We start from the raw sequence: 115343 nt of genomic DNA on the forward strand, positions 1-115343 counted from the left end.
ACGCGGTAACGATCGAAAAACGCTCACCAAAAAGACCTACAACGCGCAGAAGAACGTCACCATGACCACGGTCTATCGCCTTGATGAGCGCGGCAATCCGCTGAAGTGCGACATTTTCGACGGGGCTGGAAACCAGCTCTACAAGACCAGCTTCGGCTACAGCAAGCGTCCGGGCGCCACCTTCGGAAAGCTCGTGCAGGAACTCCTCTTCGATACGCGCGTGAAGCGCTACTTTGATGAACGCAATCCCGACGGCACCCGCAGGGAGAAGCCCGTTCACATGTTCATCTACTCCTACAATGCCGATGGCTCCCCCAACCTCCCGGTCGGCATGACCTTGATCAAGGGCAAGACCGCCGACGAAGTCTTCGGCAAATCCCAGGCCCTTCCCGACCTCGAGAAATACGAGAAGGTCGAACCCGCCAACCCCAACGCCCGACCAGTCGGACGGTAAGCTCAAAAACCCCATGCGCCCGCAAACCACCATCGCCCTCGTGGTTGGCGCAGCGCTGGGGATCGGCTTCACATGGTTCTCACTCGTGCGGGAATCGACGACCATCGTCACAAACAGCACTTCGCCTCCAGCCAGGGAAAGACCTGCGGACACACGTTTGAAACCATCACTCTCGGGGGCGAGCAGCTCGCGAGAGAATCCTGACTCCGATCTCAGCTCCGGTCGCCACGACGATTTGGAAAACAGCATGAATGGGCTTGCTCGCGGGACACAAGATACCGTCGACCAAAGTGGACCGGGATCCGGCTCGTCCATCGATAGGGATTTCTCAACGCCGTCTGCTCAGGTCCTCAGAAGCACGGGCCACAAGGACCAAATTGTCAGCCCGACCGACGACGGATCCTATTCTTACTACAAGCGTATTCAGAACCTCGTCATTCAGACTGATTACTCAGCAAGCGACGTCCGCCTTCAGTCGATCACCTACCAGATCGGACCCTCAGGGCAGCTACTGAGCTACGAGGTCCTGGGAGGCGATCGCAACAAGCTCTATCGCGCAAGCCTCGGCTACAGCAAACGACCCGGCCCCACTTTCGGAAAGATCGTTCAGGAAAAGCTCTTTGATGTGAATGAGCTTCGCTATTTCGACGATCCCGACGAATCCGGTAGACCCGAGGAAAAGCCGGTCTACATGTTCGTTTACAGCTACAATGACGATGGCACCCCCAACGAACCGGTCGGCATCAACATGACCAAAGTTCAGGAAGACGACTCGCTTATCGACTTTGATGGCGTGCTCCACATGGCGGTCCCCTACGGTCGCCTGCCCGCCCACATCGTATCGGCGCTCAACAAGTCCTACCCGATCGATCCCCTGATCAAACCCTGAACCATGCATCCGCAAACCCTGCTCTCCCTCCTCGTCGGAGCCGCCGTCGCGGCTGGCGGCATCCTTCAAGGCCTCCAGTGGAAAAACGCCGCGGCTGCCGCAGCCGACAACGACCTCCAAGGGCAGATCATCGCGCTCGGAAATGAGGTCGACATGCTCAAGCGTGAGAACGAAAGCCTGCGTTCGCTCGCGCAAGGCGGTGGTGAAATCAAGGTGCCGAACGAACTGATCGGCTTTGTCGAAAATGCTTTTGGCTTCGAGTTCCGCAGCAGCCCGGTGGTTCACCAGATCGCCGGCGAGGAACTTCGCGACCGGGTCACCGCCTCGATTGAAAGCCGCTACCCGCCTAACAGCCTCGACCACCGACAGCAGGCATGGGCGCTGATGGGGCTTCTAACACCCGACGACCGCTTCGCTCCCCAGCTCTCCGCGATGCGCAGCCTCGGAGCCCGCTCGTGGTTCGATGACCAGACCGGCGAAGGCTGGGTCACCGATCGCTTCGACGAAGCCAGCGTGCCGGATCAATCCGCGCTCGTCCGCATACTCGGGCGGATTCTCATTCACCAGAACTACCCGCCGACCCCCGGCTACCCTGGCGACGAAGCCGCCAATGCCCGCGAAGCACTCCATCATGGCGCCGCCATGGCCGTGGAAAACCGTTTCCTCGCCCGCCAGGCCGTTGGCATTGGCTTCACCGGCGTGCAGGCCGACTCCGGTGCCCGAGATCTGCTGGAAAGTCTGCCGATCTTCGTCAAAGGCATCGCCACCTTCCCCTCGCTGCTCGGCACCCCGCGCGCCGAGCGCCTGATGGATCAGGAAGAGCTACTCTTCCACCTTCACAAATCGCCACACCGGACCTCGTGGTTTTTCCCCGACAGCGAAGACCTCGAAGTTGCGGCCATCGACCTGCCGGAAAGCCCGCACGAACTTGTCATTGATGAATCTGCCGGCATGCTCGGATTCCAGCTCTGGCTCCAGACCCTGGATCCTGAGCTCACTCCACTCGCCCGGGCCTGGCGGGGCGACCGCTACCAGCTGACCGCGCAAAACGACGTCGCGCTCGATCTCGTCTGGGACATCCGCATGGCAGACGAAGAAAAGGCCAAAGAGCTTCTCGAGCTCGGTCTAGCCATGGCAGGAGCTCTTGCTCAGACCGAATCCGACCCGAAGCCCGGGGAAAGCGTCAGCAGCCCGGAAGGCCGAAGAATCAGCGTTTCCCAGCCAAGTCCGGAGCTCGTTCGCTTCTCGAACCTCTCGCCCGAGTAGGGTCAGGGAAGAATTTCTCGACTGGACCCGCATCCTGTCGCATTGCTCCCGCGTGACCGCACGACGTGTGATATTTGACGGCCGAGTCCAGGGAGTCGGCTTCCGCTACACCTGCAAGGACCTCGCCAAGGGCTTTGAAGTGGTAGGGACCGTCAGAAACCTCCCGGAAGGCACCGTCGAACTCGAAGTCATGGGGGAAACCGAAGAAGTCGAAGACTTTATCAAGGAGATCGCCGAGGAAAGCGCCCTCGCCCACAATATCAAAGGCATGTTCGTCACCAACATCTCGCCTCTCGACGGCGTGAAAGGCTTCTCGATCGTGAGCTAGGGATTTTTCCCGACCTCCCCCGCCACCCATTTGAGATAGGCCTCCGCGCCTCGCCAAACCGGCAGCGCCAGCACCTCCGGCGTGTCATAGGGATGGAGTTCCAATATCGCGGCCTCGAGCGCCGGATAGGCCTCCGCCGTTGTCTTGATCACGCCGAGCACTTCGCCCTCCTCCACGACCTTGCCCTTCCAGCGGTAGATCGATGTCACAGCGGGGAGCAGATTGATGCAGGCGGCCACTTGCCTTTCCACCAAGGCTGCGCCAATCTGTCGCGCCTTCTCGAAATCCGGGAAAGTGCACAGCACCACCATCACCTCGTTTTCCATGGCGAAGTCCTACCTTCAAATTCATAAATGAGAACCATGAAATACACGGAAAATGAGTGACTTATGATTCGATGATCAATTTCCACCAGAATTCATGAAGACCGTGCATCAAATTCAAATTTCCGTGTATTTCGTGTATTCCGTGGTTCCCCATCATCTCCTCCCATGAAATCCGGTTTCCTCGAAAAACTCCTCTCCCGCCTGGATCGCATCGACCCCGCCGAGGCGCAGCAGCTCCTATCCCGCCTGATTCGGGAAAAAGGCTTTCTCGAGCAGGTCTTCGAGGCTCTCCACGAAGGGGTGATCGTGCTCGACGACAAAGGCCGCGTGACCTTCATCAACTCGGCCGCTCAGAAATTCTTCGGTCTCGGCGATGAGATCCTCGGGGAGCTCCTCATGCCGCGCATTCCTGGCCTCGACTGGGATAACATCGCAAAGCCGGGAAAAACCATCTCGCGCGACCTCGAGGTCTTCTACCCCGAGAACCGCTACCTCAACTTCTACCTCTCGCCCATCGCCTCCGCCCTCGGCAGCGAAGCCTTCGGCTGGGTCATGCTCGTCCGCGACCAAACCGCCACTCGCCGCGAAGCCGAAGACAGCCTCGAGAGCGAACGCCTCAACGCCCTCACCCTGCTTGCCGCCGGAGTCGCCCACGAAATCGGCAACCCGCTCAACTCGCTCGACATCCATCTGCAGTTGATGGCTCGAAAGCTCAAGAAGCTCCCCCCCGGAGACCGAGCTCCACTCGAGGAAAATCTCGATACGGCGCGCCGCGAGATCCAGCGGCTCGATACCATCCTGCGTCAGTTCCTCGAAGCGATCCGTCCGACCACGCCCCAGCGCGATCAATGCGATCTCCATCAGATCATCCGCGACACCCTCAATCTCCTCGAACCCGAACTCGCCTCCCGCGAGATCGCCGTGGAGCTCGAACTCGCGGAAGATTTCCCCTCGATGAATCTCGATGCCACCCAGTTCCAGCAAGTCATCTACAACCTCCTGCGCAATGCCTACCAGGCACTCCAGGGTGAAGGCGGACGGATCAGAATCACCACCGGAATCAACGACTATGAGTGCAGTATTTCAATCGCCGACAATGGCAGCGGCATCCCGCCCGAGCAAATGGGCTCACTCTTTGAACCTTACAAAACCACCAAACAGTCCGGCACCGGTCTCGGTCTGCTGATCGTCCGCCGCGTCGTTCGCGAGCACGGTGGGGAGATCGAAATCGAGAGCGAACCCGATGCCGGCACCACCATCCACATCCACATCCCCCGAGGCCCCAAACCCGTCCGCCTCCTCGAAACCAAGGACAAGGTGATTGATATCGACTGATCTTAGATGGGAGATGATGGATATTAGATATTAGATTGCCCGCCATCCGCCATCTGCCATCTGCCATCTGCCATCTGCCATCCGCCATCTGCCATCCGCCATCCGCCATCTCCCTAAATGACTCCCACTCTCCTCATCGTCGACGACGAAAAAGCCACGCGCGATGGACTGCGTGCGGCGCTCGAAGAAGAATTCGACGTCTTTCTCGCCTCCAATCACAAGGAAGCCTCGTCGCTTCTCCAATCCGAGAAAATCGACCTCCTCCTCACCGACCTGCGGCTCGGTGGTGACTCCGGCATGGACATCCTCGACGAAGTCCTTGCCATGGAGAACCCACCCGTCGCCATCATGATGACGGCCTACGGTTCAGTCGATACGGCGGTGGAAGCCATGCGCCGCGGCGCCTGGCACTTCGTCACCAAACCCCTCAATCTCGACGAAGTCGAGATGCTGCTCAAGCGTGCGATGCGCAGCCAGCAACTCGAAACCGAGAACCGCCAACTCCGCGAGCAAATCCCCGACCCCGCCGGCCTCGGCCGCCTCACCGGAAAGTCGGCTGGCATCAAACGCGTCATCGATACCGTCAAGCAAGTCGCCCCGACCCGCGCCACCGTACTCATCGAGGGCGAGAGCGGCACCGGCAAGGAGGTCGTCGCCCACGCCATTCACCAACTTTCCGGACGCCCGGCAGAAAAGCTCGTCATCGTCCACTGCGCCGCGCTTTCCCCCCAGCTCCTCGAATCCGAGCTTTTCGGCCACGAAAAAGGAGCCTTCACCGGAGCCTCCCAGCGTCGCATCGGACGCTTCGAGCAGGCCGATGGCGGCACGCTGTTCCTCGACGAAATTGGAGAAATCGACGCCACCACCCAGGTCAAACTCCTGCGCGCCCTCTCCGAGCGCACGATCGAGCGCGTCGGCTCAAACTCCCCGGTCAAAGTCGACGTCCGCGTGCTCGCCGCCACCAACAAGAACCTCGCAACCCTCGTGGAATCAGGGGATTTCCGCGAAGACCTCTATTTTCGACTCAACGTCGTTCGCGTCGACATGCCACCCCTGCGCAGCCGTGCGGAAGACATTGTGCTGCTTTCCGGAGGTTTCCTGAAGGAGTTCGCCGAAGAAAATGGCCGTCCGATCAAACCCCTCACCGACGAAGCCCTCGCGCTCCTCCGGAGCCATTCCTGGCCCGGCAACGTCCGCGAACTTCGCACCGCCATCGAACACGGCGTGGTGATGTCAAATGACTCCGTGATCGACGTCCGCCACCTGCCCGACAGCCTACGCGGTGGCTCGCCTGCTCCTCAGCCTGCTTCAAGCGGGAAAATCGCCCTTGCGGGTCCTCCGGAATTCAACTTGCATGCGCTCGAAACCCGCGCCATCCGGACCGCCCTAAGCGAAGCCGGAGGAAATCGAACCCATGCTGCCGAGCTCCTTGGCATTTCCCGCCGCACCCTGCAGCGGAAACTCAAGGACCTCGGCGAATGATTGAGATGCGGTGCCCCTCCATTTTTCTATGAGCAATTCTTCCACCCAATTTGACGGTTCAGTGATCGTTCGTCGCATCATTTATTTCGTCCTGCTGGTTTCCCTCACCCTGATTCATCTGCTGGTTCTTTTCCGCGGATTGGGAACGGAGCAAGCCATGGACCAGGCCCAGCTCGGCCGCCAGGTCGCCCGGGGCGAAGGACTGACCACCAAGTACATCCGTCCCCTTGAGCATCACCTCGCCGAAGTCAAAGCCGAGTCCGCCCTGCCCTTCACCGGCCTGCGTGACACCTACCACGCCCCCCTGAACCCCCTCGTTCTCGGGGCCGTGTTCAAGCTTGTCGGCGTGGATCAGGATGGCTCTTGGGAAATGGGAGCCACGGAACTCATTTACCCGCTCGACCGAGTGGTCGCCCTCGTTTCCACCTTGTTCTTTCTCATGTCCATCGGGGTCACCTACTTGCTGGTGAGCCGGGTCTTCGATGGGAAAATTGCCGGCGTCACCGCCGTGCTCATGCTTTTATGCAGTTTATTCTGGAGCTTCTCCCAGAGCGGTTTGCCGCAGATGCTCCTCCTGCTGCTCTTCACCTGCGGCCTCTACTTCACCTATCGAGCCGTTGAGTCACAGGAAGAGGACCGCAGCTCGATTTCCCAAGCTCTGATCGCTGCCGTCTTCTTCTCGCTGATGGTCCTGACCCACTGGATCACCGCGTGGATCTTCCTGGGCTTCCTGATTTTCGCCGCCTTCGCTTTCCGACCACGGGGCATCGTCGCCCTGTCCTCGCTTGCCATCCTCGCCATCTTCGTCGCCTGGCCCATCGTCCGCATGGCCGATGCGACAGGTGAACCGTTCGGCGTCGCCCGCTTCGTTTTCTATAACGGTCTCTCAAATGGCTCCGAGGCCGCCGTCATGAGAACTCAGGACCTGAGTCAGGCACCCCTCGGCATCGACGGGCTGATGATGAAGATTCTCGGCACCACCCTCGTGCAAGCGACCGATCTGATCCCCTTCCTCGGCGGGATCATCGCAGCCCCCATTTTCTTCATCTCGCTCCTTCACCCCTTCAAGCGGACTTCGATCGCCAACTTCCGCTGGCTGATTCTGTTAATGTGGTTCTTCGCCGCCATCGGCATGGCAATTTTCGGCATCGATAGCTCGAACCCGCTCCACCCCAACCAGGTCCACATTCTCTTTGCGCCCATCATGGCGGCCTACGGCCTCGCTTTCCTGTCGATTCTCTGGAGCCGGATCAACTCGGTCTCAACCCAGCCGATGCTCAAGAACGTCCACTACATCGCAATTGTTGCCTTCTCCGCAGCCCCCCTGCTTCTCACCCTCCCCAAGGAAGTCCGCATGTATCTCAATGTCTCCGACAAAGGCGGTTGGCCTCAGTGGCCGCCTTATTTCCCCAATCGGCTGACCTTGGGAATTGGCAATCTGGTCGACAAGGACGAACGCCACCCGGAAATCGTCGTCTCCGACCTTCCCTGGGCCGTCGCATGGTATTCCGATGCCCACTGCATCTGGCTCCCGAACACCAAGGACGAGTTCTTCTCGCTGAACGATAAAGCCAATGACGTCGGCACTCGCTTTTCCGGCATCCTGATCACCCCGAATGCTCTGGTCGGAAGCGGAAGTTACGAACGCGGCGACTTCGCAGCGCTTGCACTCGATGGCAAAATCGCCTCCGTCACCGGGCCTTCTCCCAATCGCCCTGGCCGTTCGCTTTACGACAAAATCCCCGCCCTCGGCGAAATTTATCGCCGCTTCCCGAACCGGACCCCGATTCTCGGCGAGCAGATGATCTACTACAGCGAGAAGCGAATTTCCGACCCTAACCAGAACAATTGATGCCCCGCAAGAAAGCCGACCATACCGAAGACACCGGACCGGATTTCGAAAAGGCCATCGCCGAACTCGAGGAGATCGTCGCTGCCATGGAGGAGGAGCAACTCCCCTTGGAAGATCTTGTCGCCAAATTCGAACAAGGTACAAAACTCCTCGCGAGATGCGAATCCGTACTCGCCACCGCCAAGAAACGCCTTCAAACCATCGCGGCGCGCCAATCAGCGCCAAACCCCGGCGAGAATTCGCCTACTGACTCCAGCTTGTCCCCTGACACGTCCGCTGAAAAGGACGACTTCGACGACGATGACGACATCCGCCTCTTCTGATCTTCCCGCCCTTGGCCCCATTCTCGCCGGCATTCGCTCGCCTGATGATGTCAAATCGCTCTCGGAATTCGACCTGCTCAAGCTGGCCGAAGAAATTCGTGAAGCCCTCATCACCAATCTTTCGCGCACCGGCGGGCACCTCGGCCCGAATCTCGGTGTCGTCGAATTGACCATTGCGCTGCACAAGATCTTTTCAACCCCGAAGGATCACTTCGTCATGGACGTCGCCCACCAGGGATACGTCCACAAAATGCTCACCGGGCGCGCCGATCGGATTGATACGATCCGCACCTTCAAGGGCCTTAATGGTTTCCTCCTGCGTAGCGAGTCCGAGCACGATTGCTACGGTGCGGGACACGCCGGCACCGCCCTCTCCGCCGCTCTCGGCATGGCCGCCGCCCGCGATCTTCTGAAGGATGACTCGCACGTCGTGGCCGTCGCCGGAGATGCCGCCTTCACCTGCGGCCCCACCCTCGAAGCCCTCAACAACATCGCCGAAACGACCAAGAAATTCATTGTCGTCCTCAACGACAACGAATGGTCGATCGACAAAAACGTCGGAGCCATCGCCCGCTACTTCAACGCGCTCCAGACCCATTCGACCTACGCCTCGGTCCGCAACACCGCCGCCGAGTTTGTCGAAAAAATCGCCGGCAAGGCCGCCCGCAACCTCGCCCACAAGGTCGAGGAAGGTGCCAAGAACCTGCTCTTCCCGAACGTCCTCTTCGAAAAATTCGGCATCCGCTACTTTGGACCCATCGATGGCCATGACCTGCCGCTGCTGATCAAGACCTTCGAATACCTCAAGACGCTCAACGAACCGGTCGTCCTCCACATCATCACCGAGAAAGGCCGCGGCTATCAGCCAGCCCTCGACAATCCCGGCAAATTCCACGGGCTCGGCACCTACAAGATCGAAGACGGCTCGACCGATACCTCGGACACGCCGACGGCTTCGGAAATCTTCGGTCGCACCGTGACCGACCTCGCCAAGGAAGACGAAAAAATCGTCGCCATCACGCCCGCCATGCCAGGCGGCAGCAAGCTCGACATCTTCAAGAAAGAGATCCCCGAACGCTACTTCGACGTCGGCATCGCCGAGGAACACGCCGCGCTTTTCGCCTGCGGTCTCGCCACCAAAGGCATCCGCCCCTTCCTCTCGATTTACTCGACCTTCATGCAGCGCGCCTACGACATGATCGTCCACGACATGGCGCTCCAGAATCTCCCTGTGCGATTGTGCATGGACCGCGGTGGTCTCTCCGGCGACGACGGCCCGACCCACCACGGCCTTTTCGACATCGGCTACCTCCGCCCCGTCCCCGGCATCATCCACATGGCGCCAAAGAACGAAGCCGAATTTGTCGCCATGCTCAAATGGATGGCCAAATACGACGACGGCCCGACCGCCATCCGCTACCCACGCGGACCGATCGATGGCTCCCCCGTCGACGGCCCCTGCGCTCCGATCGTTCTGGGCAAAGGCGAACTCATTTCCGAAGGCACGGACGTCGCCCTCATCGGACTCGGCACCATGTTTGAAATGGCCGTCGAAACCAAAAAGCGTCTCGAGGAAAAAGGCCTCTCCGTTTCTCTCGTCAACCCGCGCTTCATCAAGCCGCTCGACAACGAGCTCCTCGAAAAGGTCGCCCGCAATGCCAAGGTCGTCTGCACCTTCGAAGACCACGTCCTCATGAACGGCTTCGGCTGCGGTGTCATCGAGCACCTCAACGACGTCTCCATCGACGTCCCCGTCGAGCGCATCGGCTGGCCCGATGAATTCATCGAGCACGGCAAGATCGACGGCCTCCGCGAACTCCACGGACTCACCGCCGAAAACGCCGTCGAAAAAATCTCGAAGCATTTCTAAAGAAGTAAGGGCGTTCTCAGCCCTGCTGAAGCACCTCAAGGGATTTCTCCGCAAAAGAGTCCCTAGGTCCTTAACATGCTCTGGCTCGACAAACTCCTCCACCCCACCGTCCTCATCATCGAAGACGGCACCCTCCGGGCCGCCAAAGGAAAGCTCTCCAGTAAAACGCTGCGAGACCTCCAAAGCATTTCCTCCGACCACAAAATCGCAAGAGGAAGCCTCAGCATCGACGGCGCAGGGCGAGTTCACTTCTACAAGGAAGTTCCAGAGGACGCCCATCAGAGCATTCGGAACATCCTGATCAACCTTTGAGTCTTCTCACGCCGGAGAAGCCACCCCAACCATCGACCACTCCCGCTGCCTTCTCGTCAGCGGCAGAATCATCGTCACTTCTAGGAATGTGATAATCAGATCGGCCATGACGATGAAGTGATCAACCCACGTCACGGAATTCACGGATTCAGGATCGTCGAGCATCTCCTCAGTCACATGGATCAACCCAGAAAGCAGGAGGATGATGTAGAAAACAACGACCACAATCATTCCCATCGAAGCAAGCCACCAATAGAGGACCACCTTGGCTTCTCCCAAAGTGCTCCGACTCGCTTGCATCAGAGCCCGACATGGCACCCAGAAATTGAGAATCGGGATAAAGTAGCTCCCCACTCCGAAGCCCGGGCTGATCTTCGCATTTGATGGATCCACCCGTTTCGCATTCCACATCACCCGATACATCCAGCAGAGAAAGATCACAAAATACGCCAACATCCCGACCAAGCTGCCGTTCTCCACCAAATCCATCGAGGCCAGCACCCCAAGAGTCCCCTCGGCATCAAAGGTCAGGAACGCATGCACCAGCAAGTCGTACGCCGTCACAAACACCAGCAGCCCAATCGTCCACCTCGCCAGCACCGTCGGGTCATCCACTTTTACCCCCTCGGCACTCGCACCCGTCTCCAACAAACTTGCCTCCTTCGGAGCAGCATAGGGATTCATCGGCTCTTCACTCACCCCACGACTCAATCGATGGCACCCATAAGCGTCGAGCCTCGAAGCCGTCTTCACCGAGCCTGAGGGCTCCCCATCCTGACTCGCTCCCACCTTGCCTTTCCCCCACTCGGAACCTAGGAATTCGCAATGGCGACCTACGAGATCGATGGCTTGGAAAAGTGGAAACGTTCCGCCGCGATCTGGGGCGCCATTGGCCTGTTGGGAGCCATTACCATCAAGCTATCACTGGTCTTGATCGGCATGAGCATCCTCTTCGGAGCCATTGCTGCTGCCATTTCCATCGCCCTGACCGCCCGCAACAAGGCTCAGTTTTCCGTCTTCATCACTTACACCTTTCTCGCCCTCGTCCTTGGAATTGGCTGGTCTCAGAAGGAAAAACCCAAGGCTCTCTACTATCTCTCCCTCGGTTCACTCTTCATTTCAGCGGAAGCCGTCGCCTCCGGAATACTTGGCAAACGCCTGGTGGACAGACTCAACCACAAGCACTCCAACATCCTATCAGTCCTCGAATCGGTCTCGGAAAAGTCCTCCCGTCGCCCCCTTGAAGCCGCCTCCCCCAGATCCACGCCCGCAGACGTTCTCGACCACTTTCTAACAAGCCTCCCCGAACCTTTCGCCACCGAAGCTCGCGCCTTCGCCAAACCCGTCATCCTCGCCAATCCCTTCCGCTCCCTCGAAAGCCTCCCTCCAGAAACCTCCTGCCTTTCCGGAGCGGCACTCCTCCATCCCGCCCAAGCATGGCCGGAGCACCACGGAGCACCGCTCGACTTTCTCGCTCAGATCCATCTTCCGGAGCTTCCCGAAAGCGAGCACCCAGGCCCATCCACCGGCCTGCTGAGCTTCTTCTTCGCCAGCGAATCCGACGCATGGGGTCACGATGAATCCGACCTCGGAACCTGTGCCATCATTTATCATCCCGATACCCACGGACTCTCCCAAGTCCTCAAACCCCACACCGGCCCCCATCCTCCACTCCGCAAACCGCTGCGCTTCCATCGCGTCGATGCCTTCACTCCCAGCGAGGATTTTGAAGACCGGTTTCAGGATCTGATCGAAAGCACCGACGACGAAACCGGCGAGCGACTCGACGATCTCCACCACGCCCTTGCCGACAACGGCCCACCAGAAAGCCACCGGGTTTTTTCGCTTCCTCTCCTCATTCAGGGCGACATGGGCGATGAACTCCTCACCGCCTCCCGCGCTTACGGACTGCCCGAGCAGACGCACTGGACCCTCCTCCTCCAGCTCGACTCCGACCCGGATCTCGGTTGGTGCTGGGGCGACGCCGGCTACCTCTATTTCTGGGTTCCTACCGATGATCTCAAGGCCGGACGCTTCGACCGTCCATGGGCCGTTCTGCAGTGCACATAAACACTCATTTCCTAAAGAACTTCGCCTCTCCCCGCCAATACGGTTCAATCCCCCCGCATGCACGCCGCCCGCGTCCTCATCGACGGACCTTCAGAGCTCGTCTTCGACTATGCCATCCCCGATGGCCTGCCCGTCGTGCCCGGGTGCCGCGTCCGCGTGCCCCTGCGCAATCGCTCCTCCTCCGGCACGGTGCTCCAGGTTGTCGAAGCCCAGGACCTCGGTTTCGCCCTGCGTCCCCTCGACTCCCTAACCGACCCCGAGCCCCTCATCACCGAGAACCTGCTCAAAGCCGGTCGCTGGATCGCCAACTACTACGGATGCAGTATGGAAAGCGTCGTCCGTGCCTTGCTCCCCGAAGCCGTCCGGACCGAGGAGAATTCCGCAAAAACGCGCAAGACCGTCGTCCTCCAAGGCAGCCCCGACGAGGAAACGCTCGCCAAGCTCGAAAAGCGCGCGCCCAAGCAGCACACCATCCTTTCCCTCCTCGCCCACAGCCCGGCCAAGCAACTCCCCCTCGCCGAACTCGGCGCCAGCGCCGCGGCCTCCGTCAAATCCTTGGCCTCCAAGGGCCTCGTCAAACTCATCGATGAAGAAGTCCGCCGCGACCCCGAAGCTGACGGTCTCGACGAGATCCTCCCCGACTCTCCCCTCACCCTAACAGACGAGCAACAGATGGCGTTGGAAGCCATTTTGGATTCAATTTCCAATGATCAATTTCCAATTCCAAAACCCGAGGCTCCAAATATGGAGAAGGAGATTGCATCTCCTTCCGCCCAGCACCAGCCACGCAGCCCTGGCCTTGGCGAACTTGGCGACTTGGCGTCTCCCAAATCACAAGCCCAGTCCCCGCTGATCACTGATCACTCGGCACTCGGCACTGCCGCGAAGCCGTTCTTACTACTCGGCGTCACCGGCTCCGGCAAAACCGAAGTCTACCTCCAGGCCGCCGCCAAAACCCTCGAAGCCGGCAAAACCGTCCTCGTCCTCGTCCCCGAAATTTCCCTCACCCCGCAAACCGTCCGACGCTTCCGCGCCCGCTTTGCCCACGTTCAGGAACAGGTCGCCGTCCTCCACTCAAACCTCTCCCAAGGCGAGCGCTTCGACGAATGGCACCGCATTCGCAAAGGCAAGGCGCGCATCGTCATCGGCGCCCGCTCCGCCGTCTTCGCTCCGCTCCCCGACCTCGGCCTGATCATCGTCGATGAAGAACACGAGAACACCTACAAGCAGGACCAGATCCCGCGCTACCACGGGCGCGACGTCGCCGTGCTGCGCGCCCACCTCGAAGGCGCCACCATCGTCCTTGGCTCCGCCACTCCTTCCCTCGAATCCTTCCAGAACTGCCTCGATGGAAAATACCAGCTCCTCCGTCTAACAAAACGCGCCGACTCCCACAGCCTCCCGCTCATCCGCGTCGTCGACATGCGCAACGAAGGCCGTAAAACCAAAGCCAACGACACCTTCCTCTCCGAACGCCTGCGCATCTCCATCGAGCGCAAGATCGCCAACAACGAGCAGGTCATCCTCTTCCTCAACCGACGCGGCTTCGCCCGTTCCCTGCAGTGCCCGAGTTGCGGTTACGTCTGCGAGTGCCCGCACTGTTCGGTCGCGCTCACCTACCACCGCACCGACGACCGCCTCCTCTGCCACATCTGCGGCCACCAGGCGATCGTCCCGCGCAAATGCCCCGAGTGCCGCGATACCGGGATCTTCCTCCAGGGATTCGGCACCCAGAAGGTCGAAGACGTCCTCAAGAAAGTCTTCCCCACCGCCCGCATCGCCCGCATCGATGCCGATGCCATGCGCAAAAAGAACGCCCTGCGCGATCTTCTCAACGCCTTTCAGGCCAAGAAGATCGACATCCTCATCGGCACCCAGATGATCGCCAAGGGCCTCCACTTCCCCAACGTCACTCTGGTCGGCATCCTCAACGCCGACATCGGTCTTCACGTCCCCGACTTCCGTGCCGGCGAACGCGTCTTCCAGCTCCTCACTCAGGTCGCCGGCCGCGCCGGTCGCGGCGAACTCGAAGGCGAAGTCATCGTCCAGACCTTCACCCCCCACTCGCCGAGCATCCAGTTCGCCCGCCACCATGACTTCGACGGCTTCGCCGAACAGGAACTCGAAATGCGCCGCCAGTTCCACTTCCCGCCCTTCACCCGCTGCGCCGTTCTAACAAGTCGCTCGACCCACAAACGCCTCGCCGAGTTCACCCTCGAAACCCTCCACCGCCGCCTCAAGGAAGACCTCCCCAAAAGCATCCTGTTAGGCGACCCTCTCCCAAGCCCTCTTGTTAGAAGCCACGGCCAATTCCGCTTCCAGCTGATGCTCCGCGCCGCCAGCGCCCGCACCCTGGCCAAGCACGTCCAAGCCGCCCTCACAAAAACCACCCTCCCCGAAGAAGTCACCGTCGTCTTCGACATGGATGCCTGGAGCTTCACCTGAACTCACCGATTGAAGATCGTCAAAATAGGCAAAGACCGGATGGGATCGTCCGGACCTTCACGACCATGGTAGGGCCGTTCAAGGTGGGAATCGATGTCACCGGATGTCCGCGCTTCCCCGTGAATTCATGACTCAAGGATTTCCAGCAGATTGCGGACGGGAGCCCAGGTGCTTTCGTCGGGCTTCGGGGAACTGTTCTTGGAGACGTAAAAACCGCCGTTGATCAGCTCGGTCCCGTAGTAGAGCGCCCCATTGCTTGTTCGGAGATTGGCGAGCACCTCGTCGGACGGAACGCCCTTTGCGGTGAGGAAGGCGTAGAGGGGAACACACCACTGTTCACCGGCGAAATGCCAGTAGGACCAGGGAATGCCGACTTCGGGCTTCTCGTATTCGTCCGGACCGGGTGGCGAGGGAATGGCGTCGGGAACAAGGTCGATAAACCAATCTTTCGCGACTTTGCGGCCAGGACAGGACTTGCTGGTCTGGGGATCGTCGCGATGGAATAGGATGGAGCTCGCCGACTTGGGAATGCCGAGCCAGCGGAGCAGCACGCTGGTGGTGGCAGCTGCGGTCTTCCAGCAGCGGAGACCACGACCGGTTTTGGGATTCTCGGTATCATAGTCGCCAAGGACCTCTATTCCCAGTGAGCGCTTATTGTAGCTCGCCGCGTGGATGCCCTTCGAACGGAAGTCGCACATGCCGAAGATCTCGTCGTCGTCGATGAAAAGGTGAGGACCAGTGCGCCAGCCCCTGCCGCCCTGGGACTTCGGTCTGCTGTAGAAACTCTGGATGTTGCGGATGTGCTGGATGGTAAATCCCGAGGGCCGCTGGACAAGGGAGGGTGCGGCCGTGTGGTGGATGGTGAGGCTGTCGATCCAACCGGGGACAGCCCGAGTGGCAAGATACTCCTCGAGGGAAGTGGGGGTCCAGACTTTGCCGACGTTTTCGAATGCCATGATGATCGAGGGGGTTGGGGTTGATCCGGGTTGGGGCTAGGCTTTCTGAAGTTCGGAGCGCCTGTCTTCTCGCCCGGCCGCCGATGCGGCAAAATGGATGGGGGCGCTCGCTTTTGATGAACCGACGATTCGGGCAAGGGTTCCTTTAACCGTCGCCTTATCGTCGTCGAATCCGCCATGGCTCGTGGAACCCGAAGCCATGAGAACCTTGCTGTTTTGATTCGGGGCGACGATCCAGGTTGCGGTCTTGTTTGAGAACAGGCCCTTGATCTCAGGATCCTTATCGATGAATTTTGCCATGCCTAGGATCGGAGCACCGGGCCACCCCCATTTGAAGGGGCGGTACTCTTCCTCGAATGCATTGGAGACCAGGTAGAGCAGAGACTTGTGATAGATGTGTCCGCAGTGGTCGTCGCGTTCGGCCTGATCGCTCAGGGTATAAAGAGCGAACTCGCGGATATCACGCCCGGCTCCGGACAATAGCGGGAGATAATATTTCTTGAACAGGTCCACGGTGCAGGCCGGGGCCCAGAGCTGACAGGTGGCAATGTTGGTAAATTTCGCGAGATCCCTAACCACCGGGCCCATGAAGATCGAACCCGCGCTGTGGCCAGCAATGTGCACCTCGATGGATGGATCCTCCGCCATCAGAGCCTTGAGCGCTTGGACAACCATTCTCGCACCCCCACCCGCCTGGCTGGCTGCGAGCGCGTTCTCCTTCATTTCGTCCCACTGCGCCTTACCCCCGCCGAACCGGGCGATCGGCTCGAGGGTGTCGTCGAGACGATCGAGCATGAAGTCTTTCGCGGAGTCGAAGATGCCTTCGGATTTCCTCTGTCGGAGGGCCTCAGACAGGATGTTTTTAAGGGTCGACCAGAAGTCACTATGCCAGACGAATGCCAGCGGATAGACTTCCTCCTTCAGCATTGCCTCGCGGTATTCGGCCACGCGCTGAACGGCTCCTTTTTCCCCCACCAGTCCTCCATGGGCGTAAAGCAGGATCCGCTTCTTTTTCCAGTCTTGGGTGATTCGCGGAAAGTCCTCGCGTATGAAATTTCGAATCTCGCTCGCCGTATTGGCGAAGTCCCCGCCCGCGCTCGGTTCGCCATCGTTGCCGAGACTGACAATGTGGGGACGAAGATCGGTGATGGCCAGCGACTGTCCCATCTGGGAGGAGGGAAATGTGCCGGCGGAATAGGCGACGGAGCTATCGAGCCGAACCGGTGCCCCCAGACGCGCGACCCAGACATCGGTTCCATTTTCGAGCCAATCGAAATAGCTAATCCGCGCGAATCCATCCTTTCCCCAATCGTCGCCCCATGAATTCTGAATCCAGAAACCATCACGATCATAACCGACGATTGCAAAGGCATGCCCGCCTTTGACCTGAGGAGAGTATTTGATCAATCCGCCAGCGCTCACCTTATCCCAACCGCTGTGAACCATCGAGGTCGCATACAGTATTCCCACCTCCGTGATGGCCGAGTGCATCGCCACGATATCCTTATGATTGACGCGGAAATAGGCTCCTAACGGTCGCTCTTGCGCGTCCACCAAGCGACGTCGGGTCAATTGAGATCCCGAGCCACCGGATCGGTATGGCCAGACGTCCTCACCGCAGACGCCCGTTTTGTGCCACCCTTTCATCGCACCGCGCGCGCTCGATCCGGAGTAATCTTCACCCGGCCACTCATCATGCCTCTTCGCCATCTCGTAGAGCATGCGGGCGCTGACAGGTATGGGATCGGGGGAATCGAGGCGCGTCTTCAAAAGATAGTTCGCTACCGCCGCCAGACCAAACCCCGTGCAGGCGCCTTCCTGCCCCTGATCCAAGATCTCCGGCCCATGGATCTGATAGAATTCCAAAGGCCGCTCCCGAGGCACCTCAACGAGAGTCGGCACATACATCAGGTCCCGAAAGTCGAGCGTGTCCGGTCTCGCCGTGAGCAGCCGTCCGCTCATTTCCGGAGGAGTTCCGTCCGGTTTGGACCTGCTGCCTTTTGCTCGGGATTTCGACGTCGTCATAAAAATTGGGAAAATAGGAACAGCACTGAACTTTAGGATGGGGACGAAAACATTTTGAGTGGATTGCTGTCAAAGCCTTTCCTCGTAAGAATACGTAAATAATTTAAAAAAATCACGAGAAGTCATTCGCCCGAACGAGAGCCGCGAAGGCCGCCCTCTCGGTTGCACGGATCGTGAACTCCATTTTTTAAGGGGGAAGGAGCGTAGCGTAGCGATCCTTGAAGCCTCCAATCTCCCCAACCGCCTCTTCCCTCAGGCTCCCTACCGACTCTGTCCCCAGCGTCGCTGTTAGAGCCGATGCGCATGATGGCCTCACTCTCGAGCTCGGTCATTGAGGTTCGATCGAATCTCGCCTATGCAGTTCCGGGCAGCTCGATCTGCTAGATCGCCCCATGCTCCGCTCGCAGCTAGAATCTGCAACTCATCGCCGATGAAATCCCTTCCCACCATCTTCGCCATTTTTCGGGACGACCGAATGGACCGCATCAACCTTCGAGCGCTCACTCGACTGCTTCTGATCCTGCTGACGCTGGTCATCATCTACAGCGTTCTCTTTCACATCCTGATGCTCCGTGAAGGGCAGGATCACACCTGGCTCACGGGTCTCTATTGGACGCTCACCGTCATGTCGACGCTCGGCTTTGGTGACATCACCTTCCACTCCGACATAGGTCGATTGTTCTCGGTGGTGGTCCTCGTCACCGGGGTCGTCTTCCTGCTCGTGCTCCTGCCTTTCACCTTCATCGAGTTCTTTTACGCCCCCTATATCAAGGCTCAGGAAAGAGCCAAGGCTCCGACACAGGTGGCCGAGGATGTGGAGGGACATGTGATCATGACCAACCACGGCCCCGTCGCCCGCTCGCTCATCCGCTTGCTCGACGACTATGGGTACCCCCATTTTGTTTTGAGCTCCAATCTGGAAGAGGCGCTCGAGCTGCAACGTCAGGGCGTGCCGGTCGTTCTTGGTGACTGGACTGATCCTGATAGTTTCAGAAAACTCAACGTCGAGATGGCCCGGATGGTGGTCACCACCCTCGACGACGTTGCCAACACCAACATCACCTTCACCGCCCGAGAACTCTCAGACCGCGTCACCATCGTAGCTTCCGCCTCGACCCGAGGCGTGCGCGATGCCCTCGAGCTCGCCGGCGTCACCCACATCATCCAGCTCGAGGAACTGATGGGCGAAACCCTTGCCCGCCGTGTCATTGGCAACGACGCCAAAGCCCATGTCATCGGAGAACTCGGTGACCTTCTCATTGCCGAGACCGGAATTGCCCGCACATCACTGCCAGGAAAAACCGTCGCCGGGTGCGGCATCTTTGAGCGGACAGGAATGGTGGTCGTCGGCAGGTGGGAACGCGGAAATTACCACCCCACCGACCTTTCTACGCCGCTCACTGAGGAGTCGATTCTCCTACTGGCTGGCACTGAAATCCAGGTCGAAGTCTATAATGAGGTCTTCGGTGTCACGACCGAAGAAAGCTGCAAAGTCATCATCATCGGTGGAGGCCGAGTCGGACGAGCCCTTTCCCGGTCGCTGACGGAAGCGGGCATCGCCTGGACGATCATCGAGAAGATTCCTGCCAGGGTACAGGACATCGAGCACAAGATCATTGGCAATGCCTCCGAATTCGAAGTCCTGGTTGAAGCCGGGATGCGGGATGCCGCTTCGGTCATCATCACCACCCATGACGATCCACTGAATACCTTTCTCACGATCTTCTATCGCCGCTTGCGCAACGATCTCCAGATCATTTCGCGATGCACGCAACCTCAGTATGCTTCAAGGCTTCATCGGGCAGGTGCTGACCTTGTTCTTTCCTATGCCTCGATGGGGGCCAACACGATTTTCACCCACCTGCGTGGTAGCGGGACGGTCCCTCTAGGCGATGGAGTGAATGTCTTCACCACCCAGGTTCCCAGTTCGCTGGCAGGGGTTACCATCGCCAAATCCGAGGTCCGCTCGCGGACCGGATGTTCAATCATCGCTTTGGAAACCGGAAAAATCCGCCAGTTCAATCCAGGACCTGAACAGCAACTCCCGGAAGGGGGAAATTTGGTGTTGGTCGGTTCCCTCGAGGCCGAACGAGAGTTCCTTTCCGCCTTTGAGCCCGAGACGAAATCATAGCCACCAAATCTCCCTGACCTCATCTCCGCCAAATATGCCGCCGTGACGCGGCAAAACGAGATTGTCACGCCGCGCCCCTCAACGCCTCGATCTTCGAGCTCCTCCAGACCCGGAGCCGCCAATCCTTGCATTCACCGAAGGCGTGCTGGGCCGGGTCATAGGTCGGGTGCTCGGCGTCGCAGGACGCGTGGTCGGGGTGCTGGGGTGGGGTGATGGACGGGTTGAAGGTAACTGATTCGGCTTGGAAGGTGGCTTTCCTTGAGGCGGACGCTCGCCCGGGTTGCCTGGGTGGCCCGGATTTCCAGGTGGGCGGGATGGAGGACGTTGGTATGGGGGGCGTCCATGAGGCGGCCTTACCACCACGTAACCATAATTCGGCCAATAGCGGTAATAGTGACCGTTGTGGTGCCAGTAGCTGATCCCGGCGACGACCATCATCGTGTATCCGACAGGAACCGTCTCGCTCACATAGCCCTCCGGCTCATTTCCGTAGTAGTTGATGCACGAACTGGACATCAAAGCAAACAAGCCGACCAAGGCCGGCAGTGTGAGAATTTTCATACGCCAAACCTGGAATAGCCGGTGCTCCCTCGCAATCTCCGATTCCGGTTTCCCCCCCTGATGGTGTTCCAGCCTACCGGTCCGGCGCACAGGGATCCGACTTTCAATTGGGCGTCCATCGACGGTGACAGCGGCATATGCAGGCATCAACCTATTCTGACGCCCATGCCCCCTACCTCCAAGATAAAGGCCAAATTCCTGCTATTTCCGCTTCAAGCCCCCCTGTTAGGTCACTCGACCTCTAGCAATTCGTCCTCTGGAAGTACTGCCTTCAACACACACATCAGTCGGCCTTCAGGGACCTTGTAGCGTATAGAGAGTTAATTTCTCGAAATTCATCAATATGATCAATCGCCTACCCCAATCGATACTTTTTAAAAAAATACCGAATTCATCGAAGGCCACCTGAAAATACAACCTGCCGTTCACAGATGATCGGCCGATGATTCGATAGATCTTATCTCATCAGGTCGGCCGGTGATTCCTACCAACATCAATGCTAATTGTTTTTCTTGACCCCTCACCTTCATTACATCAGTTCCATACAAGACGATCATGCTGGGGTCCGAAAACGGTCATGGAGATTAATCTGACCTCGATCCAAGGTCATTTCCCGTGCCGAGTTCACTCTACTATCACATCGTCCAAACTTGTAGAAAAGCCGTTTTCTACAATGCAAAAAAACAATCCGACACATTCCATTAATGAAAACCACTCCACCCCGACGATCTTCCCTACCAGACAGCAGTGACGACGACCCAATTGAGCGACCCCTCGGAATCCATTCACCAAACAATCCCCTCACCCCGAAGACTCGAAGCTTTTTCGTAGTCGTTGTCATTGCCATACTTGCCTCATTTCCGGTTCTTCATCCCCTGGTGGCACGTGAGCACGACTGGACCGGCTCATGGGATACTCACTGGAAGAGTGGAGGTGCCCGCATCGACATGGTTCAGGATGGCACGATGGTCAAAGGTGAGTATCCAACACTCCAGGGACATTTTACAGGTGAGGTTAGTGACAACATCCTCACCGCTCACTGGGTCGAGGGGAATGCCAAAGGAAAACTGACCTTTGCCATTTCCGCAAACGGGCAGTCATTCACCGGCCGTTTCGACAATGGAGAATGGTGGAGTGGTCGTCGGACGGGCGATCAGCGCACCCCGCATCCTTACGATGTCTTTCTAACGCCGGACCTCAGCTGGCCGCGCGAGACCATCAGTTCTTTCCTGACCGCCTTCGGCTTCGTGGAATTTGGAGAAAACGATTTCATTACCGCCGGGATGAACTGCTGCCTCCTGGACGAAGGGCAAAGGGAAATCCCTATCACCCAACAGATTGACGCCGTGGCCACCTTCTACCACATTCTCGATCAAACCACGATGCGGATATGGGATCTTCCCGGCGAAAATGGCGCGACCTTGCAGGGAGACCCTGATGAATTCCGGGTCTCATTCTCCCAGCTCGGCACCCGCGAAACGGTCGACGTCAAGTTAGTCAAGCAGGACGATGAGTGGAAAATCGTCATCCCTCCTACTGCTGAACTGAAGAAGAAACTTGCCTCGCTGCTGGAGGCCCGCGGCATTGCAACCCTCAGTCACAAGGGACATCAAGAGCTATCCAGCCCTCGAGCCACGATGAGAAACTTCTTCATCAATTCCCAGAAAAGTACACCGGCGGCCCAGCGTGCCCTGAGGGATGCCATGGACCTCTCCGATATCGACCCTGTGATACGCGATCAGGAAGCCTTTCATCTGGCGGAGTATCTGAAAGCCATATTCAGCCGCACCAGCTTCTTCGTGTGGCAGGAGATCCCCGACGATCCAGATCAGACGTCCCCTTATGTGCATTTCAAACACCCCAGAGGAGACATCTCAATTGTCCCCGTAAAAACAGAAGACAACCAGACCAAGTGGAAATTCAGCTCGGACACCATTCATCACCTGTCGAGCATCTATGAAGACATCATCAGCCTTCCTCCCGTCATGGGGACGATCGATTCCTCCACCAAACCCCTATTCATTCGCATTCGGGAACGGCTACAGAAAGCATCTCCCGGCTTGATCAAGCGTGACCTTTATCTTGAAAACTGGAAATGGCCCGGCCTTTTTCTGGTGATTACCCTGGGTTATCTGTTTGCGCGACTCGCGACCAAGGTGTCTGCACGGATATTACGATGGAGAACGGAGAAATCACCTACCCCCATGAGCTCTGAAAGTCAGAAATTTTTCATCATCCCCTTGTTCATGATCTTCCTTTCCTTGAGCTGGAAGACGGGGATTCTTGCCCTCGGTCTTCCGGTTAGGCTCTTCTTTGGCCTGGAGATCTTTCTCAAGTTCATTCTCATCGTTGGATCCTCGTGGGCTATTTATAACTTCATCGATATCCTCGGTGGATTTTTCCTCGAGCTGGCACAGAACACCAAGACGACCCTTGATGACATTCTTGTCTCCCTGCTCTCGAGCCTGTTCAAGATCATCGTCGTGGTGGGTGCCTTCATCATGCTCGCCGAAACCTTCCACCTTCCCTACCGCACGGTGATCGCAGGACTCGGTATCGGTGGTTTGGCACTCGCCATCGCCGCTCGCGATACGCTTGCCAACTTCATCGGTTCAGCCGTGCTCCTTGCCGACCGGCCCTTCCGTCGGGGCGACCTTGTCAGCGTGGGAGGAACCAGTGGCACCATTTCCCACGTCGGTCTCCGCTCCACCGATATCCGCACTGACAGTGATTCCTTGTTGGTGATTCCCAACTCGGTGTTGGTGAACGAGAAGATCACAAACCTTTCGGCACGTCGCAACCGGCGCTTTGAAACAGTCGTCGAAGTCGTCCGCGAAACCTCACTCGATCAACTCGATCAGTTCCGCGCTGGAATACTCGAGTTGATGGCTTCGCAGCCCAACGGCGACAAGCTTGATCGCTACGCAGGCATCTGTGAGTTCACGGATTCATCAATACAGATCAAGATCTCCTGCTTCATCGATGCCCCGAATCTGCAGAAGGAGTACGAGATCCGCCACGACCTGTTTCTCGGGATGTTGCGGCTTGCCAAGGACCTCGAGGTCGAACTCGCCAGCCCGATTCGCAAGCTGATGAGCACCACCGAACCGTCGGTTCCCTCCATGCCTCCTGCCGCACCGAGCCCACCACATCCCCACCAGCCCCTGCCAGTGGCATCACTTGTTTGAGAAGATCGCCCAGCGGATCACGGCTACCGACTCCTTGAAGTCGTCGAAGCACTGGGCCCATCGATCGACCGTCCGGTCCACCGAAATTTTCATCTCGTTGGATCGGGCGACCCAAGTTCCAGCGCGCCATTAAGCGCCCCTTGGGTCAGCACCGACCACCTCTCACATCTGTGTCGGACTTCCAGAAGCTCTGGCACAGATGTGGCTTTTCATGGGGTGGTATTGTCGGAAGAGCCTCGTGAGATGCGCGGGGTAGCTATCGTTTCGCGAATTCCGTTGACCCGGACCACAGTGCCCTTATAGCCGTAGCCAATCTCAGCTCGACGCTGAACAAACTCTGAATTCACTGTGAGAATCGCCGTCCTTTCCCGCAACGCCAAGCTCTACTCCACCCGCCGCCTTGTCGAAGCAGGTCGGGAATTGGGCCATGAAGTCGAAGTCGTCGATTACCTCAAATGCCACATGAACATCGCCTCGATGCGTCCCAGCATCTTCAAGGGTGATGTCGAGTTGAGCGGTTTCGATGCGGTCATTCCGCGCATCGGTGCCTCCCACACCTTTTTCGGCACCGCCGTTGTCCGTCAGTTCGAAATGATGGGCACCTACTCGGTCAACGAGTCCGTCGCCATCTCCCGTTCACGCGACAAACTCCGCTCGCTCCAGCTACTCGCCCGTAAGGGCATCGGCCTCCCGGTCACGGCCTTCGCTCACGACACCAAGGCCACCGGCCACCTCATCAAACTTTGCGGCGGCGCCCCCATCGTCATCAAGCTCCTTGAGGGGACTCAAGGCGTCGGCGTCGTTCTCGCGGAAACCAAGAGCGCTGCCGAATCCGTCATTGAAGCTTTCCGCGGCCTCAATGCCAACATCCTCGCCCAGGAGTTCATCAAGGAAGCGGGCGGTGCGGATATTCGCTGCTTCATCGTCGGAGACAAAGTGGTCGCCGCCATGAAGCGCCAGGGCAAGGAAGGCGAGTTCCGCTCGAATCTCCACCGCGGTGGTTCCGCCGAACTCATCAAGCTGACCCCCGAAGAACGCTCCACCGCCACCCGCGCCGCCCGCGTCATGGGATTGAATGTCGCCGGTGTCGACCTGCTTCGCTCGAATCACGGACCGGTCATCATGGAGGTAAACTCCTCACCCGGCCTTGAAGGCATCGAAACCGCCACCGGCAAGAACATCGCCGGCACGATCATCAACTTCATCGCCAACCACGCCAAATCCTCCAGCACCAGGACCCGCGGAAAAGGCTAACCCGATCTCCATGCCCCGGTCGCCAAAAATTCCTCCATTCCAAATCGGAACGCACCAGGTCGAGGCCGGCCAGCGGGCTCAAATTTCCCTGCCCGTGGGCAGCTTCCTCACCCACGAGGAACTCGTCCTCAAAGCGGTCGTCGTTCACGGAAAGTTGCCGGGGCCCACCCTTCTCCTCACGGCCTGCATCCACGGCGACGAATACAACGGTTCGGAAGTCATCCGACGGATCCTCCGCACCCCTGCCCTCAAGAAGCTCAAAGGCACCCTGATTGCCGTCCCGATCGTCAATCGGCCCGGCTTCGTCACCCGCTCCCGCTACATGCCGGATCGCCGTGACCTCAACCGGCTCTTCCCGGGATCCCCCAATGGCCCGCTCGGCTCACGCCTTGCACGTGTCCTCAGCGACTCCCTGCTCCCCCTCTGCGACGTCGTCATCGACCTCCACACCGGAGCCGTGAACCGCCCGAACCTTCCGCAGATCCGCATCACCGTCGATGACGATAAAGCGCTCGAGCTTGCCAAATCTTTCGCTCCACCCGTGATCCTTGTCGCGCCCAAGCGTGAATCTTCGTTTCGTGGCACCTGCCGTGATCTCAACAAGCCGGTGCTGCTCTTCGAAAGCGGAGAAGCTCTGCGGCTCGACACCCCTTCCATTCGTTTCGGTGTCCAGGGTGTTCTCTCGGTGATGCGCCAGATGGGGATGCTTTCCCTGAAGAAGCCGAGTTCTCCCAGGGCCGCCCCGATCATTTCTAACAAGAGCTACTGGGAGCGGGCCCCGCGAGGCGGCATCTTCACCCCTCTCGCGCCACTCGGCCGCGTCGTCACCGCCGGCTCCGTCATCGGCTTCATCGCGGATCCCTACGGCTCCGCCGAAACGGAGGTCACCTGTACCCGCTCCGGCATCGTCATCGGTCGCACCAATGACGCCACGGCCGACGAAGGTGACGGACTTTTCCACATCGCCATGACCGACAAGCTCGATTCGGCCGAAGACCGCCTCGCCATGACCAGCGAAGCCCTCCCATCGCTCAACGCCGACACCGACGACCACCCCGTCCCCTACGACTCGATCCAGGATACCGTGATTTAGGGTGTTTATTCACCCAGCTTGATCCCCGAAATCAGCGACCTCACCTCGCCGAGGCTCGGGATGAACGACGAGTCCTTTTGTCCATCCAAGCTCAAGTCCATTTGCATGGCGGCGTCATCAATGGAGTCCACACTCGGGAATTCGGAAGAGTCTAGAGGCAGCATGGGATGAGCTACCCGGATATCAGCTGAAACATAAAATCGACCATCCTTGCTCAGTCCTTGGAAGAGGTAACCAAGCTCGGAATTGTTCGGATAATTCCCGCGCCCCTGGGTAAACTGCACAAGGTAGAAGATTCCACTTCCCCAGTCGTAATCGCCATAGGACACCTTCGCCTGAACCAAGTGGCCCGCATTCCTCGGCGGGTAATCTGGCAAGGTCTCCTGTCGACGCCTGAGCTCAAGCGAGCCAGGACGCGCCGACATGATCCTGCGAAGTCTGCTCAGGTACCCATTGATGGTCTGTTCCGGTACGACATTCGAAAGGTCAAAAATCCGGATCACGTTATCGACACCATCGATCCGCCGCTCGGCCCCTGAGAGGTCGGCATACGACAGCGAGCTTTCAAAAAGAACCTGACGGTAGGGAGGGGAATCCTGGGGTGCTTCCGGCGAAGACCCCGAATCCATTTGGCCGGACTTCAAGTGATCCGAATCTTTTCTGAAGTGGGGCCCTGTAATCGGAACTTCGATCGATTGAAGGGAAGGATTTTCCATCGTTCCGCATCCCGACATCAGAACGGTCACGCTGACAATGCAGACTCGAAGTTTCATCAGGGGTGTGCCGTTCATCCAATGCCGCAGCGAACCAATAGATAAGTTTCACCCCTCAAGGATGAGCCGCATCCGGATACACGCGGACCAGATCCTTCAGGTCTCCCGCAAGCTGTTCCCGCGACGGATCGATCAGAAAGCATCCTTTCATTCCCTCGCGGCCTAACAGCATCGGGCATCTCATTTCAGAGCGACTCGCCAGGGAAATCCTCATCGCCCACCGAAAGCCGCCAGCAATCACCGCCTCGCTTTCAATGAAGATCCGTCGAGTCGCTTCACCCGAGGAACTCCGCACGATCTTCTTTTTGAAAACGGCGGCCTCGCAGTGATGCGCGCGTCCCCAGTGATCGCGCGTCACAAAGCTTACCCGCTTCCCGTCTTCCGAAAGCTCGATGTTCTCGGCGTGCAAGCTCGAGCTGCGCGCACCCGTGTCCGTCTTCACGTGCAAGGGGCCCACGCCTAACAGCGGCAGCCCCACCCACTCATGCCGGCCCAACACAATGCGCCGGGCATTGCGTTTCTTCGAGGGCAAGCCCAGCTCATCCGCCACCTCGGCCGTTGTTGCCTCCTCGATCCTCGCTTTCGCGGTATGCGTTTGCTCACTCATTCTTCCAAAAGACTTATGGCCATCTCACGTGCCGACTTTCCGCCGCCACCGAGCATCCGCACCAGTTCATCAATCCGCTCGTCTCCCGTCACGGGATAAAGTCGCGATCTTGTCCGACCACCTGCCACATCCTTCTCCACCACATAGTGGCGCGCCGCCGTGGCCGCCACCTGCGGAAAGTGGGTAATCGCCACCACCTGATGCCGCGCTCCCAGCGCCGCCATCTTTTTCCCGACCGCCCGTGCGATCTCGCCACCGACATTCGCGTCGATCTCATCAAAGACCATCAACGGCGTCGCATCCTGATCCGCCAGCGCACTCTTCACCGCCAGCATCACCCGCGAAATCTCACCGCTCGATCCGATCAACCTCAGCGGCTGCATCGGCTCACCCGGATTCGGCCCGAACAGGAACTCCACCGCCTCAAAGCCATGAATCGACGGCTCCCGTTTCACCTCCAGCCTGATCTCGAACGACGACTGCTTGAAACCGAGATCCTTGAGTTGCCCGGCAATCTCCTTGGCCAACTTCGGCCCGGCCTTCTTGCGTTTCAAACCAAGCTTGCGACCCATCTCATCGACCACCACCCGCAGCTTCGCCACCTCCGCAGAGAGCTGGTCGAGCCGCTCGCCGCGATTCTCCACCGCATCGAGGCGGTCCGCACAGCGATCGCGATGCGCCAGCACCGCTTCCAGGCTCACGCCATACTTGCGCTTCAGCGATTCGAAAAGATTCACCCGCTCCTCCAACTCCGCCGCCTCCTTCGGATCCAAATCCAGATCCTCCGCGTAGTCCTGCAGGGTCGTCTCCAGCTCCTGAAGCTCCAGCACCGCGCCTTCCAGACCGAGCGTCTTCTCACACACCGTCGGATCGAGCTTTTCCAGCTCCCGGACATAGCGCTGGACCTCCGACAAAAGACTCACGATTCCCCCTTCGTCGCCACCTAACACATTCGCCGCGGCACTCGCCAGTTCGACCAGACGAGTCGCATTGCTCGCCCGGCGATAGCGGTCCGCAATCTCATCCTCCTCGTCCGGCTTCAGATTCGCCGCATCGATCTCATCGACCTGATGTCGCAGCAAATCCAACTCCTGACTCCCCGCACTTTCCGCCTCCTGGAGCTCTTCCAGCTCGATCTGCTTGGCGCGCCACGCCCGCCATGCCTCCCGGAATTGTTCCATGTCCACGCCCGCATAGGCATCGAGCATCGCCATCTGGCGCTCCGTCGAAAGCAGCGACTGATGGTCGTGCGGGCCATGCAGATCCACCAGGTGCTCACCGATCCGTTTCAGCAAAGCCAGCGTCACCGGTGAATCATTCACGAACTGCCGGTTCCCGCTCTGACCAATCGCCCGTCTGACAATCAGCAAACCGCCATCGCAAGGTTCCAACCCGCCCTCTTCCAAAACCGCATCGACCTCCTCCGAATCCGAAAGCTCGAACACCGCCTCCACCGTACACGAATCCTCGCCCGTCCGGATCAGCGACTTGTCCGCCCGCTCGCCAAGCACCAGCTTCAGCGCCCCCACAATCACCGATTTCCCGGCTCCCGTCTCGCCCGTCACCCCGACCAATCCTGGTCCGAGTTCCCAAACCAGTTCATCAACCAGCGCCAGATTCCGTATTTTCAGTAAAGTAAGCATGTGAGCGAACGGGCGGAGTATGTCGGACCGAGGGGCGCTTTGAAAAGCGCCATGAGTGGGCAAGACGACTTTCAGCTTGTTGAGCCCACTCCTCGAACCGATACCTTGAGGTCGAATCCTCATCCCATCATGAAACCCAAGCGCTTTTGGATACTCGGCATCATCTTGGCAGCCATCGCCGGATATGCCCTCCATCACCGATCCATCCTTAAGCTGGAACGTGAAATTTGCGATCTCCGCACGACCATTGCGGAATCCACCAAGAACCATTTCGTTCGATCCATCGGCGAACAGATCGAAGCCGCCGACCCTGATTCCCAGCCCGAGGTCAGCAAAACAGGGAGCTACTCATGCAGTTCGTCTCGCTACTCGGCCCTCACCGCCGATGTCATCTACTTCGACTCGGATGCCATCATCCCCGTCTCAATCCTGGAAACCATCGCTGAAGAGAGCCCCCGCAATCCTGAATTTCTCGCGTGGAAGTCAGAAGGAGCCGAACTCGGACTCCAGAGAGACTTCAGGATTAATCTCAAGAAAGAGAACGAACGGGAAAAGCTCACCTTTCTCTTCTATGAAAGCAACTGGCCCGAGGGCACGATGGATCCAATCCATCAGGAATTCCGGAAAAGAAACTGGAACTAGGAACCGCGAGCGGACCCATCAGCGGACCTATCTCAGTTCCGCCAGTTCGCCCACTTCAGTCCCTTCACCCGCGAGAACTCCCGGCTATTGTTCGTCACCAGCGTCCAGCCATTCGCCAGCGCTACCCCCGCCAGCAGGGTGTCGTAAGGCCCGATCTTCTTCCCAAGCTTCTCGAGATTCGCCCGCACCCGCGCCGCCATCGCCGCATCCACATCGCCGAAGTCCACCACCTGGAACAAACCGACCAAACTCTCCAGCCTCTCCCCCTTCAACTTGGCATACTTCACCGCCCCCTTTTCCAAGCCCACCCGCAACTCAAACAGGCTGATCGCCGAAATGAAGATCGCCAAACGATCCTCCTTCCGAGCATTCGCCAGCACATCTTCCTCGCCCCGCATGAAGAAAATGCAGGTATCCGTATCGAGCAGGAACATCACCAATCGCGAGCCTCTGCGGCCTCTCCCTGATCCGGCCTCTCCCATCCATCGAGCTTCGGCTCCCGAGGGAACATCTTCTCCAAATCATCCGGCCAATTGTTCGTCGTCGGCATCAGATGAATCCCTGCCTCGTCCTTGGTAATAATTACCCGCCCAATCGGCAACGTGAACCCCTTCGGCAACCTCACCGCCAACGAGTTCCCGCTTCTAAATACCGTCGTGGTCTCCATGCGAACAATGTATACACTCTGATGATATACACAAGCCGGTTCCAGAAAACTTTGCGGACTAGCCCCGGCCTCGTAGCCTTCCTGACAGTCGTAACCTCGACGCAGGTCGTGGCGAAGTGGGCTTGGCGTTTCCCATAATTCCCTCATCCTCCCGCCCAGATGCCTGCAGACTTCGAAATCACCTTCCTCGGCACCGGCACCTCCGTCGGCGTTCCGGTCATCGGTTGCGATTGCTCCGTCTGCACTTCCTCCGACCCGCGCAACACCCGCAGCCGCTCGTCGATCCACGTCCGCGCAGGCGACACCCACCTGCTCGTCGATTCTGGACCCGACCTCCGCGAGCAGGCGCTGCGCGAAAAACTCACCCGCATCGACGCTGTCCTCTACACCCACGGCCACGTCGACCACGTCGCCGGATTCGATGAACTCCGCGCCTTCTGCTGGCGCCGCGAGACGCCGCTGCCGATGCACGGAAATGCCGAAACCCTCCGCATCCTCCGCACCATGTTCGGCTGGGCATTTTCAGAAAAAAACACCTACCGTGGCTACGTCAAACCCGCCGCCATCGAGTTCGATGGAACTATCCATTACGGTGATCTGAAAGTCACCCCGCTCCCCGTCACCCACGGTTCCGTCGACACCCACGGTTTCCTCTTCGAGCACCCCGGAAGCCCACCCACGGCCTACTTTCCCGACGTCAAATCGATCCCGAAATCGACCCTCGACCGCATCCACCAGGTCGACGTCCTGATCATCGACTCGCTACGCCCTGCGGCCCACCCGACCCACATGTCGGTCACCGAAGCCCTCGCCGCCATCGACCGCATCGATCCCGGCAAAGCCTGGCTCACCCACCTCGGCCACGAAAACGACCACCGCACCCTCGAAGCCACCCTCCCGCCGACCATCCGCGTCGCCTACGACGGTCTTCGATTGTAGGGATTTCACGCTTCCCGCATCCGGTCCCGCGCTCTTCACTTAGCGCATGCTCCGAGCCCTGCTATTTCTCCTGATCGCCCCTTTGGCCTTTGCCGCTCCGCGCGATCCCATCGTCCAGTCGGTCGCCGTCCTCTACAACACCGTGATCCCCGGATCCGAAGGACTTGCGAAGACCTACGCCATCGCACGCGGCATCCCCGAAGAAAACCTCGTCGGCCTCAAGCTTCCCGATAAGGAAGAAGTCACCCGCAGCGAGTACGACACCCTGATCCGCAAACCTCTCGCCGCCGAGTTCGACCGCCGTCAGTGGTGGCAACGCAGCACCAATGATCAGGGCATGCTGCAGATGAACCGCACCCGCATTCAAATCATCGTCTGCATGCGCGGCATCCCGAGCCGGGTCCTCGAGACATCCCCTCCCCCTCCGGCCGGCGCCCCGCCTGTTCCGGAAACTCAGAAGTGGATGGAAAACGCCAGCGCCTGCGTCGACTCCGAGCTCAGCCTCCTCGGAATCGAAGGCTACCCCACCAAAGGACAAATGAATAACCCCTACTTCAAGAAGGATACCGCCTTCTCCGAAGCAGGACTTCCCATCTTTCTCGTCGGCCGCATCGATGGTCCCAGCTTCCCGACCTGTGTCCGCATGATCAAGGACGCCGTCGCCGCGGAGAAAACCGGCCTCTGGGGCATGGCCGTCATCGACATCGCAAACAAAGGCCGAAACAACGCCGGGTTGAAAATGGGCGACACCTGGCTTGAAGCCACCGCCACTTCCTTCATCGAGCAGGGCATTCCCACACTTGTCGACCGCTTCGACCCCACCCTTCCCACCAACTACCCACTCAACGACACCGCCCTCTACTTCGGTTGGTATGACTGGAACGTCAGCGGCCCGTTTAAGAATCCCGCCTTCAAATTCAAACGCGGAGCCGTCGCCGTCCACCTCCACTCCTTCAGCGCCGCCCAACTTCGCAACGTCTCCAAGAACTGGTGTGCTCCGCTGTTAGACCGAGGCGCCGCCGCCACTCTGGGCAACGTCTACGAACCCCTCCTCCACCTCACTCATGACTTCGACACCTTCACCCGCCGCCTGCTCGCGGGATACACCCTCGTCGAAGCCGCCTACATGTCCGCCCCGGCCCTTTCCTGGCACAATGTCGTCCTCGGAGATCCACTCTATCGACCCTTTCTCCATCTCGATGGCAGTGGCGAAAAGGAAGATGCCGATGCTGAATACCGTGCCCTGAGGATCGCCCAGATGCGCTGGCCACGAGATCCTGCCGAACGTGAAAAACAACTCCGCCTCGCCGCCCAGCGCATGAAGAGCGGCGTCATGCTCGAAGCCCTCGGTCTCAGCTATGCGGAAAACATCCAGTCCGCCCAAGCCGCCGTTCATTTCCAGGAAGCCAAGACTCTCTATAACAGCAACGTCGACAAATTTCGCATGGATATGCTCATCGCCGCCCTCGATCGGAAAGGCAGCCGCAAAGCCGCGGCGGTCAAAACCCTGAGGGACGCCCAACTCCGCTACGCCCACCTCCCCGAAATCACCGCCGCCGCCGAATGGCTCAATATCATCGACCCACCCGCACCACCACCAGCGACCCCGAAAAAATAGCGTCAAGCGTGGCTGGAGCGTCTCGCTCCTCGCTCCAGTCCGTGGCCCCGGGCGTCCCGCTCGGATCTTCCCCCTTCCCTCAAAAACTTGGCGCTGTTGGTGTCTTGGCGTTTCAATTCCCATAAACCCCGCACCCTCCCCAAAAATGCCATGACTTACCTCGAACTCGTCTCCCAAGTCAGCGGCCAAACCCACCTCGCCGAAACCCCACCGATCCCCCTCCCCGATGAACTCGAACTGCAGGCCCTCTGGTTCGCCGGAGCCTTCGGCCGCGAGTTCACCGACCACCACAACCGACCTGTTAGAATCATCCAGTTCGGCGAATGGAACCGCAGCGCCGGACCCGACTTCCTCCGCGCCGCCATCGAAATCGATGGCGAAAAGCACGACGGAGCCCTCGAGCTCGATCTCGAACCCTCCGACTGGGAAGCCCACGGCCACGGCAGCGACCCCGCTTTCAACGAAGTGGTCCTCCACGTCACCTTTCGCCCTCCCACGACCACCACCTTCACCCGTACCTCCGAGCATCGCGAAGTTCCCCACGTCCGCATGCCCGCCCACCTCATCCACGAAGCCCTCCAGCTTCCTGTTAGAGAAATCGCCATCGCCCGTCCCGGCCGCTGCGTCCAGCCCCTCGCCAACCTAACAGAACCCGCCATCCGCTCTTTGCTCCAGCAATCCTCCGAGCACCGTGCCGCCCTCAAGGCCGCCCGTTTCCTCAAGACCGCCGACGCCCATGGCCGCGATGCCGCGCTCTACCACGCCGCCGCCGAAACCCTCGGCTACCGCGCCAACGCCCTTGCCATGCGACTTCTCGCCCAGCGCATGCCACTCTCCGCACTGAAGGAGAACCCCGACGAAATCGAAGCCTTACTCTTCGGAGCCGCCGGCTTCCTCTCCCCCGAGCTCCACGAAAAAGCCCCGCCCGATACCCGCGAGCATCTCCGTCAGCTCTGGGACACCTGGTGGAAACACCGCGCCATCTGGGAATCCTCCCACCCCATCCCCTGGAAGTTCCACGGTCAGCGTCCCGCCAATCATCCGCACCGCCGCGTCGCCGCCCTCGCCGCGCTTGTTGGAAACTGGCCCACCTTCCGCAAACGCGCCCTTGGTCGACCTTTCTCACCCAAAGCCACCACCGCCTTCCTCGTCGGCCTAACAGACGACTTCTGGACCCACCGTCACACCCTCTCCTCCGCCAAAAGCGCCCGACCCATAGCCCTCTTCGGAAAATCCCAGGCCACCGAACTGCTCGCCAACCACCTCATCCCGCTCGCCATCCACGAAGACCCGCGTTTCGACTTCGAGTCCTACCTGAAGCTCCCTGCCGGCGCCAAAAACGAAAAAGTCCGTCGCTGCGCCATCCGACTCTTCGGCAGCGAAGAAGCCGCCAAACCGTGGCTCAAAAAAGCCGCCCACCATCAGGCCCTCCTCCAAATCTACCACGACTTCTGTCTCGAAGACCTCACCGACTGCCACGACTGTCCCTTCCCCGAACAACTCTCCCAATGGCAATCGGAAAAATCTAAACCTTAAACTTCAAACCTCAAAAACAGCCCCGCGCCCCCTTTGCCTTTTGCCTTTTGCCTTTTGCCTTTTGCCTTTCTGACCACTGCCCCCTGAATCCTGCCCCCCAATGCCTTAAGCAACCCAACAGCCCCGACTCCCCTCCCTTTGAAGTTTAGAATTTAAAACTTAAAGTTTAATGCTCGAACATCTCCTCGCCCTCAACCAGCTCCCTAAGCTCGGCCCCGTCCGCATTCGTAGGCTCATCGAGTCCTTCGGCTCCGCCGAAAATGCCCTCGCCGCCCGCAAGGACCAGCTCATGCGGGTTGATGGCATCGGCCCCGAAATCGCCGGCATCCTCACCGACTGGGAATCCCACGCCGATCCCGCCGCCGAGCTACGCGAACTCAAGGAGCGCAACCTTTCCGTCATTCTTCCCGACGACACCAGTTTCCCACCCCAGCTCCGCGAATCCTACGACTGCCCGCTCCTCCTCTACGTCTGGGGCGAGATCCAGGAACGGGATCGACATGCCATCGGCATCGTCGGGACGCGCCGCTGCTCGATCTACGGGAAGAATAGTAGCAAGAAACTGTCGTTCCAGCTCGCCCACGCCGGTTTCACCGTGATCTCCGGTCTCGCCCGCGGCATCGACACCACTGCCCACGAAGCCGCCATCGCCGCCGGCGGACGCACCATCGCCGTCATCGGCTCCGGACTCGCCAAGATCTTCCCCGCCGAGAACCTCCCGCTCGCTGAAATGATTGCCGATGGCAAAGGCGCCGTCGTCTCCGAATTCCCCCTCCACACCGCCCCGGACAAAAAAACTTTCCCACAAAGAAACCGCATCGTCGCCGCCTGGAGCAAAGCTCTCATCGTCAGTGAATCCCCCCTTTGGTCCGGCTCCTTGATCACCGCCAATCTCGCCACCGAATACGGGCGCCCCGTCTACGCCGTCCCCGGCCCCATCGACAGACCCAGTTCCGCCGGCTGCAACCGCCTCATTCGCGATGGCGCCACCCTCCTCACCGACGCCTCCGAACTCCTCGACGACCTCGGTTCCCTCAATTTCAGCAAGGTCCCCCGCCCGACGACAAAACCTGACACCCCCGAGGAAAAACCCGACCTCCCCACGCTCACCGAAGACGAGCAAACCATCCTCACCGCCCTCGGCAGCGACGAATCTCCCATCGACCGCCTCATTGACCTCACCAACCTCCCCCCCGCCACCGTCAGCGCCACCCTTTTGAAGCTGGAAATGAAACGCCTCGTCCGTCCCCTCCCCGGCTTCCGCTACATCAAACGATAGACCGTGGACTGCGGCAGCCTGCTGCCGCTGTTCCCGTTTCCAGCCTGCTGGAAACATACCCACCTCGTCCAGCAGGCTGGATTCCACCACAGCGGCAGCAGGCTACCGCACTCCACAAACCCCATGCGCCCTCTCCTCTTCCTCATCCCGGCCATCAGCCTCGCCGCCGAGTTCCCCACCCCCACCAACTCGGAAACCGAAGCCGGCTCCCCCATGCCCGCCGAAGAAGTCGCCGCGAAAACCCTCATGCCTGACGGCTTCAACATCACCGTCTTCGCCTCCGAGCCCCAGGTCCAAAACCCCATCGACTGCTCATGGGATTCCCAAGGCCGCATGTGGGTCGCCGAAAACTTCACCTACGAACGCCTCGGCACCAACCACCGCGACGACTTCCGCGACCGGGTCATCCTGCTCAAGGACAGCACCGGCGACGGCAAAGCCGACCAACGCCAGGTCTTCACCGACACCCTCAGCAATCTAACATCCCTCGAATGGACCCCGCAGGGCCTCTGGGTCATGTGCCCCCCGAAGCTGCTTTTCATCCCCGATGAAAACCGCGACGCCATCCCCGACTCCGAGCCTCAGGTCATCCTCGACGGCTTCACCGTCCCGAAAGGCAACCACCACAACTTCGCCAACGGCCTGCGCATCGGACCCGACGGCTGGCTCTACGGCCGCTGTGGCGGCTCCGCCCCCGGCGAAGTCGGCAAACCCGGCACCCCCGAGGCCGAGCGCCTCCCCCTCCGAGGCGGTGTCTGGCGCTACCACCGCAGCCGCGGCACCTTCGAAGTGATCGCCTCCGGCACCACCAATCCCTGGGGCCACGACTGGGACGAAAACGGCAACCTCTTCATCATCAACACCGTCAACGACCACCTCTTCCACGTCGTCCCCGGCATGCACCTCGCCCGCCTGCTGACCGCCCCTGCCAACCCGCGCATCTACGAAGCCATCCCCGGCCACGCCGACCACTGGCACTTCGACACCAGCGGCAAATGGAACGAATCCCGCGACGGCGTCGCCAACGACTTCGGCGGCGGCCACGCCCACGTCGGCATGATGATCTACCAAGGCACCAACTGGCCCGCCGAGTATCGCGGCAAACTCTTCACCCTCAACCTCCACGGCCGCCGCATCAACCAGGAGATCCTCAAACCCAAAGGCTCCGGCTTCGTCGCCACTCACGGCGAAGACCTCTTCATCACCCCCGATCCCTTCTTCCGCGGCGTCGAACTCACCCAAGGCCCCCACGGCGAAGTCTACGTCCTCGACTGGTCCGACACCGGCGAATGCCACGAAAACACCGGTGTCCATCGGACCAGTGGAAGGATTTACATGATCACCTACGCGGAGTATCGTAGTTTGGAAATCGATCTCTCCAAAGTGAAATCGGGACCCCTTCTACGCGAACATCAGGACACCAAAAACTCGTGGGTCTCGCGAATGAACCTTCTTGAACTGGAGCACAGGATTAAAATCGAAGAACTCCCCGACAGGGAACATTCCATCACAAATTCCGCTCGACCCTTGGATGAGCTACGGTTGCTTCAGGACCAAAGCCTTTGGACCTTCGCTGATCCACCATTTGAGGGATCAGAGAGAGGACGAAATGGCATCGTCGCATTCACCGACAATTGGCCCCTCGACAGCATCACCTCCCAACGCATCGACACCCCCGAAGCCGTCACCGTAGCCAAGGAGCATCTTCTCTCCCTGATCAGAACCGCGGACTACTCCCCCCAAGTCCGCCTCACCCTCGCCTCCACCCTTCAGCGTCTCCCCATCGACCTCCGCAAGGACCTCGCCATCGCGCTGGTTTCCCACGCCGAGGACGCCGACGACCACAACCTCCCCTTGCTCGTCTGGTATGGCCTGATCCCCGTCGCCGACGCCCACCCCGAGCATCTCGTCGAGATCTTCGCCGCCTGCGAATGGCCCAAGCTCCGCCAGTTCATCGCCCGCCGCCTAACAGAAGACCTCGACACCAAGCCCGACTCACTCAATGCGCTGCTTCGGTCGTCAATTGGAGCGCGGACTTCAGTCCGCCCCGGTGCCCCCGTCGACATCATCCTCGGCATGCAACAAGCCCTAGCCGGCTGGCAATCCGCCACGCCCCCACCCGCCTGGCTCGCCTTCTCCCAAAAAATCGAATCCAAAAGCATCCCCCTCGCCAACGCCCTCCGCGACCTCAACACCCTCTTCAACACCGGCCGCCCCCTCGACGAAATCGAAGCCATCGCCCGCGACCCGAAAGCTCCCCTCGACGCCCGCCAATCCGCCGTCCGCGCCCTCATCCGCGCCAAACCCGACAACCTCAAAAAGCTCCTCCTCTCCCTCCTCGACGTCCGACAACTGAATGTGACCGCCGCCACCGGCCTCGCCCACTTCGACGATCCAAAAGTCGCCCAAGCCCTGCTCGCCAAGCTCCGTAAATTTCACTCCACCGAACAGGACCAGATCCTCGGCATCCTCTGTTCCCGCCCCGCCTTCGCCCGCGTCCTGCTGGAGCGCATCGAATCCAACAAACTCCCCGCCAAACGCCTCAGCGCCTTCCACGCCCGCCAGATCGACAGTCTCGGCGACGAAGCCCTCTCCACCCAACTCCGCAAACTCTGGGGCACCAGCGGCCTCAGCGACGACGCCAAGAAACAACTCATCGAATCCACCCGCCAAAAGCTCAGTGAAGAAACCCTCGCCCTAGCCGACCTAACAACCGGAGCCCAGCTCTACCAAACCCACTGCGCCGTCTGCCACAAACTCCACGGCCAAGGCGGCGAAATCGGCCCCGACCTCACCGGCGGTGGGCGCAGCAACCTCGACTACCTCCTCCACAACATCATCGACCCCTCCGCCGAGCTCGCCCCCGACTACCGGATGGAGATCTTCACCCTAACAGACGGCCGCGTCCTCACCGGCGTCGTCAAAGAGCAGTCCCCGAAAACGCTCACCATCCAGACCATGACCACCCGCGAGCCCATCGAGCGCTCCCGGATCAAATCCCGCCAGCTCATCGAAACTTCCCTCATGCCCGAAGGCCTCCTCAACGGCCTCAGCGACGAGCAAACAAGAGACCTTTTCGGCTACCTCATGCACCCCACCAAGCCCAACTAATGCACAAGCCCGTGGACTGCTGCAGCCTGCTGCCGCTGTTCCCGTTTCCAGCCTGCTGGAAACGAACCCGAAGCACCAAAAGAGATCGCCACTCATTCGCCCACCCCGTCCAGCAGGCTGGACCCCACCACAGCGGCAGCAGGCTGCCGCACTCCACAACAAGGACATGCCCGAACGAACCCACAGCGCTCGCAGTTCCATTTTCATGCTCTTCCTTGGCCTTCCCGGACTCGTCCTTTGGCTGGGCGGCCTGTGGTTTTGCTATACTGCCGTGCTGATCCAGGTTCTCGATCTATCAGACTTCGACTACACCGCTGCGCAGAAGAAACGCCTCTACATTGCCTACGTCACCGCCCTCTTCGCTCCCTTCATCGGCTACACCATGATCGTCATGGCCTCGCTCCTCTGCGGTTTCGATCACTACCGTCTTCCGCCCAAGCAAGCCGTCGCCCTCGCCTGCTTCGATGCCGGCCAGCAGTTTCTCTTCCTTCTCGCCCTGTGCCAACTGATCATGATGGGGCCGTGGGGGGTCTATGACTTCATGAGCCCTGGAATTCTGATCAGTTCAGGACTTCTTATCCTTGCCTACCTGCTTCTCCGCCGCTTCGCCAAAAGGAAGCATCACGAGTGGCTCAATCCCCCTTAGATGCGCCGCAAGCTTTGGACTGCGGTGGCAGCCTGCCCGCCGTAGCTTTAGCGAAGGAGGGAGTGAGAAACAAACGCCGACAACGCTTTGCGAGCCACCGAGAGAACCCCATCCTTTATCGGAGCCCCCTGACCCCAACCAACCCAAACCACCATCGAAAGCGGAGTCGCCGTTTCACTCTGCCACCGCACTCCAAAGCACCCACTTCCTCCCACGCTTTCCATACACCAAGCGATCCCACTCCTCGAAGCGTCCGGCATCTTCTGCAAAGCGAAACCTAACAAGCTCGATCTTCCCGGCCTCCATCCCGATCAGATGAAAGCCTGGCGGCTCGCCCTTTGTCCGCCACGAACACGCCGTCGACACGTGCGACAACACCATGTCATCCTCACCGAGCGGCAGCGGGATCGCCGCCACATGCGACTGATGGTAGTGGCCCGCCAGAAGCAAATCGACCTTCGCGGTTTCCAAAGCTGCCAGCAACATTCCATCCCGCTTCAACAACCTGCGGTCCCCTTTGCTCGGCGCCAGCAAGGGATGATGAATCATCACCGCGCGCAGCGGCGTTTCCCCCGTAAAGCGCATCGGCAGTCCGAGGCACTGCGCCACGCTCACCGCCCCACGCGACCAATCAAAGGACGGAGCCCCGAAGCGCCTCGCCGTGTTGAGCCCCACCACCTCGACATCCCCGATAATTTCCGAAGGCTCCAGATCCTCACTGATCGCCTCGCGATACCGCACCCAAGGCGTGAAGAATCGATCCCACAGATCATTCGCACCGGGAATGTCGTGATTTCCAGGAATCGACAGCGTCGCCACCGGCAGTCGCTCGATGAACTCACGCGCCGCCTGCCACTCGCGCCGGCGTGCGCGCATCGTAAAGTCCCCACCGATCAGCACACGGTCCGGTTGCAGACGCTCCGTCACTTCGATCAAAGCTTCCACCGCCGCAGGAATCTCCGCCCCAAAGTGGATGTCAGACAGCTGCATCAAGCGCGTCATGACTCCCCTCCTTGTGGTTTGAGCACTGCCAAAGCCGCCGGCTTCACACGGATATCCAGAGGCAGCGGCAGATTGAGGATTTCGCCATCGATCATCACGCACAGCTCCCGTCGGCGCCGCGCCCCAAGCGTCACCCCCATGGTCGACACCCTTTCGATATCCTTCTCCACTTTCAGCTGCCCCAACAGATAAGCCAGCACGCCACGCGATAATGAAAACAAGGATCGATGATGAGAAAGATAGAGTGTCATGCGGCCCTCATTCAGCCCGGTGCGTTTCGGGATCACCGAAAAGATATCATCATACTCGCCGGGCACAAAGGCCGCGAAGCGGGTCTTCCTTCGCAAACTCGTGCCCTCTTCCATCTCGATCGTCAGTTCCAGCGGCGGCGTGCGATTCCATACTTGAAAGGTCTGCTGCGCGAGCCGCATGGACTTCTTCCACCATGCCGTGCCATGATATTCCTCCTCCCTCTTGGCGAGCGCCGGATAGAAGCCGATCAGCGAAGTGCAGAGACAGGCCTGATCCGCCACTTCAAGCATGTCGATTTTCCTAACAACGGCGCTCGCCAACACCCGCGCCGCTTCCATCGGATCCAGCGGCAGTTCCAAATCCCGCGCGGCTAGATTGAAGGTGCCGAAGGGAAGAATCCCGAGCGGCATTTCGGTGCCCGCCAGCTTTCTCGCCGCATTCGATACCGTCCCGTCCCCACCACCGATGATCACCGCATCCGGTTTCGACTTGATCGCCTCATCCAGCGCCTCATCGAGATCCGGCGGTGCAGCCGGACGCACCTTCGCAATTGCCCCACCTTCGGCAAAGGCCGCCACCAATTCGTCCGGCAAACCCTCATGCCACTGCTCCCTCAGGGTTCCCGACTCGCGATTCAGGATCACTGCAAAAATTCGTTGTTTGGAGGGAGAGTCGGTCATCGGCGATGACAGCACCCATCCGCCAGAATCCGCCAAACGCAAGCGCCGCAGGCTTTGGACTGCGGCAGCCTGCTGCCGCTGTTCCCGTTTCCAGCCTGCTGGAAACGAACCCGAACGACCAAAAGTGATCGCCAGTCATTCACCCACCTCGTCCAGCAGGCTGGCCCCCACCACAGCGGCCGCAGGCTGCCGCACTCCACACCCATCATCCCCCCTCCCACCTCCTTGCCAAGCCCTCCCATCTCCGCCATAACCCAAGCTAAGCTAATCAGCTCATGTCCTCCTCCACCCGCACCCTCATCCTCGCCAGCCTGCTGGTCCTCGGTGCGATCACCCTCGCCCTGACCCGGGAACCAAAGGACAGCAAACCCGAGCGCGAAGAATCCCCGATTCCCACCCTCGCCCGCACCAAGCTCCCCCCTCGCCAAGCCACCGTCGCGCAACTGCTTTCTTCACGAAGCGACGGCCAGGACCGCAACTCCTGGGCCAAGTCGCTCAGCAACAAAGACCTCAGGCGACTCACCTTGGAAATGATCGACGTCTATCAAAACGAAGACGATCACAGCAAAACGACACCGTGGCTGACGGCACTGGCGATGGAGTGGGGCAGAAGGGACATTGATGAGTTTTTCGAAATAGCGGACGCTTCGATTTTTACTGACCCGCTACATGGCCAAACAAGTTCGGGCATTGGCCTACTTCAATCCCTTCGATCGGCTGCACTGGTTGGCCTCTCGGAAGACGATCCAAATACCGCTTGGAACCGTTTGAATGAGGGCAATTCTTCCGAACTCGCACGAACCAATGCCGACTTCATACTGCCTGCCATCACAGCAGCAGAAACGCTGCCCCTCGCCACCGAAGCCATCTTCCGCTCATGGGCGAAATTAGATGCCGCCTCAGCTTGGAAGGAACTCTCATCATCAGACGACCTGAGCACCACCAATCTCGCCTCCGCCATTCGCGGACTCCTCGCAGAAACCAACAGCGCAGAACTTCGCAATGAAATCGAAGACTGGGTCAAAACGAACCACCCTGTGGTGACCATCCCTGGAATCCCTCTAACACCGGGTGCCGACGTCATCAACATCATCACTGACTCACCTCGCAAAGGAGACTCCGCAATCACTCGCAACAGCATCAATGCCATCCTCAACAACCCCAACCGGCGCCATTACGATGCTCTGGCCATGCAGGGAGCCATCGCCCTCGGCATCGCAGAGCAAGATCCGTCACAGATCGGAAGACTCACGGAGTCACTAACGGCGGATTCCCAGGCATCCGTTCCCATGCATACCTACCTCACCGAATGGGTTGACCGTCATCCCAACGAAGCCATCAACTTCCAATCGGAAAATCTCTTATCGGATCGTGACCGCATCAGCATCGCCTCCGGTCTCATCAACCACGATCCGCGCGCCACACTCGACACCTTCACCGGGATCAAAGATCCACAAATCCGGCTCAATGCTTTCAATGCATGGGTCGGCTCCACCCCCTGGCTCGGACGCTCCGAAGCATGGCCACTCATCGACGGCATGAAGACCTATGTTCCGGTGTCCTCAGCCCTGCAAACGCTCGAACAAAACATTTCTCGTCTCAATCTACCCCCACAATCCGAGCAAAAAGCCATCGAATCTTTAAAGAAACTCGCAACAAGTTCCAATGTATTCACATCTGGAGGCTTCGAGTTCCCATCCGAAGGCGAGTAGATCAAAACCTCCTCCCGTCCCACTCCCCATGCGCCGCAGGCTTTGGACTGCGGTGGCAGAGTGAGTCTCCGAACGTCGACACCGCTTTGCGAGCCACCGAGAGACTTCCCTAATCCACTCCAGCCCGACTATTGCGCAAGCCCGTGGACAGCTGCAGCCTGCTGCCGCTGTTCCCGTTTCCAGCCAGCTGGAAACGAACCCGAAGCACTAAAAGAGCTCGCCAGTCATTCGCCCACCTCGTCCAGCAGGCTGGCCCCCACCACAGCGGCAGCAGGCTGCCGCACTCCAAACCCATCATCCCAACTCTTCAAATTTCGCGTAATTTCGCGAGCTTTCGTTGTCCCTCAATCCCTCTGACAGCCAACTCAACAGTCGAAAGCGGTGTCGACGTTCGTTCCTCACTCTGCCCCCGCACTCCAAAGCCCGGCTTGCCCTTCCACCCATCCGCCGCCATCCTTTCTCCACTCACATGAAGCCCCAGCACACCATCGCATTCGTCGTCGTCGCCGTTCTTGCCACGGTCGTGATCGAGGAAACCCGGATCTCGAAAATGCGTGCGGAGATCATCCGCCTCCAGGCCATCCCGCGTGACACGCCTTCCGACATCGAAGCTCTGGTCAGCGAATCCCCTGAGATCATCGAGTTGGAACCAAAGACTCAGGAGCCCACCCCAGAACCCGAGCCGACTCTCGAAGCTGATGCCGAAAGTCCCGCCCTCCCGTCAACTGGCCGAATCATCCCCTCCGACTTCCCCGAGCCCGACAAGGAAACCGTCGCCAAGCTCGCTCTCAGTTCCTACTCCGACTTCGCCCTCGAAACGGGTCTCAGCAACCGCGAACTCGCCTATCTCACCGATCTGCTAGAACATCGCAAGAACACGCTGCAGGACACCGCTTCCAAGTGGCTGACTTCCCCGCCCTCCGAGCGTTCCGCCCTTGAGGACACCATGACTCTGGTTGTCGCCAAAAGTGACGAGGAAATCGCCACATTTCTTGGCAACCCCACCGACGCCAAAGCCTTCGCCCGCTACCACGCCATGCAACCCGAACGCGATCAAGTCGCCGCCATGGCAGCGCTGCTCGACGAAGCCGGCGCCACCCTCGACATGGAAAAGGAAAAGCAACTCGTCGAAACCCTCCATCAAGCCCGCGTCGGTACTGGGTCCATCGATTGGAACTCACCCGCCGGCCTGAGAGCCATCGGCGAAGGTGGCGCGAACGAACGCTTCGAGAAAGAATGGCAGGCTCAGAGCGAGGCCCTCGCCGGGCTCCTCCCCAAGTTCCTCTCCGAAAGCGAAGCCGCCGCCGTCCTCCAAAGCCGTGAAGGCATGAAGAACGACATCGCCGCCTCCATTGAGAGCGCCGTCGAGGCCATCAATCGCGGCAGCGAATGAACGGCCCCGAGCTCCAGCCCGGGCAAGCCGCCACCCTGCGCGACCACCTGCGCCTCCAGCGCAACGCCGTCGGACTGGCCCTGATGTTGGGAGCAATCGCCATCTTCATCACCTTTCATTTCCTCAAGATCCGTAGCGACTACGGCTGGGAATTGTGGGTCGCATTTTTCAATTTTCTCAGCAGCTCGGACTCCCTCAAAGACAGCGACGACTTGTTAGGATTCAGCGGCTTCATCGCCCTCACCATCGGAACCTTAGTCAGCCCCGTCCTGATCAAGTGGATGATTCACAATCCCTGGCTCAAATGGTGCCTCGCCACCTTCGCCGCCATGGCCGCCGGCATCATGTGGTATTTCGCCATAAGAGACGAAGTCTTCTTCATCGCGATCCTCGCCCTCGTCCCCACCTTCACCCTCGCTGGCCTGATCTGCATCGAGACCGTCCCCCACTCCCCCGTCCGTCTGGATTCCTGATTCCGGGCTCTGGAATCTCCCACCCCGACTTCCGCCTTGTCCCCCGGGCTTTCCTCCCCTAACTCCAAGCGCACATGGATCCGTCCCACGCACTGCACGCCTACGAGAAACTCCCACTTTTCGGCACCGGCGTCGTGCTCGGGCTGTGGCTCATTGGTCTCCACGTCCTGATGCTGGTGAAAGCAGAAGCCGTGCAGGGTTTCCTGAAAAAGTTCCCGCGCAACAATCAGCTCGGCCAGATCCTCCTCGGCATTGGGCTCATCTGGTTCTGGTTGCTCGTCCAGCCGACCGGAAAAGGTGCGCTCAACTCGCTCGCCATGGAACTCGGTGATTTCGACAAACTCAAGCCGCTGCTGCGCATCGGCGTCCCGGTTTCGATCGTCCTCGTCGCCATTTCCGTGAAGGAATTCCTCGCCGTCCGGGCGCTCGGTCTGCTCGGCCTGATGGTCGCCGCTCCCTTGCTCGGCGCCGCCTACCTCGAGGACCCCACCTCCCGCCTGCTCATCCCGATCTTCACCTACGGGCTGATCATCAAGTCGCTCTACTGGGTCGGCATGCCCTACATTTTCCGCGACACCGTCAACTGGGCCATCGCCGAGCAAGGACGCTGGCGGATGCTCTGCTTCGGCGGCCTTGCCTACGGCATCGCCGTGCTCGCTTGCGCGCTCCTTTTCTGGAAAGGTCTCTGACATCGCGACTGGAGCGTCGCGCTCGAATCGGGGGGATCTGAGCGTTTCGCGCAGACCCAACTTTCCCGTCCCGGATTCAAAAAAATCTGCGCCATCTACTGAATCTGCGTAAACTGCAGGTCAACGGCGGTCTATTGAATCACGGACCGAATGCCCAACGACTCCGAAGCTCGTGAAATCCATTGGAACCCTACTCGCCCTCTCCAGCCTCACCTTCGGGCAATCCGGATCCCTCCCGGAAACGATCGTCCTCGCCGAACGTCGCGAGCCAGGCGAGCAGAACCTGAGCACCTGGGACAGCGAGGAAATCACCGGGTTCTCCCCACGCTCGATCGACGAACTGCTCGCTCTCGACCCCTCGTTTTCACTCTACCGTCGCCAACCCGCCAGCCTCTCGAATCCGACATCCGCCGGCATCAGCCTGCGAAACACCGGCGCCACCGCCGCTTCGCGCACCCTCGTCCTGCGCGACGGCATCCCGCAGAACGACCCCTTCGGTGGCTGGATCAACTGGACCCGCTACGAGCCCAGCGCCCTCGAAAGCGCCTCACTCGTCCCCGCCGCCCAGTCAGCCGTGTGGGGAAACCTCAGCCCGGCCGGCAGCATCCGCCTCACCAGTCGTGAAATCACCGAAAACCGCCACCTCCTGCGCCTTACCGGCGGCAGCCAGGGCACCCTCGGGGCTTCGACCAGCCACGAAATGATCTCCGATGACGGTGCCCTTGGCGTCGGACTCAACCTCTTCGCCTTCCACAGCGACGGCTACTACGCCATCCCCGATTGGCAACGCGGACCGATCGACCGGAAACTCGATCTCGACCATGCCGGTGCCGACCTGCGCTTCGTCTGGCAAGCCGCCGAAAACCTCACCGTCGAGCCCAGTTTCTCTTTCTACGACGAGCGCCGTGGCAACGGCACACCCGTCACCGGAAACACCACGGAAGCCCTCGATTTTTCGCTACGCCTCACCGCCGAGCATCGCGATGCCTCCACCCAGCTCCTGACCTACTACCAACGCCGTAGGTTCGCCTCGGTTTTCAGCTCGGTTGATGCCTCACGCAGCAGTGAAACGGTCGCTCTCAACCAGTTCCACGTCCCCGGCGAAGGGCTGGGCGGCGCCCTTGTGCATCGACGGGAAATCTCCGAGGCCTTCAGCTTCAGCGGCGGCGCCGACTTCCGCCTGCTCTCTGGCGAGACCAATGAAGATGCTGGAGTCTTTCGACGACGGCGCGCCGGTGGAGACCAGAACTTTGCAGGGCTCTTCACCACTCTCGGCTGGGAAATCACGCCCGTCACCCGGCTCGATTCCAGCCTCCGTCTCGACCGCTGGTCGTTGACCGACGGCTCCCGTATCGAAAAATCCCTGACCAGCGGAGCCCTCCTGCGACAGGATATTTTTCCCGATCGCGATGGCTGGGAGCCCTCCACCTCGCTTGCCCTCGAGCACCAGCTCCGGGACGACCTAAGCGCCCGCCTTTCCGCCGGCACCAGCTTCCGGGCGCCGAACATCAACGAGCTTTACCGCCCCTACCGCGTTCGCAACGACATCACCGAAGCCAACGCCGCGCTCGACCCCGAACGCTTCTACAGCCTCGAAGCCGGCCTTGAATGGAAGCCTGACGACTGCCTCACCCTCGGCCTCGATTTCTTCCAGCACTGGATCCACGACGCCATCGCCAACGTCCCGATCACCGATCCCGCGCAAATCGCCGCCATCTTCGGAACGCTCCCTCCCGGCGGCACCGGCAGCCAGCGTCAGAACGTCGATGAAGCCCGCGTCCTTGGCCTTCAGGGCAGCGCCGAATGGCAACCCGACAATTTCTGGACCTTCCGCTTCGATGGTCTCTGGAGCGAAACCGAATTCACGTCATCGCCCACTCAACCCCTTCTAACAGGTCAACCCTTTCCCCAAGCCCCCGACCTCCGTCTGATCGGCAGCGCCCGCCTTCAGGCCACGGACAACGTCAGCTTCTTCACCGGCCTCGAATACGCCAGCCACCTCTACGACGACGCTCTTTCCAGCCGCCCGGTTCCCAGTTACTGGACCTGTCGTATCGGCGGCAGCTGGCAAGCCACTGAATCGATCGCCTTCCACGCCCGTATCGAGAACCTCTTCGACACCGAAATCCCCACCGGTCTCAGTAGCGACGGCATTCAATCCATCGGCCAGCCCCGCGCCTTCTGGCTAACCACCGAGTGGCAATTCTAACCCTGCGACCCTCTCACCAAGGGTTTGTAGTTCCGCATTCATGCGGTCCGAGCCACCCTGAGAGCAGCCAGACCTGAACTCTACTAGCAACACGGTGAGTCGTGACCCCGAAATATAAAACGTGGATTTCCAAACTGCTTGGACCTACCCTCTGCACGGCATGAACTACCGTCTCCTCCACGCCAACATCGTAGAGACCAGTGCCGACGCTTTGATCTATTCCACAAACGTCCAGCTGATGCTAGGCGGAGGAGTCGGAGCCTGTCTTCTTGAAAAGTTTGGCAGCGACTTCCAGAGACAGCTTCAAGGCCAACTCGACAAAAGCGGTCGCCAGCTAGCCAAAGTCGGAGAGATCTTTCACACCGACATCACCGATGGCCCATGGAAGCTCATCATCCACACGGTCGCTGCTGATCCGTTTTACCACACTGATCCTGAAGTCGTTCGATCGCTACTCGCTCGGTCATTTGCGACGTGCAGAGAAAAAGATGAGATCCGCTCGATCATCATGAGCCCGCTTGGAGCAGGGTACGGGGATCTTGAACTGGATGTCTTCCTTCGCATTGCCTCGGAAGAAGCCCTCAAGTTGGAGGGTTCTCAAATCGAGAGTTTAACCATCTGCTGCGATTGGGACTCGGCCGTCGATGATCTCGCCAAAACCGCAGAAACCATGGATCCCCCCTGGTCAATCGAGACATCACGCCGCTGACTCATTGACCCACTTCTGGAGCTTCCCTAATGAGTCGATATGCGACTCCTTGGAATCCTGCTATTTTCGGCAACCATCACGACAGCCCTCGGTAAACCTGAAGGGCTATTCTGGTTTCTCCGCACGAACCACACCACCGCCGAAGCCCTTAGAAAATCCATTTCGGAGAACACGCTTCCAAGCGATCAATTCGAACAAAAAATCGATTCCCTCATCGCCCAGAACACCGTCACAGAGTTGGCGAAATTCGATGGCGCTCTGGAAGACCAGAAAAAGGTCTCGCACGAGAAATCAACGGGGGAAATCGAGATCAAGGAAATCGAAGAAGTCATTCCAATGGGCATCCGCCTCGACGTCGCTGCAAACATTTCAATCAAAGGCCCACTGATCGACCTCGCTTACCAAGCCTCCATTCAGGAAAAGGACAAGCGGCTCCAGTGGAACAAATATGAAGCGACAAGCGCCGCCACGTTTATCGGAAACCGCTGGCACTGCATCCACTACTGGAGGAGAGCCGATGAAGTCACGCTCCTCCTCACCCGTCTAAGCTCCATTCCTGAAGCCGAAGGCATCACCAGCTCGAATGTTTCCACGCTTCATCTGAACTACGAGCTCCTATCCGTTAGCCCTGCGGATCTCGCCAAGTTCGGGAAATCGACCCCCGCCACGAGAAGCAAGGCAATCATCTGGCTGCGCGGACAAGCCGAGGTGCTCGACGAGACGAGAATCACCTGTCGCTCAGGCGAAAAAGGCACCCACATGCATAGTCTCGACGTTCTCACCGAAGACAACGATCTGTGGGACACCTGGAACCTCGGATCGACCGTTTCGATTGAAACCAATATCGCTGCCTCCGGCCTAACAGCCAACCTCGTTCTTGAGGCAAGCTGGCAGGACCCGAAAAAGTCGCAACCTGAACCCGACTATCGTTTTGAAGTAAGAAAGGAGTTGAAAACCGGAGTTACCGAATTGATTCACCCCAGTTCAAAACCCGCCAAGACCGACTCCGAGATCATCATTCTCATCACCCCGGAGATCATCAAGGCCGAGTCCAAATGATGTGAGTAGCCCAGGGCCTTTCCCACGCTCCAGACTACAATTATCCACCATGATTGATTCGCCCGATTGCGATTCCCTCAATCCCCTGCTAGGACTTCCTTAAGCACATGAAACGTCTCCTTCCCTTTCTCATCGCCCCCGTCATTTCCCAAGCCGCAGACGAGGTCCCGGACTACAAGACGATGAAGGTCACTGAGGTTTATGCCAACCTCTGCGCCGGCTGCCACGGGAAGGACATGACCGGCGGGCAAGGCCCCTCACTCATCGATGGCGAGTGGAAGCATGGCGATACGGACAACGCGATTTTCCAAACCATCCTCAAGGGCAATCTCGATTTTGGAATGACGCCGTGGGAAGGCATCCTCACCGACAAGCAAATCCGCTCACTCGTCATCCTCATCCGGGAAAAGGAAAAGGAAGCCATCGCCAACGGCATCAACTTTCCCGAACCGGAAGTCGGCAAAGTCGTCGAAACCGAACTTGAGAAATACCAAATCGAAATGGTCGTCAATGAAGGGCTGGAAATCCCTTGGGCCATCTCTTTCCTCCCTGACGGTCGCAAGCTCATCACCGAAAAAGAAGGCCGCCTGCGGATCGTCGGCAGCGACGGCAAGCTCGACCCGAAAGCCATCGAAGGCACCCCTGAAGTCCTCGTTCACGGGCAGGGCGGCTTGATGGATGTTGCCGTGCATCCCGACTACGAAGAGAATGGCTGGATCTACCTCGCCTATGCCGACGGTTGGCGCGACAAGCCCGAGAAAAAGGGCAAGGAAGGCAAAGCGAACGCCATCACCGCCATCGCCCGCGGCCGTATCAAGGGTCACCAATGGGTCGACCACGAGGAGATTTGGAAAGCCGACAAGAAGTTCTACACCAGCGCCGGCGTCCACTTCGGCACGCGCATCGTCTTCGATAATGGCTACGTCTATTTCATCGTCGGCGAACGCGGCGGAAACATGGAAGCCCAGGATCTCAAGAACCCCAAAGGGAAGATCTACCGCCTCTTCGATGATGGCAGCGAGCCAAAGGACAATCCCTTCTACGGCAAACCCGGCGTCGCCAAAGGCACCTGGACCTACGGTCATCGCAACCCCCAGGGCATGGACATCGATCCCCGAGACGGCAGCCTTTACATCACCGAGCACGGCCCACGTGGTGGCGACGAACTCAACTGGATCCGCCCCGGCCTCAACTACGGTTGGCCCGTCATCACCTATGGCATGAACTACAACGGCACCCCTCTTTCCGACATCACCGAGAAGGAGGGCATGGAGCAACCGGTCACCCACTGGACCCCGAGCATCGCCACCTGCGGCCTCGCATTCTACAAAGGGGACCAATTCCCCGCCTGGCAGAACGATCTTTTCGTCGGCGCCCTCAAACAACAAGAGCTCCGCCGCCTCCGTCTCAAAGACCGCGAAGTCACCAGTCAGGAGGTCATCCTCAAAAACATCGGCCGCGTCCGGGATGTCAAAACCGGCCCCGATGGCTTCCTCTACGTCGTCCTCAACGACCCCGACAAAGTCATCCGCCTCGCCCCCGCGAAGTAACCGCAAGGAGCAGCGACTTCAGTCGCTAGTGGAGCCCCAGCCGCCCCCCTGAGGCCAGTAACCCTCGGCAATTCTCAATTCACTCCTCCTCGAGGAGTGCAAATCCCTTCTCCTCGCCCCCTCCATACCCTCTAAGAACCCCAAACTAATAATAATTAGAATAGTTCTTGCTCTCAATTAGAACCATTCTAATTTCTCGCCGACCCAAGCGGACAAAAAACCATGATCTCCAAGCAATCAAGCCTTCATCCATCTCCTGAGGGAGAAATGCCGGCGGAAATTGGTGGCCTGCGTATGACCAAGCAGCGTTGGGAGACCTATCGCCTGCTGATGAATCAGCGCGACCACCCGACCGCCAACGACGTCTTCATCCGCATCAAGGACCGCCTGCCCAACATCTCGCTGGCCACCGTCTACAACTGTCTCGAAGCCCTCGTCCAGCATGGCATCGTCCGTCAGGTCAACTTCGACCGTGAGCCTTCCCGCTTCTGCCCGAACCTCGCCGAGCACGGCCACTTTCACGATCAGCGTTCCGGCTCGATTCGCGACATCGCTTTCAAACCCGGTGTCAATCTCGCCGACGTCCTCGACCTCCCCGAAGGCACCCTCATCACCGACATCGAGCTCACCCTCCGCGGCGAGCTCCCCAATTAATTACTCCATTTCAAATTTCAAATCTCTTTAATTACCATGTCCCTAGTAGTCACAGACCTCCACGCGCAACTCGAAGACGGCACCCAGATCCTCAAAGGCGTCAACCTTGAGATCCCAACCGGTGAAGTCCACGCCATCATGGGCCCGAACGGCTCCGGCAAGTCCACCCTTTCCAAAGTCATCGCTGGGCATGAAAGCTACGAAGTCACCACAGGCAGCGTCACCATCGATGGTGCAGATGTCCTCGAGATGGACATCGATGAGCGTTCCCGCGCCGGAGTTTTCCTCGCCTTCCAGTACCCTCACGAAGTTCCCGGCGTCTCCAACGCCAACTTCATCCGCGCTGCCCTCCAGGCCCGTCTTCCAAAGGGCGAAGAACTCGACGCCGTGGCTTACTACAAGGACCTATACTCCAAAATGGATCTCCTGGAAATGGATCGCAAGTTCACCGCCCGCGCCGTCAATGAAGGCTTCTCCGGTGGTGAAAAGAAGCGCAACGAGATCCTCCAGATGATGATGCTCGACCCCCGCTACTGCATCCTCGACGAAACCGATTCCGGCCTCGATATCGATGCCCTGAAGATCGTCGCGAAAGGTGTGAATGCGATGCGCTCGCCGCAGCGCGGCATCCTCATGATCACCCACTACCAGCGCCTGCTCGACTACATCAAGCCCGACCACGTGCACGTCATGGCCGAAGGCAAGATCGTCCGCTCCGGCGGTCCCGAGCTCGCCCTCGAACTCGAAAAGGACGGCTACGAATTCCTCAAGGAAGCCGCCACCGCCTAAAAACATAATCCCATATGCCTTTCACTGATCACTGCTAACTGATCACTCGGCACTTTCCATCATGTCCTACGACACCTCCACTCTCGACACCGAAACGCGCGACGCCATTGACGTCGATCGCACGACCGGTGACTTCAAATTCCCCGAGCGCCACAAGTTCGACGCCGGCCGCGGCCTCACGTCTGCGACCATTGACTACATCGCCGACGTCAAGAAAGACCCCGACTGGGTGCGTGAGTTCCGCCACAAGGGCCTCAAGACCTTCCTCGAAAAGCCCATGCCCACCAACTGGGCCACCGAGGACCTCAACAACATCGATTTCGACATCATCCGCTACTATCTCTCCGACGGAGAGAAGCCCAAGCGTTCTTGGGACGAGGTCCCGGCTGAAGTGCTCGAAACCTTTGAGCGCCTCGGCATCCCCGAACAGGAGCGAGCCTTCCTCGCCGGTGTCGAAGCCCAGTATGACTCCGAGGCTTCCTACTCGAACATGAAGGAAGAGCTGAGCAAGCTCGGCGTGATCTTCGTGACCTCCGCCGATGGCCTCAAGGAGCACGAAGAAATCTTCCGCCCATGGTTCGGAAAAGTCATCCCCACCGGCGACAACAAGTTCTCGGCGCTCAACAGCGCTGTGTTCTCCGGCGGTTCGTTCATCTACATTCCGAAGGGCGTGAAGCTGAAGCAACCGCTGCAAGCCTACTTCCGCATCAACTCGGAGAACTTCGGTCAGTTCGAACGCACCCTGATCATCGCCGACGAAGGCGCCGAGGTGATGTACATGGAAGGCTGCACCGCTCCGAAATTCGAAACCGCCACGCTGCACAGCGCCGTCGTCGAACTCGTCGCCCTCAAGGGCGCCAAGATCCAGTACGTCACCGTGCAGAACTGGAGCTCGAACGTTTTCAACCTCGTCACCAAGCGCGGCCTCGCCATGGAAGACGCCGAAGTCCGCTGGATCGATTGTAACATCGGCTCACGTCTCACGATGAAATACCCGGGAGTCATCATGAAGGGTGAACGCGCTCGCGGCGAAGTTATCTCGATCGCGCTTGCCAACTCCGGCCAGCATCAGGACACCGGCGCGAAGATGATTCACGCCGCCGACAACACCACCTCAAACGTCGTCTCCAAGTCGATCTCGGTTGGCGAAGGACGCTCGACCTACCGTGGTCAGGTCCACATTCCCAAGCACCTCAAGGGCTGCAAGAACAACACCGAGTGCGACGCCCTGCTGATCAATTCCAACAGCCGCACCGACACCTACCCAGCGATCACTGTTAAAGGCAACCAGCACGCCACTCAGCACGAAGCCAGCGTCAGCCAGGTTTCGGAAGACATGCTCTTCTACATGCAGCAGCGCGGTCTCAACGAAGGTCAGGCGATGTCGCTCGCTGTTAACGGTTTCATCAACGACCTCGTCCGCGAGTTCCCGATGGAGTACTCCGTCGAACTCAAGCGCCTGATCGACCTTGAGATGGAAGGCTCCGTGGGATAAATTACATATCAATGAAAGCAAGTTTCACCTACTGGAAAGACGGCGATCATTTCATCGGATTCCTCGATGAATATCCCGATTATGAAACCCAGGGAGAAAGCCTTGATGACCTGAAAGAGCATCTTCTCGATCTCTATCAGGACCTCTCGACGGATACCGTTCCCGGTGTCCGCCATCGTGGCGAGCTTCAGGTTTCATGAAACGAGCCGACCTTCTGAAGAAACTTGCTGACCTTGGCTGTGAACTCATCCGCCACGGAGGAAAACACGACTGGTATCAAAACAAAAAGACCGGTGCCTGCCAACCGATCCCCCGCCACCGCGAAATCAAAGAATACCTCGCACGCTCCATCATTAAGAAACTTTCATGACCTCCGAAACTGCCCAGGTTCCCGCTTTTCCTGAAAAGTATGCCGCCCTTTGCTTAGAGGGTGAGCATTCGGAGCGCATGACTCCAGACGAACGATTGATGTTCCTCGAATCAATGCGCCAAGCCTTCTACGGATACGATCCCACCACCCATCCGGGCATCAGGCGTATTTTCACTCTCGTCGATTCGACAAGCGAGGAAATCATCTCTCAAGTTGACCTAGGCGACTACCGCAGACGCAATTAGCCCAATTTTCTAATCTCCCACTTTCTTCTTCCCCAATGTCCACTGTGCTCGAACAAGCTCTCTCCATCCTCGACAAGGCTCCGGAAACTCCGGCCGATCTTCCTACCTGGTTTGCCGAACGTCAGCGTTCCGCCTGGCAACGTTTCCTCGAAACCCCCGCGCCAAAACGCAATGACGAAACCTGGCGTTTCTCCAGCATCAAGCAGCTCGATTTTTCCGGCTACCATACCGAGATTGAAGTCCCTGAAGAAACCGGCACCCTGATCGAACGCTCCCAAGGCCTCGAGGAATCCGCCGCCAAGTTCATCTTCGTCAATGACACCCTGATCGAGATCGAGTCGAAGCTTCCCGAAAGCGTCATCTGCATGCCGCTCGCCGAAGCCCTGATTCTCCACGGCGATCTGGTGAAGCAGCATTTCATGCAGCAGGACACCCGCCTCGGCTCCGCCAAATGGGCCGCACTGCATGAAGCTCGTCTCTCGAACGGCCTCTTCGTCCACGTCCCCGACAACGTCGAAGTGGAAGGTACGATCGAAGCCTTCCACTGGCTCTCCGGTGAAAAGAGCACGATCTTCCCACACACCCTGGTGGTCACCGGCGCGAATGCGAAAGTCCGCGTCATCGACACCTTCCTCTCGGAAAACGAAAGCGACGCCGGCCTCTGCATCGCCTTCAACGACCTCTGCGCCGGCCCCGGATCGAAGCTCGACTACCTTGCCATCCAGGCCTTCAACGAGAGCACCAAGGTCATCCAGATCAACGAAACCGGTGTCGCCCGCGATGCCACCGCCAAAGGCTTCGTCCTCAACACCGGTGCCAGCTGGGCACGCAACGAATCGCTCTCCCGCCTCGAAGGTGAAGGCTCGCACTCCGACATGCTCAGCGTCAGCGTTCCCGCCCGCACGCAGGAATACGACCAGCGTACTTTCCAGCATCACGTCTCACCCGGAGCCTACAGCGACCTGCTCTACAAGAACTCGCTCTACGATAAGTCTCGTACCATCTTCTCCGGCCTGATCTTCGTCGATGAAAAGGCCCACCGCACCGATGCCTATCAGACTTGTCGCAACCTCTTCATGAGCCCCGATGCCGAAGCCAACTCGATGCCCGGCCTCGAAATCAATGCCGACGACGTCAAGTGCTCGCACGGCAGCACCAGCTCGCAGATCAGCGAAGAAGAAATCTTCTACCTCCGCGCCCGCGGCATCGACCCCGTCCGCGCCCGCCAGCTCATCGCTCGCGGCTTCTCCGTGGAAGTCATCGAACGCCTTGGCAACGACAAAGTCGAAGAGCTCGTCCTCAAGCACCTCGACGACAAGTTCGCCCACATCGCCACCGGCGGGGCGTAATATCGAGAAGGAGTTTGACCTGTCCATCGTAGCCTCTGGCGAAGTAGGCAACTCGTCCCGCCAGTGATCCCGGCCCGCGGAGAGGGGGGCTTCTTCCCTCGTTCCGGAGGGCAAGCCACCTAAAGCCGCAAAGCCGCCGCAAGAATCGGCTTCGCCCAAACTGGCACCTTCTTGGGCTCCGCCATTTCCACAGCGGCTCCATTCCGCATGGAGAGTAGAAAGAGCGGCTGCGGCGTCTGGCCTTTCGCCGGATCGGCTTCGATCGAGTTATCGAACACGCGCAGCTCGGCAAGATACGGAATCAGTCGGATCAAATTGAGCAAGGACCTCTCCCAACGCTCCCGGATCTTCGACTCCGGGATGTCATGCCCACCCCGAGCCACTCTTTGCCTCACCCGCTCGATGTGTTTCTCAGGGCTGTCGAGACCGACATAAAAAACCCGCACCGGCGTGCCGCCAATCGCCGCCTTCAACAAAAGATCCGCAATCGAGTTTCCTCCAAGAGTCGTTTCAAAGTTGAACGCAAGGTTCTCTGCAATCGCCACTTCAAGTCGCTCCTTCCCCATGCGCCACGCCCAGGCATTCGCCTGCTCTTGGCTCAGCTCAGGCCGTGCATCTCGATAATGTCGGGCCGCCTCATCGGGGTTAAAATACTCACCTCCATTGGCTCTCAATGTCGCACCCGCGATGCTGCTCTTGCCCGCGCCGTTGACGCCGGCCAGCACCACAATCGCCGCACGCGACTCAGGCATCTTCGTTCTTTTCGTTGTCGGCGACAGCGGCGGCACCCAGCTCGCAAGGCTTCGCCGAAAACAGAGTATCCACGGCATCGGTCGCCTCCGGAGTTTGCATCGCCCCGAACTTCCGGTCGAACTCCGCTTCAAGCGAACCCAGCACCGTCTCCCGCAAGCGCAGCAGTTCGATATACTCGTCGACTCCCACGATCACCGCACTCGGCTGGCGGTGATTGGCCACCGCAATCGATCCACGGGGGCCGAGATTCCGGAAAACGTCAGCCATTCCCCGTTTGAGATCCGTGGCCGCAATGCCTGGAAGCGCCTTCAAACTCGCGTCTACCCGAGTCCCCGCCAAACCAAGACGCTTCACAGCAGACGAAAAATCAACGACTTCCGAACTCATCCCCCAATTAAGACCATAATGGCTATTTTGGCAATTATAGATAATTTTTCCCGAATAATCCCAAAAAAAGGGCGACCTCTCGGCCGCCCTTCTTCAAATCAAAATCGGATGCTCCGTGGCTTACTTGCCGCCGAGGTAGTCCGAGACGCCGTCGTGATCGGCGACCATTCCCTTGTCGCCCTTCTGCCAGTCCATCGGGCAGACTTCACCGTGCTGCTCGAAGTGCTGAAGAGCGTCGACCACGCGCAGACACTCACGGATCGAGCGACCGAGCGGCATGTCGTTGACGACCTGGTGACGGACGATGCCATCGCGATCGATCAGGAACAGGCCACGGTAGGCGACCATTTCGCCTTCCACCGCGAAGTTGCCGTTTTCATCGACGGTCTCCTCACCGGCGAGCACGTCGTAGGCGAGGGAGATCGTCTTGTTGATGTCTGCGACGAGCGGATAGGAAACACCTTGGATGCCGCCCTTTTCACGGGGGGTGTTGAGCCACGCCCAGTGCGAGAATTCCGAATCCGTCGAGCAACCGACCACGGCCACATCGCGCTTTTCAAACTCGGCGAGTTCTTCCTGGAAACGGTGAAGTTCTGTGGGGCAGACGAAAGTGAAATCCTTCGGGTAGAAGAAAAACACGACGTGCTTTTTCCCGAGGTACTGGTCGAGCGAGAAGCCCTCGATGACGGTTTCGCGCTGGACCGCTTTGGCGGTGAAGGATGGTGCTTTCTTTCCAATGAGTAGGGACATGGCTTGTTGGTGGGGTTACGCCGTCTGCTACCCTGACCCCGGGCTTTTGGTCAACGCCTACTCGCCCGATTTCACGCCTCTTCGCCAGAATCCCATCCCTCCGGCCTGTCCCTCAGGATGTCACCCATCCTCAACCAATCTTCGGCAGCTCGAATCCTTCGCGGTAGCTGCGGCTCAAGTAGGCGTTGGCTTTCTCGCCGATATCTCCCGTGAAGCGCTCACTAGCCGAGTCCAGATCCATCACCGGACTGAGGGCAATCCCCGGGTCATCCAGTGAGATGCCGTGGAGAACGAGACGTTCATTGGCCTGATCCACCAGCTCCGCCCACTCGGCCTTCGATTGATTGACGTCCATCGCCGCATCGCGCGAGTACTTGCCACCTACCTTGTAGCCGACGTTGGCCAACTCGCACCAGGAACTCGAGTAGTGGCCCTGCACGACATCGGCATTGAGGATCGAGCGCTTCCGCTCTCTCACGGCATCGATGAAATTCTCCATGTGGCCCTTGCCACCATTGCCACTGAACTTGCGGATGCGCTTGTTGTCCTTGTCGTAAGCCGCGCCACCGCCCCGGCCACCGCTGTAGCGACCACCCTCGCAATGCACGGTGTAACCGCTGCGCGTTCCCATGTAAGCCGGCGACGCCTTGGACCCCGGCTTGATCGAGAGGTTCGAAAGATCAAAAAGCACCGGAATGCTGCCACTGTCATAGTAGGCAAAGTGGACGTTCGGAGTTTCCCCCGCATCGTCCCAAAGCATGCGCCCGCCACCGACCAGCAAGCGCTTCGGCAGACCGACCTTGTCGGCAAGCCCGACATTGCGGACATCGTCGAGGATATGCACACCCCAGTTGCCCATCTCGCCATTGCCGGTGTTCCAGTCCCAGTGCCAGTCGTAGTGGAGCCTGCTGCGGTGCAATTCACGCTTCTCAGCCGGGCCGCACCAGAGATTGTAATCGATGCCTTCAGGAATCTTGAGGGCACCATTTGACTTCGCGACAGGCTCGCGCAGGCCATAGCGGTTGGCGCGGATGTACTGGATCTCACCCAGCCCCTTTTCCTCGTGGAGGAAACGCCGGATCTCGTCCTGCACCGTATCCGACCGCTGCTGGGTTCCGACCTGCACGATCCGATTGTAATGTTCCGCAGCCTCGATCAATCGGCGCTGCTCGGCCAGATTGTGACCCAGTGGCTTCTCGACGTAGACATCCTTACCTGCTTCGCAGGCCCAGATGGCGGCCAGACAGTGCCAGTGATTGCAGGTTCCGATGATCACCACATCCACCTCCTTGTCATCGAGCGCCTTGCGCATGTCCTGCCCGGTCTTGGCGCCCGGCGCGATCTTCAGACCCTCCTTTGCCCGTGATTCATCGGCGTCGATCAACCAGGTGATCTTAAGACCCGGAACCGCCGCAGCCTGCGTGGCGAGCAGTTTGCCACGATCCCCCAAGCCGATAACTGCTGCGTGAATTTCTTCACTCGGAGCCGCCATTCCCCGGCCTACCAGGGCAAGTGTGGAGCCAGCGGCGAATAAGGACTGTTGGAGGAAGCGACGGCGTGGAAGTGCGTTCATAAAATCTGAAGTAAGTAACGTTTCATCGGATGATTTCTTTCTTCCTCAACTCATCCAAGGAGAAAAACCGTCTCAGCCGCCCCCCACCCCTCAAGCCCTTGAAAACCTTTTCTACTCCTCCCACTGCCTCCACCATTGATTCCCCGTGCCCCCGATCTAGTCTGGCTGTCCCATGGCGGCGCCCTCTCTCAGTGAAAAACTTCACGCACACGTCTCGCGCGACTTTTTCCGACCCCTGACCCGCCCATCGGCCGCCATCTACGTCGATTGCGCCGAGCGTCTCGCCGAGGAAGCCGGTGAAGCCGGGCGCCTCCCTCACAGCGAAGCCGTTGCCATCGTCCGCGAAGTCCTCGCCGCCCACCCCGACGTTGTCCTCGACGACGATGAAGGAGCGGCCCTGCGCGACATCCGTCAGCGCGCCGGCCAGATCTTCAACCGTCTCTGCGACGCCAAATGGATCGAAGACCAGCAGCTCGGCCTGCACGACCGCCACGCCCTGGTCTCGCCCGGCCTGCGCCCGATGCTGCGTTTACTCCGCGACCTCGCCGAAGATGAAATCGCCGAGCTGAAAACCTTCGCCGACACGGTGCGCGGCGTCTGCGAAACGCTCGAACGCGATGGCGTCCTCGACACCCGGCTTCACGAACCGGACGAACTCCGAGCCACCATCACCGACCTCAACTCACGCCTCGAAAGCGCCCTCATCCAGCTCCATGGAGTGGAGAAAATCATCTCCATTTTCGATCGAAAGCAGCGCGCCAGCGAGACTCCCGCCGAGACCCTCCGTCTGCTCTACTCCGAGTTCGGAGCCGGCCAGCACATGGTCTGCTACGATGCCCTTCGTAGAAACGGCCTGCTGCCCCGACTTTCCGCCCTGCGGGGAAAAGTTGCCGATCTTCGCGACAACGAGCAACTCAAGGACCGCCTCGCCCAGGCCATCGCCGCGCACTACGGCTGGTCCGAAAGCGAAGCCTTCGAGCGCGCCGTCCGCGCCCTGCGCGATCTGGAAAACCGGCTTTCCGCCATCCGGCTCGTCGCTGACGCCATCGACGCCCGCATGGCCGGCTTCAACCAGCTTTCCCAACAACGCTACCGCTACCAGACCGAGCTTCGCGGGCGTCGACCGGAGATCGTCAAAGCTTACTGCGACGCCATCAACGACTCCCTCGCCGACACGCGCCTTTCACAGTACAAGGATGAAGCCCCCGACTTCCCGGTGCTCGCACCCGAACTGCGTTTCTACTATGGATCTAGTTCTTTGGCACGGACCCGCCGGGCGAAAGCGGCCGCCGACCTTTCCTTTGGCGGCATCCGCGATCGGGAAGGCGACGAACAGGATGCACTCGCCGCCCTTCGCGAACGTCAGCGTCTCGCACTAACACCCCAACGTGCCGCGCGCTTGATCGCTCGACTGATTCCCGTCAAAAAAGGCGTCGCCTCTTCCGAGTCCTTCACGGCGGCAAACGTCGACGAAATGCTCGACCTGCTTGCCATCGCCGCCTACCACCATTCGCCCGCGCCAGGCGGTAAAACCGTCCGTTGGTCGATCGACGGCCCCGGCCTCACCCACCGTCTCGACCCACAATCCGTCCCGCAGGACAGTCAGGCCGGATGGAAAATGGACCGCTTCGAGATCACCCGCCAATCATAACCCGAGCTGATCAACCCTTCCCACACGATGAAAACGGAAGTCAAAGCCAAGGCACCTAGCAAAAAACTTGGCGAACTCGCGTCCACTGCGATCTGCGGAAACGACATCACTTCCTCATGCCTCTACGTCTCCGCTCTTGCCATCATCTATGGCGGTCGTTGGGGTCCCGTGGCCCTGCTGCTCGTCGCCGCCGTGCTCTATCTTTTCCGCTCAATCTATAGCGAAGTCGTCGGTGCACTGCCGCTAAATGGAGGTGCCTACAATGCGCTTTTAAATACGACAACCAAGTTCCGGGCATCGATCGCCGCGTGCCTCACCATCCTTTCCTACATGGCCACGGCGGTGATTTCCGCCAGTGAGGCTTCGCACTACGCCCATCAGGTGATTCCTCATCTTCCCGTCTTTGGGGCAACTGTCGGACTGCTCGCATTCTTCATGATCCTCACCATCATGGGCATCAGCGAGTCGGCAAAACTCGCCATCGGCATCTTTCTTTTCCACATCGTCTCACTCGTCGTCCTTCTCGGTGCAGGAATCTTCTACCTTTCAACTCATGGCCTCGGGCAACTGATGGAAAACCTCGCCACACCCGTCCCCGGCGGCATGGGGAAAGCCCTCCTGTTCGGCTTTTGCGCGGCCATGCTCGGCATCTCCGGATTCGAAAGCTCGGCCAACTTCGTCGAGGAACAAAAATCCGGTGTGTTTCCGAAAACGCTGCGTAACATGTGGATTGCCGTCTCGTTTTTCAATCCGTTGATGGCGTTGCTCGCCCTTGCCTTGATTCCCTCCAGCCAAGTCGCGGCCCACGAATCCGCGCTGCTCGCCCACATGGGCAGGGAGTCCGCCGGCACATGGCTCGGCACCCTCATTTCCATCGATGCAGCCATTGTGCTGAGCGGTGCCGTGCTCACCAGTTTCATCGGCGTCAATGGCCTCGTCTCCCGAATGACGCTTGATCGCTGTCTGCCCCAGTTCCTTCTCAAGACCAACCGCCGCGGCACAACTCATCGGATCCTCATCGCCTTTTTTCTCCTAACCGTCTCCGTCCTGTTCATCACTCATGGAGATCTCAAGGCGCTCGCCGGTGTCTACACGCTCTCATTCCTCGCCGTCATGCTGCTCTTCTGCATCGGCAACATCCTTCTGAAAATCAAGCGCTCGAGCCTGCCGCGACCGGTGCGTGCTTCATGGCCTACCGTCATCCTGGCCATGATCGCCGTCAGCATTGGTCTCATCGGAAACGCCGTGATGAATCCCCCCTATCTCCGCGTCTTTGCGGAATACTTCATTCCCGCGGCGCTCATCGTGGTGGTGATGCTGACCCGCACCCAACTGCTCAAGGCCCTGCTTTTCACGACACGCTCCATCATCGGCGCGCTGGTCGTTCCCATGAACCACCTGACACACCGAACCCGCGAACTCATCGACAACATCAACGCCCAGCAGGTCGTCTTTTTCAGTCGTGGCGACAACATTGCCAACCTCAACCGAGTAATGCTCTACGTCCGCCAGAACGAGCACTCCAACGGTATCAAGATCGTCCATATCATCAAACCCGGAGCACCGAAGCCCGATAAACTTGCGGGTGAACTCAAGGTCCTCAATGAGGCTTATCCGGAAATCGACATCGAGTTCGTCGTCATCGAGGGAAGCTTCAACCCGGCTCTCATCAAGGAGCTTTCCAAGACCTGGAAGATTCCCACGAACTTCATGTTCATCGGCTGTCCCGACGAGGGCCTCGCCCACACACTCGAAGAACTGGGCGGCGTCCGCGTGATCGTCTGACCTGAAACCACTCCACTTCACTCATGTCCGAAGAGCCAACTCCTTCTCCTGCCCAATCATCCGATCCGCTATGGCCCGGTTTCTGGCCAGACGTCCCGAGCGAAGACCGCGCCCCGCTTCGCGAGATTCTCGCCGAGCTTCTCGGACGCGGCGTCGTCCTTGGCGACACCGGTGCCGGCCGCGACCTGTTCCGGCTCGCCCGCGATCACTACCAGCGCCACCTTTCCGACTACCTCGCCCCACTCGGGCTTGAGCTGATCATCGATGACGAAGTCCTCATCCTCCAGGCCCGACCACGTCCCGAAGCCTGCCTCCTGCTCGGCCAATTCACCAAAGACGAAACCCTCATCCTGCTCGTCCTGTGGCGCGCATGGGACGACCAACGCAGCAGTCAGGCCGCCGACAAAGTCATTCTAACCGTCGACGAGCTCTGGAACCAGTTCCGCACCACCTTCGATAAAATCGAGCCCCCTCAAGCCACCCATCTCGACGCCATCCTTGCCAAGCTCAAGCGCCACCGCCTGATCCGCAGCCACCGTCCCGATGGTGCGACCCAACCCGGCGAGACCCTCATCGAGATTCTCCCCAGCCTCGCCCGCACCATTCCCTTCGATTCGATCGAGGAATGGACGGCCCGCAAGGACCTCTACGAAGCCGCATCCCGCGACGAGACGGCAGAAGCTCCTACCGTGAACGAATAACTTTCCTCACCACCCTTGAACACCCGCGTCCACCTCAGCCGGATCATCGCCTACAACTGGTATGGCTACCGCCGCATCATCGAGCTCTCCGGGCTCTCACTCATCACCGGGGCCAATGGCTCGGGAAAAAGCGCGCTCCTCGACCTGCTTCAGTTCGTTCTGTTAGGCGAGCAACATAGCCGCTTCAACAAGGCCGCCGCTGGAGCCGGCAGCGGTCGCACGCTGCGTGGCTACTGCCTTTGCGATACCAACACCGTCGGCAAGGACGGCCAGGAACGCTACCTTCGCCCCTCGGGTGTCACCCTCGCCGGCCTCGAATTCACGTGGCCCGGCAAAGACGGCGAAGAACCACGCCGCGAAACCTGGGGTGCGCGCATCGAATACGAAGGCCCGACCGCCAAGCCGCGCACCGTCTGGTTCACCGTGCCCACCCGCTTGGAAGGAGAGGACTTCCTCGGCCAGGACCTCGTATCCGATTCCCTTCAATTCCTCACTGAGGATGAATTCCGGGTCCACGTGAAGCGTGAACTCGAGGGTGAAATCTTCGACCGCCAGACGACCTACCTCGAGGAAATGGGCTCGCGATCCCACCTTGGATTCGATCGCAAGCAGATGAACAAAACCCTGCCGAACTCGATGGCCTTCCAACCGGTCGAGTCCTTCGAGAAGTTCACTCGTGAATACTTGTTAGAACAGGCGCTTCCCGACGTCGCCACCGTCCGCAGCAGCGTCGATGCGCATCGTCGCGCCCAGGATCGCCTTGAGAAAATGCGCGACCAGCACGAACGCCTTTCCCGGATTGGCGAGCGCCATCAATCCTGGCTGGAAGCCCGCCGTGAGTCGGCACTTTTCCGTCATCTGCGAGATGCCCTTTCTCACGAGGAACGCCGCGAAAAGCTCGAAAAGTGCCGCGCTGAACTGAGCGCCCTGCGCCACGAGCACGCCGAACAGCGTGCCGATCACGAAGCGGCCCTGAAGGAACGCAACGAGCTCGATTCCCAACTCCGTGAAGTCCGCCTCGTTGCCGGCAACGACACCCAGATCACCGCGCTCGCCAACCAGCGCAGCCGCCGCGACGAAGTCGCTAGTGATCTCAGCGAACTGAACCTCGCCGCCAAAACAGCCCGCGAATATCTCCACGACCGCATCTCACACTGGAAGCAGTGGCTCAAGATGGCCGAAGGTCTCAACCTCAAGACACCGGATAATACCAGCGAATGGCTCGAAACCATGCGCGGCATCGATGAAGCCGCTGGCCTCGACGCCGCGGAAAAAATGCCGCGGATCTATCATGAACTACACAACGACGCGACAGACAAGCTCCGCCCGGTTCGCGAAAAGCTCAACGAGCTCGAAAGCCGCGAACTCCGCCTCAAACGCGAGCTCGAGGATCTGATCCACAAAGGAAGCTCGCATGCCTCCCCCTTGCTCGACGCCTTGAAATCCCGTGGCCAAAAGGCCGAAGCGCTCGCCCGCGTGATCGAAGTCAAACCGAGCGCCGAAGCCTGGTGGCCGCTGCTCGAATCCCTCCTCGGCGACGACCGCCAAGCCGTGCTCGCCGACGACTTCCGCGCCGCCTGGGAACACGCCAACAAGGTCGGCATCAGCGACGAAGCCCTCGTCCATCCCGACGAACTCACCCCCGCCAGCGAGGCGACCCAAGGCTCCGTCGCCTCCCTCTTCGACACCCAGCACCCGCTCGCCGCTCGTTTCCTCCAGCATCGCTACGGCGATCTGATCACGGTCGACAAGTCCGCGAAACTCGACAGCCACTCCCGCGCCCTCTCGAAAGACGGCTGGCTCAAGGATCCGCCCCTGCGCATCCGTCTTCAGCCCTCCAGGGATCTAACCATCGGTGAAGAAGGTCGCCGCCGTCTCGCCGCGCGCCTTGAAGAAGACCTCGCCTCTCTAACAGAAGAGATCGCCGGACTGCGCCGTCAGCAGGACGAGTGGCAGACCTTTCTCCATCGCGGCACCCACTGGGAACTCGACAAAGCCACCCGCCCCGAAGGCACCAGCCGGCTCCACAAGCTTCCCGACCTGCGCCAGGAACTCCAGCAACTGGAAGAAACCATCCGTCTGCTCGCCACTCCGGAACGCGAAGAAGTCGTCGAAAAACTTCGGGTGCTCGAGAACACCTACAAAGGCGTTGCCGAGCGTGTGATCCGCCTCGACGAGCGGATGAACAAAGCGCGCCAGCGCGAAACCGAGCTCAGCGACAACGAAGAACACTTCGCCAGCGAAGAAGAACGCTACCGAATCGAGCGGCAGCACAGCCGCGAGTCCCTCGATGGCTTTCTCGATTCCGAAATCGAAGAACGACTCAGCGCCTGTGTCGCGGAATTCCCAAGCTGGTCCAAGCGCATCGAAGCTGCCGCACTCGTCGTCCAGACCCAGCTGCACGATGCCGACAAGGCCCGCGACGAGCGCCAGCGCGAACGGCTGGCCCTCGCCGAGTCCCACCCGGAAACCGCCGACGCCTTCGATCCCGAAGACGATGACAACAGCCGCTATGAAGTCCGCCGCATCGAGCTCGAAGAGCACGACCTCGAGCGCTTTACGCAGGAAGCCGATGACGCCCGACGCGAGTGGGAGGACCGCCTCCAGCATCAGGTGTTAGATGTTTTGAAAGAGAAGCTCGACGAAGCCGAGCGCACCAAACGCGAGCTCAATAAGGCCATGGATCATGAGATTGGCGGCTGGCGTTACCAACTGAGCATGCGAAAGGACCTCAGCCACACGGCCATTTGGGCCCTCGTCGACAAGGGACTCAATCCCGGCCTCGAACTCATGGCTGCCGCCGCGAAGGAGGAAATTGAGCATGCCAAAGCGGCGCTCATGGAAGCCATCGAGAATGCCGACGAACCACGTCACCAGCGCGCACTCGACTACCGCTACTACCACCACTGGGATATTCAGGCCCATCCGGTCGGCCAGGGTGAAAGTGCTGCCGTTTCGCTCAACAAAAGCGCCAAAAAGCAGAGCGGCGGAGAAAATCAGGCACCCTTCTTCGTCGCCATGCTCGCGGCTTTCCAGCGGGTTTACGATCTCGGTGATCGGAACCCGAAACCGAATCTCGGCGTGATCATCATGGACGAAGCCTTCTCGAAACTCTCCGGCGACCGCATCGACGCCTGTCTCGCCCTCGCCCGAAACTTCGGATTGCAACTCGTCATGGCCTTCCCCGAAGACCGCCTGCCAACGATGATCGAGCACGCCGAAACCGTGCTTCAATGTCGCGTCGAACGCGCCTACGACCGCGATCGAAACGGAGCCATCGCCGACATCGAGAACTGGGTCGTCAAAGTCGACCGCGACCTTCTTGCAGACGCTCTAACATGAATCATCCCGACTGGCTCACCGAGTTTCACCGTCGCTGGCACACCGCCCGCAGCCGGACGACTCAGCTCAGCAGCCGCGCCTACGGCATTCACTGGACCGAACTTCTCGATGCCGCCGGGATCACCCGCGTCGAAGATATCCGCACCGCGACCCGCGAAGCCGAAACGCTTGAGCGTGAGGGAAAGCTTCATCTCAAGCGCCACAAATACCGCCGCGAGATCATTGAGCGGCTCGTTCTACCGCTGGAATCGGAAAGCTGGCTTCACGAGCTTTTCGGAACCGAAGACGGCGCCGCGATTCTGACTCGCTCGCTCAGGGTCATCGACCGTCAGCCCGATCACCCGCTTCTTCCCGACGAATGGTCGACCCTTCTTGCCAAGCTTCACGGGCTCTTCCGGGAAGGCATGAGTCTGCGTCCTTTCAGTTGGAAAAGGCCCGAACATCTTTCCTCGCTCCTCGACCTGCTCTTCAATCTCACATCCCGCACATGGCCGGAGGGCACCCTCATCCGCAGCGCCAGCATCGACCTTGGATACGACTCCAAATTTCTCGAGCGCCGCGAGCGATCGATCAATGCCGGCCTCAGCCTGATGTTCGCACGATCCAGCAGTCTTGCGGAACTTGGTTTCATCATGAGTGAAGCGATGCTGCTCACCCAGGGACCTCTTGTTCTCCACTTCCCGGACGGCAGGTCGATCGACTACAGTCACCGGGCACCTCACAAGATTTCCCTGGCCGATCTCGAACTCGCCTCCCGGATCGAAACACCTGCCAGGCGTCTGCTCAGCATCGAGAACAGCAAAACCACCTTCCGTCAGTTCGCCGCCGCCAACCGGGATACTACGACACTTCTAGTAGCCAGCTCGTTTCCAACTGCCGCCCTCATCACCCTGCTGCGGAAACTGCCTTCCCGTGTCGAGCTTCACCATTTCGGCGACAGCGATGCTACCGGCTTCCTGATTCTCCTGAAGATCCGCGAAGTCGCCCCCCGCCCTGTTCACGCCTTCCACATGAAATGGCGCGGCCCTGATCCTGACGTGCCCCTTTCGGACCGGGACATCGCGATTCTCGGAAACCTCTCCGAAAACCCGCTTCTCGCCGATTGCCAGGGCGAAATCAACGCCCTCACCTTCACTCAGAGCATGGGACGCTTCGAACAGGAAAGCCTCGGCCCTCCCACCATTCAGGGCTGGCCGTTCTTCGAGGCCGATCACCCCATGGGATAGAGGATTTCTTTGCTCACCGCATCAATCGCCTCAAGCGTCGCATCGTCGAGCCTCAGCCCGGCGGCGGCCAAAATCGGCTCGAGTTGGTCCTCCGCGCTCACTCCGATGATGGTGCTGGCCACATAATCGTGCTGCTTGCTCCAGGCGACCGCCAGCGTCACCGGGTCCATTCCCGCAGCCGCCGCGATTTCCATGAAACGCTTTGTCGACGCCACGCTGCGGTCATTGACGAAGCGCGCCGCCATCGCCTTCTGACGCGGTCCACCATTTGCAATGTAGTCGCTGAATCGCGCCCCCTTCGGTGTCGCTCCATCATTGTATTTCCCAGACAGCACGCCACCTGCAATCGGACTGTAGGCCAGAAGACTGACCTTTTCCCTGCGGCATACGTCCGCCAGTTCGTCTTCGAAGCGACGGTTGTTCAGTGAGAAATTATTCTGAATCGTATCCATGCGGGTGTAGCCACCGCTGTCCGACGCCCACAGCGATTTCATCAGGCCATAAGCATTGTCGTTGCTGGTACCGATCGCCCGCACCTTGCCCTCGCGCACGAACTCATCCAGGGGCTCGAGCATGTCTTCGTAACGCATGCCGTGGTCCGGCCAGTGGATCTGATAGAGATCGATGTAATCGGTTTTCAGTCGACGCAGGCTTCCTTCGAGTGCTTTGCGCAGATGGCAGCGATCCAAGGCGTTCTTCCCATGCCGAATCGGAGGATTGAACCAACCATGCGCCGCTCCCGCAATCTTGGAGGCGATGATCACACTTTCGCGCGGCTTGTCCTTCAACCACTTGCCGACGACGAGCTCCGTATCACCCGCCGTCTCGGCGCTCGGAGGAACCGGATAGATTTCCGCAGTATCAAAGAAGTCGATCCCCGCGTCCACCGCCCGGTCCATGATTCGAAAACTCTCCTTCTCATCGGTCTGAAGCCCGAAGGTCATCGTCCCCAAACAAATCTCGCTTACTACGATGCCGCTGGTCCCAAGTCGTCGTTGATCCATGCCCCAAACCTGCCCGGCATCGATCGCGGTGCAAGCCTCGATCACCCGGGCCGCCGCGCGCTGAAGACCTGGTAGCGGATCGCGCCAAGCACGTAGGCCGCCCATATCCTGTTCAGCGTGAGTCCCATCCTCACACTTCGACGCCAATCGGAGCCCAAGGCTTCTTGCATCCCCCGATCGCTGAGTGCCAGCCGCAGTGCCCGTTTCAGGCAGTCCGACCAGGTGCGCTCCACCTGACGGCTCAAATCATCCACCACGAGCTGTTCCGCTCCGGCCTCATCGAGGTATTCCCGGATCCTCCCCTCATCCGCCATGCCTCCCAGCATCCCGTCGCGGCGAATCGGATCGATCAACAGACGCTTCTCCCAGGCCCTGAGCCGATCACCTTCCATCCAACAGGCCAGCACCACCCGGCCGCCCGGCTTCGTCACGCGCAGCATCTCACTCACCGCCGTCTTCGGGTCCGACATGTGCTCGAGGCTTTCAACCGCCATCACCGCATCGAATTCCCCATCAGGAAGATCATTCTGCAGCCAGTCTCCCAGACGCACATCGGCCCCCGACGCCGCCTGCTCCCACTGCTTTCGCGAAATCGTCACTCCGCCTGCTTTGACACCGAATCGATCCACAAGATCGGACATCATCCTGCCAAAACCACAGCCCACGTCCCAGACCCGCTGCCCCTCCCGAAGGTGCAGACGGTCACCGATGAATTCCGTCATCCGCGCCGCCGCCTCCGATCTCGATTTCACCCCATCCTCCCAGAGCCCATGATGCAGGTTCTCCTCCCAGATCATCCGGTAGATCGAATCGAGTTCATCGTAATGGGCCGCGACATCGTCATCGCGGCAGCCTTCGGCAACTCGTTTCATCATCGCCAAAGTCCTGACAGAAAAGCTTCGACCGGTCAGCTTGCAATCCTCACAATCCCTCCGAACTTTGATCGGGGTTCGAAACGGCGACACTCCTTGTATGCCAGATGACGAATCCTTCAAAACCTCAACCATTTTTCCGGTCGTGAAATTGCCGCCAAAACGCAACTCTTGGGTCGAACGCAACCGACCCGCCGCTCCCAATCGAAACACGCCCGACGTGAATTTTGACGAAGAAGCCTTCCGTGACCTCGACGACTCCGAGGAAGTTCTGCCGTTAACGGATGGACCCATGTCTTCCGAAACTCTCTTCAAACTGCTATCGCAGCAAATCGACAAACGCCTGATTTCCCTCAACACCGAGGACATCCAGGTTCATGCCACCGATAAGTGGTACGCCAGTCACCCTCCGGAGATCGTCGTGTTTGCCGAGTCCCGTGACGACGTCGTTGCTGTCCTGAAATTCGCCACCCGTCACCAGGTTCCCGTGACGACTCGGGGCGCAGGTGTCGGCTATGTCGGGGGATGCGTGCCGATTCGCGGCGGCATCGCCCTTTCGGTGGCGCGCATGAACCGGATCATCGAACTCAATCCTGCGGACGGTGTGGCCGTCGTCCAGCCGGGCGTAATCACCGGCGACCTGCAAGCCGCTGCCGCCGCCCAGGGCTGGGACTATCCACCCGACCCCGCTTCCCTGAAAGAATGCTCGCTGGGTGGAAACATCGCCACCAATGCCGGCGGCCCGCGCTGCCTAAAGTACGGCGTCACCCGTAGTTACGTCCTCGGCCTCGAAGTCGTGCTTCCCGATGGTCGCGTGATGCGCTGCGGTGGTCGCGTCCATAAAAACAAGACCGGCTTCGATCTCGTCGGCATCTTTACGGGATCCGAAGGCATGCTCGGCGTCGTCACCGAGGCGACTCTGCGGCTCGTTCCCAAGCCACCCGCCCGCGCCATGCTGGCCGCGGTCTTCCCCGAATTCCCGATGGCCGCCGCCGCCGTGCAGGCCATTCTGAATGCCGGCCACCTTCCCTCGGCGCTCGAGATTACCGACGGCTTCACCCTCGCCGCGGCCCGCAAACGGCTCGGCGCCGAGATGCTTCCCGACGGTCAGGCTCATTTGATTGTCGAGATCGACGGGCGCCCCAAAGGGGTCGCTGCCGAACTCGAAGAACTCTTCGACCTGCTCGGCCAGGTCGGAGCCACCCGCATCGACCGGGCTGAGGAAGAAGCTGCCTGCGAAGCGATCTGGAAGCTCCGTCGTGAGTTCTCCTACTCCCTGCGCGACACGGGTCTAACAAAGCTCAATGAAGATATCGTTGTTCCGCGTTCCAAGCTCGTCGATCTTGTCGACTTCGCCCGCAAACTTGAGAAAAAAACCGGAATCTCCATCGCCTGCTTTGGCCACGCCGGCGACGGCAACATTCACACCAATCTCATGGTCGAGGATTACGATCATCCCGCTGTCCGGATGAAAGCCGACGCCGCACTTGATCAACTCTTCGACTGGGTTCTGAAAAATGGAGGGGCCATCACCGGAGAACACGGCGTTGGCCTGGCGAAAAAGCCATGGATTAAAAAGGCGCTCGGTGAAGTGAACCTCGAGGTCCACCGGGCCATCAAATACGCCCTCGACCCAAACGAGACGCTCAATCCCGGGAAGTTCCTGGATTGAAAGTTAGCGCGCCCGATCTGAACGCTGCGGCGTGGGAAGTCCCGGTCCACGGTTGGTGAATTCCCATCACTCCCGGCTCTTTCATCATTCCTCCCACGCCACCCTTGCCCACACCGGATAGTGATCGGAAGCCTGAGCTTCCCGGGTCGCCGCCTTGCTGATCCCGGCGGCCATCAGCTTCGCGTTCCCGCTGACGAAAATGTGATCGACCTTCAGTCGATCCAAGCGTGTTCCCGCGTCCGCCTCCCATAGGTGCAAGGTCCGACGGTTCCGCTCGCTGCCTTTCAGAACCTGGTAAGGGTCCTTCATCGCACCCGGCCACGGACCTTCGTTCTTCCCTGCTAAATTCACCCGTTCGCCGACGAAATAGTCGACCGCCGGGTTGCCCCGCGTCGCATTGAAGTCACCTAACAGAACCACCGGATCTTCCGGATGTTTCCTGCCGTCGATCCTCGCCGCCATCATCGGAGCCGCGCGCTCGCGGAAGGACTGGCTGCGGTGATCCCAGTGGGTGTTGAAAACGTAGAATGAACGCCCCGTCGCACGATCACCAAGCCTTACCCAGGTCGCCACCCGCACCACGCTGTTCCCCCAACTCTTCGATCCCGGTTTCCCCGGTGTATCCGAAAGCCAGAAGGTTCCCTGATCTTCGACATCTGCGGCAAAGCGGTCCGCCTTCCAAAGAATCGCCGCATACTCACCGTCGCGCCTGCCATCATCACGGCCGACCCCGAAAAACTCGTAGTCGGTCATCGATGCCCGCAAATCCGCCGCCTGCCCATGCAAGGCCTCCTGAATGCCGAAGACGTCCGGATCGATTTCCCTCAAGCTTCTAACAACACGATCGACCCGATTCGGCCAGGATTTCCACGACTTGTCCTGATCCCCCTCGTAGCGGACATTGAAGCTGCAAAGCGTCAACTCGAGCACCCCGTCCTCACGCACGGCCACCGTCTTCGGCGGCGCCTCCTTTCGGCATGCGCCTGTCAGGAGCGCAAAAATCAGCGGAACCCAGCAAAAACTTCTCATTCGCCGCTGATCATTTCGGGAAAGACGTGCACGCCGATCTCTTCGCGTGATCGCAGGGCCTTGCGCAGGCGGTCGACCATGATCTCCCGCTTCGATGCCTCGATGGCGGCGATCACCTCGGCCTTCGCCTCTTCGTAGGAACGCTTCTCGGCGGGCTTCTTCTCGATCACCTCGACCACGTGCCAGCCAAGTTTGGTCCGGAGCAAAGCCGGCTCGCCCACCGGCATCGCAAAAACCGCTTCGCCGAAGTCCGCAGGCAAACGAGCCTCCGTCATCCAGCCCAATTCGCCACCCGCATCTTTGGTCCGCGGGTCCTCACTCAAGGTCTTTGCCAGTTCCTCGAAAGTCCTGCGTTGCGTCTTCAGATCATCGAGTGCCTTGTCTAGCGTCTCCTTGGCCACATCTGATTCATTGCGCAGCGTGGATTGGAAGATATGTCGAACTCTCACTCGCGGCGCCAAGGCAAAGTCCTCAGCATGCTTCTCGAACCACTCCCTGCCCTCGTCTTCTCCCACCACAATCCCATCGGCAATCCGGGTCTCGACATAGCGCAGCTGCTGAATTTTCGCTCCCAGCCTCAATCGCAATTCTTCCTCAGAATCGATCCCCTCTGCCGCTAAGTCCGCCTGCATCTCGCTCTGGTTCGGGTAGCGCGCCGCCAGTTTGGAAACGGCATCATCAATTTCCTCCTCGGACACGGGCAGCTCATCCGCGTTGTGCAGCGCTTTCACGCGGAGAATCTGGTGATCGATCAGATCGTTCAGAGCCGCAAGCCGGGCGATCCTTCGCTGGTCCTTGTTGAGATCCTCGATCTTCTTTCCTTCCAGCCACAATCGCTCCTTGGCCGCTCGCTCGACCTGCGGCAGATAGATTGAGTGTCCAAACACCCGAGCGACGACCCCTTGGGCCTTGGCTCGCTCAAGAGACTCCGGACTATCCGGACGCGCGGACTGGATCTTCCGATTCACCGGACCGTCAAAAAGAAAGAGGTCACCGGCCAAATAAAGCAGACCGGCCGAGTAGACGAAGACCCGGACGACGAAATTTTTGGCAGGGCGCATATGGGATGAACTCTGATGTCTCGGCCCCTAATCCAGACCTCCGCTCATCGGATCTCCACCGTCGCACCGGGTCGGATGAAGTCAGGAAGCCTCACCGCATCCCAGTTTGCCATCCGAATGCAGCCCGCGCTCTGAGCCCGACCAATCGTCTCCGGATCCGAGGTGCCATGCATCCCTATCCCGGAAACACTGAGCCCCGCCCAGATCACACCGACCGGACTGTTAGGCCCTGGCGGAATGTTCAGGTAATTGCTGCTCCGCCCCTTGCCGTCGAGCAGCGACTGGTCATAGCGCCACACCGGGAGCTGCACGCAGTTCTTCAGCTCCCAATGACCGAACTTGATGAACTGGGGTTTGCCGGGAGTGATGGGAAAGGACGCCACCAGCGCGCTGTTCGCCGTCACCAGGACCGGAGCATCAGGATCGGTCACCACCAGCGCTTTCGGAGCCGCTTCGTAGATTCTTGCCTGATTGATCTTGGTATCCACGACCACGTGGCGCGTCTTGAGCAGCTCCTCCGGATCATAGCGCGATCCTGTTAGAGCCTCGATCGTGAAGGGAGTCACGTTGGGAACAATCACTGACTTGCGTGGAGTCAGCCCGTAGGTTTTGCTCGAACCATTCAGGTCGATAAGAAACTCGACGTCGGTATGATAGCGCTCGGACATGAATTCCGCGTAGCTCCGATAGCTCATCCGTTTCTGCTTGGCCTGCTCGGACTTCTTGTAGGAAAGGCTCGTATTCACCCATTTCGTCGCCACTTCGGGCACGATCGCGACCGCAAAGGGATTCGGCACCGCCTTGCGTGCCGCCGCCATGACCGCGCCGAGCTGACCTGGCGGATGGCCATTGACCTCATTCCAGGAATTGACCGCAAGGATGGTGAAGCGTCCCGGCTTTCCATCAATTACCCCCGGACCAAAATGATTCTGATCGAGAAAAATCTGCAAGCGCACCGCATCGTCGCCGGTCGGCAGATTCGGCATGTCCGGCGAGTCGGACTGAGGATTTTTTTTGACCTCGGGAAGCTTCACCTCGCCTGGCGGCAGCGGTTTTGCCTCGGCCGCCCGCGGCTCGGGATCCACGAGCAGACCGGACTCAGGCGTGATGTCCGAGGGATCGACCGGCAGCGCACGAAGCACCTCCTCGGCAGAATGACTCGATAGGGCGGAAATGAGAAAGATACCCAGAAGTTGGCGAAACATGGTGAAAACAGGATTCAGGAGCGACGGCGGGAACATGCCAGCCCTACCCCCATCTGTCATGTGGATTTCCGCCGCTCAGACGATCTTTAGCCGTGCGAGGTCCTGAGTATCGACCAGACCGACCGGTTTTCCTTCCGCATCAAGCACCACGACGTCGTCGATGCGGTGCGAGCCAATCGTTTTGACCGCCTCTGCCGCCAGCGAATCGGCGGAAACGCAGATCGGCCCGCGAGTCATCAGTTCCGCCACCGGCTTGCCACCGACCATCGGGTCCGCCTGATAGCTCCGCGCAAAGTCGCCATGCGTAAAAATCCCCGCAAGCTTCCCATCCGCTGCCAGTACGACGCAGGCACCCGCCCGCGCCGACGACATCGCCACCAGTGCATCCTGCACCGAAGCCGTTTCGCTCACCTGCGCCAGTTGGTCATCGGCACGCATGATGTCTGCCACCTTTGTCAACAAGGCCCGCCCCAGGGCTCCGCCAGGGTGAAACCTTGCAAACTGTTCGGCATCAAAGCCGCGTGCTTCCAGCAGCACCATGGCCAGCGCATCACCCATCACCAGCATCGCCGTCGATGAGGAAGTCGGAGCCAGATTCATCGGACAAGCTTCGCGTTCCACCGAAGTATCGAGCGTCACATCCGAGTGCTGCGAAAGCGTCGACTCCGGCTTCCCGGTCAGCGCGATCACTTTCACATCGAAGCGTTTGATGTGCGGCAGCAGATCAAGCAACTCGACCGTCTCCCCCGAGTAGGAAAGCACCACCACCGCATCGCCATCCGAAATCAGCCCGAGATCGCCGTGCAGCGCATTCTGGGAATTCAGCACCACCGCCGTCGAGCCGGTCGAATTCAGCGTGGCCGCGATCTTGTGACCGATGTTCCCCGACTTCCCGATTCCCACCACCACGATCTTGCCTCGCGCATCGAGCACCACCTTGAGCATCCCGACCGCCCGGGCAAATGGCTCACCCAGCCGCTCCTGCATCGCCTGCAAGGCACCCGCTTCCAATTCAATCACACGCTTCCCGTGGGCCACCGCATCCATGCCGCCGATCATTCCGCCTCAGACCCCATCGGGCAAGCCAAGGAGTTTCCCACTTACGAATCATCATCGCCATCCTCGCTCCCACTCTCCAGAATCCATGCGTGGCCTCCACCGACTCCCTCATCGAACTCAAGTGCAAGAACTGTGGCTCGCAGCTTTCGCCGGAAGACATTTCGCCCCAGCTCGCTGCGGCCCGTTGCAAGCATTGCAACGCCCTCTTCGCCATCCCGACCGCTGCTCCCCGCGGCTCCGAACCCCTTCCCCGACCCAAGGTCCCGCTCCCACCTGGTTTCGAAATCCACACCGCGCCAAACGCCCTTCAGATCACCCGACGCTGGCGCAGCGGCATGGCCTGGTTTCTCCTCTTCTTCACGATCTTCTGGAATGGCTTCATGATCGTCTGGCACACCATGGCCCTCTCGAGCGGCATGTGGCACATGTCCTTATTCGGCATCATCCACACGGCAGTCGGGATCGGGCTTGCCTACACCGTGGCCGCTTCATTTTTAAATTCGACCGCCATCCGCTGCCAGCCCGGTTCCATCCAGATCGAGCACGGCCCTCTTCCCTGGAAAGGCAACCTGACACTCGACACCAACGGGCTGCAACAACTCTACGTCAGCGAGAAGATCAACCGCGGTAAGAACGGCAGCTCCACCAGCTATCAACTCGAAGCTGTTCTAAGAGACAAGCGCCGCAAAACCCTCATCAAAAACCTCACCGACCCCGACCAGGCGCTGTTCATCGAACAGGAAATCGAAGAGCTCCTCAAAATTCGGGATCGCTCTGTCGTCGGTGAATACAGCCGCTGATGCGCTGCTTTCCTCAAACTCATTCCGCCTCCTCCACGAGCTTCCTGAAAAGTCCGACCTCCGGCGTCGGGACGCGGCTCAGCGCCTGATCCTTGTCGAGATCCACGAAATAAAGCCCGAAGTCAGTATTTGGATCAAAGGCATGTCCCCACTCGCGGTTTGAGGTGATCGACCAGTAAGTGTAGCTCTTCACGGGTACGCCTTCCGCGATCGCATTCTCCACCTGTCTCAGGTGGGCCCTCACATAATCGCTGCGGCTCATGCCATCGGCATTCGGCACACAGCCATTTTCCACGATCAGCACATCCTGATCGGGAAACCAGCGATGAAAGCGCTTCAAGGCATGATACAGCCCCCGCGGCCACACCGGAGCACTGAGAAAACGCCCATGCGCCGCCTCCTCTAACAGGCGAAATCGGTTCAATCGCCAGCTCGGCAATCCCCAGTAATAATCGAGGCCGACAAAATCCTGTGCACCGATCGCTTCTTCCGGGCAAAGCTCGGCTGCCAGCTTTCCCGAGATCCCGAGATACCACCAATTCGCGTTGGCGATCAGGCTCGTAGTTCCCCAGAACCGCCACGCCCAGTTCAGCCAGGTCGATTTCGTTTCCAGAACCTGCAAACGATCCATCGCCCGCAGCTCGACCAACTCGAGACAGGATTCGTCTCCCAGCAGGTCCTTGGCAATCGCTCTTGCCAGTGATTTCTCCATTACCCCTGTCCCCGCCAGCAGGCCGATCCGCACCTTCCCACGACGTTTGACCCTTCTGAAACCGCGACCGCTGGACAGGTGATCCGGCAGACTGTCGCCCTTCTCAAAAACCTCGTGCAGTGACATCGGTGCCGCCTTTTCACGTGCCTCCGCGCTCGCCCCCGTGCCCCGCCACAGCACGATCAACTTATCGACCCGCTCCAACAATCGCGAGTGACCGTAAGGTGCTGCCACGACCCGACCGCTGCCACTTTCGTCGGCCCGCCCCTCCGCGTATGGGACACTCGTCTCGAAACGCAGAGCCTCCTGAGGACTGATCTCTCCGATCACCAGATCCACCTCTCCCCGCTCTCTAACAAGCGCCTTGCGGGTGGTGAATTTGAAAAGCGCCTCACTCAATCCGCGATGGCAGGCTCCCCAATCCATCAGCATCTGCAACCAAATCGGAAAGCCGGTCACCAGTGGATTCACCCCCACCTTGGCCCCCTCACGCTGCTCCCGGATCGCGGCACGCGCCCGTGCATGGGCCCGGAAAAGATTCGGCACCAGCTTCCCGACCGCCTCCGCCTCGGCATCCACCGACGACCCGCGCGGCAATCCCGGCGGCATGTAGTAGCGGTTCCGCCACCACGGCTTGATGTAGCCGAAGGTCAGCTGACTCGGTTCATTGAAGGTGATCCACCAATCCACCAGATCCCCCATCGCCTCCGCCGCCTTGGCTGCATACCTCGCGAAGAGTTCCGGAAACTCCTCGCCGATCATGCCGCCGTGATCCCGCTCGAGCCACAGCGGCCAGACGAAGTGGTGCAGCGTCACCATCACCTCCATCCCATGTCCACGCACACACTCCGCGACTTTTCGGTAGTGCGCCAAGGCCACCGCATCGAACTCTCCCGCCTTCACCTCGACCCGTGCCCACGCGATGGAGAAACGGAAGATCTTCATTCCCATCCCCGCCGCATTTGCGACGTCCTCTTCGTATCGGTTCCAGAAATCCGTCGCCTGACCGCGCGGTGTCAGCCCCTGAGTTCTTTCCCAGACATCCCACACGTCCTCCCGCGCCGGATCGTGGGCTTCCACCTGATGATCCGCATTCGCCGCGCCGAAAAGAAAGCCCTTGGGGAAACCCATGCGCCCCGAAACTATCCAGTCTCCGGCCAAAGCAAACCCTCAGGCGTGAAGAAATTGACTCCCTGCCGCGATTGCTCCGCCGACGCATGGCGAGCATATCGCCAACTGCCGGATTGAAATTGGCAGAGTCCCGGCAAGCTCTAAACTCCAACGAAGCTGCCAACGCCACGATGTCCTCCCTCTCCTTTGCCTCCTCAATCGTCTCAACTCTCCGCTGGCTGCCCCCCTTGGCTCTGAGCGTGCCCTGCGCCGCGCAGTCGCCATCATTCCAGATTTCCAAACCTCCGAATTTCGTCGTCGCGGAAATGGGCGTCCGACATGCACTGATGCCCTCTTATTCCACCATTGCCGATTGGATTCACCCCGAATCCGCTCTTGGCCGAAGTTTCAGGGTTACGCTCGTTTCCGCTCCGGATGGGCTATCCTTGTCCGATGATGGGGTGCTGGAATGGTGTCCTGGCACAGCCGAAATCGGCAACTCGGGTGTGGTCGAGCTGCGGGTGCAGGTGATTCAGAATGCCCTTCCAATCTTTGAGTGGACCGAGCACTTCTCCCTGCAGGTTCTCGCGGGGCTTCCTGAACTTGCAGACATACCACTTCAGGTAAATTATGAACGACTTCCCAGCGGCTGGAATAGCACCGTCTTTTCCGGTTATCAGCCGACCGATCGGGACAGAGACCAGTTCGAATGGTCTCTCATCGATCCCCCGGCGGGCGTCTACATCGACTCCCTCGGAGGAATCCATTGGCCGGATGATCGAGGCTATGCCCGCAGCGAACCCTACCGCTTTGGCATCCGGATCGACTACCGGACCCCGAATGGCTGGCTTCAAGATGAAGTCACCCTTCAGGTCCGGATCCTGCCGCAGCCAGCGGCAAACAACTACGGTGAGCTTCGTACTTCAAGTATTCAGACCTCGGAGTCGGCCATGCTTGGATTCTCCCTCGCCGCCACGGACGAATGGATCGCCGCCGGAGAACCATTCCCCAACACCACCCACCCCGGCCGCGTGAGGCTCTGGAAGCGGAATGAGCAAAACGACACCTGGTCCAACACTTTCGCCCTCCAGTCGGACGTCTTCATCGAGGGTGACGCCTTTGGAACGAGCCTCTCGCTCATCCCTTCACGCAACAACCAGCCCTCCAAACTTGCAGTAGGAGCGCCAGATTCCGCTCAGATCGGCATCCATGGCGAAACCATCGTATCAGTCGGTGCGGTCCACCTCTACACGACCGACTCCAGCAACAGCTGGAGGAAGGAAGCGACGATCCCAGCCCCACTCACTCAGCAGTCGCTCGATTTCGGATACGCCGTCTCAATGGATGATCAGACTCTCGTGGCAGGCATGCCAGGGCGAAATGCTCCCGGATACGACGCCGGTGCCCTAGCCGTTTATCGTCTTGCCGACAAGCACTGGTCCTGGTCCCAGACTCTACAGGCTGAGGTCCCGGCCTGGGGCGACCGATTTGGCGAATCGGTGTTTCTCGAAGAGGGATGGATTGCCGTAGGTGCTCCGGGAAATGACCGCATGGCAAACAATGCCGGGGCTGTTCACCTATTCCACGAAGTCGGGGGTGAATTCATCCAGCAACTGCAACTTCACGCTCCCCACGCGCATCCCGAGAACCACTTCGGCGAAGTTCTCCTTATGTCGGGCCCCTGGCTTTTTGTCGGATCATCCCGTGAAGAGGACCATCGCGGCTACGTGCACATCTACCATCGCTCCGACGGAGTTTGGAGCTTCCATCAAACGCTCCTCTCTCCCTTCGCTGAAGCTGGCTCCGGCTTCGGCACGGCGATCAGCATTTCGGACGATGTGCTGGCCGTTTCCGCCCCCGGCTACCACTTCGATCGCCCGGAATTCGATGCCAATCACTATCCGTGGAAAGGCATCACGCTGTTCCGTCTCTCCGGAGAGCACTGGGAATGGGAGCGGCAAGTGACCGAGTCCCCGGACGGCAGTCCGCCACGCCACACTTGGGCTTACGCCCTGGCTCAGATCGGCGAAGGTCGGACGGTGGCCGGCATCCCCGACCTTTCCCCGTGGGCTGATGGTGAGCCTATCGATCAGGCAGGTCGCCTGTTCTTGCACCGCTGGCCCGAGTTGATCGGCGATCCATTCATCGACGTTCTGGCGAGTCTCCCGGCGATCGATGGCCGCGCGGCAGAAGCTGATGACGACAGCAATCAGGATGGCATTCCCAACATCATCGAGTGGATGATGGGCAGTCACCCTGGTGCCGCCCCGACATTTTGGGAACTCGCGGTGCCGGCAAGCCGCAAGCCCTTCCTCCGCCGAAACTCGCACACTGACGCATGGGAATTCATGATTCCCCAACTCATTCGAGGCCTGAACAAAACGACCTTCATTGAAGTATCCTCCAATCTCAGCGACTGGACTCCTCTCAAAAATGTCCGCTGGGGTGCCTTGGAAGACGTCTATTTCCCCGGAAAGGATGGCTCACGGTATCATACCTACTTTCATCCCGTCACCCTTCCGCACGAAGCCGGAGGAGTATCCCAAAATCTATTCATCCGCTGGGGAGCGCACTGATGTCAGGCCGTTGATCTGAGAAAAGTCACGCCCACTTCGGACACTCCGCTTCAAATTGCAGCGCCTCACCCGTGCTTGGATGTTGGAATGACAACTTCCACAAATGCAGCCGCAGCGGTGGGGCCTCTCCGAAAGTCCGGCACTCGTCCACCCGGCCATCCTCATCACCCACAATCGGGAACCCGAGACGCTCGAGATGAATTCTGATCTGATTCGTCCCACCGCTCCGCGCCACCGCTTCTAACAGCGCCGTTCCATCCCCCCGTCGCTCCAGCACCTGAAAGTCCGTGCGCGATTCGAGGACGAGCAACTCCTCATCGTCCTTCGATCCCGTCTCCGCGACAACCGGAGAATCCGTGAAAAAGCGGTCATTCTCCGGATGCCCCTTTACCGATACGAGATAAACTTTCACCGCATCTCCACCGTCAAAGCGATCCATCAGAACACGACAGAAATTCCTCGTCCGGGCGAAGACCACCAGTCCCGACATCATCGTCTCCAGGCGATTCACTGCCCTCGGAACACGCGGCAGCTCGCAGGCCTGGTTCATCAGATACTGAAGCGTGTTACGATGAAAGGGACCAAACTCCGCCATCGGCAATGGTGCCGGCTTTCGCACCACAATCAGCGCATCGTCTTCATAGAGAACCCGAATGTCAGTCGACACCTCCGGTTCAATCTCCGGCGGGAAGACCTGAATCACCCGCTCTCCTGCGCGGACGATATGATCCCTCCCGCGCGCCACTCCACTGTAATTCACGAAGCGGCCCGCCTTGCACCATCCCTCGAGTTCCGCCGCAGAAACCTGCGGAAGCAAATCCGCCAAAGCGTCTAACAACTCTCGCCGATCGAGTCTCGCCGGAATCGTCACCACCCTGCGGTTCTCCTGGAGCACCGATCCCGGCAGAGGATCACACTGCGCGTCCAGCTTCGCCTGTCGTGACGCCACCCGTTCTGCAAGCTTCTCCGCCTCGTCGACATGACAGTGCGGACAGCTCTTTCCCTGCACATATCTCGGGTCCAGCTGCTCCTCGGTACTCAGTGGCTTGAGGCAGGCAAAACAGATCGCATGATCGCTTTCGCCCAAACCCGGGTCCACACCGACCCGTTGATCGAACACAAAACAGTCGCCTTCGTAGTGCTCACCCCCGCATTCCTCGAAATATTTCAGAATGCCGCCATCGAGTTGATAGATGTTCTTGAAACCCTCAAGCTCCATGAACGGCCCCGCTTTCTCACAGCGAATCCCGCCGGTGCAGAACATCACCACCGGTTGATCCTTCATCTCCTCCGGGAGCTTTCTCACCGCCTCGGGGAAGCCCCGGAAGGTCTTGATGTTCGGGTCGACTGCTCCCTTGAAAGTCCCGAGCTTCACCTCGTAATCGTTGCGCGTATCAAGCAAGGTCACCGGCTTTCCTTCGTCCAGCCACTTCTTAAGCTCCTTCGGCGCGATCTTCGGAGACGTGTAGTCCGCAGGACGCACCGCTTCGACCCCGAAGGAAATGATCTCCTTTTTCACCCGCACCAGCATGCGATTGAAAGGCTGGTCGTCACTCAGGCTCACCTTCGGCGTCAGACCCTCGAGACCCGGAATCGCACGGAGCTTTTCGAGCAAGCGGTCGATCGACTCCGCCTCCCCCGCCACGAACATGTTGATGCCCTCCTCACTCAGCAGGATCGTCCCTTTCAGCCCCCACCCCTTGCAAGATGCAAGCAGCTCCTCACGCAATGACTCCAATCCAGAAAGTGGCGCGAAGAGATAAGTCGAAATGTTGGTTACCGCAGACACGCCGAATTGACAGCACGAGAACGGACTTGGAGCAAGAGAATCGGTGTCCAGGTCCGCGCATTCACGACTTTCTCGGCTTCATCTTGATCCAGCTGAGTGGACCGCGTCTGTTTCCACAATCAGCTGGGGCGGCAGGGATGGGGCGAGATTGGCTTCCCCGCCAAGGCTGGGCTACTGGACGGGCTCCTCACTTTTTACCACATTGATGATCATTCTTTCCGTTGCGAGATTCCTGGAGCCAGGCTTCAGGTTGAGCCACGACTCCATTCGAAGTGGACGTCGGTCGGAGCCTCCGTCGATCTGGAACTGGATGCGCCCGGAGGTATTATCGGCAAATTTCACAAAGTAACGCCCGTCTCGAACCCGCTTCCATTCTCCACGCGGCAGCGTCGCCGGAAACTCGTAGCGGACGCTTTCCTTGTAGCCCGCCTCAGGCGCTTCGAATTCCAAGTCGCTTGGGTCCCACGCCAAACCGCCACCTGGGACCCGGATCTCAAAGCTCCAGTCGAACAGCTTCGAGTTGATCGCATTATCCTTCGGGAGCTGATTCCAGTTGCTCGCGAACCGAACTTCAATTTCATGCGCTCCCTGCCCTTCCTCGGAGTCGAGTGCGATCATTGTCGGGGTCCCGTCGAGAGGCAATTTCCAACGTTTCCTCGAGATATGGATCATGGGCTCGACCGGACCAATCTTCAGCAACTCAAGGACAATTGGATTCGAGGGATGGGCATACCGATCACCCGTTCCGCCGCCGCCCCGCTCATACCTGAGGATCACGGCTGAGGAACGAGCATTCATGGGTGGTATACGCAGATAGCCTTCCTTCTCCGCGGAGATTCCCAATGATTTCCCATAGAGTCCTTCTCCCGAGAACTTTCCATCCGAATCCGTAGTGATCACCTTCTTCCCATAAGAATCCTCGAGCCGATTGATCGGACTAAGTCTCACAGTGGCATCAGGCACCGGATCCCCAAACTGGTCCACCACTTTGCCATAAACCGTGATCGACGTATTCAGCTGGGAAATCAGTGATTCTAGATCTGTGGGCAACTCACTCTGACGGCCGGAAAGTGACCTTTCACCTCCATCTTGACGCTCAGCGGAGTTCGAAGCTACTGGCTCGTCCTCTAGACCTGACGAAGTGACGAGATTCATCAACCAGCCCACAGCAAGCGACAGAACCACTACAATGAGCAATCCGCAAACCCATGAATTTGAGCGGGTCGTCTTCATTACCTTCTCATTTCAAGCACCTCACAAAGCCGATTCCAAAAATGACTGGTGGACTGATTGCTCCAGCGCCATTGGGCGCTGTGCGTCACACCGAATCCCCAGTGTTTCGCCCCTACACCCCAGTCATTCATATTAACAGAAGAACTAATTGAACCACCAGTCCTTGAGTCCGACCCAGCAGCTCTGGTGAGAGACTTGGTAACATATCCGAATGCTTCCGGCGGAGATGTGACCTCTCGAGGATTGCCTCCCGGCGGAGCTTGAAACAATTTGTAGTTGATATTGGGTGCGATAGGAGACTCTTGATAGTAGTAACTCTTTCCTTTTGAATCCGGCTTGAAAAACCGATTATTGTCAATCCACGCATCGAGCGCCTCATCCTCGCTGAGGTAAAAATTAATCATTTGTGGATAGCTAATTCCGTCATGGAACTTGCTTCTGAGACCGTAAGAATTCCTAATCTTACTGGAAGGATCGGTATCAGGAGTTTTGCGAGCGCCAAGATCACTCCAGACTGAATCCCATGGCTTTCCGGTGATTGGATCGAGCCTTAAGTAGTCACCAGAGTCATAGGCCATCGCAGCCATTGCGGCATTGCAGAGAGCATAGCGCTGCACTGACATTCCGCCTCTTAAAGCTGACCCGACAGTAACATTACCCATACTGTGAGCAAAGATGCTTCGGTTTCCCGAGTTCGGAAGATCGTTCACCCACGAAGCTAGAGCAGGACCACACAACCAGGCTCTGTATTCACTTGCATTATAGGTAAATCCGCCAGGAGGAACCGGAGAGTGTGTCTCCTGCCATTCATCAAACTCATTATTTCGGAATACCGTATTATCCGCGCTGTAGGTTGCCCAGCGAAAGGAATAGAATTTCCCCTTGAACCCTTGGTGCCAGAGCCGTTTGTAGCTAGTCTGCGCCCAATTCAGATAGTCATAGTAAGTTAACCTCCATCCGTGCACGAAAATCACTGTGTTCTCATCAGCCCCGGGATCCTCATCGTAGTTCCATTCCCACGGGTCCCATTCCCAAGTCTGGACTGGCGGAGTATCGTCATTCCATGGATGAGGGATTTCATCCGCTTCATTAGCAATCCGTGCCCGCTCAAACATCTCTCGGACGTCGAGTAACTTCAGGTGGATCACAGGACCCTCGATCTCGGATCCTTCTTCACCCTTCTGCAAGATCAAGGCCAGATTCCCCATCCCCCTGCTGATTCCTTCAAAGATCAGGTGAGCCTCGGTGTCGTCGCGATCGGACCAGTACGAGCTCGGAATATATAAGGCATTGCCATTGGTCGTGCCAAAGGGCCTTTCAGTAATCTGCCTTTCGGCAGCGGAACTCTCGTCCAAGAAGGAGTCTTGCCCGGTATCTGATTCGTTCGGCCAGACCCGAATGGCGGGCGATTGCCCCCCGGCACCATTGAGCTTCAAACCAATCCTCCACTCGCCACTTCTTAATTGCCCGAGTGGGAGACCCACTGAGAGGCGAATGCGCGTAAAATCCTCGAGATCTCGCTTCGTGGCGATCACCTGATCTCCGGAATCAGGCGTCGTGACCCTCGGAGGTTCATCAACCTCCACATCGTCCTGATCATTGTTCACCCAGAAGCGGAAGGGTGCTTCAGAAGTTGTGCGATCTTCACCGTCAAATGTAATTTCTCCATTACGGTCTGAATCCACCGCAATCTCTAAGGGCACGAGACTGACGGTCACTCTCCTACTCCAATCGTCCACCCCAGGTGGAAATCCATTCAGATCTGGTTCCAAATCAATCGGATTCGAGAGCGTGTCTACTGAACTGATGGAAACCTCCTCAGGATTCATTGTAGGCTCTAGCTCAACATAATCTTCTAACTCACTGTTCCAATATGAACGTGTCGTGAGCTTGAATACCTTCATAACAATCGCCTTCTTCGGCTCTGGTCTCGTCTCCATCCAGCAACGCCGATGAATGACGGAGCCGGAAAATGGGTGGAAATCCTTATTTAGGAATGCATATACAGAATCAGCCTTGTCCATCGATGAATAGAAATATCCATCAGAGAACTCTTCCGGGAACGGCAGCTCCGTTTTCAACCAGCGGACCAAGTTTGGGTATCCTTCATCCAAGTCCAGTTCAACTCTCCCACCATTCCAATCTGAGTAGGCATAGGCGGGCGTTCCGTCCGGCTCCCCCCTCTTCGAAACAGCTACCCACCGTGGAGGAAACGAATCATCACTATTAGGATCATGACCGCTTTTAACTTCATCACCATCCAATATACTATCGCCGTCGCTATCCGAATCGTTGGGATCGGTCCCAATTTTCGCCTCTTCTTTATCTGACAAACCGTCGCCATCAGAATCCACCGAAACTCCTGGCTCCGTGTTTACCGGCAAACTTCCGAAGTCAAGGGCGAACACGGCCTTGAGCTGACCGATATTCGCAATGGCATGATTCTCGTCGTAGCTTGTGACCAAAGACCAAGGGAAGTAGTTGCCGGAATTGGTGATATCCTTAGTCTGATTCTTGTTCAACTGCGCTTCAAGCCAGACCGGATCGACATTATGCAGGGTTTTATAGAATGGTGAAGCAACAGCTTTTAGCTGCCCTACTAGAAGGGGGGCCCTCTGATCCTCATACCAAGCCGCATCGGGCTTTAAGGGCTTCGCAGGGAAGAGATCATCAAGTGAAAACTCGAGTCCCTCCCCAGGAAGGACAGAATCCAACTCCTCGTAAGCTTTGGTTGCCATCCACTTCGCTTGGCCAATATTCGCTGGAGCGTAATTATCTTCCACCGCATTCTCATCAATAACACTTCGAGTGTCCCACCAAAGAGTATTTTCAGCCGAAAGTGATAGAGAGGATAAAATAATAGCAATCCGAGAAACAAACGCCACGGCTGGTCCCGTCCGGATGTGAGGAATCGAATGAGTTCTATATTTCATTTTTCTGCTTTCTTGTCTCGATGTTCAATCCCCATTGTTTCGATCAATAAATACTCGGGGGGATCCGCAGTCCCAGAGCCGGAAATTACTCTCTCTACGAACCGGAACATCAACCAAGCACTCATTTGGAATAACGAATAATCAATTATTACAAACAATGATTTCTCACTTTCACCTATCAAAGATCATATCGTCGGTACAACAGCAAGCCAAAAGTCACTTTTTGTGTGCATTGCGCTAAATCGAAGGGCCCGAGCGGAGTCTCCGCAAGGAGTTGAGGTCTATCGCTGTGTCAAAAAGAACAACACCCGGATGAGATCTCTCACCGGGCTTATAAGCCAGAAGAGCTAGAATAAATATCTGGAGAGCCGCCGAGCGTGGCATCCAATGAAAATTGACGATCGACGAAGTCAGCGACCCGCTTTCTTGCGGCGTAAGCATACGTTTAAGGCGCCCAACGGTAAGGTCAACTTGGCGTGAAGACCCAGAAGCGGGGCTCGAAGGTAATCTACAGAGAGGCATATATAGTCGTGATTTTCGAGTTCTTGAATCGCGCAGAGTGTTCCTGTGGCAAACTCGTCAAACGACTGTTCCGCTCAGGCGGGCGAGAGCTATGGGAGGCGACACGGAAAACTGCAGGAGGGAAGTTACCTGATGGACCGCCCGGTACCCGTTCACGGGACCTTCTCGCAAGCTTACAAGAAGAACGACCGGTCGCATGTGGAGCAGAGGAATTTCACTCATGTCCGACCGCTGTTAGACTACGGGCGCCATGGCGACATCCGTCTCGTGGAACTCGTTAACGACCTCTGCGGCACCGTCTGGCTGCCACTGCGCAACCATAACACCCCGGTGATAAAGCTCGTCGAACGAACCCGCTCGGGCAGCAAGGTGACGAAGAAATGCGGAGAAGCCTTGGCTCCATGGGACCGTCTGTTGGGCTACACCCCTTGTTCCAGCGCGAGCCAAAGTAAGCTTCGTGCTGAACGGAAGCACCTCGATCCGCTGGAGCTCCCTGAGCAGATCGATGAGAAACTTGCGGTGATATTTGAGATCCTCAGTTGGCTGAAGGAAGCCGAAGTGACAGCCGACCTCCCATCGAAGGCGATTGATGGCTCCGTATGTCTTGTCAAAGTGGCTAGAAAGAAGCCAAAACCAAGTAAGTCCGGGTGTCATGAAATCCCGCATAACGACCGCACCTCCCCGGGGGCATCCTTCACAGGCACAACACGCCCGCCTTGCGCCTCTCACCAAAACCCGCCCGGTCCGCTACCTCGACCTTTCTCGGGCTGGTGACCTTCGCGACGCTCGAAGAACAAGGTGAACTCGTTGCGATTGTAGGTCAGATGAGTCGCTGCGATCAACTTCAGCCAACCCTTGACCGCTTGATTCAAGGCATTCTCAAAGTGTTGATTGATTCCCGCGTAGCTATCCACTCCAGCCGTCTTCAGCGTGAAAACCACCAAACCTCCCGGCTTCAGACTCTTCGACAAACGTATCACCTGGCCCAAGGCGATCGGAGTCTCGCCATTCATGTCACAGAGCAAGGCATCGAAGCTCGCCCTCGCCGATGGCTCAAACTCCGCGACATCCGCCTTGATGAAATGAAGGCCGCGATGCTTGTCGAGCCGCTGGTCGAGTGGTGCACGGTCAATCGCCGTGACTTCATATCCTCTTTCTAGCAGCTCCGAACTCATTCCGCCGGGACAAGCGCCCAGCTCCAACCAATGCCCGCCCTCGGGTGGCACCGGCCGATGCAGCGGCAGGTAGTGAAGCGCCTCGGCGATCTTTGCTCCGGCCCGACTAATGGTGTGGTCCGCCTTCTGGCTGATGAACTTCGTGCCGCCCGGATAAAATCCATTCGATCCCTTCGGACTCTGCACGCCGCAATACAATCCCTCTTTCCCGACCATGCAGAAAAGCGACGACTTTGAGGCATCCTGCTCTTCGACTGACTTGAAACCCTTCGCCTCTTCATCGAAGATTTGCAGCGTCCGCCCTCTCAAGTTTGTCGCCAGCGCCTTGTAGTAACCATCCCGTGCGCTCGGATCGAGAATCCCGACGAACACTCCTTGCAGCCCCTGTCCTGAAAACTTGCGGTGCAAGGTCTGCGCCGCCTTTTCAATGAATCCCTCCATCTTCTGTGGATTGCATGGCCAGACGTGACTCATCGGCAGATTCCAGCGAACAAAGTGGGAGGCATCCGATCCCTGCAGACGTGAGGGATTACGACACTGAATCAGCGTGTACTCCTCACCGAGGCTCTTCACCTTCTTCGCTTCCAGACCTGCAATCACGTCATCGGTGAAATCAGCAAAGTGCTTCGAAATACGGATCAGCCACGGGGACTCTTTTGGTGTTTCTTCTGTACTCATGGCAAGGGGCCCCAAATGGTTTTCATCAATGCAAAAATTTCCGGCTCGGCCTGACGCAAGTCATCGCGGTGGAAGGGATAGAAATCGTTCAGACCAAAGTAGGACTCGGTCATTTCAGCAAAGAACTCTTTCTGATTGGTCAGAGCATAGTGCGGAATCTGCTGACCATTGATGTGCCGGACCTTCTGATACTTCCCGCTTTGGCAGAATTGTTTCCAGGCCTGGAGAATTTCCTCTTTTTCAAAGCCAAGCACCTGGTCGTGATAGGCGTGCGCCAGTTCGTGCAGGGTCGCCCACGGTTGGGTGTGATGATGCCGTGCCGAGGAAAATTGGCTCGCATCCGGAATGTGAAAGCCTCTCGCCATCGCCGGATCGTAACCCTTGTCCTTCAGCCAGCTTTCGCTCGGATGATACTGCATCGATTTCAGCGCCCCGTGGCTGAGGTCCAGCCAGATCGGCACCTCCTGCAATCGGGCCACCTTGTCCGGCGGAAGCACGATCACGATGTCCAGAAGCCGTCCCTCTAACAACTTGAGTGCCTTCGTCCCCAGCTCGCGTTGCGGCCCCTTCAGCAAACGTTCATCCACCTGCACTTTCCAGCCCTCGACATCCAGGACCTGATGGCGCGTGGGCTTCGCCGGGAGATCATCGTCCGCACGCGTTCCCACCATCCCCGCGAGGAAGAGAAAGACGATGGCGATGGGGTGCTTGGCAATCATGGATGTCGCCCGGCCACCATCACCACCACCAAGAGCGCGACAAGCACTTTCCAAGTTCAATCCCCCAAGGAGCGGTCGGCTTGCAGCCACCGGGCAAGCCCGGCCGAAACACCCCGGGCAAAAGCAACTCTCCCGGCTCAAGTCATCCACCCCTCGGGGCTTGAAAAGCCCCGCTCCTTGAGGGGAAAAGCGACCGCTCCCCTGTAAGCCGGATTCTGTTCCTCCCGCCTATGCGGGATTCGACGATCATTTCTCTCCCTGCCGAGGCAGGAGCCCGCCGAAGCGAGCGGCGACTAATACCCGGGGTTGACGAGCGGGCAGCTCATCCTCTGTTCTGTCTTGCACCGCGCGGGGTTTACCGTGCCACCGTTGTTACCTTCGGCGCGGTGGGCTCTTACCCCACCCTTTCACCCTTACCTGATCCCTTGCGGGCCATCGGCGGTATGCTCTCTGCTGCACTTTCCGTCCCGTGGCTTTGAAACCCCGGTCCCCCGTTTTCACGAGGCACGCTGCCCTATGGTGTCCGGACTTTCCTCAACTCCCCCCGAAGGAAAAAGCTGCGATCGCCCGGGGAGCGGCGGCCAGAAACTAGCCGTCAGCCCCAGCGATGCAAGACGCAAAGCCTCCATCGGAAATCCCTCGTGCCGTCGCGTGATTGACGGTCCGCCTACCACTACTTCAACGAACCAAGGTACTTCCACAGGGCCGTGATCTCTTCCTCGTTGAGCTGTTTGAGGAGGTGGACGGGCATGGGTGGGCGCATGGCGACACCGGTCGTCGGTGAGGTGCCGGTGCGAATCATCGTGGTGAACGATTCCAACGACCAAACCGGATCAGCTCCGAGACGGATGTTCGAGGCGGGAGGCCATGACGGGTCACCGCCGGGAATCGGACCACCCTGAAAATCCGCTCCATGACAGCCCGTGCAGGACGCCGCCAGATAGCGACCAAATTCAGCGGTTCCGCCTTCGGCAGGCTTTTCGGCAAATCCCTGCTGGAGATCGATGATCGATGCCGGAAACATGATCGGCATCTTGCCAAACACCGCAAGAGTTCGGGCGACTGGCCCGAAAGAGTTAACATGCGGAGTCGATTCGACCGCGGGAACGGAACGCAGGTAGGCGATCAGTGCGGCAATATCTCCTTTGCTGAATCCCACATATTCGAATGATGGCATGAAGTGCAGCGATCGTCCTTCCTGATGGATTCCATAGCGAATCGCCCGCGCGATCTCCTCGTCCGACCAATCCTTGAGCGCGAAGGGCGTGAGATTCGGACCATGAATCGATCCCATGGCCCCATTTTCCATCACTTTCGCGCCGGCGAGATTCTCGCCATGGCAATCGATGCACCCGGCCCGCACCGAATAGATCCGCTCGCCAAGCCGCGGGTCCGCCGTTTGCACATCGGCTGATATCGTGAAATCCGCTGCCGTGTGCGGCTCGTTGGCCATGCGATTGAACCGATAGGCAATCAAGGCGGCCACTGCCCCTGCCAGAACCAGCAAAAATATCAAGGCACGCAGAATGATCCGTTTCATAACATGTAGAGCCTGAAGATTCCCTCACTGATGATGCTTCGGGAGATATTCCAAATCGGCGCGAAAAAGACAAGATGGATTCCGGCCATCGCCGGGCCATGCTCGAGACCAGCCCGGCGCCTAATGGACAAAGAACACGTCTGAGAAAAACCAGATGATCATTACCAGGCCGACCATCACCTTGACCACCAGGCCGGCCATGGTGCCGACCGCTGAGCCGACACCCGAGACCATCGCGGGCTTGTGCTCCTGCTTGGCGAACATCGCTTCAAAAAGATAGGCGCCGAACAAGGGTCCAAGGATCAGCCCGAAGGGCATGAAAAACATTCCCACGATGCCGCCGACAATGGCGCCTCCCGCCCCCCACTTCGTTCCGCCGAACCATTTCGCTCCGGCCGCTCCGCTGACAAACTCGAACACCTGAGAGGCGATGAGCAGCAGCGAAATAGCGCCCACGCTCCACCACGATAGGCCCGCATCCGGCCCGAGGATCCAGCGATAAGCCACCGCCCCCATCAAAATCACCAGATGGCCCGGAATCACCGGAACAATGCAGCCCACCAAACCCATCACAAAAAGACAGATCGTCATCAGCCAGACGCCGCCGGCGCCGACTTCATCCCATCCACCCCATCCGCTGATCGCGTCCCACATCGGCATTGAAGTAACCTGACCTCGATGCAATTGCAGGTATAAAAGCCGCCCAGATTCCCATCCCCCCTCCATTCCAAGATCCGCTGGGAAATCCAATCGCATCAAAAACCATTCATGATAGCTTCCCGTCGATGTCGCACCACCCCGAGCTCTGGAAGACCGTCCGCTGGATTGCGTTCCTCGCAGCAATTGTCGCACTGGGTTTTCTCGGCGTGAAGATGATCGATCGCAACATTGCCGGAGCCTCCAACGGTCTCGACAAAATCCTTGGCGCCCTGACCAACTCCGACACCCGAATCGTCGAAGGCCGCGCCGTCATTTCCGAACAGAACGAGATCAGCGAGCTCTCCCTGCTCGAGCTCCGGATGTCGGCCACCCGCAGTTTCGAGCACGAAAATTACGTCCTCAAATATCTCCCGACCGGCACCAAGAAACTGATCGTCCGCGGCGACTACCGCATCACCGCCGGCTACAAGCTCAAACCCGGCGTCTCGCTCGCGGTGGAGGGCGGGGTGCCCGTCGCGCGTTTCCCCGAGGCGGAGATCCTCGGCGTCGAACTCATCGATTTCACCATTCTCAGCGAAAAAGACGGCTGGGCAAACAGCATCACGGCGGAAGACCGCGCCACCCTGCTCCGCGAGCTCCGTCAGCAGATGCGCATGGAGGCCGAAAAGAGCGGCGTTCTCGATGTCGTCGATGGCGCTCTGCGAACCCGCATGAAGGACCTCATCGGCAGTGATCAAGTGCGCATCGAACACGCAGAATCCCCCTGATCATGTTCGACGACATCCATTTCCAATCGAGGCTCAACGATCTCAGTCATTCCCCGCCTGATGGCAAAGGGGGCACCGCGAGTCTGGCCTACGAGATCAAACAACTCCGTCGTCTTGTTTCAAAAATGGCCCTCGCCAATCAGGCTCTCTACGAAATCCTGCAGACCAAAACGGGCATCAGCGACGAAGAACTTCGCCTCAAGATCCGCGAGATCGACAAGCGACCGGACCGCTGACTTCAATCGGCACCCTCCAAAGTAAAAAAGCCCGACCTCCTCTCGGAAGCCGGGCTTTTCAAAAACTCAATCAGCTCAATGCTCGCGGCAGAACTGCTCGAAGCGGGTCAGTCCTTCATTGAGCACATCAAGCGTGGTGCAGTAGCTCAGACGAATGCCGTCGTCATAACCGAAGGCAATGCCCGGAACCGCCGCCACCTTGTAGCGGGAAAGCAGCTTGTCGCAGAGGTTCTGTGACTTGATGCCGAGCTGACCGGTGTAGACGAAGAAGTAGAACGCACCCTCCGGCTCGATCACGCGCACATTGTGGATCGCCTTCAGACGGGCGAGCATGAACTGACGACGGGAGTCATACTCGTCGCGCAAATCGCTGAGGAAAGTCTGGTCACCCTGAAGGGCTGCAATGGCCGCCCACTGCGCGAAGCTCGTCGCATTGGACACGGTGTGATTCTGGATCTTGTCGATCGCCTCGGCGAGCGCCGGGGGAGCGGCCGTGTAACCAAGGCGCCATCCGGTCATCGAGTAAGCCTTCGAGAAACCATTCACGGTGATCGTCAGGTCGTAGAGTTCCTGGCTGAGCGAAGCGATCGAGACGTGCTTCTTATCACCGTAGATGAGCTTTTCGTAAATTTCGTCGGAAAGGATCACGATGTCCTCATAAAGGGCCACTTCGCCAATCGCGCGGAGTTCTTCTTCCGTGTAGATGGCACCGGTTGGATTCGACGGCGAATTGATGATCACCATCTTGGTCGCAGGCGTCATCGCTTCCTCGAACTGCTCGGGAGTCATCTTCCAGCCATCCGATTCCTTCGTTTCAACGATCACCGGCTTTCCACCTGCGAGACGAACCATCTCCGGGTAGCTGACCCAGTAGGGCGAAGGGATGATCACTTCGTCGCCTTCTTCAATCACGGCGAGAATGGCATTGTAGCACGCCATCTTGGCTCCCGAGGTCACGCAGATCTGATTGGCCGCGTAGTCGAGATTGTTGTCGTCCTTGAGCTTCTTCGAAATTGCCTGGCGAAGCTCGGGGATACCACCGGATGCGGTGTACTTCGTCTTGCCTTCCTGGATGGCGACGATGCCGGCAGCCTTGATGTGTTCCGGAGTATCGATGTCCGGTTCACCACCAGCGAGCCCATAGACCTCTTCGCCACGGGCGATCATGGCTTTGGCCTGGTTGGTGACGGCGAGCGTGAGCGAAGGATTTACTTCGGCGATGCGGGATGAAATGGAGTCCATGAGAGAGCGCGAATGATGTTTCTACCCGCCGGAAACGGCGACAGCTCATTCATGTCACCCCCCTCCGGCAAAGCGGGGCGCTTTTCTGCACCTCGCCCGCGATCCGCGCAAGTGAAATAGAAGGCTCGAAAGCTCCGTCCTCCAGAACTGGCCTCAATCGACCAGATCCTTCATCCAGCCGCCCCTTGCCGTGACCCATTTCCCCTTCCTGACCACCGTCGGAAAGCCAAAGCCGTGGCGAGCCCCGGCCTCGAAAACCTCCCAGGCCTGGCTGGCCAGAATTCCCGACAGAATCAGGTCGCCGCCTGGCTTCACCAGCTTGGAAATGACTGGAAATGCCTGAATGAGAACGGTTGAGAAGATATTTGCCATCACCACGTCGTACTTCTTGCGCGGTTTCCATTTCAGCACATCCACCTCCTTGACCTCCACCCCGAGCACCCCGCTCCTCTCACAGTTCCGCTCGGTCACCTTCACCGCGAAAGGGTCGTAGTCGCAGGCAAAAATCGGATCCGCGCCGAGTTTGCCGGCTGCGATGGCCAGCAAGCCCGTGCCACTCCCCAGATCGGCGCAGGACCATCCGGCTCCGCGCTTTTTCGCCACATCCACCAGCAACCTCAAGCAGGTCGAGGTCGTCGCGTGGTCACCGGTGCCAAAGGCCATCTCCGGCGGAATGCTCAACACCTCGCGCCCCGGATGGGCCATCGCCAGTGCCTTGAGCGCCTTTTCATCCGCTTCTTGGGTGACCACAAAGCGATCCCGGATCTTCAGCGGCGGCGGCACCTCGGCGGGCTTCTGCCAATCCGCATTCTTGAGCTGCTTCACCCGCCCGCCAAAGCGGGCGACGATCTCCTCCGCATCCTTCTTGCTCTCGCAGAAGACTTCCACCCTCAGGGTCTTGCCGCCCTTGAGCACATGGATCACCAAATTCGAGTTCCCGTGAAAGCGCTCTTCCCAGGCATCCAGCCACTTCGAGGCCGACAATTTTTCCCAAACCCACATGCGCGCGATTTCGCACGAGTCGCTACCTTTTCGCCATCAAAAAGTGAAGCTCTCCAATCAAGGAGCGGCGACTTCAGTCGCCGAGCCACCCATCAACCCGGTCCCTGCTCCGAAAGTAATTTCAAACCCTGCTCTGCGAACAGCACCGCATAGCTCGGCAGAATCCGCCGATGAATCAAATCCAACCGCTCGGCATAATGCGCAAAGCTGCTCTTGGCCGCATTCACCGTGATCTTCTGCAAGTCCCCCAGACTCAGATCAAAGACCTGCGTCGCGATCTCCAGTTCTTTCGACATCTCCGTGTCGCTCATGAGGCGGTCGTCCGTATTGAGAAAAACCCGGAACCCCGCCCGGAAGAACTTCGGAAAGGGATGCTCCGCCACGCTCGCGCAGGCTCCCGTGTGCACGTTGCTTGAGAGGCACATTTCCAGAGGAATGCGTCGATCCAGAATAAACTGCGCCAGGCGACCGAGCACCATCGAGCCGTCCTCCAAAAAAGCAATATCTTCTAACAAGCGAGTCCCGTGCCCCAGTCGATGCGCCCCACAGTACTGCAGCGCCTGCCAGATCGACTCCGGACCAAAGGCCTCCCCCGCGTGAATGGTGATCTTGAAATTCGCCCGGCTGATTGCCTGAAACGCCTCCAAATGCCGCTTCGGAGGATGCCCCGATTCTTCCCCCGCGAGGTCGAATCCCACCACCCCGCGATCCCTCCAACGAATCGCCAATTCCGCCGCTTCCAGCGAATCCCTGCGGTCCCGCATCGCACAAATGATCAGTCCCCAGCTTACCCCGAACTCTTTTTGCCCGCGCTCCAAGCCCGCGATCACGGCTTCCACCACTTCGTCCTGAGTCAGCCCCGCCCGATCGTGAAATACCGGCGCGAAACGCACCTCGCTATGAACCACCCCATCGCGGAACATGTCCTCCATGTATTCATAAGCCACCCGCTCGAGGCCATCCTTTGTCTGCATCACCGCAATCGTGTGAGCGAAGCCTTCCAGATACTCGCCCAGATTCCCCCGCTGCGCCCCGCGATGAAACCATGAGGCCAGCTCTCCGGCATCCTCCGTCGGGAGGCCCTCATATCCCAGCTCGCGCGAAAGCTCGATCACGGTCGAGGGTCTCAAGCCACCGTCCAAATGCTCGTGCAGCAGCACCTTCGGCAAGCGTTTGAAATCCAGAGACCTCACGAGTTCACGACCTTCGGGCAAGCGCGCTTCGGGCAAGTCCATGAGATACTCCATTTTCATCGTAGCTGAAGCCTAACAAACCCGAGCCCGTTCTCCCCGCAATTTCTCCGGCGAGCCCCTCCCCGCTCAGTAATTGTGAACCGATCCAAAGAAAAAGGGCCCGGAATTTCTTCCGGACCCTTTTAGGAAATTGGAGCGGGTGATGAGATTCGAACTCACGACATCGACCTTGGCAAGGTCGCGCTCTACCACTGAGCTACACCCGCGTCGCGAAACGCGTGCGCGGTTTCTACACCTGACGACACTTCGGACAAGCCCAAATTTGCAAAAAAATCACATAATCTGCCAGAACCCGGAAAACACCCACTTTCCAGTTCCCAATATCGCATTTCAAAGATCCAATCTCCGCGCCCAATGTCCGACAAACTCGCCGAAATCATCGCCACCAAGCATCAGGAAGTCGAAGCCCTGCTCCCACGTGCCGGCCATCTGCGTGCCGCTGCGCTCCAGCGCAATGAATTCCGTGGCTTCCGCAGTGCCCTCGACCGTGGTCCTGACCAACTCGGGGTGATCGCCGAAATCAAGAAGGCCTCGCCATCCGCCGGCATCATCGATCCCAATTTCGATCCCATCCGTCAGGCCAAGCGCTACCTTGATGGCGGTGCCTCCTGCCTTTCGATCCTCACCGACGAGCCGTATTTCAAGGGCTCACTGAGCTACCTCACCAAGATCGCCGAGTTTTCCGAGGCCCCACTGCTGCGCAAGGACTTCACCATTCACCCCGTCCAGATTCACGAAGCCGTCGTCTCCGGGGCCGATGCCATCCTTCTCATCGTCGCCGCGCTCAATGACGAACTCCTCAAGCACCTCTACCAGGAAGCCAAGGACTTCCAACTCGATGTCCTCGTCGAAGTCCACGACCTCCCCGAAATGGAACGCGCCCTCGACCTCGGCGCCGACCTCATCGGGGTCAACAACCGCAACCTGAAAACCTTCACCACCGACCTCGGCACCACGGAAAAACTTGCCGACGAAGTCCCTGACAACGTTCTGTTAGTGTCTGAGTCGGGCCTCAAATCCCTCGAAGACGCCCAGCGCGTTCTCGACGCCGGAGCCAACGCCGTCCTCATCGGCGAAACCTTCATGCGCGCCCACAATCCCGCCGAGGAAATCGAGGCCTACCTCGCCCTGACCAGCGGCAGCTGAAGATCCACTCAGGCTCTGCTCTCGGAGTCGGGCACCGACATTCGGCGGCCAATTGGCGGCCACTTGGTGCCCGCCCAATTTTCAACAGACCCGCCCTCCATGAGGGTGCCTTTTCAGGCTGACCCGATCTCCTTCAGCAAGGCCTGCACCTTCCCGCGGACCATGAGACTCATCTCGTCGGTCTTCTCCCTGAGCGCCTCGAGACAGAGCTCGAGTTCCCCTCGCGCGCGGGCCCTCTGCGTCTCGTTCAGAGCTTCACGCTCACTCCAGTTCGACAAGATTTCCAGCACCTCGGAAAACGAAGGTGCTGAGGACCGGTATCGATAAATCTCTGCCATAACTAACCTCCTCGACGCTCCCTAGAATCTTGTCAAGGCAGATACGTCGCACCACGAATTCGAGTTATGTTACAAAATATTGGAATTTTTCCGGTTGACGGACCTCGTCGTTATTGAGACGCATTCGCAACAGCTCGCCAGGCGAATCATTCATCCCGCTGGCGATTCCCCATCTCATGAAATCGACAACACTCCGTACGTTTCCTACGAATCGTCAGTCGCTCGCCTTCGCGGGCACCATCGTCACCCTCGGTCAAATGGCCAACCCGGCTCTGTCTGCCACCCCTGCCGAAACGACAGACGGCGACGACGAACCCGTCGACGACCTGGCGGAACTGGTCGTCGAAAGTGAGGACAAGGTGCTCTACAAGCCCGAGCGGCTTGCCTCGCCGAAGTTCACCCAACCGATCGTCGACGTTCCCCAGACCATTTCGGTGATTCCCAAGGAAGTCATCCAGGAACAGAATGCCACCTCCCTGCGCGACGTGTTGCGCAACACTCCCGGCATCAGCATTCAGGCTGGTGAAGGCGGAGCGCCTCCGGGCGACAACCTCTCGATTCGTGGCTTCAACTCCCGCGACAACATCTATGTCGACGGCGTCCGCGACTTCGGCGGCTACACCCGCGACCCCTTCAACCTCGAACAGGTCGAGGTGGCCAAAGGTCCTTCATCGACGAACAATGGTCGGGGATCCACCGGCGGCTCGATCAACCTCGTCAACAAGAAGCCCCGCGACGAAAAATTCTACGATTTCATGCTCGGCGGCGGGACCGATAACTATGGCCGCGCGACCGTTGACATCAACCAGGACCTTTCCTGGTGCGAAGGGGCAGCCATCCGCTTCAATGCCGTTTATCACAACGCCGACACTCCCGGCCGCAACATTGCCACGGAAGAACGCTGGGGCGTCGCCCCTTCGATCACCTTCGGTCTCGGCTCCGACACACGCGCCACACTGAGTTACTTCTACCTCGGCTCCGACGGCATCCCGGACTACGGCATCCCATGGGTCGCCTCGCCGAATACCGCCATCCCGGGCTTCGTCGATCAGATCGCTCCGGTCAGCTACGAGAATTTCTACGGTCTGAAATCGCGCGACTACCTGACGAACGAGACCCATATCGGCACGATTGAGCTCGAGCACGACTTCTCGGATTCGCTGCGCTTGCGGAACCTGACACGCTACGGCTTCACCAATACCGACCTCAGCGTCACCGCCCCGCGCTTCGCCGACGAGGACCCCACGACTCCCGGGAATCAGTACGGCACCACCATCCGCCGGACCGATTGGAAAAGCCGCGATCAGAACGACACGATCTTTGCGAACCTCACCGACCTCAACTATGATTTTGAGACCGGTTCCCTCAGTCACCAGCTGGTGGCGGGTATCGAAGTCGCCCGTGAGGATTCGAAGAACATGAACCGCGTCGACCTCAACCTGGCCAACGCGCCGAATACCGACCTGTTCGCACCGAACCCGTACGATCCTTACGTTCCCGCGATCGTTCGCGACGGCACTTTCAACAGCGCCGACTCCACCTCCTTTGCCGCCTACGTTTTCGATACCATCGAATTCGGACCACACTGGCAATTCGATGGCGGCCTGCGTTGGGATTACTACGATTTCAACTTCCGCAACGCCACGGTGGGTTCCGTCCAGAATGTCAGCGACGCCCTGAGCTACCGCGCCGCCGTTACCTACAAGCCTTGCGAGGAAGGCAGCATCTATCTCGGCTACGGAACCTCCTTCGACCCCTCGGCGAGCAGCCCGGTTTATGCGGTCCGCGGAACCAACCTCACCAGCCTTCTTTCCGATCCCGAGGAAAGCGCCACGCTTGAACTTGGAACGAAATGGCTGGTGCTCGAAGAGCGCGTGCTGCTCACGGCGGCGATCTTCCAGACCGACAAGACCAACGCCCGCACCACGGATCCTGTAACCGGAAACACCTACCTTTCCGGCAATCAACGCGTCCAGGGCTTCGAGCTCGGAGTGAGCGGAACGGTGACCGACTGGTGGCGTGTCACCGGCGGCTACGCCTTCCTCGACAGCGAGGTCCGCAGTTCCGCCGTCGCCTCGGAGATTGGAAAGAACCTGAGCAACACTCCAGAGAACACCTTCTCGCTGTGGAATGTCTTCACCTTGCCGGGAGGCTTCAGCACCGGCATTGGAACCACCTACGTCGGCAGCCGTTACAGCAACGACAGCAACACCCGCGAGGCCTCCGCCTACTGGCTCGTGGATGCCATGCTTGCCTATCAGATCAATGAACGGATCTCGCTGCAGCTGAACCTCAACAACCTGCTGGACGAAGATTACATCGATCAGGTCGGTGGCGGTCACGCCGTCCCCGGAGCAGGGCGCTCGGCGGTCGTCAGCACCAGCTTCAGTTTCTAACATGATGTTCTTTCAGGGCTCGTCGGATTTTCGACGCGGCGGAATCAACCGTCGCCAAAATCACGGCGAATCCCCTGTGGGCCGAGGCGGTGCACCGCCGCCTGCGGTCTGAACTGCGATTGACCTTTTTCGGTAACTGCTAGGGGCGGGAGGGATTGTTTCGACAAACCCTCCCGCCCCGACTTTTTTCACCCCGATGCAACGCTTTCCCCTGCTCCGGAAGGTCCTCTTCTGGGCTCACCTCGCTGCCGGCCTATCGGCTGGCGTCTTCATTTTCCTGATGGCGGCATCCGGCATCATCCTATCGTTCGAGCGGCAAATCACCGAGGCCGCCGATGGCTACAAGCTCAGTGGAGGAGAACGCCTCGAGCTCCCCGCCCTTCACGCCAAGTTGTTGGAAGCGGAACCTGAAGCCCGTCCCACCGGGATCCAGATGGAAGCCTCAGCTACGGCACCTGCCGTATTTCAGTTCGGTCGCGAACGCTCGGTCTTCATCGATCCCTACAATGGACAGATTCTCGGGGAAGGCGCCGTGCGCACCCGCGCGTTCTTCAAGTGGGTGACCGGATTCCACCGCTGGCTCGCCATGACAGGCGACACCCGTGAGACGGGAAAAGCCATCAACTCCTCCGCCGCATTGGTGTTCTTCTTCATCCTCGTCAGCGGCCTGTTCCTCTGGATTCCGAAACGCTGGACCCGTCGTGGCATGGCGGCCATCAGCACCATTCAACCGAAACTGCGCGGCCGATCCCGTGATTGGAACTGGCACCACACGCTCGGACTCTGGTTTGTCATCCCCCTCCTGATGACCGTCTCAACCGGCCTCGTGATCGCCTACCCCTGGGCCAACAAAATGCTTTTCCAAGCCTTCGGCGAAGACGCGCCGGAAAAGAAAGGCAAGGGCAAGCCCGGTGGCGGCAAAGGGGCACCCGAGGCTCCGCCAACATTCCCCGCCGGGCTCGATCAAGCTATCAAGGTGGCCACCGCCGCCGCGCCCGACTGGCAACAACTTCAATTTTCCTTCCCTCAGAAAAGCGACCTCACGATTTACATCAGCGGCGGTCATCGCGGTCGGCCCGATCTTCGTCAGGAGATGAGCATTGATCTGAAATCCGGAGAAATCACCGACACCAGGAATTTCGAAGGCCTGAGCCCCGGTCGACGTGCCCGAAGCTGGGCCCGCTGGCTGCACACCGGCGAAGCCCTCGGCTGGGTCGGGCAAACCATTTCCGCGCTCGCTGCCAGCGCCACGCTGGTGCTGATCTACACTGGCTTCGCCTTGAGCTTCCGACGTTTCTTCATGCGCCGAAAATCCTCAGTGAGCCGGGCGTTGTAGCTCCGCCAAGCGCTGATCGGCGGCGCGGAGCGTCCCGATGATCGCCAACTCTCGCTCGCCGCGCTCCGCAGCGTTCCACACTCCCCGCTCCGCGCCATCGTCGATCGCCGTGCGCAAGGCAACTGCAGCCGCGCCTTGGAAACTCAGATCCTCCCACGGCGCTCCCGGCGATCGCTCCGGATCCATCGCATCGAGCACAAACTCTGCTAGGAAATGAGGCTGACAAACCCGGTAGACCCGCAGACCGAGCCGGAACAAATCCGCAGCCACCGAACGCAGCGACTTCACTCCTCGCCGCTCCCAGAATCTCTCAAGCACGAGGGCTTCCTCAACCCGATCCGTAACCCGGGCAATCCAATCCCCTTCTCTAACACCAGCCTCGAGCTCCTCACAAAGCCGCCCACAGAGCTGGTGCCGGGCCTTCAGACCTGTCTCTGCCGCAAGCACATCCTGACTTTCCAATTCGCGCACCAAATCGAGAGCCTGCTCCGCCTCAGAAATCGCAAGTTTCCGATCTTCTACCACCCGGCTGAGGTGCACTCTTGCGACGGCGGAGTGAAGTCTCTGGGCATCATCCTCAGGCTCATCGACAACCCCTCGCCCGAAACTCTGCCGCGCTTCGTCGCTTTGCCCCATCGCCTCAAGAGCCAGGCCGCGATTCCCCCAGGCCACGGCGAGGCGGCACTTGACGGCACGGCTTTCCTCAAGTCGCCCGAGCACTGCAATTCCCTCGTCGTATGAGGTCACCGCCTCGGAAAATCGCCCGTCACGAGCCAGCACGTCGCCACGATTGATCCACCCCGCCGAAAGCCCCCAAGGGAAAATCGGGTCGTCTTCGAGTGGCAAGGTCAGGCGGATCCTGATGGCCTCTTCAAAGTCCTCCAAGGCACCCGATTGCCCCGCGGCCGCCCGTTCAATGCCGCGTCTTGTTAGGAAATTCGCCTCCTCGTTGCGATCGAAAGCCGAACCCTTCATGGCTCATTGCGCCGCATCCACGAGCTTTTCCAAACTGTCGCGGTAGGTCTGCAAGTCGCCGCCGGGACGGAGGGCCAGCGCTCGGTCGACCGCCTTCAGCGCCGCACCGAATCGACTGTCCTCGACCTTGAGCCGCGCCAGCGCCACCCAGGCATCGACCGCCGATTCCTCGACAGCCGTCGCGCGTTCGAAATACAACTCTGCCTGACCCGGCTTACCACTAGATTTCTCGTACTTCCCGAGTGACATCAGAACCACGCCATCGGTCGGGTCCTCTTTCAACAAAGCAACCAGCTCTTCCGCCCCTTCCTCCGGAGCTTTCGCGGAATCGATCTTCAATCTCGCTTCCGCGAGACGCAGCTCCCGCGGCACCTCACCTTCGGCAGGCTTCGCCTTTTCCAGAAGCTTCTCCGCCAATTCCCATTCCTTCAATGCCATCGCCGAAGCGATCACCGAAATCACGCGACTCGCGGTTGGCTTCGTTTCAGCATCGAATGCTTCATCAACGATCAGGCGGGCGTCGTCACCGCGGGATCCACGCAAATGCAGATCGGCCAAAAGCAGCAGTCCGTCCCCATCAAGCAATGCCAGACGTCGTGGCAGCTCCAGGGTCTTGACCGCATCCTCCTGTCGATTCAGCTCCATCAAGATGGAAGCCTGCAGAGACGGATAGGAAGCCACTTCCGGACGCTGGCGAATGACTTCATCCAGCAGCACCACCGCTTCTTCCCGCGCATCGAGATGCTGCAAACACTGCGCCACCCCGGCTTTCCATTCCGCGGTGTCCGGTTCCGTCAGCTGAGCCATTCGATAGGCTTGCAAGGCACTCGCCCACTCTCCGCGCTGCAATCGGCAGTAGCCTAACAAACCGTAGGTGGCGCCATCCGAATCACCGAGGCGCATCGCTTCGATCAAATGCTCGAGCGCCTTGTCCAGCTCTTCCATCCGCACCTGTGCCATCGCCAGATTCCGGTGCGCGCGACGAAACGAGGGGTAATCCTTGATGGCTGATTCGTAGGCCTCGATGGCCTCCTCCATCTCCCCTTCCTCGAAGTAGAGGTTGCCGAGATTGAATCGCAAGGCCGCCGACTTCGCCGTCAGTGAACTTCCCTTGACCTTTGCCAGTGCCGACTTGCGGTCGCCCTTTTCCATCAAAGCCTGAACTTCCACCAGCAGACCTCGCACTTCCGTCGAAACACTCGGCTCGATCCGTGCCTCAATGCGATAGCTCCCATTGAAGCTCTTCTGAAAGGACGCGTCTTTCCAATAGGACGTCGTCAAAGGAAGCGGCTCCGCAGCTGCTGCAACTCCTCCATATCCAAGCACCAATATCCAATATCTGATCATCATTTCCTAATCGTTACCGGCCATCTCATGATCGCCTTGACCCGCTGGCCATTGCGCGTCGGTGATGTGAACTTTGCCGAAGACGCCACCCGGCGTGCGGCGGAAACCAAATCGGCATGAGTCGAGGATATCACCCGGCGAATGCTCACCGAGCCACTCGTGCTCAACTCCACCTCGAAAACCACCGTGCCGCTCGTGACCCCCTTCCGCGCCAGCGAACTCGGAAAAACGGCCGAGCCATGGCGAATCAGGCGCGGCTTTCCGTCCAGCTCGCTGATGTTGTAATGCGACTTCGCCACCGGCGCCGGCGGACGAGGCTTGGTGGTCGTGCTCGGCCGGCTCGACGGCTGCGGTTTGGCGACCGGCCGCCTCCTAACAGGCTGCGGCTTTGGCTGAGGCAGCGGTGCCACTTCGACCTCGGTGAAAAAAGGATCCACCGGCATCGTCAGATCCATCGGCAGCTCGGCTTTCGGGACCGGAACCCGAGTGGGATCGGGAATGTGGGTGACTTCCGTCAGCGCCGGCGGCGGTGGAGGAGCATCCGGCGGCGGTTCCTCCGGAGGGGGCGGTGGTGGCTCCGGCAGCGCCGAGATCTCCACCTCGCGAAGTTCGAGCTCCGCCTCCTTCACTTCCGGCACCAGCAAGCGGGCAAGTCCGAGCACCGCGAGCAGCATGCCCGCGATCACGATTCCCACAACTGTGCTTGGAAGCCTCATCAATACTCAGTGATCAAACATCTCGGTTTTTCGTGCCCATCATTTCTCCGTGGCCAGACTCACGGAAACCGCACCCGCCAGTTTTGCCGAATCGATCACCCGCACCGTCGCTTCCGTGGCGGCCGCGGCATCGGCTCGCACCACGACCGGCACCTCGGCATCTTCCTCCAACAAGGCGGAGACCACCGCGCGCACGCCATCCATGCCGATCTCCCGACCGCCATGCCAGACGCGACCTTCGCTGGTCACCGCGATCAAGATGGCCTGTTTCTGAAGGTCCTCGGAACTCGCCGCGCGAGGCTTGGAAATTTCCACGCCGGTCTCCTTCACGAAAACCGTCGTCACGATAAAGAAGATCAACAGCAGGAACACCACATCGATCAATGGGGAGATGTCCACCGTGGTCACCGCTTCGTCCGAGGTGCTATGTCGGAATCTCCTCACGCCACGCCTCCTTTCAATTCTTCATGAAGCTGACGTTGCAGCTCCAGATGAGTCGACTCGGTCTGCCGCTTCAGCAGCGCGAAAATGAAGGCTGCCGGCACCGCCACGACCAGGCCCGCCTGAGTCGTCACCAGTGCTTTGGAAATCCCTCCGGAAATCACATCGATCGGTGCCGATCCCGCTCCCGAGGCCATGCCACCAAAGGTGACCAGCATACCTGCCACCGTGCCTAACAGGCCCAGCAGCGGAGCCGCGGCGATCAGCACGCCGAGAAATGGCAGACGTCTTTCGATCCATGCCATCTCGTCGAGCTCGAAGGTCGCGAAACTGCGCTCGATCTCGCGATTGTCGCGGTTTCCCCGCTCCCATGGCATCGCTCCGCCGACCTGACCGCGCTTGTTCCACTCGCCCGCCGCCACTTTGGCACGTGCTTGTTTGCCATGCTGCCACACCCCATAGATCAGCGAGTAAATCATCACCGCCAGCACCAGCAGCGCTCCGAGGGTGATGCCCCCTTCGCGTAAAGTCAGCAGAATCGCGTTCTTCATTTCGTGCGGAGGGAGTTAACGAATGACAACCCGAGCCTTTCGGTCGTCTGCACGATCCCCTGGCTGCGACGTGACAGGAAGGCGTGGAGAATCAGCGCCGGAATGGCGACGATCAGTCCGAACAAGGTGGTCACCAGAGCTTCGGAGATTCCTCCGGCCAAGGGCTTGGGATCCCCCGATCCGAACAGGGTGATCAGATTGAAAGTCCGGATCATTCCTGAGACGGTTCCGAGCAGACCCAGCAAGGGAGCTGTCGCGGCAGTCACCGCGATCACCGGCAGCAGGGATCCGACCTTCTGCTGCACGCCCATCAACTGCTCGTAAAGCGTCTCTTCTACGACATCTGCCGTATTTCCTGCGGTTTCCACCAGCTTGGTCATCACTGCCGCCGCCGGATGCTTCATCTGGGCAGCCACTTCCCGCGCCTTGTCGCGATCGTTCACTCGTAGCGCGGCAAGAATCGCGATCACCCAGGCTTCGCTTGGCTCCCGGTATCCGGCAAAGCGCATCAGCTTGATCAATCCAAAGATCAGACTCAGCAGCGCCAGACCCATGATGGGCCAGATCCACAGGCCGCCTTTGCGCACGAGGTCGAGCACGCCACCGTTGATTTCCTCCATTGCACGCGCCTTGCCGCCGGTCACATCGAGACCGAGCACCGCTTCGCCGCCCGCCGCCACCGACTTCACTGCCTCTTCATTGGCGGGAATCACCTTTGGCAAGCTTCCTCCCTTTTCCCAGACCACAGCACCGGTCGCGCCATTTCCGGAAAACCAGACCTGCGGACCCATCGCAAAAAATTCGCCTTCGATCACGCCGCCTTCCTCGGAAACCGCCTTGCCGGGAGCCGTCGATCCGCCAATCAATGCCTGCAGACGATCGAGCGAGGCATCAATGACCACGAGCCGTTCCTCAAGCGCGCGCACCGCATCATCGGCCTCACGTGCCAGCACCGATTCATCGATCTTCAAGGCAGGCTCACCCGGTCCCGAGACCGTCTGAATCTTGAGTGCCTGATCCTTCAGCAAGCCCGCCAGATACGAGGCATCCTGCCGCCGCACCAGCCGGTTGCGCTCCAGTTCGCGCATTGCCATTTCGCGATCTTCACGGCTCATCCGCGCGATCCGTGCCAGACGGCGCTTTTCGCGCAGTTCCAGACCGACTTCCTCGAACTCCAGGGCCAAGGCCGGCTTCTCCGCGGCGATTTCCTCACGGACTTTTTCCAGTTCGGAAAGTGAGACGGCGAGATCCGACTTCGCTTTTGTTAGAGCGTCAGACACCGAGGTCTCGGCCGATGCCGGCAGCAGCAAGCCCAGCGCACAAGTTCCCACCAGCCACTTTCTCTTCATTAAATTCTTCATGGTCCCACCTCCTTGATCTGAACGGGCAGCTTCACCACTTCCGGTGGTCGCTTCTTGTCGAGTTCATCGAATGCCTTCACCACCTCACCGCTGATGTCCGGCTTTGAAACCCACACCCAGGCATCCTTGGCAGGCTCCCCGACTCCTGCGTTGCCACGGCGATCGGCGTAGTAGGCGCGGGAAAGCCCGAGATAAAGAACCTCCACCTGGCGCCCATCGCGCTCTTCCTTCGATCGCGTCACCCGTCGGTTGAATTGCTCGGCCTTCGTGACCATCCCAAGAATGGCCTGCATGCCATCGCGCGCCTCGTCACCTGGCTCCCACTCTTCGAGAGCGGTTCGCTCGACTTCAGTCTCGTTGGCCAGCGGTTGGGGGAAAAGTTTCGAGAGGGCGAGCATCCGGTCCTTGTTTCTCACCACCGCTTCGCTCGCGACTCGGCGCGCGGCCTTCAGTGTTTCGAGTTCGGCTTCCGCTTCGCGCTTCTTCTCGTCGTAGCCCCCCGCCGAGGTGCCGGCCTTTTCCAGCTCTTCGCTGAGGAGTTCAAGCTCATGGCGGTGCAAGCTCAGGAGCTCCGACATCTCTGCCTTGCGCGTTTCCCAGTCGATTTTTTCCTCAGAAGCCTGCGACTTCACGTCGACAATCTTCGAGATCGTCTCGCGCAGCTCCACTACCTGGGCATCGGGCTCGGCTTCCGCCGCCCAAACCGGCAAAGCCGCCGCCAACCATAGGATCCATGTCCGCATGCGCGGAATGTCTCTATTTGAGACTGAATCGCAACAAGAAAGACTTCACACCGCAAACTTACCAATAATAAGTCACGGAAGCCCGAATCGTGCGCGGTTCGGTTGGATGGAGATGGACGTCGTCGATCCCGGCTGCAGCTTCACCCGGCAGACGCGAAGTGTAGTAGTACTCGATGTCGTTGTCGTCGCGATCGAAGAGATTCAGGACGTCCAGTGCCACATCCCAGTTCTCCCAGCGGTAGCCGATCCGCGCATTGACCTGGAAGGAGTTGTCAGACTCGATGCTTTTGTCCGCCGTCAGCGGACGCTCGGAGAAAAACCGTCCGCGAAGCGCGCCGTAGAACCCGTGCTCGTCGCCAAAGGTGAAACCACTCGAAATAATGAGCGGCACCTGATTCTCAATCCATGGCCCTTCACTCGTATCGGTGTAGCGGCCTTCCGAAAGCGCGATTTCTGCATCGAAACCGAACCAGTCGTTCGGACGCCAGTAAGCTGCGAGCTCGATCCCGTAGCGATCGGTCGATGGACCCGCTTCCACATTGCCCGCATCGCCGACGTAGAGCAGTTCGGATTCGCTGTAGATATACCAAAGGGCCGCGGTGGTTGTGAAGCAGTCGCTCCACTGTGATCGGGTTCCGATTTCCGTCCCCCATGTCCGAACCAGCGCGTCGACCGGTGCCACCGGCGTGATGCCGTCGTTCGGATCGACCGTGGTGAACAGTCCGCGGGCATCGTTCGAGTGGAACCCGCCACCGAAGTTGAAGTAGTATTCGGTATTCGCCCAGGGTCCGAAGATGAAGTTCAGCTTCGGCACGGCGATCGCATCAAACTCGTTGCCGCTGTTGCGCGGGTCGTCGCTGTCCACATCGAAGTAGAACAAATCCGCCCTCACCCCGGCTTCGGTGCGCAGCCAGTCGTTCCACTTGGTTTCTGCACCGGCGAACACCGAGTAGTTGCCGGTGAACACATCGTCCTCGCGGATCGGCCGGATGTCGGCACGGTTCCTGGTGCGGGCGAGTTCGAGATCCCAGATCACATCGTTGCGGCTTTGAAAGCCCAGCACGTAATCGGTCGGCGCATCGAACAAGCTGCGGTTTTCAAACGTCGCCGTGACCTCACCCCCAAAGAAGACCCGCTGGTCGGACTGGCGGAACTGATCGCCATTGACCGGATCATCGAGGAAGTAGGTGAAGTTCGAATACAGATCGAGGTCGTAGTAACCCGCGTAGGCATTTGCCTTCCACAGCACATCGCCCTCGCGCTTGCCCCAGTTCATTGAAAGCGAATAGCGCTGCGACTCACCACCATTGGTCGGATCGATGTAGCCGTAGCGGTCAATCTGACCACTGGAAATCGCCCGCTCGGGGATCTGATCGCTCGAGGTCCATGCCGCTTCGTAACCCAGGAGCGTGACATTGAAAAAGTCCTCACCTTCACCCGTCGCCCAGCGGAGCATGCCGTTGTAGCGATGGAAGTCCTGCTCTAACAGCCATGGTCCGTCGTAATAGGTCGCCTCGCCGCCGTAGGTCAGCGTGCCATTTCCAAGCGCCACCGAATCGCCCATCACCGCGCGGAAGTAATCGTCCTCTCCCACCGTCACCGTGGCAAATCCGCGCTGGAGCGCATTGACCAGAGAAAACTCGGCCGATCCCGCCGTGGTGAGATCGCCCTGGGCCACATCATAGGGTCCTTTTTCGTAATCGAGACGTTCGACGAATTCCGGCACCAGAAAGTTCAAGTCCGCATAACCCTGACCGTGACCATGCGCGCGGTAGTTTGCCGGCATGCCGTCGACGAAGATTCCAAAGTCGGTGCCGTGGTCGAGGTTGTAACCCCGCACGAAATACTGATTCGCCTTTCCACCCCCGGCGTGCTGGGTGACGACCATGCCGGGCACCACTTCCAGCAGTTCCCCGCGACGGAGATATGGACGATCCAGGAGCTCCTGGCGGTCCGATTGGCCCTTGCTCGCAGCGAGCGCCTCACCCAGCAAATTTTCGGCTTTGCCGGTGACGACGAGCGCATCAAGCGCACCCAGGGCGACTCCCTCATCAGCCTCGGGATCCACATCCTGCAAGGCATCCTGAGCCGATGACATCAACGAAAGGGCGAAAAAGAAAACGGAAGATCGATACACACCCGCTGAAACGCCCTCCCTTCCCGAACCCCACGAACTTTCCCGAGAAAATTTTCTCGGACCAGCGGAACTATCCGCCATGCGCATGCCACCAGGCTGCCAGCTCGCGTCTCGCGCGATAGAGCCTGCCTTCCACCGCCCTTTCCGAGCACTTGAGGATCGCCGCGCACTCCTCATGGCTCAGGCCGTCTAGACAGCTCATCACCAGCACGCTGCGCGACTTTTCCGACATCGCTGCCAGTCCGCGATCGAGCTTCGCCAAATCCCCACCCAGCATCGCCGCCTGATCCGGTGTCGAGGCAGGACAGCTCGTTTCCGCAGCTTCACTTGCCGAGCCCGTTCGCCGCCGCCTGGCCGCCCGCATTCGGTCACGGCAGAGGTTCAAAGCAATCTGATAGAGCCAGGTGCTGACTCGCGCCTTCGGCTTGAATCGCGGCATCGCCGCGTGCGCCCGCACGAAAGTATCCTGACAGACTTCCCGCGCATCTTCCGCATTTCTCAGATAGCGGTAGCAGAAATGATAGAGCCGTTGCTGGTGGCGTTCGACGAGACTTCGAAAAGCATCCGGGCAATCATCCTGCGCCAAACGCATCAGACGGAAATCCTCTGCGGCATCCGCATCCGACAGCTCGGGCAGCGAGTTTCCTGCTGCAATCTCCCAGAGATTATTCATGCACGATGCTGTCGTGGGTCCACTCCAGGAGCTTCTCCGCCTGCTCCGAATCCAGGTGCTCCTTCATCGCGAAAAAGTGGTCCAAGGTTGCCCGCTGCATGGCCGCCTGCGCGGCATTCAACTTCACCAGCGCCTGTTCCACTTCCGGAGAATCCGCTTTTCCCAGCCTCACCGCCTGCGCCAACTCTCGTCCGGCATCGTTGATTCGATCGCTCAGGATGTTGTGGCTTTCCTCGTACGCCTTCTCGAATGGCGCCATCGCCTGATGCTGAGCCTCCGTTAGAACCAATTGCTCATGCATCCAGTGGTGGAGATCATGGCTTCGTTCCCTCTTCTCGGGCTCGCGGTTCGATCTGACCACCAGCCACGCCGTGAGACCTGAAAGAAGCACCGTCACAGCCCCCCAAAGAATAATTTCCGTAGGCCGCCTCATCATTTGGCATGGGGTGCGGCCATTTCAGGCAAGCTGAAGACCATCGAGGGCGGAGGAGATTCGCTCTCCAGCGGCTCGGAACCCGAGTGAGCCGTGACGACCGCCGCAACGACTGCCAGCGCCGCACTCGTCAGGAAGCCCGCCTTCGTCGCGATCAGCAAGGGCACGCGATACTCCCCGGCCACCTCGGCAATCCGTCGCATCACTCCGTCGGCAAATCCCGGTTGCAAGCGCTCCGGCCGTTCCTGCCGCGCCACTTCCAATGCCTCATCAAGCGCTCCACTCATTCGCAAAAAACCTAGCGAAGCCATCACGGAGAAAGCAAGAGCCGAGAAATTTCGCGATCTAGTCCACCAAGGCTCCCAACCCGCCGACCTAACACTTGCACTTTTCTATTGCGACTCATTCTCAAAAGTTTTTATTGGCCGCCAGTGACCTCTTCCGAACTCCAGCAGCTGCTTGCCTCGATCACTCCGACCACCTCGGAAGGAGCGGACCTCTTGCTCGATCTGAGGGACCTTCTGATTTCTCAAGGTCATCCGGGAAAATGCGTTCGTTGCTTCTTTGGTCTGCTTGGCGACCTGGCCCAGCCGGGAGCACTGAATCCTCTTCGCCATTGGCTGGAAGAAAATCTCGAGGTCGAGGTGAGGGCCAACGGTCGGGAGATCGACTCACTTCCTGTTCGCCTGAATCGCGCCGCCGACTTGGACAGTTTTTGCCACGAAGCGATCAACAAGATCCGCTTTGACCGAAGCTTCAAGGATGCCCACATCCAGCTCAGGTTCCGCTTCAAGGACGACAAGGTCGCCGCGTGAGTCAAGCCGAAGGGCGAATCCCCCCTTCAATCATCTAACAGATCCTCGGGAAGATCTGAAATCACCTGCTATTGAGACCGCTTCGCAATGCAGAAGCTTCTTGATTTTTCGGCCCAGCCGTGCCCATGGTATGTGTTCTTAAACACGAGCCACTTTATTATTATGAGCACGACAACTACGATCACCAAAGCCTGCGCGGAATGCATTCACTGGAACTCAGGAGTTAGCGGCGATGGCGAATGCCGCCGCCATGCCCCGCAACTGATTTCATTCGAGGTCGATGACGACGTCAAAGTCGAGTCCCGTTTCCCGACGACTTCACAAGACGACTGGTGCGGAGATTTCGAAAAGAAGTAATTTCTTCGAACACCTGTCCAACCGCCATCCCGCAACGGGCTGGCGGCTTTTTTTTGCCCTGTTAGAATAATTTCGCGCAAGGAGTCACCACTAATACGCAACACGGCGGGAGCAGAGCCTGATCGAGCGCCCTAGGCTCTCCGGCATCGTGTTCAACTACTTCCACCGCCATCCCCCGCGTCCCCCACTCGCGCCCGACCAGCGTTCCGTGCATCACTGTGCTGCTCCGCTGCACGAAATTCTGGCTCAGGTTCCCGCGCAAGCCCGCTTGATTCTGCGCAGCCCCGGTCTCACCGTTTCGCGCATCATTGCCGATTGTTCTTCGTGGCCCGGCATTCAGGACGAGCTGATTCTCCATCATCCAGAAGAACTCGCGTGTTTCGCCTTTGCTTGTCCGGTCGACGACTCGCTCGTGGTGGCTCTGCGGCAGTCCGACGGAGCCATCCCACTGTCCCTCCATTTCACCACGACCTGCTGGGAATCCGCCGAAGTCGCGCAGCTTCTCCGCGTTTGCGATAGCCGCCCCTCAGAAGCACCGGGGATCTGGAAAAACGGAGCTGGGGCGTGGCTCGATGAGATGAGCTTCAGCGAAGCCCACCCACCACTGGAGCTGTTCTACCTTCTCTCGCTGATCGACGAGTCCTCCGCGATCCATGCCCATGCGGACACGGCCTACTGCTCTCTAGGCGCACGATTCCGACCGGTGTTTATCGACATCAATGACTCCGTGATTCGACTCGCCGACCGACTGGGTCACCATGCCATTTTCTTCCACCCCCTCCATGTGCGCTCCGTCCAGCGTAAGAACACCCTCCATCTCCACACGCTCGCGCCATGAACTCCGCCGACCATTCACTGTTAGAATTTCCGATACGACTGGACCACCGAAGCACCGAGTTGATTCAGGCGATCGCAGAACTGGGCATTGTCCGGCTCATCGCGCAGAACCGTGCTATCTGTCTCCATCTTGATGGCGATTCTTCCGGTGCCATCCTCACCGATCACCTCCACTCCCTTCTTCCTGGTCTTGGTCTCGCCTTTGATCACGAACTGATCGCAGCCATCCATGCCAGTCCGGCACCTCGGTCTCCCCACTCCGTCGGGATCCTTGAGCTCGATTTTCCGGAAGGCTCCCTGGGCTTTGCCATCCCTTCTGAAAAGGCCGGAATCGAACGCTTCCATGACCTCATCGGGCGCTTCGGCATTGAAGAAACCGACCCCGTCCAACTGGAAAAGCGACGTCGTGAGCTCTCACCATCAATCCGCATGTGTCCCTGTTGCGAAGCAGCTTCCGCGAAGCGAATCGCCCGTCCCGACCTTCACCCCTTGTCCTCAATCCTCATCCATGCCGCCCAGGCCGGACTTGAGCTTCATCTCGAAATGGAAGCCAGTGGATTCTCGAGTTCCTCCTTCTTCAGTCCACTCAGTATTTCCTTTGACGAGGGAATTATTGTTAGAAGCCGGGACTCCCGTGGCATGCTCTATTTTGACCTTCATCTGATGCACTCGCTGTGGGTTCTTCCGACCTGTCCTGACCGGGAAGATCGAGCGTCGCTTCAAGCCTACAGCTCGCTGGGCCAGCACCTCTTCACCCTGTCTTCCTCCGATCCCGCCCTTCTCGCGATCTGGCAATCCGAGTGCCGTCGCTACTTCCACTGACCGTCCACGGTCGGCAGCCAAAAGCGCTTCGCATTCCCTGCACCTTGGAGCAGACTGCCCTGGTCCGCTCCCCTCTCCGCAGAGCCGACCGCACTCTAACAGACACCCTAATCCACCATGAATCGCATGTTCGCCATCCTGCTAAGCTTGGGCACGTTCGCGGCCTCGGCCGTCGACGCCCGGGAGCCTCGCTTTCACTGGCACGACAAGGGCTTCGTGCCCTTTCAAGCGAGCCAGCTTGATCCCCGCTTTTCCTACATGATGTATGTGCCGAAAGATTACGATGAGAAAGCGGAGAAGAGCTATCCGCTAATCGTCCTGATCCACGGCACCGAACGCGCGCCGCATGTTTATCTCGAGAAGAATGCCGACTTCGCCGAGAAGAACGACGTCATCCTGCTCGCCCCGCTTTTCCCGGTGGGCACTCACGGCGGGAAGGACCTGGAGAATTACAAACTCATCGAATACAAGGGGACCCGCTACGACCTGATCCTGCTCAGCATGGTGGACGAGGCGATGGCCAAGTACCGGATCGAGGACAACAAGTTCAGCCTCTTCGGCTTCTCCGGTGGCGGGCATTTCGCCCATCGCTTCTTTTACCTCCATCCCCACCGTCTCGACGCCATTTCGATCGGAGCACCGGGGATGGTC

At 59.0% G+C, this 115343-nt stretch carries 102 protein-coding genes, 1 tRNA gene, 1 other RNA gene and 1 pseudogene (2 of these 105 cut by a window edge); 57 read left to right on the forward strand and 48 right to left on the reverse strand.

Going from position 1 to position 115343, the window contains the following annotated elements; translation table 11 throughout:
• The 4 genes in view from ACFQY0_RS13695 to ACFQY0_RS13710 are tightly spaced (at most 52 nt apart) and all read left to right on the forward strand, a layout consistent with a single transcriptional unit that may run on beyond the window.
• A protein-coding gene (locus ACFQY0_RS13695) for a hypothetical protein (protein WP_379713327.1) crosses the window boundary here: on the forward strand, window positions 1-454 show its 3' portion. It extends 137 nt beyond the left edge of the window; the window shows 454 of its 591 coding nt (coding positions 138-591); its start codon lies off the left edge, out of view; the stop codon is at window positions 452-454.
• A gap of 13 nt (window positions 455-467) precedes the next feature.
• On the forward strand, window positions 468-1343 hold the full coding sequence (locus ACFQY0_RS13700) for a hypothetical protein (RefSeq protein ID WP_379713329.1): 876 nt from the start codon (window positions 468-470) through the stop codon (window positions 1341-1343).
• Window positions 1344-1346: 3 nt separating this feature from the next.
• Window positions 1347-2609, forward strand: coding sequence for a hypothetical protein (locus tag ACFQY0_RS13705; protein WP_379713332.1), 1263 nt, complete (start codon window positions 1347-1349; stop codon window positions 2607-2609).
• A 52-nt stretch (window positions 2610-2661) separates the two neighbouring features.
• On the forward strand, window positions 2662-2937 hold the full coding sequence (locus ACFQY0_RS13710; RefSeq protein WP_379713334.1) for an acylphosphatase: 276 nt from the start codon (window positions 2662-2664) through the stop codon (window positions 2935-2937).
• Here ACFQY0_RS13710 and cutA read toward each other — a convergent pair.
• On the reverse strand, window positions 2934-3263 hold the full coding sequence (cutA, locus tag ACFQY0_RS13715) for a divalent-cation tolerance protein CutA (RefSeq protein ID WP_379713337.1): 330 nt from the start codon (window positions 3261-3263) through the stop codon (window positions 2934-2936). The genes ACFQY0_RS13710 and cutA overlap by 4 nt on opposite strands.
• Before the next feature lie 165 nt (window positions 3264-3428).
• Here cutA and ACFQY0_RS13720 point away from each other — a divergent pair, with 165 nt between their 5' ends.
• The 6 genes from ACFQY0_RS13720 (at window position 3429) to ACFQY0_RS13745 (ending at window position 10437) form a co-directional block, all read left to right on the forward strand.
• A complete protein-coding gene (locus tag ACFQY0_RS13720; RefSeq protein ID WP_379713340.1) occupies window positions 3429-4598 on the forward strand; it encodes a sensor histidine kinase in 1170 nt (389 codons plus the stop codon).
• 117 nt (window positions 4599-4715) lie between these two features.
• On the forward strand, window positions 4716-6080 hold the full coding sequence (locus ACFQY0_RS13725) for a sigma-54-dependent transcriptional regulator (RefSeq protein ID WP_379713342.1): 1365 nt from the start codon (window positions 4716-4718) through the stop codon (window positions 6078-6080).
• Between the two features lie 28 nt (window positions 6081-6108).
• A complete protein-coding gene (locus tag ACFQY0_RS13730; protein ID WP_379713344.1) occupies window positions 6109-7932 on the forward strand; it encodes an ArnT family glycosyltransferase in 1824 nt (607 codons plus the stop codon).
• Complete coding sequence (xseB, locus tag ACFQY0_RS13735; RefSeq protein ID WP_379713346.1) at window positions 7932-8255, forward strand: exodeoxyribonuclease VII small subunit; 324 nt, start codon at window positions 7932-7934, stop codon at window positions 8253-8255. The genes ACFQY0_RS13730 and xseB overlap by 1 nt, the downstream gene beginning before the upstream one ends.
• Window positions 8233-10125, forward strand: coding sequence for a 1-deoxy-D-xylulose-5-phosphate synthase (gene dxs / locus ACFQY0_RS13740; protein ID WP_379713349.1), 1893 nt, complete (start codon window positions 8233-8235; stop codon window positions 10123-10125). The genes xseB and dxs overlap by 23 nt, the downstream gene beginning before the upstream one ends.
• Window positions 10126-10200: 75 nt before the next feature.
• Window positions 10201-10437 carry a DUF3634 family protein gene (locus ACFQY0_RS13745; protein WP_379713352.1) on the forward strand — a complete coding sequence of 79 codons (237 nt, stop codon included), beginning with the start codon at window positions 10201-10203 and terminating at the stop codon, window positions 10435-10437.
• Window positions 10438-10443: 6 nt separating this feature from the next.
• On the opposite strand, the gene ACFQY0_RS13750 is transcribed toward ACFQY0_RS13745, so the two are convergent.
• The gene (locus ACFQY0_RS13750; RefSeq protein WP_379713355.1) at window positions 10444-11136 is read right to left on the reverse strand and encodes a DUF4328 domain-containing protein; all 693 of its coding nucleotides are present in this window, start codon (window positions 11134-11136) and stop codon (window positions 10444-10446) included.
• 126 nt (window positions 11137-11262) lie between these two features.
• Here ACFQY0_RS13750 and ACFQY0_RS13755 point away from each other — a divergent pair, with 126 nt between their 5' ends.
• Window positions 11263-12507 carry a YwqG family protein gene (locus ACFQY0_RS13755; RefSeq protein WP_379713358.1) on the forward strand — a complete coding sequence of 415 codons (1245 nt, stop codon included), beginning with the start codon at window positions 11263-11265 and terminating at the stop codon, window positions 12505-12507.
• A gap of 57 nt (window positions 12508-12564) precedes the next feature.
• Window positions 12565-14952, forward strand: coding sequence for a replication restart helicase PriA (priA, locus tag ACFQY0_RS13760; protein ID WP_379713361.1), 2388 nt, complete (start codon window positions 12565-12567; stop codon window positions 14950-14952).
• 125 nt (window positions 14953-15077) lie between these two features.
• On the opposite strand, the gene ACFQY0_RS13765 is transcribed toward priA, so the two are convergent.
• Together ACFQY0_RS13765 and ACFQY0_RS13770 are read right to left on the reverse strand one after the other, a co-directional pair.
• Window positions 15078-15908 (reverse strand): peptidoglycan recognition protein family protein, encoded by an 831-nt coding sequence (locus ACFQY0_RS13765; protein ID WP_379713364.1) that lies wholly within the window; start codon window positions 15906-15908, stop codon window positions 15078-15080.
• 36 nt (window positions 15909-15944) lie between these two features.
• Entirely contained in the window at window positions 15945-17870 is a 1926-nt protein-coding gene (locus ACFQY0_RS13770; protein ID WP_379713367.1) for a C1 family peptidase, read from the reverse strand.
• Between the two features lie 493 nt (window positions 17871-18363).
• Here ACFQY0_RS13770 and ACFQY0_RS13775 point away from each other — a divergent pair, with 493 nt between their 5' ends.
• Window positions 18364-20064, forward strand: coding sequence for a potassium channel family protein (locus ACFQY0_RS13775; protein ID WP_379713370.1), 1701 nt, complete (start codon window positions 18364-18366; stop codon window positions 20062-20064).
• Between the two features lie 78 nt (window positions 20065-20142).
• On the opposite strand, the gene ACFQY0_RS13780 is transcribed toward ACFQY0_RS13775, so the two are convergent.
• Window positions 20143-20625 carry a hypothetical protein gene (locus tag ACFQY0_RS13780; protein ID WP_379713372.1) on the reverse strand — a complete coding sequence of 161 codons (483 nt, stop codon included), beginning with the start codon at window positions 20623-20625 and terminating at the stop codon, window positions 20143-20145.
• An 878-nt stretch (window positions 20626-21503) separates the two neighbouring features.
• Between ACFQY0_RS13780 and ACFQY0_RS13785 the strand changes: the two genes are divergently transcribed.
• The 3 genes from ACFQY0_RS13785 (at window position 21504) to ACFQY0_RS13795 (ending at window position 26160) form a co-directional block, all read left to right on the forward strand.
• On the forward strand, window positions 21504-23813 hold the full coding sequence (locus tag ACFQY0_RS13785; RefSeq protein WP_379713375.1) for a mechanosensitive ion channel family protein: 2310 nt from the start codon (window positions 21504-21506) through the stop codon (window positions 23811-23813).
• Window positions 23814-24161: 348 nt separating this feature from the next.
• Window positions 24162-25067: a 30S ribosomal protein S6--L-glutamate ligase gene (gene rimK, locus ACFQY0_RS13790; RefSeq protein ID WP_379713378.1), complete on the forward strand. Its 906-nt coding sequence runs from the start codon at window positions 24162-24164 to the stop codon at window positions 25065-25067.
• Between the two features lie 10 nt (window positions 25068-25077).
• Window positions 25078-26160, forward strand: coding sequence for a succinylglutamate desuccinylase/aspartoacylase family protein (locus ACFQY0_RS13795; RefSeq protein WP_379713381.1), 1083 nt, complete (start codon window positions 25078-25080; stop codon window positions 26158-26160).
• Window positions 26161-26165: 5 nt separating this feature from the next.
• Here the strand turns inward: ACFQY0_RS13795 and ACFQY0_RS13800 are convergent, their stop codons facing one another.
• The 3 genes from ACFQY0_RS13800 to recN all read right to left on the reverse strand — a co-directional run bounded on the left by ACFQY0_RS13800 (window position 26166) and on the right by recN (window position 29183).
• Window positions 26166-26789, reverse strand: a complete 624-nt coding sequence (locus ACFQY0_RS13800; protein ID WP_379713384.1) for a hypothetical protein — start codon at window positions 26787-26789, stop codon at window positions 26166-26168.
• Window positions 26790-26988: 199 nt separating this feature from the next.
• Complete coding sequence (locus ACFQY0_RS13805; RefSeq protein ID WP_379713387.1) at window positions 26989-27540, reverse strand: ATP-dependent zinc protease family protein; 552 nt, start codon at window positions 27538-27540, stop codon at window positions 26989-26991.
• A complete protein-coding gene (gene recN / locus ACFQY0_RS13810) occupies window positions 27537-29183 on the reverse strand; it encodes a DNA repair protein RecN (RefSeq protein ID WP_379713390.1) in 1647 nt (548 codons plus the stop codon). The genes ACFQY0_RS13805 and recN overlap by 4 nt, the downstream gene beginning before the upstream one ends.
• Before the next feature lie 129 nt (window positions 29184-29312).
• Between recN and ACFQY0_RS13815 the strand changes: the two genes are divergently transcribed.
• Window positions 29313-29825, forward strand: a complete 513-nt coding sequence (locus tag ACFQY0_RS13815; protein WP_379713392.1) for a hypothetical protein — start codon at window positions 29313-29315, stop codon at window positions 29823-29825.
• Window positions 29826-29857: 32 nt separating this feature from the next.
• Here the strand turns inward: ACFQY0_RS13815 and ACFQY0_RS13820 are convergent, their stop codons facing one another.
• Both ACFQY0_RS13820 and ACFQY0_RS13825 read right to left on the reverse strand, forming a co-directional pair.
• Window positions 29858-30259: a PIN domain-containing protein gene (locus ACFQY0_RS13820; protein ID WP_379713395.1), complete on the reverse strand. Its 402-nt coding sequence runs from the start codon at window positions 30257-30259 to the stop codon at window positions 29858-29860.
• Window positions 30259-30492, reverse strand: coding sequence for an antitoxin (locus ACFQY0_RS13825; protein ID WP_379713397.1), 234 nt, complete (start codon window positions 30490-30492; stop codon window positions 30259-30261). Before ACFQY0_RS13825 ends, ACFQY0_RS13820 begins: the two co-directional genes overlap by 1 nt.
• 159 nt (window positions 30493-30651) lie before the next feature.
• Between ACFQY0_RS13825 and ACFQY0_RS13830 the strand changes: the two genes are divergently transcribed.
• From ACFQY0_RS13830 to ACFQY0_RS13855, 6 genes are all read left to right on the forward strand, one after another.
• Entirely contained in the window at window positions 30652-31431 is a 780-nt protein-coding gene (locus ACFQY0_RS13830) for an MBL fold metallo-hydrolase (protein WP_379713400.1), read from the forward strand.
• A 46-nt stretch (window positions 31432-31477) separates the two neighbouring features.
• Window positions 31478-33049, forward strand: a complete 1572-nt coding sequence (locus ACFQY0_RS13835) for a TIGR03790 family protein (protein ID WP_379713403.1) — start codon at window positions 31478-31480, stop codon at window positions 33047-33049.
• A gap of 150 nt (window positions 33050-33199) precedes the next feature.
• Window positions 33200-34585 (forward strand): DUF2851 family protein, encoded by a 1386-nt coding sequence (locus tag ACFQY0_RS13840; protein WP_379713406.1) that lies wholly within the window; start codon window positions 33200-33202, stop codon window positions 34583-34585.
• A gap of 169 nt (window positions 34586-34754) precedes the next feature.
• Window positions 34755-35864, forward strand: a complete 1110-nt coding sequence (dprA, locus tag ACFQY0_RS13845) for a DNA-processing protein DprA (protein ID WP_379713409.1) — start codon at window positions 34755-34757, stop codon at window positions 35862-35864.
• A gap of 123 nt (window positions 35865-35987) precedes the next feature.
• On the forward strand, window positions 35988-38975 hold the full coding sequence (locus ACFQY0_RS13850) for a PVC-type heme-binding CxxCH protein (protein ID WP_379713412.1): 2988 nt from the start codon (window positions 35988-35990) through the stop codon (window positions 38973-38975).
• A gap of 166 nt (window positions 38976-39141) precedes the next feature.
• Complete coding sequence (locus tag ACFQY0_RS13855) at window positions 39142-39621, forward strand: hypothetical protein (RefSeq protein WP_379713414.1); 480 nt, start codon at window positions 39142-39144, stop codon at window positions 39619-39621.
• A 174-nt stretch (window positions 39622-39795) separates the two neighbouring features.
• Here the strand turns inward: ACFQY0_RS13855 and ACFQY0_RS13860 are convergent, their stop codons facing one another.
• Together ACFQY0_RS13860 and ACFQY0_RS13865 are read right to left on the reverse strand one after the other, a co-directional pair.
• Window positions 39796-40623: a metallophosphoesterase family protein gene (locus tag ACFQY0_RS13860; protein WP_379713417.1), complete on the reverse strand. Its 828-nt coding sequence runs from the start codon at window positions 40621-40623 to the stop codon at window positions 39796-39798.
• The gene (locus ACFQY0_RS13865; protein ID WP_379713419.1) at window positions 40620-41555 is read right to left on the reverse strand and encodes a diacylglycerol/lipid kinase family protein; all 936 of its coding nucleotides are present in this window, start codon (window positions 41553-41555) and stop codon (window positions 40620-40622) included. The genes ACFQY0_RS13860 and ACFQY0_RS13865 overlap by 4 nt, the downstream gene beginning before the upstream one ends.
• Before the next feature lie 275 nt (window positions 41556-41830).
• On the opposite strand from ACFQY0_RS13865, the gene ACFQY0_RS13870 reads away from it, so the two are divergent.
• The 15 genes from ACFQY0_RS13870 to sufD all read left to right on the forward strand — a co-directional run bounded on the left by ACFQY0_RS13870 (window position 41831) and on the right by sufD (window position 56251).
• The gene (locus ACFQY0_RS13870) at window positions 41831-43267 is read left to right on the forward strand and encodes a hypothetical protein (protein WP_379713421.1); all 1437 of its coding nucleotides are present in this window, start codon (window positions 41831-41833) and stop codon (window positions 43265-43267) included.
• Between the two features lie 469 nt (window positions 43268-43736).
• Window positions 43737-44660 carry a hypothetical protein gene (locus ACFQY0_RS13875; RefSeq protein ID WP_379713423.1) on the forward strand — a complete coding sequence of 308 codons (924 nt, stop codon included), beginning with the start codon at window positions 43737-43739 and terminating at the stop codon, window positions 44658-44660.
• Window positions 44657-45133, forward strand: coding sequence for a hypothetical protein (locus ACFQY0_RS13880; RefSeq protein WP_379713425.1), 477 nt, complete (start codon window positions 44657-44659; stop codon window positions 45131-45133). The genes ACFQY0_RS13875 and ACFQY0_RS13880 overlap by 4 nt, the downstream gene beginning before the upstream one ends.
• 74 nt (window positions 45134-45207) lie before the next feature.
• Window positions 45208-45822 (forward strand): hypothetical protein, encoded by a 615-nt coding sequence (locus ACFQY0_RS13885; RefSeq protein WP_379713427.1) that lies wholly within the window; start codon window positions 45208-45210, stop codon window positions 45820-45822.
• 172 nt (window positions 45823-45994) lie between these two features.
• Window positions 45995-48031: a TonB-dependent receptor gene (locus tag ACFQY0_RS13890; RefSeq protein ID WP_379713429.1), complete on the forward strand. Its 2037-nt coding sequence runs from the start codon at window positions 45995-45997 to the stop codon at window positions 48029-48031.
• A 160-nt stretch (window positions 48032-48191) separates the two neighbouring features.
• Window positions 48192-48740, forward strand: coding sequence for a macro domain-containing protein (locus ACFQY0_RS13895; protein WP_379713432.1), 549 nt, complete (start codon window positions 48192-48194; stop codon window positions 48738-48740).
• Between the two features lie 39 nt (window positions 48741-48779).
• Window positions 48780-49799, forward strand: a complete 1020-nt coding sequence (locus ACFQY0_RS13900) for a hypothetical protein (RefSeq protein ID WP_379713434.1) — start codon at window positions 48780-48782, stop codon at window positions 49797-49799.
• Between the two features lie 107 nt (window positions 49800-49906).
• Entirely contained in the window at window positions 49907-51349 is a 1443-nt protein-coding gene (locus tag ACFQY0_RS13905) for a PQQ-dependent sugar dehydrogenase (RefSeq protein ID WP_379713437.1), read from the forward strand.
• A 222-nt stretch (window positions 51350-51571) separates the two neighbouring features.
• Window positions 51572-52003: a Fur family transcriptional regulator gene (locus ACFQY0_RS13910; protein WP_379713440.1), complete on the forward strand. Its 432-nt coding sequence runs from the start codon at window positions 51572-51574 to the stop codon at window positions 52001-52003.
• 36 nt (window positions 52004-52039) lie between these two features.
• On the forward strand, window positions 52040-52792 hold the full coding sequence (gene sufC / locus ACFQY0_RS13915; RefSeq protein ID WP_379713443.1) for a Fe-S cluster assembly ATPase SufC: 753 nt from the start codon (window positions 52040-52042) through the stop codon (window positions 52790-52792).
• Between the two features lie 61 nt (window positions 52793-52853).
• Entirely contained in the window at window positions 52854-54287 is a 1434-nt protein-coding gene (gene sufB / locus ACFQY0_RS13920; RefSeq protein ID WP_379713446.1) for a Fe-S cluster assembly protein SufB, read from the forward strand.
• An 11-nt stretch (window positions 54288-54298) separates the two neighbouring features.
• Window positions 54299-54487 (forward strand): type II toxin-antitoxin system HicB family antitoxin, encoded by a 189-nt coding sequence (locus ACFQY0_RS13925; RefSeq protein ID WP_379713449.1) that lies wholly within the window; start codon window positions 54299-54301, stop codon window positions 54485-54487.
• On the forward strand, window positions 54484-54657 hold the full coding sequence (locus tag ACFQY0_RS13930; protein ID WP_379713452.1) for a type II toxin-antitoxin system HicA family toxin: 174 nt from the start codon (window positions 54484-54486) through the stop codon (window positions 54655-54657). The genes ACFQY0_RS13925 and ACFQY0_RS13930 overlap by 4 nt, the downstream gene beginning before the upstream one ends.
• On the forward strand, window positions 54654-54902 hold the full coding sequence (locus ACFQY0_RS13935; RefSeq protein ID WP_379713454.1) for a hypothetical protein: 249 nt from the start codon (window positions 54654-54656) through the stop codon (window positions 54900-54902). The genes ACFQY0_RS13930 and ACFQY0_RS13935 overlap by 4 nt, the downstream gene beginning before the upstream one ends.
• Window positions 54903-54937: 35 nt before the next feature.
• Entirely contained in the window at window positions 54938-56251 is a 1314-nt protein-coding gene (gene sufD, locus ACFQY0_RS13940) for a Fe-S cluster assembly protein SufD (protein WP_379713456.1), read from the forward strand.
• Window positions 56252-56370: 119 nt separating this feature from the next.
• Here sufD and ACFQY0_RS13945 read toward each other — a convergent pair whose 3' ends face one another.
• The 4 genes from ACFQY0_RS13945 to ACFQY0_RS13960 all read right to left on the reverse strand — a co-directional run bounded on the left by ACFQY0_RS13945 (window position 56371) and on the right by ACFQY0_RS13960 (window position 59714).
• Complete coding sequence (locus ACFQY0_RS13945; RefSeq protein WP_379713459.1) at window positions 56371-57003, reverse strand: AAA family ATPase; 633 nt, start codon at window positions 57001-57003, stop codon at window positions 56371-56373.
• Window positions 56996-57271: a hypothetical protein gene (locus ACFQY0_RS13950; RefSeq protein WP_379713461.1), complete on the reverse strand. Its 276-nt coding sequence runs from the start codon at window positions 57269-57271 to the stop codon at window positions 56996-56998. The genes ACFQY0_RS13945 and ACFQY0_RS13950 overlap by 8 nt, the downstream gene beginning before the upstream one ends.
• Window positions 57272-57511: 240 nt before the next feature.
• Window positions 57512-58141 carry a peroxiredoxin gene (locus ACFQY0_RS13955; RefSeq protein WP_379713464.1) on the reverse strand — a complete coding sequence of 210 codons (630 nt, stop codon included), beginning with the start codon at window positions 58139-58141 and terminating at the stop codon, window positions 57512-57514.
• Between the two features lie 130 nt (window positions 58142-58271).
• Window positions 58272-59714: a Gfo/Idh/MocA family protein gene (locus tag ACFQY0_RS13960; protein ID WP_379713467.1), complete on the reverse strand. Its 1443-nt coding sequence runs from the start codon at window positions 59712-59714 to the stop codon at window positions 58272-58274.
• 172 nt (window positions 59715-59886) lie between these two features.
• Here ACFQY0_RS13960 and ACFQY0_RS13965 point away from each other — a divergent pair, with 172 nt between their 5' ends.
• From ACFQY0_RS13965 to ACFQY0_RS13985, 5 genes are read left to right on the forward strand one after another with little or no spacing between them, the layout of a single operon-like run.
• Entirely contained in the window at window positions 59887-61365 is a 1479-nt protein-coding gene (locus ACFQY0_RS13965) for a Wadjet anti-phage system protein JetA family protein (protein WP_379713469.1), read from the forward strand.
• Between the two features lie 27 nt (window positions 61366-61392).
• Window positions 61393-63150: an APC family permease gene (locus ACFQY0_RS13970; RefSeq protein ID WP_379713471.1), complete on the forward strand. Its 1758-nt coding sequence runs from the start codon at window positions 61393-61395 to the stop codon at window positions 63148-63150.
• A gap of 23 nt (window positions 63151-63173) precedes the next feature.
• Window positions 63174-63851 carry a DUF4194 domain-containing protein gene (locus ACFQY0_RS13975; protein WP_379713473.1) on the forward strand — a complete coding sequence of 226 codons (678 nt, stop codon included), beginning with the start codon at window positions 63174-63176 and terminating at the stop codon, window positions 63849-63851.
• Between the two features lie 15 nt (window positions 63852-63866).
• Window positions 63867-67193, forward strand: coding sequence for an SbcC/MukB-like Walker B domain-containing protein (locus tag ACFQY0_RS13980; RefSeq protein ID WP_379713476.1), 3327 nt, complete (start codon window positions 63867-63869; stop codon window positions 67191-67193).
• A complete protein-coding gene (locus ACFQY0_RS13985; protein WP_379713478.1) occupies window positions 67190-68419 on the forward strand; it encodes a Wadjet anti-phage system protein JetD domain-containing protein in 1230 nt (409 codons plus the stop codon). Before ACFQY0_RS13980 ends, ACFQY0_RS13985 begins: the two co-directional genes overlap by 4 nt.
• Here ACFQY0_RS13985 and ACFQY0_RS13990 read toward each other — a convergent pair.
• Together ACFQY0_RS13990 and ACFQY0_RS13995 are read right to left on the reverse strand one after the other, a co-directional pair.
• Entirely contained in the window at window positions 68404-69423 is a 1020-nt protein-coding gene (locus ACFQY0_RS13990) for an aldo/keto reductase (protein WP_379713783.1), read from the reverse strand. The genes ACFQY0_RS13985 and ACFQY0_RS13990 overlap by 16 nt on opposite strands.
• Before the next feature lie 41 nt (window positions 69424-69464).
• Complete coding sequence (locus ACFQY0_RS13995; RefSeq protein WP_379713480.1) at window positions 69465-70298, reverse strand: class I SAM-dependent methyltransferase; 834 nt, start codon at window positions 70296-70298, stop codon at window positions 69465-69467.
• Between the two features lie 142 nt (window positions 70299-70440).
• Between ACFQY0_RS13995 and ACFQY0_RS14000 the strand changes: the two genes are divergently transcribed.
• The gene (locus ACFQY0_RS14000) at window positions 70441-71967 is read left to right on the forward strand and encodes an FAD-binding oxidoreductase (RefSeq protein ID WP_379713483.1); all 1527 of its coding nucleotides are present in this window, start codon (window positions 70441-70443) and stop codon (window positions 71965-71967) included.
• A gap of 84 nt (window positions 71968-72051) precedes the next feature.
• On the opposite strand, the gene ACFQY0_RS14005 is transcribed toward ACFQY0_RS14000, so the two are convergent.
• The 4 genes from ACFQY0_RS14005 to ACFQY0_RS14020 all read right to left on the reverse strand — a co-directional run bounded on the left by ACFQY0_RS14005 (window position 72052) and on the right by ACFQY0_RS14020 (window position 76309).
• Window positions 72052-72996: an endonuclease/exonuclease/phosphatase family protein gene (locus ACFQY0_RS14005; protein WP_379713485.1), complete on the reverse strand. Its 945-nt coding sequence runs from the start codon at window positions 72994-72996 to the stop codon at window positions 72052-72054.
• A complete protein-coding gene (locus ACFQY0_RS14010) occupies window positions 72993-74057 on the reverse strand; it encodes a peptidylprolyl isomerase (protein WP_379713488.1) in 1065 nt (354 codons plus the stop codon). Before ACFQY0_RS14010 ends, ACFQY0_RS14005 begins: the two co-directional genes overlap by 4 nt.
• Before the next feature lie 44 nt (window positions 74058-74101).
• Window positions 74102-75262: a L,D-transpeptidase gene (locus tag ACFQY0_RS14015; RefSeq protein ID WP_379713490.1), complete on the reverse strand. Its 1161-nt coding sequence runs from the start codon at window positions 75260-75262 to the stop codon at window positions 74102-74104.
• A gap of 75 nt (window positions 75263-75337) precedes the next feature.
• Complete coding sequence (locus ACFQY0_RS14020; RefSeq protein WP_379713493.1) at window positions 75338-76309, reverse strand: KpsF/GutQ family sugar-phosphate isomerase; 972 nt, start codon at window positions 76307-76309, stop codon at window positions 75338-75340.
• A 101-nt stretch (window positions 76310-76410) separates the two neighbouring features.
• Between ACFQY0_RS14020 and ACFQY0_RS14025 the strand changes: the two genes are divergently transcribed.
• The gene (locus ACFQY0_RS14025; RefSeq protein WP_379713497.1) at window positions 76411-77121 is read left to right on the forward strand and encodes a hypothetical protein; all 711 of its coding nucleotides are present in this window, start codon (window positions 76411-76413) and stop codon (window positions 77119-77121) included.
• A 19-nt stretch (window positions 77122-77140) separates the two neighbouring features.
• On the opposite strand, the gene ACFQY0_RS14030 is transcribed toward ACFQY0_RS14025, so the two are convergent.
• Entirely contained in the window at window positions 77141-78964 is a 1824-nt protein-coding gene (locus ACFQY0_RS14030) for a family 1 glycosylhydrolase (RefSeq protein WP_379713500.1), read from the reverse strand.
• Between the two features lie 170 nt (window positions 78965-79134).
• Between ACFQY0_RS14030 and ACFQY0_RS14035 the strand changes: the two genes are divergently transcribed.
• A complete protein-coding gene (locus ACFQY0_RS14035) occupies window positions 79135-81519 on the forward strand; it encodes an FG-GAP repeat protein (RefSeq protein ID WP_379713503.1) in 2385 nt (794 codons plus the stop codon).
• Window positions 81520-81544: 25 nt separating this feature from the next.
• Here ACFQY0_RS14035 and ACFQY0_RS21485 read toward each other — a convergent pair whose 3' ends face one another.
• From ACFQY0_RS21485 to ACFQY0_RS14050, 4 genes and pseudogenes are all read right to left on the reverse strand, one after another.
• Window positions 81545-82468, reverse strand: a complete 924-nt coding sequence (locus ACFQY0_RS21485) for an RluA family pseudouridine synthase (RefSeq protein WP_465262160.1) — start codon at window positions 82466-82468, stop codon at window positions 81545-81547.
• Between the two features lie 6 nt (window positions 82469-82474).
• Window positions 82475-83308: pseudogene (locus ACFQY0_RS21490) on the reverse strand (sulfurtransferase); the annotation flags it as partial.
• 171 nt (window positions 83309-83479) lie between these two features.
• The gene (locus ACFQY0_RS14045) at window positions 83480-84358 is read right to left on the reverse strand and encodes a carboxypeptidase-like regulatory domain-containing protein (RefSeq protein WP_379713508.1); all 879 of its coding nucleotides are present in this window, start codon (window positions 84356-84358) and stop codon (window positions 83480-83482) included.
• A 182-nt stretch (window positions 84359-84540) separates the two neighbouring features.
• A complete protein-coding gene (locus ACFQY0_RS14050; protein WP_379713510.1) occupies window positions 84541-87474 on the reverse strand; it encodes a hypothetical protein in 2934 nt (977 codons plus the stop codon).
• A gap of 567 nt (window positions 87475-88041) precedes the next feature.
• Here ACFQY0_RS14050 and ACFQY0_RS14055 point away from each other — a divergent pair.
• Window positions 88042-88770 carry a hypothetical protein gene (locus tag ACFQY0_RS14055; RefSeq protein WP_379713512.1) on the forward strand — a complete coding sequence of 243 codons (729 nt, stop codon included), beginning with the start codon at window positions 88042-88044 and terminating at the stop codon, window positions 88768-88770.
• On the opposite strand, the gene ACFQY0_RS14060 is transcribed toward ACFQY0_RS14055, so the two are convergent.
• The 5 genes from ACFQY0_RS14060 to ACFQY0_RS14080 all read right to left on the reverse strand — a co-directional run bounded on the left by ACFQY0_RS14060 (window position 88722) and on the right by ACFQY0_RS14080 (window position 92768).
• Window positions 88722-89849: an SAM-dependent methyltransferase gene (locus tag ACFQY0_RS14060; protein ID WP_379713515.1), complete on the reverse strand. Its 1128-nt coding sequence runs from the start codon at window positions 89847-89849 to the stop codon at window positions 88722-88724. The genes ACFQY0_RS14055 and ACFQY0_RS14060 overlap by 49 nt on opposite strands.
• The gene (locus ACFQY0_RS14065) at window positions 89846-90568 is read right to left on the reverse strand and encodes a M90 metallopeptidase family protein (protein ID WP_379713518.1); all 723 of its coding nucleotides are present in this window, start codon (window positions 90566-90568) and stop codon (window positions 89846-89848) included. Before ACFQY0_RS14065 ends, ACFQY0_RS14060 begins: the two co-directional genes overlap by 4 nt.
• A 188-nt stretch (window positions 90569-90756) precedes the next feature.
• An RNA gene (gene rnpB, locus ACFQY0_RS14070) (RNase P RNA component class A) lies at window positions 90757-91147 on the reverse strand.
• Between the two features lie 94 nt (window positions 91148-91241).
• Window positions 91242-92108, reverse strand: coding sequence for a c-type cytochrome (locus ACFQY0_RS14075; protein WP_379713520.1), 867 nt, complete (start codon window positions 92106-92108; stop codon window positions 91242-91244).
• Window positions 92109-92228: 120 nt separating this feature from the next.
• Entirely contained in the window at window positions 92229-92768 is a 540-nt protein-coding gene (locus ACFQY0_RS14080; RefSeq protein ID WP_379713523.1) for a DUF456 domain-containing protein, read from the reverse strand.
• A gap of 125 nt (window positions 92769-92893) precedes the next feature.
• On the opposite strand from ACFQY0_RS14080, the gene ACFQY0_RS14085 reads away from it, so the two are divergent.
• Complete coding sequence (locus ACFQY0_RS14085) at window positions 92894-93535, forward strand: DUF4230 domain-containing protein (RefSeq protein WP_379713525.1); 642 nt, start codon at window positions 92894-92896, stop codon at window positions 93533-93535.
• 2 nt (window positions 93536-93537) lie between these two features.
• Window positions 93538-93771, forward strand: a complete 234-nt coding sequence (locus tag ACFQY0_RS14090; protein WP_379713527.1) for a hypothetical protein — start codon at window positions 93538-93540, stop codon at window positions 93769-93771.
• A 75-nt stretch (window positions 93772-93846) separates the two neighbouring features.
• On the opposite strand, the gene ACFQY0_RS14095 is transcribed toward ACFQY0_RS14090, so the two are convergent.
• The 4 genes from ACFQY0_RS14095 to ACFQY0_RS14110 form a co-directional block, all read right to left on the reverse strand.
• Window positions 93847-95013 (reverse strand): pyridoxal phosphate-dependent aminotransferase, encoded by a 1167-nt coding sequence (locus ACFQY0_RS14095; protein WP_379713529.1) that lies wholly within the window; start codon window positions 95011-95013, stop codon window positions 93847-93849.
• Between the two features lie 153 nt (window positions 95014-95166).
• A complete protein-coding gene (locus tag ACFQY0_RS14100) occupies window positions 95167-96015 on the reverse strand; it encodes a 50S ribosomal protein L11 methyltransferase (protein ID WP_379713531.1) in 849 nt (282 codons plus the stop codon).
• 92 nt (window positions 96016-96107) lie between these two features.
• Complete coding sequence (locus tag ACFQY0_RS14105; RefSeq protein ID WP_379713785.1) at window positions 96108-97250, reverse strand: adenosine deaminase; 1143 nt, start codon at window positions 97248-97250, stop codon at window positions 96108-96110.
• A gap of 149 nt (window positions 97251-97399) precedes the next feature.
• Window positions 97400-97474: transfer RNA gene (locus ACFQY0_RS14110), tRNA-Gly, on the reverse strand.
• Between the two features lie 148 nt (window positions 97475-97622).
• Between ACFQY0_RS14110 and trpC the strand changes: the two genes are divergently transcribed.
• Window positions 97623-98414 carry an indole-3-glycerol phosphate synthase TrpC gene (trpC, locus tag ACFQY0_RS14115; RefSeq protein ID WP_379713533.1) on the forward strand — a complete coding sequence of 264 codons (792 nt, stop codon included), beginning with the start codon at window positions 97623-97625 and terminating at the stop codon, window positions 98412-98414.
• 113 nt (window positions 98415-98527) lie between these two features.
• Here trpC and ACFQY0_RS14120 read toward each other — a convergent pair whose 3' ends face one another.
• Window positions 98528-98752, reverse strand: a complete 225-nt coding sequence (locus ACFQY0_RS14120) for a hypothetical protein (protein WP_379713535.1) — start codon at window positions 98750-98752, stop codon at window positions 98528-98530.
• Window positions 98753-98928: 176 nt separating this feature from the next.
• Here ACFQY0_RS14120 and ACFQY0_RS14125 point away from each other — a divergent pair, with 176 nt between their 5' ends.
• Together ACFQY0_RS14125 and ACFQY0_RS14130 are read left to right on the forward strand one after the other, a co-directional pair.
• Complete coding sequence (locus tag ACFQY0_RS14125) at window positions 98929-101148, forward strand: TonB-dependent receptor (RefSeq protein WP_379713537.1); 2220 nt, start codon at window positions 98929-98931, stop codon at window positions 101146-101148.
• A gap of 196 nt (window positions 101149-101344) precedes the next feature.
• The gene (locus ACFQY0_RS14130; protein WP_379713539.1) at window positions 101345-102484 is read left to right on the forward strand and encodes a PepSY-associated TM helix domain-containing protein; all 1140 of its coding nucleotides are present in this window, start codon (window positions 101345-101347) and stop codon (window positions 102482-102484) included.
• Here the strand turns inward: ACFQY0_RS14130 and ACFQY0_RS14135 are convergent.
• From ACFQY0_RS14135 to ACFQY0_RS14185, 11 genes are all read right to left on the reverse strand, one after another.
• Window positions 102464-103459 carry a hypothetical protein gene (locus ACFQY0_RS14135; protein ID WP_379713541.1) on the reverse strand — a complete coding sequence of 332 codons (996 nt, stop codon included), beginning with the start codon at window positions 103457-103459 and terminating at the stop codon, window positions 102464-102466. The two genes, ACFQY0_RS14130 and ACFQY0_RS14135, sit on opposite strands and share 21 nt — an antisense overlap.
• A 3-nt stretch (window positions 103460-103462) precedes the next feature.
• Window positions 103463-104809 carry a tetratricopeptide repeat protein gene (locus ACFQY0_RS14140; RefSeq protein ID WP_379713543.1) on the reverse strand — a complete coding sequence of 449 codons (1347 nt, stop codon included), beginning with the start codon at window positions 104807-104809 and terminating at the stop codon, window positions 103463-103465.
• On the reverse strand, window positions 104806-105522 hold the full coding sequence (locus tag ACFQY0_RS14145; protein WP_379713545.1) for an energy transducer TonB: 717 nt from the start codon (window positions 105520-105522) through the stop codon (window positions 104806-104808). The genes ACFQY0_RS14140 and ACFQY0_RS14145 overlap by 4 nt, the downstream gene beginning before the upstream one ends.
• Window positions 105523-105561: 39 nt before the next feature.
• Window positions 105562-105966 carry an ExbD/TolR family protein gene (locus ACFQY0_RS14150; protein WP_379713547.1) on the reverse strand — a complete coding sequence of 135 codons (405 nt, stop codon included), beginning with the start codon at window positions 105964-105966 and terminating at the stop codon, window positions 105562-105564.
• Complete coding sequence (locus ACFQY0_RS14155) at window positions 105963-106514, reverse strand: MotA/TolQ/ExbB proton channel family protein (RefSeq protein ID WP_379713549.1); 552 nt, start codon at window positions 106512-106514, stop codon at window positions 105963-105965. The genes ACFQY0_RS14150 and ACFQY0_RS14155 overlap by 4 nt, the downstream gene beginning before the upstream one ends.
• On the reverse strand, window positions 106511-107875 hold the full coding sequence (locus tag ACFQY0_RS14160; protein ID WP_379713551.1) for a MotA/TolQ/ExbB proton channel family protein: 1365 nt from the start codon (window positions 107873-107875) through the stop codon (window positions 106511-106513). Before ACFQY0_RS14160 ends, ACFQY0_RS14155 begins: the two co-directional genes overlap by 4 nt.
• Window positions 107872-108618, reverse strand: a complete 747-nt coding sequence (locus ACFQY0_RS14165; protein WP_379713553.1) for a DUF3450 family protein — start codon at window positions 108616-108618, stop codon at window positions 107872-107874. The genes ACFQY0_RS14160 and ACFQY0_RS14165 overlap by 4 nt, the downstream gene beginning before the upstream one ends.
• 58 nt (window positions 108619-108676) lie before the next feature.
• The gene (locus tag ACFQY0_RS14170; RefSeq protein ID WP_379713555.1) at window positions 108677-110716 is read right to left on the reverse strand and encodes a TonB-dependent receptor; all 2040 of its coding nucleotides are present in this window, start codon (window positions 110714-110716) and stop codon (window positions 108677-108679) included.
• Window positions 110717-110825: 109 nt separating this feature from the next.
• Window positions 110826-111428 carry an RNA polymerase sigma factor gene (locus ACFQY0_RS14175; RefSeq protein WP_379713557.1) on the reverse strand — a complete coding sequence of 201 codons (603 nt, stop codon included), beginning with the start codon at window positions 111426-111428 and terminating at the stop codon, window positions 110826-110828.
• Window positions 111421-111864 carry a periplasmic heavy metal sensor gene (locus ACFQY0_RS14180; RefSeq protein WP_379713559.1) on the reverse strand — a complete coding sequence of 148 codons (444 nt, stop codon included), beginning with the start codon at window positions 111862-111864 and terminating at the stop codon, window positions 111421-111423. Before ACFQY0_RS14180 ends, ACFQY0_RS14175 begins: the two co-directional genes overlap by 8 nt.
• Window positions 111861-112148, reverse strand: a complete 288-nt coding sequence (locus ACFQY0_RS14185) for a hypothetical protein (protein ID WP_379713561.1) — start codon at window positions 112146-112148, stop codon at window positions 111861-111863. Before ACFQY0_RS14185 ends, ACFQY0_RS14180 begins: the two co-directional genes overlap by 4 nt.
• Window positions 112149-112292: 144 nt before the next feature.
• Between ACFQY0_RS14185 and ACFQY0_RS14190 the strand changes: the two genes are divergently transcribed.
• The 5 genes from ACFQY0_RS14190 to ACFQY0_RS14210 all read left to right on the forward strand — a co-directional run.
• Window positions 112293-112676, forward strand: coding sequence for a hypothetical protein (locus ACFQY0_RS14190; protein ID WP_379713563.1), 384 nt, complete (start codon window positions 112293-112295; stop codon window positions 112674-112676).
• A 162-nt stretch (window positions 112677-112838) separates the two neighbouring features.
• Window positions 112839-113033 (forward strand): hypothetical protein, encoded by a 195-nt coding sequence (locus tag ACFQY0_RS14195; protein ID WP_379713565.1) that lies wholly within the window; start codon window positions 112839-112841, stop codon window positions 113031-113033.
• A 148-nt stretch (window positions 113034-113181) separates the two neighbouring features.
• Window positions 113182-113871: a hypothetical protein gene (locus ACFQY0_RS14200; RefSeq protein WP_379713567.1), complete on the forward strand. Its 690-nt coding sequence runs from the start codon at window positions 113182-113184 to the stop codon at window positions 113869-113871.
• Complete coding sequence (locus ACFQY0_RS14205) at window positions 113868-114692, forward strand: hypothetical protein (protein ID WP_379713569.1); 825 nt, start codon at window positions 113868-113870, stop codon at window positions 114690-114692. Before ACFQY0_RS14200 ends, ACFQY0_RS14205 begins: the two co-directional genes overlap by 4 nt.
• A gap of 117 nt (window positions 114693-114809) precedes the next feature.
• Window positions 114810-115343: the 5' portion of an alpha/beta hydrolase gene (locus tag ACFQY0_RS14210; protein ID WP_379713571.1), read on the forward strand. Its footprint extends 417 nt past the window's final position; the window shows 534 of its 951 coding nt (coding positions 1-534); its start codon is at window positions 114810-114812; its stop codon lies off the right edge, out of view.

The organism is Haloferula chungangensis, from assembly GCF_042664875.1.
GTDB lineage: Bacteria > Verrucomicrobiota > Verrucomicrobiia > Verrucomicrobiales > Akkermansiaceae > Haloferula > Haloferula chungangensis.

Bases quoted from the DNA above. Each gene is read 5' to 3' on its own strand.
- ACFQY0_RS13700 (WP_379713329.1), top strand. From the start codon at position 468: ATGCGCCCGCAAACCACCATCGCCCTCGTGGTTGGCGCAGCGCTGGGG.
- ACFQY0_RS13705 (WP_379713332.1), top strand. From the start codon at position 1,347: ATGCATCCGCAAACCCTGCTCTCCCTCCTCGTCGGAGCCGCCGTCGCG.
- cutA (WP_379713337.1), bottom strand. From the start codon at position 3,263: ATGGAAAACGAGGTGATGGTGGTGCTGTGCACTTTCCCGGATTTCGAG.
- ACFQY0_RS13720 (WP_379713340.1), top strand. From the start codon at position 3,429: ATGAAATCCGGTTTCCTCGAAAAACTCCTCTCCCGCCTGGATCGCATC.
- ACFQY0_RS13725 (WP_379713342.1), top strand. From the start codon at position 4,716: ATGACTCCCACTCTCCTCATCGTCGACGACGAAAAAGCCACGCGCGAT.
- ACFQY0_RS13730 (WP_379713344.1), top strand. From the start codon at position 6,109: ATGAGCAATTCTTCCACCCAATTTGACGGTTCAGTGATCGTTCGTCGC.
- xseB (WP_379713346.1), top strand. From the start codon at position 7,932: ATGCCCCGCAAGAAAGCCGACCATACCGAAGACACCGGACCGGATTTC.
- dxs (WP_379713349.1), top strand. From the start codon at position 8,233: ATGACGACATCCGCCTCTTCTGATCTTCCCGCCCTTGGCCCCATTCTC.
- ACFQY0_RS13745 (WP_379713352.1), top strand. From the start codon at position 10,201: ATGCTCTGGCTCGACAAACTCCTCCACCCCACCGTCCTCATCATCGAA.
- ACFQY0_RS13755 (WP_379713358.1), top strand. From the start codon at position 11,263: ATGGCGACCTACGAGATCGATGGCTTGGAAAAGTGGAAACGTTCCGCC.
- priA (WP_379713361.1), top strand. From the start codon at position 12,565: ATGCACGCCGCCCGCGTCCTCATCGACGGACCTTCAGAGCTCGTCTTC.
- ACFQY0_RS13765 (WP_379713364.1), bottom strand. From the start codon at position 15,908: ATGGCATTCGAAAACGTCGGCAAAGTCTGGACCCCCACTTCCCTCGAG.
- ACFQY0_RS13770 (WP_379713367.1), bottom strand. From the start codon at position 17,870: ATGAGCGGACGGCTGCTCACGGCGAGACCGGACACGCTCGACTTTCGG.
- ACFQY0_RS13775 (WP_379713370.1), top strand. From the start codon at position 18,364: ATGAAATCCCTTCCCACCATCTTCGCCATTTTTCGGGACGACCGAATG.
- ACFQY0_RS13780 (WP_379713372.1), bottom strand. From the start codon at position 20,625: ATGAAAATTCTCACACTGCCGGCCTTGGTCGGCTTGTTTGCTTTGATG.
- ACFQY0_RS13795 (WP_379713381.1), top strand. From the start codon at position 25,078: ATGCCCCGGTCGCCAAAAATTCCTCCATTCCAAATCGGAACGCACCAG.
- ACFQY0_RS13800 (WP_379713384.1), bottom strand. From the start codon at position 26,789: ATGGATTCGGGGTCTTCGCCGGAAGCACCCCAGGATTCCCCTCCCTAC.
- ACFQY0_RS13805 (WP_379713387.1), bottom strand. From the start codon at position 27,540: ATGAGTGAGCAAACGCATACCGCGAAAGCGAGGATCGAGGAGGCAACA.
- recN (WP_379713390.1), bottom strand. From the start codon at position 29,183: ATGCTTACTTTACTGAAAATACGGAATCTGGCGCTGGTTGATGAACTG.
- ACFQY0_RS13815 (WP_379713392.1), top strand. From the start codon at position 29,313: ATGAAACCCAAGCGCTTTTGGATACTCGGCATCATCTTGGCAGCCATC.
- ACFQY0_RS13820 (WP_379713395.1), bottom strand. From the start codon at position 30,259: ATGTTCCTGCTCGATACGGATACCTGCATTTTCTTCATGCGGGGCGAG.
- ACFQY0_RS13825 (WP_379713397.1), bottom strand. From the start codon at position 30,492: ATGGAGACCACGACGGTATTTAGAAGCGGGAACTCGTTGGCGGTGAGG.
- ACFQY0_RS13830 (WP_379713400.1), top strand. From the start codon at position 30,652: ATGCCTGCAGACTTCGAAATCACCTTCCTCGGCACCGGCACCTCCGTC.
- ACFQY0_RS13835 (WP_379713403.1), top strand. From the start codon at position 31,478: ATGCTCCGAGCCCTGCTATTTCTCCTGATCGCCCCTTTGGCCTTTGCC.
- ACFQY0_RS13840 (WP_379713406.1), top strand. From the start codon at position 33,200: ATGACTTACCTCGAACTCGTCTCCCAAGTCAGCGGCCAAACCCACCTC.
- dprA (WP_379713409.1), top strand. From the start codon at position 34,755: ATGCTCGAACATCTCCTCGCCCTCAACCAGCTCCCTAAGCTCGGCCCC.
- ACFQY0_RS13850 (WP_379713412.1), top strand. From the start codon at position 35,988: ATGCGCCCTCTCCTCTTCCTCATCCCGGCCATCAGCCTCGCCGCCGAG.
- ACFQY0_RS13855 (WP_379713414.1), top strand. From the start codon at position 39,142: ATGCCCGAACGAACCCACAGCGCTCGCAGTTCCATTTTCATGCTCTTC.
- ACFQY0_RS13860 (WP_379713417.1), bottom strand. From the start codon at position 40,623: ATGACGCGCTTGATGCAGCTGTCTGACATCCACTTTGGGGCGGAGATT.
- ACFQY0_RS13865 (WP_379713419.1), bottom strand. From the start codon at position 41,555: ATGACCGACTCTCCCTCCAAACAACGAATTTTTGCAGTGATCCTGAAT.
- ACFQY0_RS13870 (WP_379713421.1), top strand. From the start codon at position 41,831: ATGTCCTCCTCCACCCGCACCCTCATCCTCGCCAGCCTGCTGGTCCTC.
- ACFQY0_RS13875 (WP_379713423.1), top strand. From the start codon at position 43,737: ATGAAGCCCCAGCACACCATCGCATTCGTCGTCGTCGCCGTTCTTGCC.
- ACFQY0_RS13880 (WP_379713425.1), top strand. From the start codon at position 44,657: ATGAACGGCCCCGAGCTCCAGCCCGGGCAAGCCGCCACCCTGCGCGAC.
- ACFQY0_RS13885 (WP_379713427.1), top strand. From the start codon at position 45,208: ATGGATCCGTCCCACGCACTGCACGCCTACGAGAAACTCCCACTTTTC.
- ACFQY0_RS13895 (WP_379713432.1), top strand. From the start codon at position 48,192: ATGAACTACCGTCTCCTCCACGCCAACATCGTAGAGACCAGTGCCGAC.
- ACFQY0_RS13900 (WP_379713434.1), top strand. From the start codon at position 48,780: ATGCGACTCCTTGGAATCCTGCTATTTTCGGCAACCATCACGACAGCC.
- ACFQY0_RS13905 (WP_379713437.1), top strand. From the start codon at position 49,907: ATGAAACGTCTCCTTCCCTTTCTCATCGCCCCCGTCATTTCCCAAGCC.
- ACFQY0_RS13910 (WP_379713440.1), top strand. From the start codon at position 51,572: ATGATCTCCAAGCAATCAAGCCTTCATCCATCTCCTGAGGGAGAAATG.
- sufC (WP_379713443.1), top strand. From the start codon at position 52,040: ATGTCCCTAGTAGTCACAGACCTCCACGCGCAACTCGAAGACGGCACC.
- sufB (WP_379713446.1), top strand. From the start codon at position 52,854: ATGTCCTACGACACCTCCACTCTCGACACCGAAACGCGCGACGCCATT.
- ACFQY0_RS13925 (WP_379713449.1), top strand. From the start codon at position 54,299: ATGAAAGCAAGTTTCACCTACTGGAAAGACGGCGATCATTTCATCGGA.
- ACFQY0_RS13930 (WP_379713452.1), top strand. From the start codon at position 54,484: ATGAAACGAGCCGACCTTCTGAAGAAACTTGCTGACCTTGGCTGTGAA.
- ACFQY0_RS13935 (WP_379713454.1), top strand. From the start codon at position 54,654: ATGACCTCCGAAACTGCCCAGGTTCCCGCTTTTCCTGAAAAGTATGCC.
- sufD (WP_379713456.1), top strand. From the start codon at position 54,938: ATGTCCACTGTGCTCGAACAAGCTCTCTCCATCCTCGACAAGGCTCCG.
- ACFQY0_RS13945 (WP_379713459.1), bottom strand. From the start codon at position 57,003: ATGCCTGAGTCGCGTGCGGCGATTGTGGTGCTGGCCGGCGTCAACGGC.
- ACFQY0_RS13950 (WP_379713461.1), bottom strand. From the start codon at position 57,271: ATGGCTGACGTTTTCCGGAATCTCGGCCCCCGTGGATCGATTGCGGTG.
- ACFQY0_RS13955 (WP_379713464.1), bottom strand. From the start codon at position 58,141: ATGTCCCTACTCATTGGAAAGAAAGCACCATCCTTCACCGCCAAAGCG.
- ACFQY0_RS13960 (WP_379713467.1), bottom strand. From the start codon at position 59,714: ATGAACGCACTTCCACGCCGTCGCTTCCTCCAACAGTCCTTATTCGCC.
- ACFQY0_RS13965 (WP_379713469.1), top strand. From the start codon at position 59,887: ATGGCGGCGCCCTCTCTCAGTGAAAAACTTCACGCACACGTCTCGCGC.
- ACFQY0_RS13970 (WP_379713471.1), top strand. From the start codon at position 61,393: ATGAAAACGGAAGTCAAAGCCAAGGCACCTAGCAAAAAACTTGGCGAA.
- ACFQY0_RS13975 (WP_379713473.1), top strand. From the start codon at position 63,174: ATGTCCGAAGAGCCAACTCCTTCTCCTGCCCAATCATCCGATCCGCTA.
- ACFQY0_RS13985 (WP_379713478.1), top strand. From the start codon at position 67,190: ATGAATCATCCCGACTGGCTCACCGAGTTTCACCGTCGCTGGCACACC.
- ACFQY0_RS13990 (WP_379713783.1), bottom strand. From the start codon at position 69,423: ATGGATCAACGACGACTTGGGACCAGCGGCATCGTAGTAAGCGAGATT.
- ACFQY0_RS13995 (WP_379713480.1), bottom strand. From the start codon at position 70,298: ATGATGAAACGAGTTGCCGAAGGCTGCCGCGATGACGATGTCGCGGCC.
- ACFQY0_RS14005 (WP_379713485.1), bottom strand. From the start codon at position 72,996: ATGAGAAGTTTTTGCTGGGTTCCGCTGATTTTTGCGCTCCTGACAGGC.
- ACFQY0_RS14010 (WP_379713488.1), bottom strand. From the start codon at position 74,057: ATGCGCCCTGCCAAAAATTTCGTCGTCCGGGTCTTCGTCTACTCGGCC.
- ACFQY0_RS14015 (WP_379713490.1), bottom strand. From the start codon at position 75,262: ATGTTTCGCCAACTTCTGGGTATCTTTCTCATTTCCGCCCTATCGAGT.
- ACFQY0_RS14020 (WP_379713493.1), bottom strand. From the start codon at position 76,309: ATGGATGCGGTGGCCCACGGGAAGCGTGTGATTGAATTGGAAGCGGGT.
- ACFQY0_RS14030 (WP_379713500.1), bottom strand. From the start codon at position 78,964: ATGGGTTTCCCCAAGGGCTTTCTTTTCGGCGCGGCGAATGCGGATCAT.
- ACFQY0_RS14035 (WP_379713503.1), top strand. From the start codon at position 79,135: ATGTCCTCCCTCTCCTTTGCCTCCTCAATCGTCTCAACTCTCCGCTGG.
- ACFQY0_RS14050 (WP_379713510.1), bottom strand. From the start codon at position 87,474: ATGAAATATAGAACTCATTCGATTCCTCACATCCGGACGGGACCAGCC.
- ACFQY0_RS14060 (WP_379713515.1), bottom strand. From the start codon at position 89,849: ATGAGTACAGAAGAAACACCAAAAGAGTCCCCGTGGCTGATCCGTATT.
- ACFQY0_RS14065 (WP_379713518.1), bottom strand. From the start codon at position 90,568: ATGATTGCCAAGCACCCCATCGCCATCGTCTTTCTCTTCCTCGCGGGG.
- ACFQY0_RS14075 (WP_379713520.1), bottom strand. From the start codon at position 92,108: ATGAAACGGATCATTCTGCGTGCCTTGATATTTTTGCTGGTTCTGGCA.
- ACFQY0_RS14080 (WP_379713523.1), bottom strand. From the start codon at position 92,768: ATGCCGATGTGGGACGCGATCAGCGGATGGGGTGGATGGGATGAAGTC.
- ACFQY0_RS14085 (WP_379713525.1), top strand. From the start codon at position 92,894: ATGTCGCACCACCCCGAGCTCTGGAAGACCGTCCGCTGGATTGCGTTC.
- ACFQY0_RS14090 (WP_379713527.1), top strand. From the start codon at position 93,538: ATGTTCGACGACATCCATTTCCAATCGAGGCTCAACGATCTCAGTCAT.
- ACFQY0_RS14095 (WP_379713529.1), bottom strand. From the start codon at position 95,013: ATGGACTCCATTTCATCCCGCATCGCCGAAGTAAATCCTTCGCTCACG.
- ACFQY0_RS14100 (WP_379713531.1), bottom strand. From the start codon at position 96,015: ATGTGGGTTTGGGAAAAATTGTCGGCCTCGAAGTGGCTGGATGCCTGG.
- ACFQY0_RS14105 (WP_379713785.1), bottom strand. From the start codon at position 97,250: ATGGACTTGCCCGAAGCGCGCTTGCCCGAAGGTCGTGAACTCGTGAGG.
- trpC (WP_379713533.1), top strand. From the start codon at position 97,623: ATGTCCGACAAACTCGCCGAAATCATCGCCACCAAGCATCAGGAAGTC.
- ACFQY0_RS14120 (WP_379713535.1), bottom strand. From the start codon at position 98,752: ATGGCAGAGATTTATCGATACCGGTCCTCAGCACCTTCGTTTTCCGAG.
- ACFQY0_RS14125 (WP_379713537.1), top strand. From the start codon at position 98,929: ATGAAATCGACAACACTCCGTACGTTTCCTACGAATCGTCAGTCGCTC.
- ACFQY0_RS14130 (WP_379713539.1), top strand. From the start codon at position 101,345: ATGCAACGCTTTCCCCTGCTCCGGAAGGTCCTCTTCTGGGCTCACCTC.
- ACFQY0_RS14135 (WP_379713541.1), bottom strand. From the start codon at position 103,459: ATGAAGGGTTCGGCTTTCGATCGCAACGAGGAGGCGAATTTCCTAACA.
- ACFQY0_RS14140 (WP_379713543.1), bottom strand. From the start codon at position 104,809: ATGATGATCAGATATTGGATATTGGTGCTTGGATATGGAGGAGTTGCA.
- ACFQY0_RS14145 (WP_379713545.1), bottom strand. From the start codon at position 105,522: ATGAGGCTTCCAAGCACAGTTGTGGGAATCGTGATCGCGGGCATGCTG.
- ACFQY0_RS14155 (WP_379713549.1), bottom strand. From the start codon at position 106,514: ATGAAGAACGCGATTCTGCTGACTTTACGCGAAGGGGGCATCACCCTC.
- ACFQY0_RS14160 (WP_379713551.1), bottom strand. From the start codon at position 107,875: ATGAAGAATTTAATGAAGAGAAAGTGGCTGGTGGGAACTTGTGCGCTG.
- ACFQY0_RS14165 (WP_379713553.1), bottom strand. From the start codon at position 108,618: ATGCGGACATGGATCCTATGGTTGGCGGCGGCTTTGCCGGTTTGGGCG.
- ACFQY0_RS14170 (WP_379713555.1), bottom strand. From the start codon at position 110,716: ATGTCATCGGCTCAGGATGCCTTGCAGGATGTGGATCCCGAGGCTGAT.
- ACFQY0_RS14175 (WP_379713557.1), bottom strand. From the start codon at position 111,428: ATGAATAATCTCTGGGAGATTGCAGCAGGAAACTCGCTGCCCGAGCTG.
- ACFQY0_RS14180 (WP_379713559.1), bottom strand. From the start codon at position 111,864: ATGATGAGGCGGCCTACGGAAATTATTCTTTGGGGGGCTGTGACGGTG.
- ACFQY0_RS14185 (WP_379713561.1), bottom strand. From the start codon at position 112,148: ATGAGTGGAGCGCTTGATGAGGCATTGGAAGTGGCGCGGCAGGAACGG.
- ACFQY0_RS14195 (WP_379713565.1), top strand. From the start codon at position 112,839: ATGAGCACGACAACTACGATCACCAAAGCCTGCGCGGAATGCATTCAC.
- ACFQY0_RS14205 (WP_379713569.1), top strand. From the start codon at position 113,868: ATGAACTCCGCCGACCATTCACTGTTAGAATTTCCGATACGACTGGAC.